The organism is Bradyrhizobium sp. 33ap4, from assembly GCF_032654765.1.
GTDB lineage: Bacteria > Pseudomonadota > Alphaproteobacteria > Rhizobiales > Xanthobacteraceae > Bradyrhizobium > Bradyrhizobium australafricanum.
In genome coordinates this window covers 54361-165586 of record NZ_JAUMTJ010000006.1, presented here as the reverse complement: position 1 = coordinate 165586, position 111226 = coordinate 54361, and the positions used below count along the sequence as shown (strand labels likewise).

Below are 111226 nucleotides of genomic sequence, written 5' to 3'. Positions count from 1 at the left end.
CGCTCGGCTTTGCTGAGCTGGTCGGCGGGGCGGCCTGCACGCTGCGGGTTGCAGATTCGATCGACGCGACGGCCTGCGGCGCCGGGGTAGCAGGTGCATGGACGGCCGAGGCCGGCAGCACGCCGAGGATGCCGTTGCCGGTGCCGAAATTGGCCGGCTGCGGCGGCATTTCCGGCCTCGAGGTCTCGGCGGCCCGCGCCATCATCGCATTGGAGGTCTCGGGGACCTCGCCGCGCGAGGGGATCGTGTTGGTGATCGGAGGCGCGGACTGCGCCGGGCCAGCCGCGGCGAGCTTGATCTGGCCGGCCTTGACCTGCACCGTCTTCACCTTGACCGGCTTCATCGGTTCAGCCGAGCCGGGGATCGCGGCGATCGGCTGGGTCTGGATCACGCCTGAGGTCAGCGGCGCCGGCTCGGGCTTGGCCTGCGGCTCCGGCTTGGCCGGGAGCGGCGGCAGCGCAGCGGCGGCCGCCGCCATCAGCGAGGGCTTGCTGGCCGGGCGCGGCGCCTGGATCGCGGCAGCTGCAGCGGCGGGCTCCGATGCCGCGACGGGCGAGGTGTCCGGCGCGCGCGCATTATCCGCGTCGGCGACCTCGACATTGGCGTCGGCCGGATTGCGTTCGGTGATCGCGGCGGCAGTGCGGGTGGTCGCGGCCTTCCCGACGTTCTCGGCGAGCAGGTTGCGCATGATGGCGTCACGCGAGCCGCCGCTGCGGCCGCCTAGGACCACGCCGACCAGGAAGCGATTGCCGCGGCGCATCGAGGTCACGAGGTTGAAGCCGGAGGCGCGGGTGTAGCCGGTCTTGATACCGTCGACGCCCTCGACGTTGCCGAGCAGATGGTTGTGGTTGCGGATCGATTGGCCGCGGAAGTTAAACACCGAGGTCGAGAAGTAGCGGTAGTAGCGCGGGAAGCGGTCCTGGATCGCGCGGCCGAGGGTCGATTGATCGCGCGCCGTCGTCACCTGCTCATCGTTGGGCAGGCCGGAGGCGTTGCGATAAACGGTCCGGCTCATGCCGAGCGCGCGGGCCTTGCGGGTCATCATCCGGGCGAAATCGTCTTCGCTGCCGCCGATCGCCTCGGCGATCACGACCGCGGCGTCATTGGCCGAGCGGGTGACCAGGCCCTTGATGGCGTCTTCGACCTTGATGGTCGAGCCGGGCCGCAGGCCGAGCTTGGTCGGGTCCTGTTCGGAGGCGTGCTCGGACACCGGCATTTCGGTGTCGAGCTTCATCTTTCCGGAATCGAGGCGCTCGAACAGCAGATAGAGCGTCATGATCTTGGTCAGCGAGGCTGGGTGGCGCAGGCCGTCGGGACTGGTGGCGGTCAGCACCGAACCGGTGTTGCCGTCGACGATGATCGACGCGAATTGCGGGCTGTAGCTCTCGCGCGCTTCCTGGCTGTGGTGGTGACGGGCGTAGTGGCGCCGGTGACGGCGCGCCTCGGCGCTATCACTCGTGATCAGGATCGCCGTCGTGACGGTCACGAGCCCAAGAACGCCAACTCGCAGCGCCCGCGAGGAGGCCAAGGTTGTTCGAAGCATCTACTTCCCCGTCCCAATTTCTATCTAGATCACTGGCTCGTGAGGCGAAATTGTGCCCGGCGGCCATCGATCCTTGCCTGCGCAACAAACCACTTCGGGCAGAACCATCGGCCGAGGTGGCGGCTCAGGTCGCTCTTCTAGCTAAGGTGTTGTTCACAAACAGCTTTCGAGGCTGTCTGTCGGAAGGCGAACAAAGTCCGGGAATCAGGTTAGGCGGACCGAGTTTCCAAAAGATTAAGCAACCGTTGCGTAGTCCCCCGGGGTTTATCGCGAATGCCGGAGATTCGGGGTTGTGGGGTTGTGGGATTGTGCGACGCACAATATTCGTTGACTCTATTGTGCGATGCGATATGGCTATCGGCGTCAGGGGGCCGGGAGCTTCCCGGCAATGGGAATTTGCGCCTTCAAGTCTGGGAAAAGGAATTCCATCCATGGTCAAGATCGAAGACATTCAGAACTACGGCAAAGAGCATTTCGAGTCGGTCACCGCGTCGGCGAACAACCTGCAGAGCGGCGTTCAGGCCATCGCCACCGCCTATGGCGACTATGCCAAGAAGTCCTTTGAGGACACCAAGTCGTTCGTCGAGAAGCTGTCGGGCGTGAAGTCGCTGGACAAGGCGCTCGAGGCGCAGACCGAGTACCTGCGCTCGTCCTACGAGACCTTCGTTGCGGAATCGCAGAAGATCGCCGGCCTGTACAGCGACTGCGCCAAGCAGACCTTCAAGCCCTATGAGGGTCTGGTCTCCAAGTTCGCGCCCGCTGCTCAGTAAGCGCAGCGGACCAAGACAAGCGAAAAGCCCGGCTGTTTGGCCGGGCTTTTTTGCTGTGCCTGAAGCGGGGACTATTTGGCCAGCCGCAGCTTGCTGAGGGCGGTTCCGATCGTGTTGAACGTCGTCAGGATCTGGGTCGAGCTGGTCAGCATGAAGAATTTGTCGGGCGTGCTGGCGCAATTCTTCAGGACGGTCGAGGTCGGATCGGCGGGCGAGTGCGTGTTCACCTGGATCGTGTAGATCGTGTACAGCGGCTGGCCGCTGGAGTCCTTCGCGGCCTGCAGATTCTGGCACAGCAGGGCCTGCCTGGCGTCGATCGGGTTGCCGGAGGCCTGCGTGCGGCCGTCGCCGTATTCGGGCCAGCGGTCCTCGGTGTTCAGACCGTCGGACAAGAGAATGATGACCCGGTTGTAGGTGGTGTTGGAGTCCTCCGCCGGCGTGTTCAACGGGCCGCCCACCAGTAGCGACTGCCATGCCCACGCCAGGCCGACCGCCTGGTTGGTGCCGCCGGTCGGCTGCATCGCGTTGACCGCATTTTTGAGCGCGGTCCAGTTGTAGCTCAACGGAATGATCGGCTCGAGCTGCGGCGAGGAGTTGCTGCTGCAGTAGGAGTAGCCGTTCTCAAAGAGCTCGTTGGCCGGGAAAAGCGTGGTGACGTCGGATGACGCCGGCAGCACGCCGGTCGCATCATTCGGCTGGGTGCGGTCGGCGATGCAGCCCGTCCAGTTGCCGATCGGGTTGGTGGACGCTTGCCGCCAGTCGTTTTTCACGGTGGGGATCTGGTTGGTCGAGGTCCATTGATTGTTGGTCCATCCGACGACGGCGCTGACCCGGGGCTGGCCCTGATTGTCGGCCGTGTCGTTGGGGCCGGGCTGCGTCCAGTCGTGGGTATACAGCTTGCCGGTGCATTGATAGACGCCGCCGGAGGTGCCGCAACTGCAGCCGGAGACATCGTTACCCGACGAATTCTTCGGACAGCTGCACGACGTCGAGCCGCTGCAGAACACGCCGGTGCCGACCTGCGTGCTCACCCAGCAGCCATTGTAGCGCGTGTAGGAGTTCGCATCGACGCTGGGGCAGATGTAGCCTGAATAGGTCCCGCTCGAGGGGATGTAGTTCGCGCTGCCCGTATTTGTCGGGCTCTTCTGGCAGGTGAAGCCGCCGTTGTTGTTGGTCCACGGGCATCGCGCACCGGGTCCGACCGCGTGCCAGTTCATCGGCAGGCTTGCCTGCATGGTGCCGTTGGCGGGCTGCGTGGTCGGGGGATTGAGCCAGTCGGTCCAGTCGATCCAGCTCTGACCGACATTGCTGGTGCCGACATTGACGACCTTCTCGAACGGAATGACGGAGATATAGACGTCACCATTGTTCTTGCTCAGCGCGCTGAGCTGGTCGATCAGCCCGCCGGTTCCGGCCACCGCGTTGCGCAGCGCGGTGATCTTGTTGTCGTCCGACATCGATCCCGTGTTGTCGAGGGCGAGGGCGACGCGCATCTTGACGTTGCCCCAGGTGGTGGTCGTCGAGCTCTTGAAACCCAGCGTCGGAAAACCGGCCAGCTGCATGAAATCGGATTTGATGTGGCCGGATCCGCCCAGCAGGATGGTGGCCGCCGCGCTCGAGGTCGGGGTGGTGTAGTTCGCCGTGACGGAAATGCCCTGGCCGTCCTTATTGGTGTAAAGCGCGGTGAAATAGGTCTGCGCCTTGCTCGGGATATCCGCAGCCGTGATGTTGCCCATGGTCAGATCCTTGGACAGCATCAGCGCGGTCGAATCGAGGGCTGCCTGCATCGCGGAGCGGGCGTTGTTGGCGCGGGTATAGTCGATCGCGGCTCCCACGAAAGCGAGGAGCGGCAGCATTGCGAAGGTGAAGATCACCGCGACATTGCCGTTATTTGCCCTGGAAAACCGGCGAGCAACCGCGCAGACGCGATCGGAAATGGCTGAACCAAGCATGGCACTCTCGTCGAAATGGATTGCGGTGGCATCTCGACCGGCGCCGCTAAACAGATGGTGAATCGGGCGCGGGAAACCCGGCAGGGCGGCGCGGGGGAGGCTCAAAAGCCGGGCAAAAGCGCTCGCTATCCTCAATGACGTCTAAATTGGCCGCCCGACTCCTTTGTCAAATCGGGCAGAAATGATTAACCTTCCGAGGGTTGCCGCGCCCGGAATCGGACCGGTGGGCCGCGCCGGGTCTGCGCTTGCGGCTGGGCCTCGCGAGGCCCATATTCGGGAAGTCGATCCGGCCGCCGGATCGGACCGGGAGCGGCAATCTGGAAAGCATTGCTGGGGGTTCCGCGATCAGTCTTGCGGCAATCGCGACCACCATCCAATTGCCATCCGGTTTCCCGCCATCCGGTTTCCCTTGGGGAATTCGAACGCCTGAGCCATGTTGCGATCCACGTTGACAGTCCCGATTTCCGAGCCGGTTTCGTCGATGCCGGCGGTGGCCGCCGCGCCGGCGCCGAAAATGAACAATGATGACAACCGCAATGGGACGGGCAACGGCCCCTCGACCTCGGTCATCACCAAGGTCAAGCCGAAGACCAAGCGTCCGAACCTGTACCGAGTCCTGATCCTGAACGACGACTACACGCCGATGGAGTTCGTCGTTCACGTGCTGGAACGATTCTTCAACAAGGACGCCGAGGCGGCGACCAAGATCATGCTGCACGTTCATCACCACGGGATCGGCGAGTGCGGCGTTTTTACCTACGAGATCGCCGAGACCAAGGTGACGCAAGTCATGGACTTCGCGCGCAAGCACCAGCATCCACTGCAGTGCGTGATGGAAAAGAAATAGGTCGCTGGAACGACTGACCCGCCGCGAGGCGCGGAATGGGTCTTGCATCGCGGTTTTTGATGGTGGTGAACGGCGTTCCCGTACGATCACGGGCGTCGCCGCGCGACGCCCCGATGCCCCGAATTTAGAAGAAAACCATCATCGCGGGACCGGTCTTTCGCCACGATCCGTCGTAACTATATCAAAGACGATCACGAAGGTTGTTATTGCCTGACCCGGTAATGGCGATCATGATGGCAGGGGGCCATAGAGGACGCGAATGCCAACTTTTTCCCAAAGCCTTGAACAGTCGCTGCACCGTGCATTGGCGATCGCAAACGAGCGCCACCATCAATACGCGACGCTCGAACATCTGCTGCTGTCGCTGATCGATGACTCGGATGCGGCGGCTGTGATGCGGGCCTGCAGCGTCGATCTCGACAAGCTCAGGACCAGCCTCGTTAATTATCTCGAGACCGAATTCGAAAACCTGGTGACTGACGGCGCCGATGACGCGAAGCCGACCGCCGGGTTCCAGCGCGTGATCCAGCGCGCGGTGATTCACGTCCAGTCGTCCGGTCGCGAGGAAGTGACCGGCGCCAACGTCCTGATCGCGATCTTCGCCGAGCGCGAGAGCCACGCCGCGTACTTCCTGCAGGAGCAGGACATGACGCGCTACGACGCCGTCAACTACATCAGCCACGGCATCGCCAAGCGGCCCGGCGTGTCCGAGGCGCGGCCGGTGCGCGGCGTCGACGAGGAAACCGAGACCAAGGGCAACGAGGACGCCAAGAAGAAGGGCGAGGCGCTCGAGACCTATTGCGTCAACCTCAACAAGAAGGCGCGCGACGGCAAGATCGATCCGGTGATTGGCCGCAATGCCGAGATCAACCGTGCGATCCAGGTGCTGTGCCGCCGCCAGAAGAACAACCCGCTGTTCGTCGGCGAAGCCGGCGTCGGCAAGACTGCGATCGCCGAAGGCCTCGCCAAGCGCATCGTCGACAGCGATGTGCCGGAAGTGCTGGCGGCCGCGACCGTGTTCTCGCTCGACATGGGCACGCTGCTTGCGGGCACCCGCTATCGCGGTGATTTCGAGGAGCGGCTCAAACAGGTCCTGAAGGAACTGGAGGCGCATCCGAACGCCATCCTGTTCATCGACGAGATCCACACCGTGATCGGCGCCGGCGCCACCTCCGGCGGCGCGATGGATGCGTCCAATCTGCTGAAGCCCGCGCTGGCTTCGGGCACGATCCGCTGCATGGGCTCGACCACCTACAAGGAATACCGTCAGCACTTCGAGAAGGACCGCGCGCTGGTGCGGCGCTTCCAGAAGATCGACGTCAACGAGCCGACGGTGGAAGACGCAATCGCGATCCTCAAGGGCCTGAAGCCCTATTTCGAGGATTACCATCGGCTGAAATACACCAACGAGGCGATCGAGGCGGCGGTGCAGCTGTCGTCGCGCTACATCCACGACCGCAAGCTGCCCGACAAGGCGATCGACGTGATCGACGAGTCCGGCGCGGCGCAGATGCTGGTCGCCGAGAGCAAGCGCAAGAAGACGATCGGCATCAAGGAGATCGAGACCACGATCGCGACCATGGCGCGGATCCCGCCGAAGAGCGTGTCGAAGGACGATGCCGAGGTGCTGAAGCATCTCGAGCAGACCTTGAAGCGCACGGTGTTCGGCCAGGACAAGGCGATCGAGTCGCTGGCGGCGTCGATCAAGCTGGCGCGAGCCGGCCTGCGCGAGCCGGAGAAGCCGATCGGCAGCTATTTGTTCTCGGGTCCGACCGGCGTCGGCAAGACCGAGGTGGCGAAGCAACTGGCGGCGTCGCTCGGTGTCGAGCTGCTGCGCTTCGACATGTCCGAATATATGGAGCGGCACACCGTGTCGCGCCTGATCGGCGCGCCTCCCGGCTATGTCGGTTTCGACCAGGGCGGCCTGCTCACCGATGGCGTGGACCAGCATCCGCATTGCGTCGTGCTGCTCGACGAAATCGAGAAGGCGCACCCGGATCTCTACAACGTGCTGCTGCAGATCATGGATCATGGCCGGCTCACCGACCACAACGGCAAGCAGGTCAACTTCCGCAACGTGATCCTGATCATGACCACGAATGCCGGCGCGGCCGATCTTGCGCGGCAGGCCTTCGGCTTCACCCGCTCGAAGCGGGAAGGCGACGATCACGAGGCGATCAATCGCCAGTTCGCGCCGGAGTTCCGCAACCGGCTGGATGCGATCGTCTCCTTCGCGCACCTCAATGCCGAGGTGATCGGCATGGTGGTCGAGAAGTTCGTGCTGCAGCTTGAGGCGCAACTCGCCGACCGCGACGTCACGATCGAGCTGTCCGAGCCTGCAAAGGCCTGGCTGATCGAGCACGGCTATGACGAGCAGATGGGCGCACGTCCGATGGCGCGCATCATCCAGGAACACATCAAGAAGCCGCTCGCGGATGAGGTGCTGTTCGGTCAGCTCAAGGGCGGCGGACACGTCCGCGTCATCCTGGTCAAGGACGAGGCGACTGCCAAGGACAAGATCGGCTTCGAATATGTCGAGGGCCCGGTCACGCCGAAGCCCGAGAACCTGCCGCCGCGCAAGCGCAAGCCGCCGAAGGGCGGTCCCAACGGCGGCGGAGGCGGCACCAAGGGGCCGGCCTCAAAGGGACCGATGGTCAAGGTCTGAGGCGCGAGCGAACAACCAAACGAAAAGGCCGGCTGAACAGCCGGCCTTTTTGTTTCTGGCGGTGGGAGGGGCGTCTCCGTGCCTTCACTCGCCCTTCAGCCGCTGACCCTCCTGGACTCGCACCCGGTCGGCGCCGCGGCTGCCGGCGGAGGACAGCCGGAGCGTGCTGAGCGCAGCTCCCACGACGGCAAAGCCGACGCCGACCATCAGCGAGATCCGGGTGCCGTCAGCCGGATAGCGCGCCAGCAGCAGCGCCACCAGAGCGGCGCCGATGGTCTGTCCGAGCAGGCGCGCGGTCCCTAACATGCCGCTGGCGCCGCCCGAGCGCTCGCGCGGGGCGGCGGCGATCATGGTGCGGTTGTTTGGGGTCTGGAACAGGCCGAAGCCGGCACCGGCGAGCGCCATGCGCCAGATCACGTCGACCGGCGTCGCGTTGGCCGGCATCAGGGCCAGCGTGCCCAATCCCGTCGCGAACAGCAGCAGGCCGATGCCGCCGAGCAGGCCGGCCGGATAGCGTTCCACCAGCCAGCCCGCGAGCGGGGCAGCGAACGCGACCGCGATCGGCCAAGGCGTGATCAACAGGCCGATCTGAACCGCCGAATATCCGAAATGATTTTCCAGATAGAACGGCATCGCGACAAAGGCCAGCATCTGGCCGCAGAACGAGGCGATCGAGGTGCCGATCGAGAGTGCGAAGATCGGAATCCGCAGCAGGTCGACGGGCAGCAGCGGCGAGGGCAGATGCTGCTGCCGCCGGTACAGCAAATGCGAGGCGACCGCGGCGACAGCGAACTCCAATGCGCAGAGATACAGCGACCCGCCATGGCCGGCGCTGTCGATCGCGCTGATACCGAACCCGAACGCGATGGCGCTCAGCGCGGCGCTCTGCCAGTCGAAGGCGTGAACCGCCGGCCTGGTGTGCGGCAGGAAGCGCCAGCCCAGCGCCAGCGTGACGATACCGAGCGGGATATTGATGGCGAACAGATACGGCCAGGTCCCGACCGCCAGGATGAACGAGGCGATGGTCGGGCCGACCGCGGCCGAGATCGCGACCACCAACGCGTTGACGCCGATGCCGCGGCCGAGCAGCGAATGCGGATAGATGAAGCGGACCAGCGCGGTGTTGACGCTGAGGATGCCTGCAGCGCCAAACCCCTGCAGGATGCGGCCGACCGTCAGCAGCGGCAGCGTGTGCGACAGCGCGCAGAACAGCGAGGCCAGCGTGAACAGCAACAGCCCCGCCAGATAGACGCGGCGATAGCCGATGATTTCGCCGAGCGAGGCCAGCGGCAGCAGCGAGATCGTGATCGCCAATTGATAGCCGTTGACGATCCAGATCGAGAACGCCGGGCTGGCGTTCAGATCCCGGGCAATGGTCGGCAGCGCAACGTTGGCGATCGAGCCGTCGACGACGGCCATCACGAGGCCGAGCGCGATCGTGAGAATGGCCCAATTGCGCTGCGGCTGCGGCAGCCCGTCGGGATGCTCAATGATCGCGGACGACATGTCGTGGAGTGGCTCTCGGTTCCGGCGTTGCGGGGGTTACCGCATGCTGGATTAGCCCGGCCTTTGCAACCCCGAATGCCGGATGCCGGCCGCGACTGGAACGAGGGCTCCGAGCCGAGATGGCTCAGCCCTGGCCGAGCAATTCGTTGATGCGCCGCTGTAGCTGCCGCTTCTTGATCTCGCTGCGGCGGACCCGCTCGTCGAGATCGCTGACCGGCGTGTCGGAGGTCATGATCCGGAAGGCGAGGCCGACCTTGTTGGCCTGGCGCCAGATCAGGCGGGCCAGGAACGAGCGGCCCTTGCGTGCGACGCTGAGATTCATCTCTTCGGGCAAGTGCGCGGCATCGCTAAATTCAACGCAGGCACCGCCTTCGCTGATATTGCGGACGACGCAATCCATCGTCGAGCCGCGTCCATTGATCTCCGCAACCGCACCATAGAACACCTTCTCGCGTACGTTCTGGCGCCGGTCCTGCATGGGAAATCCTCCAAATGAACGGCACGACTGTACCGGTCCGCCCCAGCGAAAAGAAGGGCGCCGGGGAACCCGTTGCAGTTAGTGTAAATATTTGCATCCGTGAGGGCGTGGATTCCCGGCTATTTTGCGCCGCAAGAGACCTATGGCTTCCCTCAAAAGCTTTTAGTTCGGCAGCCGGCTTTGCCGCCAGTCGCGCGGCGACAGGCCGTAATGGTCACGGAACACGCGGCCGAAATGCGAGAGATCGTTAAAGCCCCAGGCGAATGCAATCTCGCCGATGTGGCGATGCGCGTGCGCTGGTGAGGCGAGGTCGCGCTTGCAGCGCTCCAGCCGCTGCGCCAGCACGAAGCGCTGGAACGAGGTGTCCTCGTCGGCCAAAAGGCTGTTGACGTAGCGCGGCGAGATGCCGAGCGCGGCGGCGGTCTCGGCGAGGTTGAGCTCGGGGTTCGGCAGATGCGCAAGCACATGCGCCTTCAGCCGGTAGAGCAGCGCGGAGCGGTGGGTCGAGGCGGGCAGCGCGGCGCCGCCGAGCCGCTCGCTCATCGCCATCGCCATCAGGTCGGCGGCCTGGTCGGCAAGGCGGATCGCGTTGTCAGGATCGAGCTTGTCGGCGATCTCGGAGAGCCCCGCGATGAACTGCCAGGCGAGCCGCTGCACGGGACGATCCGATGTGAACGTGGTCGCAGTTAAGCCCTGGGTGCCGGCAAAGCGCCGGTGCAGCATGGCGCGCGGCACCTGGAAGATGATCTGCGTGAAGTCGGCGTTGAAGCGCAATTCATAGGGCCGGGTGGTGTCGTAGAATGCGAACTCGCCCGGTTGGATCACGGTCTCGCGGCCGTCCTGCAGCACGGCGCCCGCGCCACTCCGGCCGAGGGCGAACAGAACAAAATCCTCGCTGGCGCGAGCGATCCGCGACGGGGTACGCAGCACCCGTTGCCGGCTCGACGAGACGACCGAGCATTTCACCGCGCCCAGCTGCGCGCTGGTGATGGCGCCGTGGAAGGCGGTGCCGAGGTCGGACTTGCAGTCGAGCTGCACGAACACGTCGCAGACGATGTCCTGCCAGAGCGCAAGGCGCCGATGGGTGGGCGCGTCTTCCGTGGTGAACAGGGCCGGCATGATTTCCTCCCTTCACGAGTGCAAACGCTGGCCACGCAAACAAAGCAAGCTTCATACCGGGGACGGCCGGGGAATCTCCTCCGCAGTCGAATTTTCCTTCCGTCCTGGTCGAACGGCGTGCCCGGTCCCGGGGCAGCATGATGTCAGAGGCCGCAAGTCGGATCGTAGCCATGTCGTTCTGTGAGCCAAGGAGTTGAGTGTTATAGTTGTCTTCCTAAGACCGCTTGGCCTCCGACTTGGCCGCACCTGCCTGGCTCGACCTCGACGCCTCCATCGCCAAGTCCATCGCGCTGATCGAGGAGGCCGCCGCTAAAGGGGCGAAGCTGATCGCGTTTCCCGAAGCCTTCATCCCCGGCTATCCCTGGTACATCTGGCTGGACTCGCCGGCCTGGGCGATCGGGCGCGGCTTCGTGCAGCGCTATTTCGACAACTCGCTGAGCTACGACAGCCCGCAGGCCGAGAAGCTGCGGCTCGCGGTCAAGAAGGCCGGCATGACCGCGGTGCTCGGCCTGTCCGAGCGCGACGGCGGCAGCCTCTACCTCGCGCAATGGCTGATCGGGCCCGACGGCGAGACCATCGCGAAGCGGCGCAAGCTGCGGCCGACCCATGCCGAGCGCACCGTCTATGGCGAGGGCGACGGCAGCGACCTTGCGGTGCATGACCGTCCCGGCATCGGCCGGCTCGGCGCGCTGTGCTGCTGGGAGCATCTGCAGCCGCTGTCGAAATACGCGATGTACGCCCAGAACGAGCAGGTCCATGTCGCGGCCTGGCCGAGCTTCTCGCTGTATGATCCGTTCGCGCCGGCGCTCGGCTGGGAGGTCAACAACGCGGCCTCGCGGGTCTATGCGGTCGAAGGCTCGTGCTTCGTGCTGGCGCCCTGCGCCACGGTCTCGCAGGCGATGGTCGACGAGATGTGCGACCGCGACGACAAGCACGCGCTGCTGCATGTCGGCGGCGGACATGCCGCGATCTACGGGCCGGACGGCAGCTCGATCGCCGAGAAGCTGCCGCCCGAGCAGGAGGGCCTGCTGCTCGCCGATATCGATCTCGGCGCGATCGGGATCGCCAAGAATGCCGCCGATCCGGCCGGGCACTATTCGCGCCCCGATGTCACGCGTCTGCTGCTGAACAAGAAGCCCTCGAAGCGCGTCGAGCATTTCGCGCTTCCGCTCGACAGCCTTGAGGAGATCGACGCGGCCGCGAGCTGAAAGCACGACATCCAACGGGAGGCGACTGCCATGGAATCCGCCATTCCATCTCATTTGCAGACAGTCCGATCGCGTCATCGGCGTGTGCCCGACGACTACGCGCCGCCTTATCCATCCTTCGTCGCGCGCCACAAGCCCGCGGTCACGCGCGTGATCATGGCCTATTTCGGCGTGCAATATCGCGGTGAGAGGAGCGCGGCGGCGACCGACGCGCTGGCGCAGATCGCCACGCGCTTTGCCAGAGAAAACAGTCCGACGCATTGGGACCGCGCGCAATATGTTGACCAGGCCGGCTTCACCAACGTCGTCTCGGTCGCCTATTGGGACGACGCCGGGCGTTTCGACGCCTGGTTCGACGGCGCGCGCGAGGCCTGGACCGGCAGCGGCGCCGGCGATGGCGTCGGTCGCTTCATCGAGGTGCTGCGGCCGCATGTTGCGCGCTACGAGACGCTGTTCTCGTCGCTCGGCCGTCCGGAGGGCGTCGCGGTGCTTGCCGACGGCATGAGCGGCGAGGTGCAGGAGCACGCCTATTGGGGCGGTATGCGCGACCGTATCCCGCTGTCGCAGACCGACGCGATGACGCCGGGCGGCGAGCCGCGCGTGATCCGCGACGGCGCACGCATCCGTGTGGTCGCGCATGACAATCTCTGCCTGATCCGTTCCGGACAGGACTGGAGCGATACCGAGGCAGCGGAACGCAAGATGTATCTCGACGATGTCGAACCGGTGCTGCGCGAGGGCATGGATTTCCTGCGCGACGACGGTGTGCCGATCGGCTGCTATGCCAACCGCTATATGCGCGTTGTCGATGCGGAGGGCAGGCCAACCGAAAAGTCCTACGGCCAGAGCTGGTGGAAGAGCCTTGCGGCACTCGAGCGCTGGGCGGAATCGCACCCGACCCATGTCAGGATTTTTGGCGCGGCGATGAAGTATCTCTCGACCTTGGGGCCGAACGCCAAGCTCAGGCTGTATCACGAGGTCACGGTGGCAGGCGCCGACGAGCAGTTCTTCGAATATCTCGGCTGCCATGAACGGACCGGCATGCTCACCGCCATACAGGTTGCGGCGGCGCCATCCGCCTGAGAGCTCGCCTCAACATTGCTCCGTCATGGCCGGGCTTGTCCGCGCCATGCCAGCACGCCGCGGCTTCTCCGTGACTGACTGGTGTCTCTGGAATACCGGATCGCCCGGTCGAGCCGAGCGACGACGCCTTGAGTTGGCTAAGTGCTCGTGTCTAGCGCCGAGCCTTACGCCACGCGCTCGCGCAGGCCCTTGGCGACTTCCTTCTGCGCGTCGAACTCGCGGCGCAGGCGGGCCAGCTCCTCGGCGCTGAGCGCATCGGCGTTGCTGTAGTCGCGCTTCCAGGCATGGTCCGCGCTCCAGCGCAGTGGTGACTGCACGGTGGTCTGCGGACCGGGCGCCTGCTCAAGCACGCGCAGCGCCAGCTCCAGCGTGAACGCCTGCGAGGCGACGTCCTGCGGCTTGCCGGCGGAATTGCCGAGCGGGAAATCGGAGAACAGGAAGCGCGGCACCGCGGCGTGCTCGACGATATCCTTGGCGCAGCCCATCACGACGGTGGAGATGCCGTTGGCCTCGAGGTGCCGCGCCACCAGGCTGACGGTCTGGTGGCAGACCGGGCAGTTCGGCACCAGCACCGCGGCGTCGACCTTGTCGTCACGGCAACGCTTGAGGATTTCGGGCGCGTCGGTCTCGATGGTGACGCGGTGGCTGCGGTTGGTCGGGGCGCCGAAGAAGCGCGGCGCGACGTCGCCGATCGTGCCGGCCGCGGCGAGGCGCTTGAGCTGTGCCAGCGGGAACCAGGTGCCGTTGTCGGTCGCCGTGGTGTGGGTGCGGTCATAGGCGATGTGCGAAATCCGCAGATCGTGCTGCTTTGACGTGTCGCCGTCATAGACCGCATAGAACTTGGCCCCGCCGTTGTATTTCGCGCCGGGACCCTGGTCGCCCCGTGCCGGATCGAACGGCGCCGCGGTCGTGATGATGGCGACCCGGGACTGGTTCAGCGGCTTCTTCAGGGGCTGGAACGGGGCGGAGGTGTAATGCGCCCAGCGGTAGGGGGCGGTGTAGCCGATAGCCGCGTAATAATCGCGGGTTCGCTTCATATAGCCGATCGGGGCGTCGTCATCGGGGGCAAAGCCGAGTTGATCGTCGGATGCTGCGGCCATTTTGCGCTCCCTTTTGCGCGCCATCATTTCAGTCCATAGCTAGACCACGAGCTTGCGGTGTCAAGCCGCGCCCGCACGGGAACAGAATTGCCATGCGAACCGGTCGTTGCGCCGCATTGGTCATGCTTGTGCTGCTGGTGCCGCCGGCCCGCGTCGGCGCGGAGGACGCTCCGGCCGCGGCCCCGGCGCCGCCGCCTGGCACCGAGCAGCCGGCAGCGCCGCCCCCGGACAAGCCCGCTGAGCAGCCCGCGGCCGCGCCGGCGGAGCCGCCTGCGCCACCGCCGGGAGAGCAGGCCGCACCATCGGCCGACAAACCTGCCGCGTCCCCGGCGGATACGCCCGCAGCGCCGGCCGAGAAGCCCGCGGCGGCGACCGACAAGCCCGCGGACGATGTGCGCGAGAGCGACACCCGCGAGGCGATGTGCCTGATGATCGAGTCGGCGGCGCGGGCCAACGATCTGCCGCTCGAATTCTTCGCGCGCGTGATCTGGCAGGAGAGCCGCTTCCAGGCCGATGCGGTTGGTCCGATGACCCGCAACGGCCAGCGCGCGCAGGGCATCGCGCAATTCATGCCGGGCACGGCAAACGAGCGCGGGTTGCTCGATCCGTTCAATCCGGTGCAGGCGCTGCCGAAGTCGGCCGAATTCCTCAGCGAGCTGCGCAACCAGTTCGGCAATCTCGGCCTCGCGGCCGCGGCCTACAATGCCGGCCCGCGCCGGATCCAGGATTGGCTCGCCGGCTCCGGCTACATGCCGCAGGAGACGCGCAATTACGTCTCCGCGATCACCGGCTCCAGCGTCGACGACTGGGCCGCTGCCGGGCGCAACGGCAAGATGCCGCAGCGCGCGCCGACCACGAGCTGCCGCGAGCTGATGGCGCTGCTCAAGCGCGCGCCGAATCCGTTCGTCGCTGGGCTCGAGCAGCACATCACGCTGTCGGCCGCCAAGGTCTGGGGCGTCCAGCTCGCCGCCGGCTTCAGCCGCGACAAGGCGCTCGCGATGTATGCCCGCGCCATCAAGCGGCTGTCGAACGTGATCGGCGATCAGGATCCGAGCCTCTTGAGCTCGCGGCTACGCACCCGCGGCAGCGCGACCTTTTACCAGGTGCGCATCGGCGCCGACACGCGCCCCGAGGCCGACGGCCTGTGCAACCGCATTCGCAAGGCGGGCGGGGCGTGTTTCGTGCTGAAGAACAGGGCGTGATTGTGTGGATCGGTAGCCCGGATGAAGCGAAGCGCAATCCGGGACAGCTCTCGCCGGTTGCAAGAGCGGCCCCGGATTTCGCTGGCGCTTCATCCGGGCTACCAAGGCGCATACCCGCCCTGTGCCGTCTCTTGCTTGACCCTGCGTTGTCAGCGCCCTAAGCCGCCGCGATTGCAAACCATCCGGTTCCCCGTGGCGCTTCCTCCGCTCGATTCTCCGCAATGGCACACCTCGTTCCGCGCCTTCCTGTGGGGCGCACGGTCGATCGGCGCGACCGTGTTGACCCTGGTGCTGTTTGCGACCTATCTCGGCATCGGCGCGCTGGCGCATGATTCCGGCTTCTCGCTGGGCTGGACCCTGGCGAGCACGGCGTTCGTCTGGGCCGGTCCCGCGCAGATCATCGTGATCACGACACTCGGCTCCGGCGCCACCGTGCTGCAATCGGCGATCGCGGTCACCGTCAGCGCGATCCGCCTGTTTCCGATGGTGGTGTCGGTGTTGCCGATGATGCGGACCGAACAGACCAAGCGCCGGCATCTGATCCTGGTGGCGCATCTCACCGCCGTGACGCTGTGGGTCGAATGCTTCCGCTTCCTGCCGCAGGTGCCGCGCAACCGGCGGATCGCCTTCATCCACGGGCTCGGCTGCGGCCTGGTCACGGTCTGCCTGATCGCCAACACGATCGGCTACATGCTCGCGGCCAACCTCACGCCGCTGTTCGCCGCCGGCATGCTGATGCTGACGCCGCTCGCCTTCCTGTTCTCCACGGCGCGCAACTGCCGCGAGCTCGCCGATGTCATCGCGCTGGTGCTCGGCCTATTGCTGTTCCCGCTGGCGGCGATGCTGAACAGCGGCGTCGACATCCTGGTCAGCGGCGTCGTCGCCGGCACCATCGCCTATGCCGTGCACCGCGCGAGGGCAGGCATCGTCGGGGCGCGCGCATGAGCGGTTTCATCGGCGAATGGCACGCGCTGGCGATCCTGTTTGTCGCGGGCGTCATCCCCAACCAGATCTGGCGCATGCTCGGCCTGTGGTTCGGCGGCGGCATCGACGAGAACTCCGAACTCTTGGTCTGGGTGAGGGCGGTCGCCACCGCGATCCTCGCCGGTATCATCGCGCAGATCGTGGTGCAACCGCCGGGCGCGCTCGCCAGCGTGCCGGACTGGCTGCGCTACGGCGCCGTCGCCGCCGGCTTTGTCGTGTTCATGCTGGCGAGGAAATCGATCTTCGCCGGCGTGATCGCAGGCGAAGTCGTCATGATCGCTGGCAAATACTGGCTCGCCTGATTGCGGCGTCCGCATTATCCGCTAGTCTCGCTCCCCAAGAACAAGACAACGGGGAAACGGCATGCAGCGGCGCGCATCATCGCTAATCATTGTTGCTCTGACGGCGTTGCTGGCGGCGACGCTGCCGGCGCGTGCCGCGGATTATCCGACGCGACCGATCAAGCTCGTGGTGCCGTATGCCGCGGGCGGGCCGACCGACGTGCTCGGCCGCATCGTCGGCGAATATCTCGGGCGCGATCTCAAACAGGTGGTCGTGGTCGAGAACAAGGCCGGTGCGCAGGGCGCGATCGGCGCCGAGGCCGTGGCGCGCTCCGATCCCGACGGCTACACGCTGTTCGTGACGGCCGCCTCGATCTTCGTGCTCAATCCGATGCTCTACAAGAAGCTGCCCTACGATCCGGCCAGGGATTTTCGCCTGCTGTCCGTCATCACGGACGCGCCGATGATCATGGAGGTGCACCCGTCGGTGCCGGCGAGGACGATCGCGGAGTTCGTCGCTTACGCGAAGAAGAATCCCGGAAAACTCAATTTCGGATCGGCGGGCACCGGCGGCACGGTTCATCTCGCCGGCGAGATGTTCAAGCAGATGGCCGGCGTCGAGATGACCCACGTGCCGTACAAGGGCGCAGGACCCGCGCTGACCGATCTGCTGTCCGGCAACATCCAGCTGATGTTCGACACGCTCGGCACCGCGCTGCCGCCGGTCAAATCGGGCATGCTGCGGCCGCTCGGCGTCAGCTCGACGGAGCGCATCCCCGATTTGCCCGATCTGCCGACGATCGCCGAGAGCGGCTATCCCGATTATGCGGTCAGCGTCTGGTATGGTATCGCAGCGCCGTCGAGGGTGCCTGACGACATCGCCGACAAGATCAAGGCGAGCCTCGACCGGGCCTTGAACGACGAAGCGTTCCGCGCTTCGCTGCTCAAGATCGGTTTCCCGCCGCTGCATGCGAAGAGCCAGGCCGAGATCGACAAGTTCGTGAATACCGATCGCGCGCGATGGGCGGGCGTGGTCAAGGCGCTGAACATATCGCTGGATTGACACATGGTACGTGAAATGGAACTGCGCCAGGGCGAGGTCGCCGTCGACATGCCGACGGCGCGCGATGCCGCGCTTGTCTTCATCGGCCGCATCCGCACGCCCTGGACCTCGCGGCTGGCGACGCCGCGACAGGGGCGCCATGACGGCCCGGTGTGCCGGCTCGAGATTTTCGAGCCCTGGGTCGCCGCGATCAAGGGCGTCGATTTCTATTCAAATCTCGAGGTGCTGTACTGGCTGCATCAGTCGCGCCGCGACATCGTGCTGCAAAGCCCGAAGAACAACGGCAACACCCGCGGCACCTTCTCGCTGCGCTCGCCGGTGCGCCCCAATCCGATCGGCACCGCGATCGTCAAGCTGGTCGGCGTCGAGGGCAACGTCATCTTGGTGCGCGGCCTCGACTGCCTCGACGAGACGCCGCTGATCGACGTCAAGCCCGATCGCTGCGAGTTCACCCCGCTGGCTCCGCCGCAGGCCGGGGACTTTGAGACGGAGTAGAATCTCTCAACCGGTCATTCCGGGGCGATGCGAAGCATCGAACCCGGAATCTCGAGATTCCGGGTTCGCGCTCCGCGCGCCCCGGAATGACAGCGGTGGGATTACTTCAACGCTGCGATCAGCTTCGCCGCGCTGGCCTCCAGCACCTTGCCGTCTTCCTTGTGGCTCGCGGGCGGCAGCAGTGCGACGCCGTCCTTGCGTGGCATGACGTGCATGTGCAGATGGAAGACGACCTGGCCACCGGCCGGCTCGTTGAATTGCTGGACCGTGATGCCGTCGGCTTCGAACGCCTTCATCGCGGCGGCGGCGATCTTGTGCGAGGCGCGCGCGACATGGGCGTAGTCGTCGGGCTTGATGTCGAGGATGTTGCGGGCAGGGGCCTTCGGGATCACGAGCGTGTGCCCCGGCGAGCGCGGCATGATGTCGAGGAACGCGAACACGTGCTCGTCCTCATAGACCTTGTAGCAGGGCAGCTCGCCGCGCAGGATCTTCGCGAAGATGTTGTTGTTGTCGTAGGCGGCGGGCATGGCGGCGGCTCCTCGATGATGCTGATTTATTGCCTAGGTGGCGGCGGAGACGTCAAGCGTCGTCGTCGACCGTCTTGCGGAACGGGCCGGCCTCGGTGAGCTCGCGGCCGACCTCGGCGACATAGTCGCGCTCGCGCTTGAGGTAATCGGCGATCGCACGGCGCAGCCCGGGATCGGCGATGAAATGCGCCGAATAGGTGGTCTGCGGCAGGTAGCCGCGCGCCAGCTTGTGCTCGCCCTGCGCGCCGGCCTCGACCACCTTGAGGCCGCGCTGAACCGCGAAATCGATCGCCTGGTAGTAGCAGACCTCGAAATGCAGGAACGGGTGGTGCTCGATCGCGCCCCAGTTGCGGCCGAACAGCGTGTCGGAGCCGATGAAGTTGATCGCACCGGCGATCCAGCGGCCGTTGCGCTTGGCCATCACCAGCAGCACGTCCCGGCTCATCGTCTCGCCGATCAGCGAGAAGAATTCTCGGGTCAGATACGGCCGGCCCCATTTGCGCGAGCCGGTCTCCATGTAGAACTCGAAGAACGCATCCCAGGCGTCCTCGGTGATGTCCGAGCCGGCCAGCCAGTGGATGGTGATCCCGGCGGCGACCGCCTCGCGGCGCTCGCGCTTGATGCCCTTGCGATGGCGGGAGTTCAGCGAACCGAGAAAGTCGTCGAAGGTCTTGTAGCCCTGATTGTGCCAGTGGAACTGCTGGTCGGTCCGCTGCAGGAAACCGTGGGCGCCGAGGAACCTGGCCTCGTCCTCGCGGGCGAACGTCACATGCACGGAGGACGCCTCGGTGGCGTTGCAGAGCGCCCGCAGGCCCCGCGCCAGCGCCGAGCCGATCACCTCGCGGTCGACGCCGTCGCGGATCAACAGCCGCGGCCCGGTCGCGGGCGTGAAGGGGACCGACACCTGAAGCTTCGGGTAATAGCTGCCGCCGGCGCGGTGGTAGGCCTCGGCCCAGCCGCGGTCGAACACGTATTCGCCCTGCGAGTGCGATTTCAGATAGCAGGGCACGACGCCGACGATCCGGCCATCGAGCTTCGCGATCAGATGCCGCGGGCCCCAGCCGGTCCGCGGACAGGCCGACTTGGAGGCTTCGGCGGCGGCAAAAAAGGCGTGGGAAACGAATGGGTTATAGCTCGAACTTGCGGTGGTCTGGCAATCCTTTGCGGAACCGGGCGAGGCCAGCGTGTCGAGGTGATGGATGCTGTCCGCATCCGCCTTGGGATTGGCGCAGGCGTCCCATTCGGCGGCCGGAATGCCGCCGATGTCGGCTACAGCCTCTAGGGTGATTTCAGAAGACGCCATCGAGAATGAAGACCGGTGCCTCGTTTGAGCATGATCTTTCCGGAACAGCTGGCTCCACTTCCGGATCATGCCCCGCATTGCGCCATCGCCGATGACGACCAACCCTCGCCAACATCGTGCGTCGCAGCGACGAGTTCAAGACTGCAAGGGCATGTCTCGGACATGTCAGGTTCCCGGCACGAACCCCTCGAAAATCATCTGGTCGGCGTAGCGCGCCGCGCGCTCGCGCTGTTCCACCGTCCGCACGGTCCAGGCCAGCAGCGCACAGCCGAACACGTTGCGGGCGATCCACGGCTCCGGTGCCGGCAGCTGGTTGACCCAATAGGCGACGAAATGCGGCTCGGTCGTAAAGCCGTGCCGCAGGTATAGCATGCTGTCGCGCTGTGCCGGCGTCAGCTTGTCCCAATGGCCGTCGTCATAGGTGCGCTGGGCGGTGATGCCGCGCGGCAGGTTCGGCATGATCTCGCGCAGCGCCAGCACCTGGTCGGGATCGAAGGACATGCCGACCACCGGGCCGGAATAGGACGCCAGCACCTCGGCCATCCGCCGCACCAGCTTGCGGTCGCCGTCGAAATGGCTCTTCACCTCGACCACCAGCGGCACGCGGCCGGCGACCAGCGCGCAGAGATCGCCGAGCGTCATCATCTGCTCGGCGGTGTCCTTGAACTTGACGGCCTTCAGCTCGGCCGCCGTCCTGGTTGCCAGCAGCCCCGCCCCCTCGGTGAGGCGGCCGAGCGCATCGTCGTGATGCACCATGGCCTCGCCGTCGGCGGTGAGCTGGATATCGCACTCGATGGCGAAGTTGCCGGCTACCGCGGCGGTGGCCGCGGCCGGCATGTTCTCGATGATGCCGCGTGCGGCATCGTGCAGGCCGCGATGGGCAACCGGCCGTTTCGTCAGCCAATCAGGAGCGCGCATCGATCAGGCGACTTCGAACACGCCTTCGACTTCGACCGCGGCGTCCGCGGGCAGCGAGGCGACGCCCACGGTGGTACGGGCATGGCGGCCCTTGTCGCCGAACGCCTCGACCATCAGGTCGGAGGCGCCGTTCAGCACCTTCGGCCCGTCAAAGAAGTCGGGCGCCGAATTGATGAATCCGCCGAGCCGCACCACGCGCACGACCTTGTCGAGGTCGCCGAGCGCGGCCTTGATCTGGGCCAGCAGATTGATTGCGCAGCCGCGCGCGGCAGCGGCGCCCTGTTCGAGCGTGACGCCGGCGCCGAGCTTGCCCTTGGCGATCAGCTTGCCCTCGGCGTTGAAGCAGACCTGGCCGGACACGAACAGCAGGTTTCCGCTGCGGACGAAGGGGACATAGTTTGCGACCGGGGAGGTCGGCTCGGGAAGTGTGATGCCCTGTGACGCCAGTTTTTGTTCGACGGTACCCGCCATTTTTGGTCCCCCAATTGGATTGCACGAAGCCTGAAACGCGGTCAGGGCCAAGTTTGTTTCGATTGTTTCGCGCATCGTGCCGCCGGTTGCAAGCGACGGTAAGGTGAGGACAACGCGGCCATGACGTGCCGAATCGCACGGAAAGCTGCCGAAAATGACGGCAATTTCGCTGCATACATTGCCATTTTGTCAGACTTGCCCCAGTTGCGGCGCAATACCACCGTCACTATTGTGGCGAATCCCTGCCTCCTTGAGGAAACCACATGACCCTGCCGTTCCGGACTCCGTCGCGTGCCCTGGTGTTTGCGATCGCCGTTGCCGCAGGATCCGGCCTGGTTCAGGGGCCCGCGGTCGCTGCGGCAAGCGGGCCGTTTCTCGCGCATCAGGCGCTCTACGACCTCAGCCTGGTGAAATCGCGCGGCTCCAACTCGGTCAGCGATGCGCGCGGGCGCATCCTCTACAATTTCTCCGGCAACTCCTGCGAAGGCTACACCTCCGAATTCCGCCAGGTGTCCGAGCTCGACAGCGGCGAGGGCAAGGTGACGCTGTCCGATCTTCGCTCCACGTCCTGGGAGGACGCGTCGGGCAAAAGCTACCGCTTCAAGATCGACACGCGGATGAACGACAGCGAATCGTCGCCGGTCGACGGCATCGCCGAGCGGGTCGGCGATCATATCACCGTGAAGCTGACCCAGCCGGTCAAGAAGACGTTCAATATCGACGGCAAGATCGTGTTCCCGACCGAGCAGATCCAGCACATCATCGCTGCCGCCCGCGACGGCAAGTCGGTGCTCGAGCAGACCGTCTATGACGGCTCCGACAACGGCGAGAAGATCTACAACACGCTGACCGTGATCGGCCGGCCGATCACAGGCGACCGCGCGCCGTCATCGCCCGATCCGTCGACGGCGAGCAATGCGATGAAGGCCATGACGCGCTGGCCGGTGACGGTGAGCTATTACGACAGCGACGCGCGCGCGAAGGACGGCGAGCAGACGCCGGTCTACGCGATGTCGTTCGAGCTGTACGAGAACGGCGTCTCCCGTGCACTGGTGCTGGACTACAACGATTTCGTGATCTCGGGCGCGCTGGACAAGTTCGACGTCAGGGATTCCAAGCCCTGCAAGTGAGGGCTGGCTATCGCCACCCACTCAGCGTCGTCCCGGGCAAGCGAAGCGGGACCCATCACCACAGGGGTGAGTTGTTGAAGGGGGCTGTGGCCCCAGCGTCGCACAACAATCACCTTCGGTGGATGGGTCCCGGCTTTCGTCGGGACGACGGCGGAGCAAGCCCGAGCACTCCACGACACCGCACTGGCCGGAACCGTCCGGCACGAGTAGGCTTCCCACAAACACGCGTGTCAGGGAGGCACCTCATGAGCGAGCTCAACCACCTTCGCCCCAGCGGCCTGCATCACAATCCGGCTTACTCCCACGTCGTCGTCGCCTCCGGCGCGCGCACGATCTACATTTCGGGACAGGTCTCCGTCGACGAGGAGGGCCGCGTGGTCGGCGCCGGCGATCTCGCCGCGCAGACGACGCAGGTGATGCAGAACCTCGGCATGGCGCTGAAGGCCGCCGGAGCCAGCTATTCCAATATCGTGAAGATCACGACCTTGGTCGTCGGCTACAAGCCGGAGCTCCGTCCCATCATCGGCAAGGCACGTTCGGCGTTCTTTGAGGGCATGGAGCCGCCGGCCTCTACGCTGGTCGGTGTCACCGCGCTCGCGGCGCCGGAATGGCTGATTGAGATCGAGGCGGTTGCGGTCGCGGATTGAAGGGCTGCGCAGTCGTCGTGCGCGGGCTCGACCCGCGCATCCATCGCTTTTCAAAGAGTCCTCGTTGATGGATGGCCGGGTCAAGCCCGGCCATGACGACCGATTACTCTTCCGCGCTCTTCTGCGGCCCCTCATAGGCAATGCCCCTGATCACGGCGGCATTGCCGAACTTCTTGCGCAGATTGTCCATCGCGCGTTCGGCGTGCGCCGAGCGGCGGTCGAGCATGTCGGAATCGTTGGCCTGCGCGCCCGGGCGCAGCGCGCTGACGCCGGTGCCCATCAGGCGGAAGGCGGTGCCGTCGATTTCCTTCGCGAGCATCTCGCGCGACACCGCAAAGATCTTGGCGGCAAGCTGGGTCGGGGTCTGGATCGATTGCGAACGGGTACGCTGGCGGAAGTCCGCGGTCTTCAGCTTCAGCGTGATGGTGGACCCCGAGAGCTCGCTGGTCTTCAGCCGCGCCGAGACTTTCTCCGACAGTTTCCAGAGCAGTCTTTCCAGCGTTGCGAAGTCGCGGATGTCGGTCTCAAAGGTGGTCTCGCTCGAGATCGTCTTGGCGCCGCGATCGGCCACCACGCTCCGGTCGTCGATGCCGCGCGCGAGCCGCCACAGCCGGCGGCCTTCGCTCGCGAACTGCTTCATCAATTCGTTCTCGTCGGCGCGCTGCAGGTCGGCAATGAGGCGGAAGCCGCGCTGCACCAACTTCTCCTGGGTCGCGGGGCCGACGCCGTAGATGAACCCGACCGGTTTGCTGGCCAGCATCTCGCGCGCCTCGTCCTGGTCCAGCGCGGCAAAGCCCCTCGGCTTGTCGAGGTCGGAGGCGATTTTGGCGAGGAACTTGTTGCAGGACAGGCCGACCGACACCGTGATGCCGATGTCGCGCTCGACATCGCGGGCGAATTTGGCGAGCACCTTGGCCGGGATCATGCCGTGGACGCGCTGCGTGCCGGCGAGATCGAGGAAGGCTTCGTCGATCGACAGCGGCTCGACCAGCGGCGTCAGCGCCTGCATCGCCTGCCGCACCTCGCGCCCGACCCGGACATACTTCGCCATGTCCGGCGGAATCACGGTCGCATCCGGGCAGAGTTCCTGCGCCTTGAACATCGGCATCGCCGAGCGGACGCCATAGGTGCGAGCAATGTAACAGGCGGCCGACACGACGCCGCGCTTGCCGCCGCCGATGATGACCGGGCGGTCGGCGATCTCGGGATTGTCGCGCTTCTCGACGGTGGCATAGAACGCGTCGCAGTCGATGTGCGCCAGCGCCAGTGCGGGCAGGGCGCGATGACGCACCAGCCGCGGCGAGCCGCAATGGCTGCATCGCTTCACCTTGATATCGAGGTCGCCGAGGCAGTCTCGGCAGAAACTGAGGGGGCCGTCGGAAGCTGCCGCTGCCGTCGTCACGGCACGTCGCGCTCCCATTTCGGGTCGCCCAGCGCCTGATGGGCGGCGGCGATATTGGTCGGGTGCAGTTCCGAGGCCCTGGCAAACGCCTTCACGGTGGCGTCGTCGCGCATCACGAAATCGAGCACGCTCGCAAGAAATTGAGGGTTGGACGCGGCGTTCCGCAGCGTCTCTGGACCGATTCCGGTTTCAGCCAGGAACAGGCCCAGCCGCTCGGGATCGCCGGCAATGAAGCCGAGCGCCTGAATCGCAACGATTTCAGCAACTTCCCGGGGGTTGTGAACAGGCTTTTTCAACGCGCCGGTTTGCCTTTCCGTTAACTTATGGTCTCTATTGAGAGGCCCATCATGCCCGAGTCTTCCTCATGTGTTCAAGCAACGGAAACCACGCTGCGGAAGTTGGACTTCGGGTTAACGGGTTAGAGCGATTCTGGCGCTAGTTTGAATTCACATTTTCGACGCGCCCCGAGCGCGGTGCGTGAGGTACCGCAGCCGGGCCCGTCTCCTGGGTTTGGGAGGGACGGGATGGCCAAAACCGTCCTGATCGTGGAGGACAACGAGCTCAACATGAAGCTCTTTCGCGATCTGTTGGAAGCGCACGGCTATCAGACTTCGGGCACCAGCAATGGCTTCGAAGCGCTCGACCTCGTCCGCAAGCTGCGCCCCGACCTCATCCTGATGGACATCCAGCTACCCCAGGTTTCCGGCCTGGAGGTCACGCGCTGGATCAAGGACGATCCCGATCTGCGCGCGATTCCGGTGGTCGCGGTCACCGCCTTCGCCATGAAGGGCGACGAAGAACGTATCCGCGAGGGCGGCTGCGAAGCCTATTTGTCCAAGCCGATCTCGGTCGGCAAATTTATTGAGACTGTCCGACGCTTTATCGGATAGGGGAGTTGTGGTGCAATGTCCGCGCGTATCCTCGTGGTCGATGACGTTCCGGCGAACGTCAAGTTGTTGGAAGCCCGTCTGTCAGCCGAATATTTCGATGTGTTGACTGCCTCCAACGGGACCGAGGCACTGGAAATTTGCGCACGCGCCGAATGCGACATCATCCTGCTCGATGTCATGATGCCTGACATGGACGGCTTCGAGGTCTGCCGCCGGCTGAAGTCGAATCCGGCGACCCATTTCATTCCGGTCGTCATCGTCACTGCGCTCGACAGCCCGGCCGATCGCGTGCGCGGCCTTGAAGCCGGCGCCGATGACTTCCTGACCAAGCCGGTGTCCGACGTCGTGCTGATCGCGCGCGTGCGCTCGCTGACGCGGCTGAAGATGATGACCGACGAACTGCGCATGCGCGCCATCACCTCGCTCGAGATCGGCATGCAGGCGCCCGAGCGCAGCGCGATCGCCGACAAGGGCACCGGCGGCCGCATTCTCCTCGTCGACGACCGGCCGTCGTCCTACGAGAAACTGGCGCCGATCCTCTCCGCCGAACACAACGTCGACGTCGAGATCAATCCGTCGGAAGCCTTGTTCCACGCCGCCGAGGGCAATTACGACTTGCTGATCGTGTCGCTCAGCCTCGACAATTACGACGGTCTGCGGCTGTGCAGCCAGGCCCGCTCGCTGGAGCGCACGCGCCAGGTCCCGATCCTCGCCATCTCAGATGCCGACAACAACACACGGCTGATGCGCGGGCTCGAGATCGGCGTCAACGACTACCTGCTGCGTCCGGTCGACAAGAACGAACTGTTGGCGCGGGCACGCACCCAGATCCGCCGCCGCCGCTACACCGATCATCTGCGCGACAATGTGCAGAACTCGATCGAGATGGCGATCACGGATGCGCTGACCGGTCTCAACAACCGGCGCTACATGGAAAGCCACCTCGCGACGCTGGCGGAGCAGGCCTCGATCCGCGGCAAGCCGCTGGCGCTGATGATCCTCGACATCGACTACTTCAAGGCGATCAACGACACCTACGGCCACGATGCCGGCGATGATGTGCTGCGCGAATTCGCCGTCCGTATCCGCAAGTCGATCCGCGGCATCGATCTTGCCTGCCGCTATGGCGGCGAGGAGTTCGTGATCGTGATGCCCGAGACCGACTTGCATGTCGCCGGGATGGTCGCCGAGCGGCTGCGCCGCTCGATCGCGGGCGAGCCCTTCACCGTCGACAAGGGCGGCAAGCGGATCACCGTCACGATCTCGATCGGTCTCACCACGCTGGAGCGCAAGGGCGAGCAGGTCACCGATGTGCTCAAGCGTGCCGACACTGCGCTCTATCGCGCCAAGCATGACGGCCGCAACCGCGTGGTGTCTGCGGCAGCGTAGCGCGATCTCGTAGCCCGGATGCAGCGAAGCGCAATCCGGGGTATCGCGCCGCTTGCACCAGCTTCCCGGATTTTCGCTGCGCTCCATCCGGGCTACGAAGTGCCCTTAGCGGCCGCGTCTCACCGCGTCATAGGCCATCCGCTTGAACTCGAACGAGAACGGATGGACGAACGCCATCTGGCGCTGCGCCATCATGACGCCGGCGATGCCCGTTTTGGGCGAAATCCACCACTGCGTGCCTGCGACGCCGCCCCAATAGAGCTCGCCGGCGGCGTCGGGATGATCGATCGGGGAGGGGTTGAGGATCAGTCCGCCGGCGAGACCGTAGGTCTTGCCGGGCTGCTCGCCCATCATCGCAAAGCGGATCCATTGGCCCGGCGTGAGCTGGTTGGTCATCGCCTCTGCGATCGTCTCCGGCTTCAGCAGCGTCGGTCCGCCGGGCAGCAGGCTGCGGATCAGTGCGACCATGTCATGCAGCGTCGAGACGAGGCCGCCGCCGCCATTGAAGCGCGGCACCGGGCGCAGATAGGCGCCAGGATAGGGCGCGTTGTCGGTGCGCGTCAGCCCGGGCTTCATCGGGTCCATCAGATCGTCGCCGGCGTAATAGGCGACGAGCCGGTTGTGATCCTTCTCCGGAACATGGAAGCCGGTGTCGACCATGCCGAGCGGATCGAGGATGCGCGCCTTTATGAACTTGTCGAACGGCTGGCCGCTCACCACCTCGACCAGCCGTGCGACCACGTCGATGGCAACGGAATATTCCCACGACGAGCCGGGATGGAACACCAGCGGCAGATCGGACAGACCGTCGACCATGTCGGCGAGCGTCGTCATCGGATTGAGGATCTTGCGCTCGTTGTAGGCCTTGAAGATCGGTGTGCCCGGATCGAACAGGCCGTAGCTGAGGCCGGCCGAGTGGCTCAGCAGATGGCGAATGGTGATCGACCGCTGCGCCGGTTCGGTGTCGTCGATCGACGTCGCGCCCGGCCGCAGCACCTTGCGGTTTCTGAGTTGCGGGATGAAGGTCTCGATCGGATCGTCGAGCCGGAAGCGGCCTTCCTCGACCAGCAGCAGCGCCGCGCAGGAGGTGATCAGCTTGGTGTTGGAGAAGACGCGGAAGATGTGATCGGTGCGCAACGGAATCTGCGCTTCCTTGTCGGCCCATCCGACGCAGCCCGTGTCAGCGATGTCGCGCCCGACCAGAACCGTCCAGGAGATGCCGGACAGGAGATCGTTGTCGATGTAGCGCTGCATGGCCGCGCGCGCCGGCGCGAAATCATAGCCGGTGGCCGTCACCTTCAGATCTTCCATGGTCGTTTCCCCTGTTGTGCCGCAAGTCTTCTAAGTAGCAGGTCTTCGCGCGGTCGCTGCCAATCTCGCCGGACGGAATATCCAGCCGGGAATGCCGTGGCCTGCGGTCGGTGTTAACAACCAAACCTGACTTCCGCACGCAACCGGATTTATCCGGCGCGTTTCTTGCCGGCGGGGGCGGGGCTGCCGACCTTGACGCCTGCATTTGCCAGCAACACGCGCGCGGCTTCCTTGGCCGCGTGCGCCATCGCCGGATCGTCGCGCACCAGATCCTGCGCGATCGAGCCATCGACCAGCAGCGTGAGCTGGGTCGCAAGTCCCTCGGCATCGGCAACGCCGAGCCGCCGCAGCAGATCGCGAAACCAGAGCCGGCGGCTTTCCTTGAAGGCGATTGCGATGTTCCTGAAGGTGCGATCCTCGTCCTCCGGCCCGAGCTCGGCCACCGCGTTCACGAACGGGCAGCCGCGAAAATCCTTCGCCGAGAAGCGCCGCTCCAGCGAATCGAAGGTTGCGAGAATCTGCTCGGCCGGCGGCTTGTCGGAGGGACGCGGCTGCACGAAGCGGCGTTGCAGATAGGCTTCGATCAGCGCGTCCTTCGACGGGAAGTGGTTGTAGAGCGTGCGCTTGCTGATGCCGATCTCGGCCGCGATGGTGTCGACGCCGATGGCGCGAATGCCTTGCAGGTAGAACAGTCTGTCAGCGGTCTCGAGGATCCGCTCCTTCATGGTCTGTTTGGGAGGCGGGGAAGCCATGCGCCAGCCGTGATCCTCTTCGCTTGACAGTCGGCCCCCTGTATAGCCTAAGTGCACAGGTCTGTGTAACCAAAACATGCATGAATCGCAGGCCATGGCACGCGTGCCGTGCCGTTATGGGAGAATAAGAACAATGCCCCTGTTGCAGGTCCTGCGTCCCACCCTTCCCATCCTGATCGGCGCCTCCATCATGCTCACGCTGAGCATGGGGCTGCGGCAGAGCCTCGGCATCTTCATGCAGCCGCTGACGCACGACATCGGCATCTCGATATCCCACTTCACGCTGGCGCTCGCGGTGCAGAACCTCGCCTGGGGTTTTCTGCAGCCGGTCGCCGGCGCGATGACGGTGCGTTACGGCTTTCGCCCGATCATGGTGGTCGGCGCGCTGGCCTACATCGCGGGCCTCGTGCTGATGACGACGGCGCATGGGCTCGTTGCCATCATGATCGGCGCCGGTGTCCTGATCGGCCTTTCGCTCGCCTGCACCGCGAATGCGATCGCAATGTCGGTCTCGGCGCGCGCGGTGCCGGAGACGGTACGCTCGACAGTGCTCGGCATGGTCTCCGCCGCGGGCTCGCTCGGCGCGCTGCTGTCGGCGCCGATCGGCCAGATGCTCAATGAGGGTTTCGGTTGGCGCGTCGGACTTGCCGGCTTTGTCATTCTCTCGATCTTCATGATCCCGGCGGCGTTGTACGCCGGGCGCGTCGACAAGATTCCGCTGCCGAAGCCCGCTGGCGACGACATCGGCAACGCCACCGCGGCGACGGCGGCGAAGACCGCGTTCGGCAACGCAGCCTTCGTGGTGATGACCTGCGCCTACATGGTCTGCGGCATGCAGCTCGTCTTCCTCACCACGCATCTGCCGTCGTATCTCGCGATCTGCGGGCTCGATCCGATGCTGAGCGCGCAGACGCTCGGCATGATCGGCGGCTTCAACGTGCTGGGCTCGCTGTTCTTCGGCTGGGCCGGCCAGCGCTGGAACAAGCTGGCGCTGCTCGGCGCGATCTACATCCTGCGCTCGCTGGCGCTCGCCTGGTACTTCATGCTGCCGGCAACGCCCGGCTCGACGCTGCTGTTCGGCGCGATCATGGGCTTCCTCTGGATGGGTGTCGGTCCGCTGGTCGCGGGCGCGGTGGCCGAGATGTTCGGCTTGCGCTGGCAGGCGATGATCCAGGGCCTCGCCTTCATGAGCCACCAGGTCGGCAGCTTCCTCGGCGCTTACGGAGGAGGGCTGATCTACGACTCGCTCGGCTCCTACACCATGGCCTGGCGCATCGGCGTCGCGCTGGGCCTTGCCGGCGGCATCATCCAGCTCGCCTTCGCGCTGATCCGGCCGGCGCAGCCGCCGCTGCTGAAGGCCGCTTAGCAGAATCCCTGCGAAGCTGGCGGCTGCTCCTTGCGAGGGCAGTCGCCAGATGCTGCCTAGTTTTTGACCGGCCACTTGCCGCAAGAGCGTGCAATGGAGCGCGATGCTGTTCCGGCCGCGGATCGAAGCGATAGCGTTTTCAAAGTGTTACGCGGCGCGCAGTGGTGGCACGAATCTTGTTTCAATTTGGCTAGAAATCGTGCCGGAAACCCTCGCTGAGGGTTCCGGCCTGGGGACTTTGGGAAGGGCTGGCCGCGATGGGGCTAGTCGCCGTCATTCTCCAGCCATCCGCGCACCACGGCCTTTGCCGCGCCGCCGAGCAGGAGGCCCTTGTGCCCTGCGTCGGGCCTGATGCCGCTGCGACTTCGCTGCATCCCGCCACCCGCACCGCGGCACTTCGAGACATCCCGATAGCCGGACGCGCGCTGTCCTTCAGCGCTCACGCTGCGAACGCGCCGCGCCCATTCCGAACGCCAGCATTTCTCTTGTGATGGGAGGTCGATGATGGAGTCTGCGACACACACGCGCCAGAAGCTCGTGAGAATCGTGGTTGCCTTGTTGGGCGTGGCGTTCCTTTGCCTGCTGTTTAACGATCTCGCGCTGGCCGAGGATGCGGCGGCGCCGCCTGCCTGTGGCGGCAAGATTCTCGAGAAGTGCACGCCGAATTCCGGCGACACCGCCTGGATGCTCACGTCAGTCGCGCTCGTCCTGATGATGACGATCCCGGGGCTCGGCCTGTTCTATGGCGGCATGGTGCGCAAGAAGAATGTCGGCGATACCGTGATGACCAGCTTCGCGGTCACCTGCCTGGTCACGATCCTGTTTGCCGTCCTTACCTACAGTCTTGCGTTTCGTGCCGGCACGCCGTTCATCGGCGGCCTCGATCGCCTGTTCCTCAAGGACATCCTGAGCGACATCGGCAAGGGAGGCATCGGCAATCCCAATCCGCTCGCTGCGACGATCCCCGAGTCCGTTTACATCTGCTTCCAGATGACGTTCGCCATCATCACGCCGGCGCTGATTGCCGGCGCGTTTGCCGAGCGGATGAAGTTCTCCGCGATGCTCTGGTTCATCGGGCTGTGGGCGATCTTCGTCTATGCGCCGATCGCGCACTGGGTCTGGGGCCCTGACGGCATATTCTCGGCCGGCAACGACGCTGCGTATGTCAAGGTTCTCGATTTCGCCGGCGGCACCGTTGTGCACATCAACGCCGGCGTCGCGGGCCTGATGTGCGCCATCATGCTCGGCAAGCGCGTCGAGACGGGGCCGGCGCACAATATGGTGCTGACCTTCATTGGCGCCTCGCTGTTGTGGGTCGGCTGGTTCGGGTTCAACGCCGGCTCCGCTGTCACGGCCGGAATGCAGGCGGGCATGGCCATGCTGGTGACTCAGATCGCCACGGCGGTGGCGGGCTTCACCTGGATGCTGGTGGAATGGGCGTTGAAGGGCAAGCCGACCGTCGTCGGAATCTGCTCGGGTGCCGTGGCGGGCCTCGTCGCGATCACGCCGGCCTCCGGTTTCGTCGGGCCGGTCGGCGCTTTCGCGATCGGCATCGCCGCCGGCGTCTGCTGCTACTGGGGATGCACCGGCTTGAAGCGCATGTTCAGCTACGATGATGCGCTGGACTGCTTCGGTGTCCATGCCCTTGGCGGCATCGTCGGAGCGCTGCTGACCGGGGTGTTCGCGGTCGAGCAGTATGGTGGAACGGCAGGTGTTCTGGAAGGAAATCCCGGGCAGTTCCTCAATCAATGCATCGGCGTCGCGACGGTTTTCGTGTATGATGCCGTGGTGAGCCTGATCATCCTGTTCGTGATCAATCTCTTCGTCGGGCTTCGAGTGACGCGGGACATCGAGCGCGAAGGGTTGGATCTGGCACTGCACGGCGAGGTCGTGCAGTAGACTTTGGCGGCATTCCGCGCAGCTGGCGATCTTCGCCCGCTGGCGCGGATTTAAGCTGTTCGAGGTGATCCGATGAACTGGTTCTATTGGAACACAGCGTGGTCGCTGTTCTTCAGCCTCATTTGGTTCATGACGATCACACACAATCCGGATGCAGAGATCGCAGACGCGCATCTGCGTGACGAGGCGTTCAAGGGTTAGCTCCGGTAATAACGCCACATCCTGAGGAACGTCCGGTGGATCTCGTCGGGCGTCCGGTCGAATGGCTCCAGATTGACGCGGACCACGCCACGATGGTCCATGCGCCACGGCAGGCGCATCAACAGCCGGTAGGCCGGCCGCTTGCGCCAATCGGCCACCAGCGCGCTGCCGAGCGGTCCGTTAAGCGCGATCTGCAACTCGTGAACGGTCATCGCGCGCTCAGCGATCTCGACGAGGTCGATGCGCGTGATGGCGCGCCAGCGGATCAGCCCGAAGGCCTGGATGAAGATGCCGTACTGGTTGGCCCCGATCGTCGGACGACCAGCCTCCAGCAGGGGGATGTTGTAATAGGTGAAGCCGCCCGCTGCCGCTGCCGGCGCCAGCCAATAGATCGCGCCCGTGATCCAGGTCGCGGTCAGGAAGATCGCGGCGAGGGCTGCCGTGACATAGACCGGAAAGTAGATGTCCTCGCGGCCGTAAGCGACCGAGTAGCCGCCGACGTTTCCCTCGTCCAAGGTTGCGATCATCTGAGCCCTACGCCCGGGACTGCTCCGGGAATCATGAGGGATGACGCAAGCCTAGAAAGCAAAAACGGGGCCGCGAGGGCCCCGTTTGAAACGTCGGAAGCAGCCGATCTTACTTGATCTTGGCTTCCTTGAACTCGACGTGCTTGCGCGCGACCGGGTCGTACTTCTTCTTGACCAGCTTGTCGGTCATGGTGCGCGAATTCTTCTTGGCAACGTAATAGAAGCCGGTGTCGGCCGTCGACACGAGCTTGACCTTAATGGTGACCGCCTTGGCCATGTGCAAAACCTCGAAAATCGGGGGAATTCGGGAGCCGGCCAAATCGGCCCGCGTTTGGCCCGGAAACTAGCCACAAACCGCTCAAAGTCAAGGATTTCCGAACCAAAACCACCTCGATTCCGGGCCTATTACCCCTCGAAGAACTGATTTTTCGGCCGCGGCAGGCCCAAATTCTCGCGCAAGGTCCGCCCCTCATACTCCGTGCGGAAAATCCCGCGCCTTTGCAGTTCCGGGACCACCTTGTCGACGAACTCGAACAGGCCCTGCGGCAGATAGGGGAACATGATGTTGAAGCCGTCGCTGCCGCGGCCGGTCAGCCATTCCTCCATCTGGTCGGCGATAGTCTGCGGCGTGCCGACGAAGGCGAGCCCGCCATAGCCGCCGACGCGCTGCGCGAGCTGGCGCACGGTGAGCTTGTCGCGCGCTGCGACATCGACGAGGCGCTGCCGGCCGCTCTTGCTGGCATTGGTTTCGGGGATCGGCGGCAACTGTCCGTCGGGATCGAAGCCGGACGCATCGGTGCCGAGGATCACCGACAGCGAGGCGATCGCGCTGTCGTAGTGCACGCGGCTGTCGAGCAGCGCGCGCTTCTCTTTGGCTTCCTCGACGCTGTCGCCGACCACGACGAAGGCACCGGGCAGGATCTTCAGATGCTCGGGATCGCGGCCGATCTTCTCCATGCGGCCCTTGATGTCGGCGTAGAGCTTCTGTCCGTCGGCCAGACTGCCGCCGCCGGTGAACACGGCTTCCGCCGTCTCGGCCGCAAGCTGCCTGCCGTCATCGGAAGCGCCGGCCTGCACGATGACAGGCCAGCCCTGCACGGGGCGGGCGATGTTCAGCGGACCGCGGACCGAGAGATATTTGCCCTTATGATTGAGCACATGCATCTTGTCGGGATCGACGAACAGTCCGGACTCGACGTCGCGCACGAACGCGTCATCGGCGAAGGAATCCCACAGGCCGGTGACGACATCGTAGAACTCGCGGGCGCGCTTGTAGCGCTCGGCGTGCTCCATATGGTCGTCGAGCCCGAAATTCAGCGCCGCGTCCGGATTGGACGTGGTGACGATATTCCAGCCGGCGCGGCCGCCGGAGATGTGGTCGAGCGAGGCGAAGCGCCGCGCGACGTGATAGGGCTCGTCGAAGGTGGTCGAACCGGTCGCGATCAGGCCGATATTCTCCGTCACGGCGGCGAGCGCCGATAGCAGCGTGAACGGCTCGAACGAGGTCACGGTGTGGCTGCGCTTCAGCGCGCTGATCGGCATGTTCAGCACGGCAAGATGGTCGGCCATGAAGAAGGCGTCGAATTTGCCGGCCTCGAGCTTGCGGATCAGCGTCTTGATGTGGTCGAAGTTGAAATTGGCGTCGGGCCAGGCCCCGGGATAGCGCCAGGCACCGGTGTGAATGCTGATCGGCCGCATGAACGCGCCGAGCTTGAGTTGACGCTTCGCCATTGCCCCGTTCCGTCCTTGATGTCGTTAGCGGAACAGATAGGGAGGCGTTTCGCGGCGCGCCATCGGGAAGATTATTTTGTTTTTGGCCGCTCTCTCGACAGTGTCATTCCGGGGCATCGCGCAGCGATGAACCCGGAATCTCGCGCCGCAATCTCGGGATTCCGGGTTCGATGCTGCGCATCGCCTCGGAATGACGAGGATCATACTACGCCCCCAGCACGTCCTTCTGCATCTTGCCGCCGTAGAAATGGAAGAACGGCACCGGCGCGTCGTGGCGGAGCGGCCCGGTGGCGAGACGGCGGTCGAGCTCGGCGAGCACGTTCTTGGTCATGGCATGCGCGTCGGCGAGCGGCTCGGAGCCGATCTCGACCCAGACCAGCTCGACCAGCTCGGCATCGGCATGCACCACGCCCTCGACACGATGCGCGATGGTCGACGCGTCGGCAGTGAAGAAGCGCGTGTCGAAGCGGCGGACGCGGCCAGGCGGGGTGATCGCGCGCGCGATCAGGAACAGGCCGGACGGATCGGGCAAGAGACCAGCGTCGGCGAACGGTGCCCAGGGCCCGTCGAGCTTGTGCGGCTTCTCGACCTTGCGGCCGAGGCAGAGCCCGGTCTCCTCGCAGGCCTCGCGGATCGCGGCGTTGGCAAGCGCACGCGCGCGGCCGGGCGTGATCTTCGGGCTGCCCTTCAACAGATTGGCTTCGAGCTCCGGCGTGATCGGCGCTGCGACCGGCACACGGTTGTCGGCCTTGTCGACGCGGCCGCCGGGGAAAACGAATTTGCCGGGCATGAACACGACCTTGTCGTGACGCTTGCCGACCAGCACCTTCGGCTTGGCGCCGGAGCGATCGATCAGGATCAGCGTCGCCGCATCCTTCGGCCGGAAATACGCATGATGGTCGGCTTCTTTTTCGCCCTGGTGGACGACAGCGGCGGGCGCGGCAGCTTCAGTCATTTCATCCCTTTCATTTCTTCTTGCGGCCCGGTTTAGCTAGACCGGCGGGATGTCGCTAGGGGGATTCTCGTCAAAGCCATGCATGCGCAGGGCCCATTGCAAGCCGATCACGGCTCCCTTCACCGGCTGCAACAGCGCCAGCGATGCGAACAGCGTGAACGGCAGATAGATCGCAAGTTGCAGCCACACCGGCGGCGAATAATTGGTCTCGATCCACAGCGCCATCGGTACCACGATATGGCCGACGATAACGATGACGAGATAGGCAGGCAGATCGTCCGCGCGATGCGGCGTGAAGTCGAGGTCGCAGACCGGGCAATGGCCGTCGCATTTGAGAAACTTGCGGAACAGTCTGCCTTTTCCGCAGCGCGGACAGCGGCAGCGGAACCCGCGCTTCATCGCGCTCCACACGTCGCGCTTCTCGGGCTCGGCCGCCTCGCGAGTCCAGACCACTGTCGGTGGTGTCACTTCCATGACTTGCCTCGCTTCGATTTGCCGGACTTCTGCTGCGCCGGCTTGCGATCCTTCTTGCGCGATTTCCGCTCCTTGTGCGCCTTCTTGCCTGATCGTTTTGGTCCCTTGTCAAATCCGGCGGCACGGCGCTCGGCCCTTACGCTGTCGCGTTTTCTGCCGCGCGGAATTGCCTGACCATCGGATAATAACTCAAATCGCAGCGCGCCGGCTATCGGCGCGGCTTCCACCAGACGCACATCGACGACGTCGCCGAGCCGATACATGGTGCCGCTGCGCGTGCCGATGAGCGCGTGGCGAGTTTCGTCGTAGTTGAAATATTCGCTGCCGATGGTGCGGATCGGGATCAGACCGTCGGCGCCGGTGTCGTCGAGCTTCACGAACAGGCCGGATCGCGTCACGCCGGAAATGCGGCCCTGGAACGAGGCGCCGACCTTATCGGCAAGGAAATGCGCGATCAGGCGGTCGGTGGTCTCACGCTCCGCCTTCATCGCGCGGCGCTCGGTGACGGAAATCTGCGCGGCGATCTCGGCGAGCGTCTCCACGGTTTCATCGGTCGGCAACGCGCCTTCGCCAAGCCCGAGCGCGCGGATCAGCGCGCGATGCACGATCAGATCGGCATAGCGGCGGATCGGCGAGGTGAAGTGCGCGTAGCGGCGCAGGTTCAAGCCGAAATGGCCGTAGTTCTCGGCGGAGTATTCCGCCTGCGCCTGCGAACGCAGCACCACCTCGTTGACCAGCGGCTCGTAGTCCTCGCCGGCAACCTGCGCCAGCACGCGGTTGAATTGCGTGGGACGCAGCGCGCCATGCTTGGTGAAGGGCAAGTCGAGCGTCTTCAGGAATTCCTGCAGGTTGTGCACCTTCTCCTGGCTCGGCTCGTCGTGCACGCGGTAGATCAGCGGCAGCGCCTTCTTCTCCAGCATTTCGGCCGCGGCGACGTTGGCGAGGATCATGAACTCCTCGATCAGCCGGTGCGCGTCGAGCCGCTGCGGCACGATCACGCGATCGACGGTGCCGTCGGCTTTCAGCAGGATCTTGCGCTCGGGCAGATCGAGATCGAGCGGGTCGCGCTCGTTGCGTGCAAGCTTGACCAGCTCGTAGGCCGACCACAGCGGCTTCAGGATCGGATCGAGGATAGGGCCCGTCGTGTCATCGGGCCTGCCGTCGATCGCGGCCTGCGCCTGCGCATAATGTAGCTTCGCAGCCGAGCGCATCAGCACGCGGTGGAAGGTATGCGAGCGCTTGCGGCCGTCGGCGCCGATCACCATGCGCACCGCGAGCGCGCCGCGCGGCTCGCCCGGCACCAGCGAGCAGAGATCGTTGGAGATCCGCTCGGGCAGCATCGGCACGACGCGATCAGGGAAATACACCGAGTTGCCGCGCTGCAGCGCGTCGCGGTCGAGCGCCGAGCCGGGCCGCACATAGAAGGCGACGTCGGCGATCGCAACATGGACGATGAAGCCGCCCTTGTTGTTCGGATCGGGATCGACTTCCGCATGCACCGCGTCGTCGTGATCCTTGGCATCCGGCGGATCGATGGTGACGAGCGGCACGTCACGCCAGTCCTCGCGGCCCTGCAAGGTTGCGGGCTTGGCGTCTTCAGCTTCGCGCAGCGCAGAAGTGGAGAACACCTGCGGGATATCGTGGGTGTTGATCGCGATCAGGCTGATCGCCTTCTCACTGGCGATCGAACCGAGCCGCTCCTTGACGCGGGCGGAGGCGAGGCCGTAGCCGCGGGTGCGGATCAGGTCGACGCTGATGAGATCGCCGTCTTCGGCGCCGCCGCTGTCGGCCTTGGCGATGTTGAGCTCGCGGCCGGCCTGCTTCTTGTCGACCGGGATCAGGCGCCCGCCGCCATCGGGATTGCGACGGAAGATGCCGAGGATCCGGGTGCGCCCGTGATCGATCACCTTGATGACGCGGCCGCGATAGGGTGTGCCGTCTTGCTCGTCCGTGACTTCGACGCGCAGCAGCGCGCGGTCGCCGACGCCGGCGGTGGTCCCGGGCTTCGGCCGCCGCGGCGTCTCGATACGGATTTTCGGGGCGGTGCCGTTCTCGTCCGAGTCCCACTCGGCGGGCGTGGCGATCAGCTCGCCGTCGCTGTCGCGGCCGGTGATGTCGGCGAGCAGGGTCGGTGGCAGCGCCGCCGGCTCGTGGATCTTGCGGCCGCGCTTGGCAATCGTGCCGTCGTCGGCGAGCTCACGGAGGATCCGCTTCAGCTCGACGCGGTCGGCGTTCTTCAGGCCGAACTCGCGCGCGATCTCGCGGGTGCCGACCTTGCCTGGATTGGCGCGGATGAAGGCGACGATGGCGTCCCGGCCCGGAAAGCCATGGTCGGGTTTTCGTTTCACTTATCCTCGTGCCTTGCCGGCGCTTTTCTTCGCGGGCGCTTTCGCTGGTGCCGATGATTTTGCAGGCGACGTCTTGGCACCGGAGGCGACCGGCGCGCGCGCCTTGCTGGTCGCATCCGTTTTCGGCTTCGCCGCGGCTTTCTTCGACGCAGCCTTCTTGGCGGGCTCGGCCTCGCCGTCGCCGTCAGTCTCGGTCGCCTCGGACTTGGCTTTCTTCGCCTTGGCGGGCTTTTCCGCCTTGGCCTTCTTGGCCTTTTTGCCGCCGCCCTTGGCCGCGCGCTCGTCGATCAGCGCGATCGCTTCGGCGAGCGTGATCTGGTCGGGGGTGCGGTCGCTCGGGATCGTCGCGTTGACGCCGCCCGCCGCGACATAGGCGCCGTAGCGGCCGTTCTTCAGCGCGACCGCGCCGAGCGTCGGATGATCGCCGAGCGGCTTGCCGGGATCGGCACCGAAGCGGCGGCCGCTCGGGCCCTTCGCGATCTTCTCCGCGATCAGCGTGACGGCACGGTTCAACCCGATGTCGAAGACCTCGTCGCCGGCCTCGAGGCTGGCATAGGTCTTCTCGTGCTTGACGAACGGCCCGAACCGGCCGAGGCCGGCGGTGATCGGCTGTCCGGTTTCCGGATGCTTCCCGATCTCGCGCGGCAGCGACAGCAGTTTCAGTGCCAGTTCGAGATCGACATCGGCCGGTGAGGTGCCCTTTGGAATGCCCGCGCGCTTCGGCTTCTCGCCTTCGGCGTAATCCTTCTGCTCGCCGAGCTGGATGTAGGGGCCGAAGCGGCCGGCCTTCACCGTGACATCGAAGCCGGTGTCGGGATCGGTGCCGAGCACGCGGTCGGCGCTCTCGGCGCTGTCGGCCGCGAGCGGACGGGTGTAGCGGCATTCCGGATAATTCGAGCAGCCGACGAAGGCGCCGAACTTGCCGGCCTTGAGGTTGAGCCGGCCGGTGCCGCAGGTCGGGCATTGCCTGACGTCGCCGCCATCCGCGCGCGGCGGATAGATATGCGGGCCGAGCATCTCGTCGAGCGCGTCGAGCACCTCGGCGACGCGCAGGTCCTTGATGTCGTTGACCGCGCCGATGAAGCCGCGCCAGAAGTCCTGCAACACCTGCTGCCAGGCGATCTCATTGTTGGAGATGCGGTCGAGCTGCTCCTCGAGATCGGCGGTGAAGTCGTATTCGACGTAGCGCGAGAAGAAGTTCTCCAGGAACGCGACCACGACGCGGCCCTTGTCCTCGCCGTGCAGCCGCTTCTTCTCGAGCTTGACATAGCCGCGGTCCTTCAGGACCTGCAGGATCGAGGCGTAGGTCGAGGGGCGGCCGATGCCGAGCTCTTCCATCCGCTTCACCAGCGAGGCTTCCGAAAAGCGCGGCGGCGGCTCGGTGAAATGCTGGGTGACGGCGAGGCTCTGGCGCTTCACGGCCTCGCCCTCGCTCATCGCGGGCAGGCGGCGCGAATCCTCGTCCTCCTCGTCGTCGCGGCTTTCCTGATAGAGCGCGAGGAAACCATCGAACTTGATGACCTGGCCGGAGGCGCGCAATTCCAGCACGCGGGAGCCGGCCTTGGCCTCGATGTCGACGGTGGTGCGCTCGAGCTCGGCCGACTCCATCTGGCTCGCAATGGTGCGCTTCCAGATCAATTCATAAAGCCGCGCCTGATCGGCATCGAGCCGTCGGCCGATGGTGGCCGGGCGACGCGACAGATCGGTCGGGCGGATCGCTTCGTGCGCTTCCTGCGCGTTCTTGGCCTTGGCCTGGTACTGGCGCGGGGCGTCCGGCACGTAGGCGTTGCCATAGTCCTCGCCGATTACCTTGCGCGCCTGCGTGATCGCTTCGGGTGCGATCTGCACGCCGTCGGTTCGCATATAGGTGATGAGGCCGGTGGTCTCGCCGCCGATGTCGATGCCCTCATAGAGCCGCTGCGCGATGCGCATGGTGTGCGCCGGCGCGAAGCCGAGCTTGCGGCTCGCTTCCTGCTGCAGGGTCGAGGTGGTGAAGGGCGCCTGCGGATTGCGCCGCGCCGGCTTGGCCTCGACGGTCGCGACCTTGAACAGCGCGGCTTCGATCGCCTTCTTGAAATCCTCGGCTTCCGCGCCGGAGCCGATGTCGAGCCGTGCGATCTTCTTGCCGTCGGCGCCGACCAGCCGCGCCTCGAAGGCATCGCCGCGCGGCGTCAGCAACGTCGCGACCAGCGACCAGTACTCCTTCGGAACGAACTTCTCGATCTCGAGCTCGCGGTCGCAGACCAGCCGCAGCGCGACCGACTGCACGCGGCCGGCGGAGCGGGCGCCGGGCAGCTTGCGCCACAGCACGGGGGAGAGGGTGAAGCCGACCAGATAGTCCAGCGCACGGCGCGCCATATAGGCGTCGACCAGCGCGCCATCGATCTGGCGCGGCGCCTTCATCGCCTCGGAGACGGCCTGCTTGGTGATGGCGTTGAACACCACGCGCTCGACCTTCTGGTCCTTTAGCGCGCGCTTCTCCTTCATCACCTCCAGCACGTGCCAGGAGATCGCCTCGCCCTCGCGATCGGGGTCGGTTGCGAGGATCAGACGGTCGGCACCTTTGAGCGCCTTGGCGATGTCGTTGAGCCGGCTCGCGGCCTTGGCATCGACCTCCCAGATCATCTGGAAATTGGCGTCGGGATCGACGGAACCATTCTTGGCCGGGAGGTCGCGAACATGGCCGAACGACGCCAGGACCTCGTAGGAGGACCCCAGATATTTGTTGATCGTCTTGGCCTTGGCCGGCGACTCCACAATGACGATATTCATGTCATTCCAATAGCTTACGGGAAAACTTGAAGGTGGGTTCCGCTAGACTCGCGGCCCGCCGTGTCGGGGCGAACATGGGTGCTGGGGCGGTCCCTGTCAAATCGCCAGATATTGAAGGGAGGCGCCAAGCTGTGGAGTTTCTATCCCAAGGGTTGCGAAATGCGTCCTAGAGTTGCGGCCGGAAAGGGCTTATCTCTTTATATACAGCGTAGGAATCGGATTAGGCCTTTTGAGCAGCACAGGGGGCGGCCGGAAGCGCAAGGCGTCCGGCGGGCGGCGACCGGCGGGCGACGAGACGGCTGGGGAAGGCGGCCCCGACGATGCCCTGGTCCTGATCGCAGGCGCCGCGACCTAACTCGCCAAACTCGCCCGGCGCCACAAACCGAAGTCCTCGACCGCCTGTTCGCGATGGCCCGTCTGGAGGCCGACGAGCAGCTGCGCTCGCGCAGCCGGAGGAAGCTGTCGTGAGGGGCGTTACGGGAAGCAGGGTCGGCCGTCGTCCTGGCGAAAGCCGGACCCATAACCACCGCATTTGATCATGAACGGGATCGCGGCCCCAGCGTCGCGCAATAACTCTCATTTTGGGTAATGGGTCGTTTCGCCAGGACGACGGTGGGGATGGACCGCAATTCAAGATGTCAAACAGCGCGGTGCGGCGAAACAGAAGTCGTGATTTGCGACCCTTCCTGGAGAAAGGAAGAACGCTAGCTCGCGCCACATCCACCGCCGTCGTCCCGGCGAAGGCCGGGACCCATACGCCGCGGCGGGTGTTGAGAACGGGACTCGTCGTCCCAGCATCGTTCAACAATCCGCATTTGTGGTTATGGTCCCTGCTTTCGAACGCAGGGACGACACCCAATATGGGTCGTCGTATGTGAGTCATACATCCGCATCCTCGCGACGCGAGGCGTATTCGGATAAAGCGAAATATTTTCGCGGGCGAGGATTGACAAGTTTTTGGTGAGTTGCCCGTCGTGTCGTACCAGCAACACCCGTCCTACGCACTCACGAGGCGCCGCGCGCGCTTCGCTGCAGGCCGCGGCTTCAGCGTCGTATCCGCGGCACCCAGCACGCGTCCATCCTGCGAATAGAGCGCGAGCTTCTTCACCGGCTTGCCCTTGTCGCGGTCGACCAGGATGGTCGCGATCTCGTCCGGATGCTCGTCGAATTCCTCGGTCCATTGCCGCAACGCGACCAGGATCGGAAAGATGCCGTGGCCCTTCGGCGTCAGGACATATTCCTGATAGGCGCTGCCGTCGGAGGCGGGGACCGTCTTCAGGATGCCGCGTTCGACCAGCGTGCGCAGCCGTGTGGCAAGGATGTTTTTGGCAAGCCCGAGGCTCGCCTGGAATTCGCCGAAGCGGCGCCGGCCGAGGCTGGCGTCGCGGATGATCAGGAGCGACCACCAGTCGCCGAACACGTCGAGCGCGCGTGCGACAGGACAGCTGTCGCCTGCAAGGCTGGTTCGTTTCACCGGCTGTCTCCAGGAGTTTGGGCCATCACGACCTTGTGTGGTTGCAATATTAAACCGTATGCCTTAGCTAGGCAAAGAAGTTTAATAATGCAACCAACTGGAGGCGGAAATGAGACTGGCGAACAAGACGGCGTTGATCACCGGCGGCAACAGCGGCATCGGGCTCGCGACAGCGAAGCTGTTCGTGGCGGAGGGCGCCAAGGTCGTCATCACCGGGCGCAACAAGGAGACGCTTGCGGCGGCATCCAGGGAGCTCGGGCCGAACGCGCTCGCAGTGGTGGCTGATGCCACCGACGTCGCGGCGCTGGAAGCCGCGGTGAAGCAGGGCGCCGAGAAGTTCGGCAAGTATGACGTTCTGTTCGCCAATGCCGGCATTCCCGGCCAGACGCCGGTGGGCGGCACCACGCTGGCCGCATTCGAGAATGTGATCCGGACCAATCTCACCGGCGTGTTCTTCACGGTGCAGGCGGTCGCGCCGTACCTCAACGACGGCGCATCGATCATTCTCAACGGCTCGGTGATCTCCGTGCTCGGCAATCCCGGCTACTCGGCCTATGCCGCGAGCAAGGCCGGCGTGCGCGCGATGGCGCGGGTGATGGCGTCAGAATTCTCGCCGCGCAACATCCGCGTCAACGTGGTGGCGCCGGGCGCGGTGCGCACGCCGATCTGGGGCGCGGCGATCGCGACGCCCGAGGCCGAGAAGATCTTCGAGCAGCGGATCGGCAAGACCACGCCGCTCGGGCGGATCGGCGAGCCCGATCACATTTCAAAGACCGTGCTGTTCCTGGCGTCCGACGACGCCGCGCATGTGCAGGGGCAGGAGCTGTTCATCGATGGCGGTGCAACGGCATCACCGGCGGGCGCGCCGATCTATCGCGGATAGAGCCTTTCCGTTCCGATTAAATCGGAACGCGGCTCTGGTTTTATTCTGACGCGTTTTCTTCACGCGAACCGGTATCCACTTCGCTCGAAAACGCTCTGGTTTGTTTCTCATTGTATCGAACGGCCGGTGTGAAGCGTTTCATACCGGCCGGTTTGGCTTGCGACTATCATCGCGCGCATTGAACCTTTGACGTACTGCCCGGACTCCTGAATGGGCGGGGAATTTTTCACCACGGAATCATTTGGAGTGCCGCCATGCCGAAAGCAGCCCGCATTTCGACGTCGATCCCGGTTTCGCCCGCATCCGAAAGTTCAGATACGACGCAGTTGGTGACGGTCGCGCTGTTCTCCGGCATCGGCCTGTTGATTTCGCTGGTCGCCGTCATCCTCGGCATACAGGGCGTCTGGTTCTGAGTTCGTCCACCTGAACGGCCTGCCGCCGCCAGGCGACGGCAGGCACTTTGAATCACATCAGGCTGCGTTCAGGCTGCCGGCGGCCTGCAGCGCGCCCGCAACCGCCTTTTCGCGATGCTCGGGGCCGACCTGGATGCCGTCGGCGGGGATGAACTCAACATTCCTGACGCCGATGAAGCCGAACACGCCGCGCAGGTAGGTCTCGAGGTGCTCGAGCGCGGCCATCGGCGTGTCGGCGCCGTAATAGCCGCCGCGCGAGATCGCGATGATGACGCGCTTGTTGCCGGCCAGTCCCTCGACGCCGCCGGCGCCATACTTGAACGTCTTGCCCGCGACCAGGATGCGGTCGATCCAGGCCTTGAGCTGGCTCGGAATCGTGAAATTGTACATGGGCGCGCCGATCACGACGATGTCGGCGGCGAGGAACTCGTCCAGCACCGCCTGGCCGGTCGCGATGTCGTCGCGTACCGACGGGTCCGGCGCCGCGCCCTGGCTGGCGGCGAGGTGCAGGCCGGAGAGGTGGGCGAGCGGCGTCTGGCTGAGGTCGCGGTAGCTGACGACGAGGCCCGGATTGGCCTGGCGCAGCCGCTCGACGGCAGCGGCCGAGACCTGGCGGCTGACGGAGTGGGGGCCGAGGACCGAGGAATCGATGTGCAGAAGTTTCATGGCTGGGGTCACCTTTGGTATAGGTTTGTAACTGGCGCTATATGAGTGACCGCCCTAAATCTCCGCAAGAACGCACATTTTTGAAACCCGAGCACACCAATGGAACCCGAGCACATCGATGTAACCGCCGAAACCGGCCTGCCGCGTGGTCCCGGGACGCATCAGGACTGCCGCGGCGTGGCCTCGGTGCTGTCGCGGGTCGGCGACAAATGGAGCGTGCTGGTCATCATGCTGCTGCGCGATGGACCGCGCCGCTTCAACGAGCTGAAGAGGACGATCAACGGCATCTCGCAGCGCATGCTGACCTTGACGCTGCGCGGCCTGGAGCGCGATGGCCTGGTGACGCGCACGGTGTTTCCGACCATTCCGCCGCGGGTCGACTACGAGCTGACCGATCTCGGGCGCGGACTGGCGGTGCCTGTGATGGCGCTCGGCGAATGGGCGTTCGCGCATCTGCCAGAAATCGAGGGCGCGCGGAACGATTTCGACGCGCGGAATGGCGAAGGCTGAGTTCGGAGCCTTCGCGTTCGGACAAGCAGACCCGTCATCCTGAGAGCCTGCGTAGCAGGCGTCTCGAAGGATGCACGGCCACCAGTCGAGCCGTCGATCCTTCGAGACGCGCTGCGCGCTCCTCAGGATGACGGACAGGCGTTTGCGCGAGCGAGATATTCAGCTCGTCAAATCATCGACACCAGCCCGCCGCCGTGGCGTTCGAGCCTGCCGGCGAGCTCGAGCTCGAGCAGCACGGCGCGGACAACGGCCGGCGACACGTCAGCCATCCGGATCAGATCGTCGATGCTGATCGGGCTCGGCCCGAGCAGGTCGATGATGCGCGCGCGATCGCCGCTATCAGTGGCAAAGTCCAGCGGCTCGTCGTCCTCGCGCGCGCCAAGCATCACCGGCCGCTCCATGATCGGCGTCACCGCGCTGATGACGTCGGCGGCTTCGGTGACCAAGGTGGCGCCTTGCTTGATCAGATCGTTGGCGCCGGCGGCGCGCGGATCGATCGGCGAGCCCGGCACCGCGAACACCTCGCGGCCCTGTTCGGCCGCCATCCGCGCAGTGATCAGCGAGCCCGAGCGATGCGCGGCCTCGACGATCACGACGCCGAGCGAGGCGCCCGAGATCAAACGATTGCGACGGGGAAAGTCGCGCGCCCGCGGCACGTGGCCGAGCGGCATCTCCGAGATCGCCGCGCCATGCTCGAGCAGGGCGGCCAGCAGATCCTCGTGCTCTGGCGGGTAGATCCTGTCGTGGCCGCCGGCGAGCACGGCGACCGTGCCGCTGGCAACGGTGGCGCGGTGCGCTGCCTGATCGATGCCGCGGGCGAGGCCCGAGATCACGACAAAGCCGGCATCGCCAAGATTGCGCGCCAGGGTGCCTGCAAATTTCAACCCGGCGCCGGAGGCATTGCGGGAGCCGACGATCGCGATCATCGGCCGCGTCAGGACCTCGCGCGCGCCGCGCACGGCAAGCAGCGGCGGCGCGTCGTCGATGGTGGCAAGCCGCGCCGGATAGTGCGCTTCCTCCGGCGCGACGAGATCGATGCCGAATTTGCGGCAGGCCGCGAGCTCGGCGGCGGCGTCGGCCTCGCTGCAGATCCGCCCGGGGCCGGAGGCGCCGCCGCGGCGCGCGAGGTCAGGCAGGCGCTCCAGCGCGTGCGCCGCATCGCCAAAATGGCGGAGCAGCGATGCAAAGGTGCGCGGGCCCGGTATTATGGCGCAAACGCCACAAGGGCACGCGCCGAATGCCGTCCATTTGAAAGGAATGGACGATGCGTGGGTTTTGGAAGTTGGCGGCTGCTACGCTGATCGCTTTAATCTGCGTAGCTTGGCATCCAGTGGTGATTCAGAAAGAGAGTGTCTTTCGGGACGTTGTAACCGATGGTGACGGGGACGAGGTAGTCGATTCCCGGCTCATCAGGCATCTTCTTGAGATCGTAGAATCTGATTGTTCGAGCACTTCTTGGACCGGAGCGATATCTTACCATTACGACGACATAGATCGTAACCTCTTTGCCGACTGCCACGTCGTTGGCTTCTTGGCGGGTAAGCTTGAGCTTTCTATTTGGCGCAAATTCCGCATTGGGAAAAAGGAGTTGCCCCATTGCCTTGGATGGCGGTTCATCGATTGCGTCCGAGATAGTATAGTCCCGCACGCCCCTTTTGATCGCGACGATTTTGGCATCTACGACCACATCTTGGGCTGGAACGGTCCCGATGTTTTTGACGTTCGTTTTGATAATCAATTCGCAACCGGTCTGATTCCAAACCAAGTCACTGTCCGCAATGGTTTCCTCATTGAGCCAAGCCCTCTGCGAGGCATGAAGCGCGTCAGCCCCTATCCGATTAGCCTCGCGTGCGGCACCGATAGATGCCCGCATATCGCGGGACTGGGCATCAGCGGTTTCCCGCGAGAGCTCGATTTGACGCTCTCCGGCCTCCCACAGTCTGTCCGTCGAGGCGCGCAGGTCTCCGGTGGTGCTTACCAATCGATAAGTTACGAACGTCAGGAGAGCCGTGAAGAGAGCTACGAACCAATCTGGAGTGTGATTCAGAAAGGTATCGTACCAACTGCCTTTTTGGTGTCCTTCGGCGTGCTGTTCTTGCTGCCCGGCCGGGCGGCCGGATACGGCGTGCTGCTGTTCGGACTTGGCTGGCTGGGCCTCATAGTTTGGTACGGCCTTTTGCGGCTGGAATAGGAAAATACCGGCCCAAAGAGCCGTAGCGACCAAAAAGCCCAAAACAATCTCAGGAACGCGATGCATAAATCGATTTGACCACCGAAACGCATCGATACTACCTGTTGGGGTTTTGAAAGCGCAATACACCCAAGAGCTAATGCTGCGCCGCAATCTAACGAATTCGTGACCTAACGAAAACGATAGATTTCTTGACCTTGGGTCTAACCTATCATATTCGTTACCTATCGTATTCGTTAGGTAACGACCGTGTCCCAACACTTCCTTCTCAGCAAAGCGGCAAAGACCCTGAGCCTAGCTCAGGTCTTCCGCATGACTGACGCGGAAGCCGAGACGGCCTTCAAGGCGATCCGTTGGGCTGATACCGCTGGCGCTCCTGTATGCCCGTCCTGCGGCTCCGTAGAGGCTTACGAAGCCCGCCGTCCGAACGGCTCCCTGCGCTTCCGCTGTAAGGGCTGCAAAAAGGACTTCACGATTACCAGCGGCACGCTGTTCGCCAGCCACAAGCTGCCCCTGCGCGGCTATCTGGCGGCCATCGCCGTGTTCTGCAACGAGGTGAAAGGCAAGTCCGCGCTGGCGCTCAGCCGCGACCTGGGGCTGTCCTACAAGTCCGCATTCGTCCTCCTACACAAGCTGCGCGAGGCAATGGCGGAGGAGTTGAAGGGGCGCGTCATCGGTGGCGAAGGCAAAACGGCTGAAGTAGATGGCGGCTATTTTGGAGGTTATGTAAAACCAGCAAACCAGAAAGAATATCGCCGCGATCGCCGATATGCCCGCAATCAAAATGGGAAACGGAAGGTCGTCGTCGTCGTCCGTGAGCGCGGCGGCAATTCTGTGCCAGCAGTGTTTGGCTCTGAAAGCCAAGCCGCCGCTTTCATCCGTGCCCGCATTGCGAAGGGGACTGTCGTTCATGCCGACGAAGCCGCTTCTTGGGATGGTTTACACGAACGTTTTGAAATGAAACGAATCAACCACCAAGAAGCATACTCCTTGGACGGTGCCTGCACTAATCAAGCTGAGGAGTATTTCAGCCGCCTGCGTCGCGCCGAGATCGGTATCCACCATCATATTGCTGGCGCGTACCTGCTTCGCTACGCGCAGGAGTCCTCATGGCGTGAGGACAATCGCCGGGTCTCGAATGGCGATCAGGTGAACCGGATTGCCGGGCTGGCGCTGAAGCGCGGCAAGTCGGTGGATTTCACTGGATATTGGCAGCGGCACATCACCGATTGATCATGTTCTTGCGTGCTTGAGATGCACGCTCGCGTCTCTCTCTTCGGGTGAGTCTGCCCGACCGAGGCGGCGGCGGCGGAGCCTCTTCGGTTTTGCTACGCTGCAGGAAGGCTCCGGCAACCGTCACAATGCCCGTTCCGCTCAGGACCCCAATGGCCAAGTTCTCATGGCCGCTCATGGCTAGATAGACTCCAGCTCCAAGCATGGCGGCAACTAGGGTGACCGCCGCTCCAATCCCAATCGCCGGAAGCCAGAACTCAGTCCCAGCGCTGTACTTCTCCATGTGATGGCGGTGCTTCTGTTGGCGCACCGCCATATCTAAAATCTCGCGAGCCGAACCCGGGCAAATTTCCTCGTAACCGGCAAAATCCTCCACGGCCGGGAGAGGACCAACATGGGATTTTACGATTTCGGTTGTGACTTGCTGGAGAACGATCTGCGCTTTCGCAGGATCGACACGGACACCTTGCCGTTCGAGGATTTGCGTTAGCCGTTCAGCGGCCTCAGTCTCAGGCGCGTCGCTTTTCACGAGTGCCCGACCGGACTCCTCCGTGACTGTCGGCACTTCCTCGGATGAACTTTCCGACATCTTTCCACGCATCCCCCAACCCCGTGGTCCGTGTCTGGCCCGCCTCAGACAGCAATCCGGACATGAGGAGACACGGTGCCGATAGGCCCATTACTAGCCCGTCAGCAAACGTCCGAGCCCGACGCCGCTTGGGCTGGGTCTTGACAGGTTCACTCACGGAAGGCTCCTCCACAGGTGGTAGTAGTGATGTCGTACACGTTAGATCAGTGTCAACCCGTCACAACGTCGTAATATGACGAAAGTTCATGCCTTATATAGGGGGTGCGGGGCGAACTTTCCTTACGATCTTTCGTATGCTTTGGTCTGAAAGTTCTAATTCCGGGTTCATATTAGCCAATTTTACTGCTTTTGCGAAGGATTTTGGCTCGACTCAGTTTGCGGCCAAACGCCACCGCGCCGGGCTAGCCTCGCCAACCCGCTCAACGGCTTTCCCGTCGTGGTTCTTGAGGCTGTGCTGTATCCCCAGCGCGATGCCCTGCACATCGTCGCTGGTGGCGTCCTGCACGCCATGGGCAGCAAGAACCGCCTTCGCCAGCTCCGTGGTGGTCATCGGCTCTGTGGCCGTTCTGAGCACGTCCAGCGCCCGCCTGTAGAGGGTGCCGCGCTTGAACCACGGGTTGGGCTTCCGCCGCTTCACCGCGATCCGGCCCAGGTTGTAGCTGGGGTCCAGCATCTTGATGACGGCCTCGACGTGCCGCATCTGCTCAGCCAAGGAGTCGTGCTGTTGCCGGTTCGCGAGTATCTGACCGCCTAGCTCCATATGGAGCCGTTCAAGGGTGTTGATGGCCGGACGGGTGTGAGGGTCTTTCGTCGGTCTGCCGCGCATTGCCGCATCCTATCGAATATGATAGCTAACGAATATGAACCGTTTGACCGGAAGTCAAGGCCGGTCTATCGTATTTGTTAGCTCACGTAATCGATAGGAGATGCCATGGTCCTACCCAAGGCGGAAGAGGAATGGGGCCAACGCGCCAGTGCCTTCCTCAAGGCGGAAATGAAGAAAGCCGATGTGACCTATGCTGAGTTGGTCAAGCGGCTGAAGAAGCACGGCCTCAAAGATGAGACCGAGGCCGGCATCACTATGAAGCTGAAGCGAGGATCGTTTACGGCGATCTTCTTTCTTGCGTGCGTTGCAGCGCTAGAGCTTGAGCAAGTGGTGCTGGAGGAGATTTAGCGACCCAGACATAACCACATGCCGCCGCACTTCTCCCGGCGTCATGTTGAGCATCACGACGTGCTCTGCGGCGAGTTGCCGTTGAATGAGGCTGACGGCCCATCCTTCTGGGATCGCGTCCAGAACTAGGTCGATGGCTTGATCTCGCGACGTTGCGGCAAGCCAAATTTGAACCTCCCCATCATCATCCGTCACGCGGACGAGATGGACCTCGGAAGCAGGCTGCATAAAGCAATAAGCAGCGCCAAGGTAATTGGTTGCTAGCTAACCTAAGCTAATTTTCGACGTTGTGGCGTTTGCGCCATAATACCGCGCGGGCCGACATTGTCGGAGCGGATCAGCCGCAGGCGGTTGAGCCGTTCGGTGTCGGTGAGTTTTGGAGGGCTGGGCGAGCGGTCATGCATGCGGGGCGCAGCTTCGCCCAACCTGAGATTGTGATCAACTGCGACATTGGCGCAGCCGCGCGCGACGCGCTAAAAGCGCTGGGCAAGAAGCCGCCAAAAACCGTCAAGAAACAGGAATCCGCCGATGATTTCGCTTGCCGATCTCCAACGCCGCATCGCCTCCGGCGAATTGTCCACCGATGTCGCCATTGCGCAGACGCGGGACGCCATCGCGGCGCAGGACAAGACCATCGGCGCCTTCGTCCGCCTCGACGAGAAGGCGCGTGGGCAACAGGCCGGGCCGCTGCGTGGAATTGCAGTCGGCATCAAGGACATCATCGATACCGCTGACCTCCCGACCGAGATGGGCGCCGCGATCTATCGCGGGCATCGGCCGCGCGCCGACGCTCCGGTCGTGATGGCGCTGAAGCAGGCCGGCGCCACCATCATCGGCAAGACCACGACAACGGCATTCGCGGCGAACGATCCGACCGCAACGCTCAATCCGCACAATCACGCGCACACGCCGGGCGGATCGTCGTCGGGCTCGGCCGCCGCGGTCGCCGCCGGGATGATCCCGCTCGCGCTCGGCACGCAGACCGGCGGCTCGGTGATCCGGCCGGCCTCGTTCTGCGGCGTCGCCGCGATCAAGCCGAGCTACCGGCTGCTGCCGACCGTCGGCGTGAAATGCTTCTCCTGGACGCTTGACACGGTGGGGCTGTTCGGCGCCGGCGTGCGCGACGTCGCGCTGGGGCTCGCTGCGATGACGAAGCGGCCCGAGCTGGTGGTGCCGTCGAAGGTTTCCGCGCCGCGCATCGGCGTCGTCACGCAGGCCTTCGCCGGCGCGCCTGAACCTTCCGGCGCGGAGGCGTTGCAGAAGGCCGCGCGTGCGGCGGAGCAGGCCGGTGCGACCGTGCGCGAACTCGCGATGCCCGAGGTCGTCGCGGAGGCGTGGCGGATCCATCCGGTGGTGCAGGAGTTCGAGGCGCATCAGTCGTTCGCCTGGGAATACGGCCAGAACTACGATGCGATGCCGCCGCTGCTGCGCGGCCGGCTCGACGAGAGCAGGGGTGGCACGCCGGCCGAATACGACGCGGCGATAGACGTCACGCTGCGCGCACGGCTGGCGCTGGCCACGATCCTCACCGAGGTCGACGTGCTGCTGACGCTGTCGGCACCGGGCGCGGCACCCGAGGGTTTGGCGTCGACCGGCGATCCCCGTTACAACCGGCTCTGGACCTTGATGGGCGTGCCCTGCGTCAACGTGCCGACACTGACCGCCGAGGGCGGATTGCCGGTCGGCGTCACCGTGATCGCGGGGTTTGGCGATGATGCCAAAGCGCTGGCGGCCGCGAGCTTTGTCGAGGACGCGCTGAAGCGGTAGGCCTAGTCATTCCGGGGCGATGCGCCGCATCGAATCCGGAATCTCGCGCCACAACCTCTGGATTCCCCGGTGCGCAATTGCGCACCTGAGGTTCATCGCTGCACGATGCCCCGGAATGACATACGTCACTTCCGCTCGCCGATCTTGCCCTCGGTACCGGCCTGCAGGCGCTGGATGTTCTCGCGGTGCATGTAGAACAGCAGCAGCGTCAGCACGGCGAACAGCGATGCGAGCGCGTTATGGCCGAACCACCACAGGAACAGCGGCGTCACGAACGCGGCGATCAGCGCCGACAGCGACGAGTAGCGCGTGGTGTAGGCGGTGCCGAGCCAGATCACGGCGAAGATCAGCGCCGCCGGCCAGAACAGGCCGATCAGCACGCCGAGATAGGTCGCGACACCCTTGCCGCCGCGAAACTTGAGCCAGACCGGGAAGAGGTGGCCGAGGAAAGCCCCCAGCGCCGCGAGCATCGCCGCGTTCGGGCCGTCGATGGTGCCGGCGATGATGACGGCGACGGTGCCCTTCAACATGTCGCCGAGCAGCGTCGCCGCGGCGAGGCCCTTGCGGCCGGTGCGCAGCACATTGGTGGCGCCGATATTGCCCGAGCCGACCGTGCGCAGATCCTGCGTGCCGGCCATCCTGGTCAGCACCATGCCGAACGGGATCGAGCCCAGCAGGTAGCCGATCAGGAAGGCGAGCGGCAGCAGCCCATCAGCAGACATCGCAGTGGTTCCCTGGAGCGGTCCGGCCCGAACGGGGCAGTGCCGTCAATGAAATATTAACCATAAATCCGCACCATGGCCTTGGTAATGAGGGAGCTTATCATGGCTTCTGTTCGCAGGCGGCTGGAGCAGTTTTTCTTTGTCGTTTACGTCGCGGCCATCGTCGTTGGCACAACGATGGAAGCGATGTCGCAACTCGCGTCGCGCTAAGTTCCACCCCAGTTTCAGACGTGCTCGTAAACGGTCCGTCCGCCGACGATCGTCCGCGTCACGCGGCCCGAGAAGCGGGCGTCGTCGAACGGCGTGTTCTTGCACAGTGATTTGAGATCGTCGCGGTCGAGGACCCAGGGCGTGTCGGCGTCGATCACGATGACGTCGGCCGGCGCGCCCGCGCGCAGCGTGCCGCCGGGCAGGCCAAGCAGCTCCGCCGGCCGTGTCGACATCGCCCGGATCAGCGTCTTGAAGTCCATCTCGCCATTGTGGATCAGCCGCAGCGCCGCCGGCAGCATGGTCTGCAGGCCGACTGCGCCGCTCGCCGCTTCCGCGAACGGCAGCCGCTTGACCTCGACGTCCTGCGGATTGTGGTCGCTCATCACGACGTCGATCAGCCCGGAGGCCAGCGCCGCGACCAGCGCCTTGCGGTCCTCCTCGGTGCGCAGCGGCGGGGCCAGCTTGAGGAAGGTGCGGTAGGGGCCGATGTCGTTCTCGTTCAGCGTCACGTGATTGATCGAGACCGAGGCCGAGACATTGTGGCCGGCGTCGCGGGCGCGCTTGAGGATCTCCAGCGACTCGATCGAGGTCAGCGAGGCTGCGTGATAGCGCCCGCCGGTCAAGCCTGCGAGCCGCATGTCGCGTTCGAGCATGATCGACTCGGCCGCGGTGGGAATGCCGGCGAGGCCGAGCCTTGTGGCGAATTCGCCCTCGTTCATCACGCCTTCGCCCACCAGATTCGGATCCTCGGTGTGATGCACGATCAGCGCGTCGAAATCGCGGGCATAGGTCAGCGCACGCCGCATCACCTGGGCGTTGGTGACGCTGCGGTCGCCGTCGGTGAAGGCGACGGCGCCGGCGGCCTTGAGCAGGCCGATCTCGGTCATCTCCTGGCCCTGCATGCTCTTGGTCAGCGCCGCCATCGGATGGATGTTGACGATCGCGGTGTCGCGGGCCCGGCGCAGCACGAAGTCGACGGTCGCCGAATTGTCGATCACCGGCGAGGTGTCGGGCTGGCAGATGATGGTGGTGATGCCGCCGGCCGCGGCGGCCTGGCTGGCGGAGGCGAAAGTCTCGCGGTGGCTGGCGCCGGGCTCGCCGACAAAGGCGCGCATGTCGATCAGGCCGGGGGCCACGATCTTGCCGGCGCAATTGACGATGTCGGTGCCTTCGGGGACGCCGGCGGCGCCGATGCCGCGCTTGGCGTCACGGATCACGCCGTCGGCAATCAGGACATCGCCCGGACCGTCGAAATCGCGCGACGGATCGATGACGCGGGCGTTGGCGAGCAGGATGGGGCGGCGGTCGGTCAGCATCGGTCTCACGCGTTCGGCAGGTTGCGGGCGAGCGCTTCCAGCACCGCCATGCGCACTGCCACACCCATTTCAACTTGTTCACGGATCAGCGACTGCGCGCCGTCGGCGACGAAGGTGTCGATCTCGACACCGCGGTTCATCGGGCCGGGATGCATCACCAGCGCATCCGGCTTGGCATAGCCGAGCTTCTTCTGGTCGAGGCCGAAATAGTGGAAATACTCGCCCGACGACGGCACGAAGGAGCCGTTCATGCGCTCGCGCTGCAGCCGCAGCATCATCACGATGTCGGCGCCGTTCAGCCCCTCGCGCATGTCGCGCGCGACCTCGACGCCCATCCGCTCGATGCCGGGCGGCAGCAGGGTGGAGGGGGCCACCACGCGGACGCGTGCGCCCATCGTGTTGAGCAGGAAGATGTTGGAGCGCGCCACCCGCGAATGCAGCACGTCGCCGCAGATCGCGATCGTCAGCCCCTCGAGCCGGCCCTTGTTGCGGCGGATCGTCAGCGCGTCGAGCAGCGCCTGGGTCGGGTGCTCGTGGCTGCCGTCGCCGGCATTGATCACGGAACCGTCAACCTTGCGCGCCAGGAGCTCGACCGCGCCGGAGGCGTGGTGGCGCACCACCAGGATGTCCGGGTGCATCGCGTTCAGCGTCACCGCGGTGTCCATCAGGGTCTCGCCCTTGCGGGTCGACATCGACGACACCGACATGTTCATGACGTCGGCGCCCAGGCGTTTTCCGGCGATCTCGAACGAGGATTGGGTCCGGGTCGAGGCCTCGAAGAACAGATTGACCTGGGTACGGCCGCGCAGGCTGGCGCGCTTCTTGTCGACCTGGCGGTTGAGCTCGACATACTCCTCGGAGAGGTCGAGCAGGCCCGTGATGTCGTCAGCGGAAAGGCCCTCGATGCCCAGCAGATGCCGGTGACCGAGGACAAAAGTCGATTTCAATGATGGGGTCATTAAAGCGAGAGCTATAGGCGCGGATGGCCGGTGGGGCAAGCGCGAAGAGGGCTCGCGGGAGTTTTCCCCGAGTAAGATATCGCCGCCTTCCCGGCGGTCCTGCCGGGGCTCGCCGCGGGACATCCGCGCCTTGCTTTTGCGGGGGTTTCCGGAACAAGACGTGGATGGCGGGGCACAGGCGGAGCGGCAGCGCCGCCGTCCTCCTGACGGGCTATACCCGGCCGTGACGCCGGAGCGAGACCTCGTGAAAATTGTCGTGATCGCATGGATGGCCATCGCATTGATCCCGGGGGCGATCTCGCCTGCCTTCGCTCAGAACTTGCCCGGCGACTTCGCGTTCCTTCGCGACATCGATCCGACCATCATCCAGGACATCCGCTACGCCGGCGCGAACAATTTCATGGGCCGGCCGCTCGCGGGCTATGGCGCGGCGGAATGCGTGGTGAAGCGGGAGGTCGGGCTTCGGCTCAAGGCCGTGCAGCAGGAACTGGCCCGGCAAAGACTGTCGCTGAAGATGTTCGATTGCTACCGGCCGGCTCGCGCCGTCGCCGACATGGTGGCATGGTCGAAGAACGGCACCGAGACCGCCGCCGAGCGGCGCTACAACCCGGCCTTTTCGAAGACGGACCTGTTCCGCCTCGGCTACATCGCCACCCATTCGGGCCATTCGACCGGGGCCGCGGTCGATCTCACGCTGGTCGATCTTGGCGCCGACAATTCGCGCAAGTTCGATCCGGCCAGGGACTATGCCGACTGCACCGCGCCGGCCGCCGCGCGCGCCCCCGAGGGCAGCGTCGACATGGGCACCGGCTACGACTGTTCCGACGTCAAGGCCCACACCGCGACGAGCTCGATCACGCCGGCGCAGAGACGCTGGCGCGCCATGCTGGTCGCGGCGATGGCCCGGCAGGGGTTCGCGAACTATGCCAAGGAATGGTGGCACTTTTCGCTGCCGGGGGCAGGCCGGCCGGCCTACGACTTCCCGATCGTCCGGGCGCGGTAGAGCGTTTTCGAGCGAAGTGGACTCCGGTTCGCGTTGAAGAAAACGCGTCGGAACAAAGACTGGAGCTTCGATTCCGATCAATCAGAACCGAAGCTCCAGCGCAGGATTTTCCTCAAATCCGAAGCATTTTCGCAAGACGACGCTTGCCATCGCAAAAGTAGCTGAGCGACCTTTCAACACTCCTTAATTGTGGCCGTATGAAGTGCCGGCAACACGGGAGCATGCAGCATGCGTTTCGCAGCCATTGCAATTGTTGTCGTCGGCGTCGCCGGCGTCTTGATCTATGATCGACACGACAAGAGCGCGAATTATCAGCGCGTCGATGCCCGCATCAGCGGCGTCAGCGAGCAATGCTATCTGGAAAAGGTCGAGCGCGGGGTCATCACCAAGACGACATCGACCTCCGATCTGACCCGCTGCGAGATTGCCGAGCTGCTGCGCAAGGAGCATCCCAAGTGGCAGGGCTATGACGTGAAGCACAAGATCGAGGTGAAGGTCGTCTATGTCTCGCCGGTCGACGGAGCCACCCACCAGTCGAGCCTGCAGATGTCCTATTTCCCCAATGGCAAGCCGCTGCGCGCCGGGGACGTGTTTCCTGTCCTCGCCTCCAAGACCAAGGCGGACAAGACGCGTTCGATCTGACCGACGCGGTTCGACAGGACGGAAGCACAACCATGCGCCTTGGCCTCTACGCTATGATCGCTGTCGCCGTCGCGAGCTTCTATGTCTATAGCGAGCTCGACAAGCGGCTGAACTTCCGGCCGATCGACGCGCGCGTCAGCAGCGTCAAGGAACAATGCTACATGGAGAAGACCGAGGGGTCGCGGAGCTCGACCTCCGATCTGTTGCCGTGCGAGCTTACCGAGCTGCTGGCACGCCATCATCCGAAATGGCAGGGCGCCGACATCAAGCACAAGATCGAGATCCGGTTTGCCTACATCTCGCCGGTGGACGGCGCCGCGCATGAGTCCAACCTGCAGTTGGCGGCCTATCCAGATAACCGGCAATTGAGCAGCGGCGACATTTTTCCTGTCCAGGCTTCCAGGAAGGAGGCGAACCGGACCCGCGTCAATGACTGGGTCGACCGCTGGCTCGGCCGCCATGCGCCCAAGCATGGCAGCATCTGAACGCGATGAGCTTGGGCGCAGGCTGGTCCTACGCGCCGATAAACCCGCGGCGCAGCAATCCGCCCAGCACACCGCGAAGACTGGCGACGGCGGCGATGTTGCCGTGCGACGCGCTGAACAGCCACACCACCAGACGCTGATACTGTTCGGCGCTCGGCTCAAGCCGCGCCAGCACGGTTTGGCGGGATCGCGAGACCATGGAAATGTCGGTCCACCCCAGCTCCTCCAGGTGAATTCTGTAGCGCCAGCCGGCAAGCTCAAGCCCCTCGCCCGACCGACCCGAGAGCCGCACCGAGTCCGGTGATATCGCGAGCAGGCGGCACGACAGGATTTTTCCTTCGCCGAAGAGCCAGACCAGTTCGTCCGTCTCGAACATGTGACCGGAGCGAGGCAGCTCGAAGCAGACCAGGAACGCGATGAAGGCGATCAGCATCGCGATCGCCGCCCACAGCATGTTGAAGAAATCGAGCGAGGAAATCTCGCTGGCGCCGTACGGGGAGACGTACGCCCACACGATGCTTGCGGCGGAGCTTGCCGCGATCAATCCGAAAATGGCGGCGAGTTTCCAGTGGATGCGCGGCGCCGATCGATCACCTCCCTTGTCGGTGATCTTGAAGGGACGTCCGAACGGCTTGACGATGGCGCTGAGCAGCGTTGCGGTCACCGCAAAGCAGGTGACGGCGTGGGTGGCCTCCATGAACAAGGGCAGCGTCCGCGCGCGCGATATCCAGCTCATGTAGATAATCTGTCCGAGCAGCGCCGGCATGCCATAGCGCAGGAAGGAATGATAATCGGCTTCGAACGCGGGCAGCCCGCCGAACCAATAGATCGTCGGTGCGATCAATAGCAGCACCATGAAGGGTTTGGAGAGCCAGTTCAGCACGCCGTGCACATAGTGCCAGCGCTCGGTGAAGCTGAAGCCGCGGCCGAACAGCGGTCCGTTGCGCAGCAGGGCAACCTGTATGGTGCCAAGGCACCAGCGAGCGCGCTGAGTGACATATTCCGGGATGCCTTCGGCCGAAAGTCCGAAACTGAGCGGCTCGTTCAGCCAGACCGTGCGATAGCCGCGCGCCAGCATGGTGTAAGTGAGGTTGATATCCTCCGAGATCGCCTGTTCGGGAAAGCCGCCGATCTCGTCGAGCCGGTCGCGGCGAACGACGAAGGAGGTGCCGACGCAGAACGCGCAGCCCCACGCATCCTTGGCGGGTTGAAAGACGTCGAAGAAGAAGCGTTGATCGTCGACCCAGCTCTTCTCAGCCAGGAGATTATGCTGGATCGGATCGGCGTTGTAGTAAAACTGCGGGGTCTGCACGATCGCAACCTCCGGATCGGACAGCAGCAGGCCGACCGTGCGTTTCAAGAAGTCACGCCGCGGCACGAAATCCGCATCGAGCACCAGAATGACCGGCGCGGCGGTCGCACGGCCAGCCGCGGCCAACCCGTTGTTGAGGTTGCCGGCCTTGGCACCCCTGTTGTCAGGCCGCGTCAGATGGCGTGCGCCGACCCGCTCGCAATAGTTCCGCAGCCAGTCGCGTCGCGTGTCATCGAGAACCCACACCGTCACATTGGCATAGTCGAGCGCCAGCGCGCCCAGGATCGAGCGCTGGAGGATTTCGAGCGGCTCGTCATAGGTGCAGATGAAGACGTCGACGGCGGGATCGCGATTGTCCGCGGCCAAAAGCTGCTGGGCGGCGTCGGCCTGCGCGGTGCGGTCGGTGCTGCGGAACAGGATGACGATCGAGATCAGCGTGTAGAGGATCGCGAGCAACTCGAACGCAATGAAGAGCCGCGGCCAAAGACTTTGCGCCGATAACTCGAACGGCGGCAGCGTATCGCTCCATCGCCACAGCGCATACATGACGAGAAGGGCCGCCGTGGTCGTCCCGAACAGCGTACGGTGGCTGGCATGCGACGGCTCCAACAGCCGAGCCATGACCAGAAGCCCGAGCAAAATGCCGACGTCGATGGTCAGGACTGACACGATATCCGCGGCGGATGGGAACATTAGCGTATCCTTTTGCCGGTGAACGGATTCCAGCCGGTTTCGGCCAGCGCGGCCCACGCCGTCGCGCCGAGATGCGGGCGGCGGTAGTAGAAAAAGTCGGGATCGCCGCCGCTGGTCGGATCGATCGATAATCCCGTCGTCAGCCGCGCCGGCCGTGACGCATTGAGCAGGCCGGACGACGTCTGGTCCGCCTTCAGGTCTGCCAGCAGTCGATCGCTCTCGTGTAGGTCGCCGCTGATCCGGTAGGCCAAGGCCGCCTGCGCGGTGCCCTCCACCCAGAGGCCGTCGCGATCGCCGTTGAAATCGAAACCGCCGTCGACCCCGAGCCGCGCTTTTGCGAAGCCGAGCGCGCTCTTCCATGCTGCGGGCGATTCAGGCATCGCCATCCACGGCCAAAGCTGCGCGTCGAGCGCGAGCAGGCCCTCGTCCGCGAGGCTGCCGTCAGGCTTCGTCCCAAGCAGGAAGTGATCGCCGCGAAAGGCGCGATCGAGCAGCCGCCGCGCCTGTCCTGCCGCGCTGTCGTATTTCCGTTCGCCAGTCAGGCGGAACAGCCAGCGAGCGGCGGCGTGAACGTCGGCGTTGTGCTCGGTCGACATCCAGGTGAGCCTGACCTGCTTCGGATCGTAGCCGTGAAAGCCGCCGTAAAAGCCATTTTCGGAAGCGGTTGCGCCGATCATCCAATCGACCAGGCGCTCCGCGTCGGCGAGATATCGAGGATCGTGGGTTGCCTGATGCAGCGTCAGCAGTGCCAAGGCAGCCCAGGCGACGTTTCCGGTCGAGGTGCCGTCCTGCGCCGGATCCTCCGCCCAGACCCTGGCATGTCCGTCCCACCAGCCCGGTAGATCGGGAATAGGCTGGTTCACCGCGCCGGCACGATAGGCATTGCGCACACGGCCGTCATCGAAGCTCCGGTCGTTGCCTGCGGCGCGGCTGAGCGCGTTGCTGATTGGCCTTGCATCCGACACGTTGCCGCAGGCAACAAGCGCAATGACGGCGAGCGCATTGTCGTAGACGAACGCCGTCGTGGCGAGACCCGCGGGAAGGGCCGCTTCATCCTCGCCGGGCTCATAGCTGCGGACGAAGACCGCGTCGGCCGCGCTGCTGTGCGGCGCGACCGCCTTTTTCAGCCCGGCGCAGAACGTGCTTGCGGTTTGCGCCGTGTGGCCTGCCGCCGGCGCGCCCACGATCGCCGCGCACAGCATCATCGCGATGGCCGATTTCATTGCGATACGAGGGCACGAGTTCCGGGTGGTGGTTCGTTGTCGTCGGCCTTCGGCTGCGGCGGCTCCGAGGCATGGAAAGCGTCATGCAGACGAGCGATACCGGCGCGCCGGGCATCCGCATCCGGCGGCGTCTTCTGCGCGGTATCGGCGGTGCCTGCGTCGCCGCCGATCCACGACGCAACGTAGTGGCCGAGCCGGTGCCAAGTGACCGACATCGAGGGGACCACACCATTCTCGCGCGTCACCGTCACCCATTGGCCGACCGGACAGGCGGACGCGTCGGCGGTCCCCGCTTGCTGCACCGGTCCGCCGTCGCCTGCCTGGTCCGGCGTGATGATGGCGTAGAGTTCGCGCCGCTCGGTTTGCGGGAACGGAACGGCAAAGCGCTCATCGGCTTTGTCGCTGGTCTTCGGTACGACCGCAGTGACGACGCCGGACCGCAACGAACTCCCGTCGATGCGAACGCGGGTGCCGGGCATCATGCTCTGGCCCTGCCGGTAGGAAAAGATGGCGACGACAAAGCGCTTGTCGCAGTCGATGACGGAGCTGATAGTATCACCGGCGCTGACATGCCGCCCCATCGCGGCGCCGACGCTCGAGACCTTGCCCTGGCCGCGCGCGACGACATCGGCATCCGCCAGCGTCGCCAGCCTGCGCGTTTCGGCGTCGATCAGGTGCTCGAGATCGGCAAGCACTGCGGCTTGCTGCTTTTGCTCGATTTTCATCCGCGTGGCGTCGAGATCGATGTCCCTGCGCTTCTGGGCCAGATTGTTGAGAGCAACCAGTTCCTCGCCGACATAGATACCCCTGCTCAGGGCGTTGAGCTGTGCCATCTTCTGATTCAGCTTGGCGGCCTCTGCGTCCGCACCATGTATGGTCGCGGCATATTGCTGAGTTGTCGGCCGGAGCATGTCGTTACTCGCGGCATTGCGTGTCACCATATTGGTCTGGCGGTCGACCAGGGCCTTCTTTTCACCGCTCGCGGCGTTGGATTGAGCAACACGGGCGCGAAGCTCCTCGATCCGCGACTGTAACTGACCCTTGAGCTGGCTGGTCTGATCAGCAATCTCGCCATCGAGGGACGAAACATAGTTGAAGTCCGATTCGTGCTTTGCGCGCGTCGCATCGAGCTTCTGCCGTGCGTCGGACGCCTTTTCCTGCAACGCGATCAGCGTCCCGCGATCGATCCTTGGATTGCTGATCCGCGCCAGCGTTTCGCCATCGCGGACGTCCCGGCCCGGAAGCACCGTCAACAGGCCGACTTCGCCGCTGATCGGCGCGGTCAAAAGCGTAACGGGGGCGTTGACCACGGCACGATCGGATTGATCCGCAACGATCGGCGGCGTCACCGCGGTGAGCATCAGGACAGAGAGCAATCCGGCGACGCCGATGGCGGATATTCTCAGTATTCCGGGATGTTTCCGCACAGTACCGCGCGTTTCAGATCTATCAATCATCAGTTCTCTCTCGGTTGGGAGGGCCTAAAAGAGCGCGTCTTGGTGATTGGTTGCCTGTTTTTCCCTGCGCATGGCTAGGACTGCAACAACGCAGAGCGCATTTGGTTGCTGCAGAAACCGAGCGGAAAACCTGCAGCAGGAGCGGCGGACGCACGGAGGAACGGGTGAACGGCAGCCCGGATCGCCGGTTCCGGCCGTACGGCGGCGGCTGATGATAGCGGACAGCCCAAGGGGCGTCCGTTGATGGGCCCTGCTGCGATATCGCCCCGCGATCGGAGCGGACATCGGCTGCGCGGACCCCGATAACCCCCGATTCACCAGCACGCGGCCGAATGCGCATTTTTCGCTGCCCCGCGTCGGCTCGCAGGCTTATGATCCTCCGATTCCATCGCGCCGCGGCTGGCCCGTGATCCCGGCCGGAAGAGGCCGGTTGTCCCGGCCGCATGCGTGCAGACCAGTTGCCGAGGAGACCATGACGCAGGCTCCGTTTGCCACCCACGACGTCTTCAACCAGTCGCCGCCGTTCGAAAATGTCGACCTGTTCACGGTGGATGCGCCGCTCGCCGCGGCGGTTGCCGCCAATGGCGGGGCGGCGGCAACGGCTGAGCTGTCGGATTTCGGCAAGCATTGGGGCTCGGACGCGATGGCGGAGCGCGGCCGCATCGCTAACGAGAACACACCGAAGCTGCGCTTGTTCGATGCCAGGGGCAATCGCCGCGACGAGGTCGAGTTTCATCCGGCCTATCACGAGCTGATGGCGCACTCCGCGCATGCAGGCGTGCACAACTCGACCTGGAGCGCCGACGGCAAGCCGGCCGGCGGAGCGGCCGAGGTGGTGCGTGCGGCAAAGTTCTACATCGCTTCCCAGGTCGAGACCGGCCATCTCTGCCCGATCACGATGACGCGCGCCTCGGTCGCGGCGCTGGCCTCGCAGCCGGACATTCTGGCGAAGACGATGCCGGTGATCGGAACGCGCGCCTACGATCCCACCTTTGCGCCGTGGTGGACCAAGCGCGGCATGACCCTCGGCATGGGCATGACGGAAAAGCAGGGCGGCACGGATGTGCGCGCTAACATGACGCGCGCCGAGCGCGCCGGCGAGGCCTGGCGCATCACCGGGCACAAATGGTTCATGTCGGCGCCGATGTGCGACGCCTTCCTGGTGCTGGCGCAGACCATGAATGGGCTGAGCTGCTTCTTCATGCCGCGCTTTGCGTCCGACGGCACGGTCAACGCGATCCACTTCCAGCGCCTGAAGGACAAGCTCGGCAACCGCTCCAATGCCTCGTCGGAGGTCGAATTCCACGGCGCTTATGCCGAGCTGATCGGCGAGGAGGGCAAGGGCATCCGCACCATCATCCAGATGGTGCAGCTGACGCGGCAGGATTGCGCGATCGCATCCGCCGGGCTGATGCGCTCGGGGCTGGCGCATGCGCTCCATCACGCGCGGCACCGCAGCGTGTTCCAGAAGCATCTCGCCGACCAGCCGCTGATGCAGGCGGTGCTGTCGGACATGGCGCTGCATGTCGAGGCGTCGATCGCGCTGGTGATGCGGCTCTGCCGTGCCTTCGATCGCGCGCCGGCCGATGCGGGCGAGGCCGCCTATATGCGGCTGCTGACGCCGGCGATCAAATACTGGACCTGCAAGAGCGCGCCCGGCTTCCTCTATGAGGCGATGGAGTGCCTCGGCGGCAATGGCTATGTCGAGGAAGGCATTTTGGCGCGCCATTACCGGGAGTCGCCGGTCAACGCGATCTGGGAGGGGTCCGGCAACGTGATGTGCCTCGACGTGCTGCGCGCGCTCGGCCGCGAGGCTGACGCCGCACTCGCGGTGCTGCGCGCGCTCGCCGAGGAGACCAGGGGCCTGCCCGGCGCCGCCGAGGCTGTTGCCTCGATCGGGCAGTCGTTCCGGCGGCCGGACAGCGAGCGCGTCGCGCGGCTTGCGGTCGAGCAGCTGGCGCTCCTGGCAGCAACCGCGGCGCTCAACCAGGTCTCGCCGAAAAACGCCGAACTGTTCGCGGTGACACGGCTTGCCGAACGCCACGCCGGCATGTACGGCGCGGTGGACTTATCCGATGCCAATCAGCGCGCGCTGCTGGCGCGGGCGCTGCCATGACCACATTGACCACCGTCATGCCCGGCCTTGTGCCGGGCATCCACGTCTTTGCTTCGACAGGGCAAGGAAAGACGTGGATGGCCGGGACAAGCCCGGCCATGACGAATTGATAGAGCCGAGGTTCGCTGATGGATTCTCTCACGCCGCAAGACGCGACTGCCGCGATCGAACCGCCGCCGCTCCCCCGGCGGGTCTGGAAATTCTGGGGCACCGCGCTGTGGGGCCTGTTGATCTTCGCCGCGATGTTCGTCGGCCAGGTCACGGTCATCGTCTGGCGCATCGTCGCGCAGGGTGGCGAGGTGTCGACGGCCGGCATCACTCATGTGGTCGCCGACGGCCTGACGATCTCGCTCTCGGTCCTCGCCGGCCTGCCGATGGTGCTGCTGGTGCTGTGGTTCGCGATCCGCCGGACCCGGATCCCGTTCGCCGATTACCTCGGGCTGCGCGGGACGTCGTGGAAGAACGTGATCATCGGCATCGTCGCGCTCGTCGTGCTGGTCGGAGCCTGGGACATGGTGTCCCGCGCCGCCGGCCGCGAGGTGTCGCCGGGCTTCATGGGCGACGTGCTGAAATCGGCGCAGGAGCACAGCGCGCTGTGGCTCCTGGTGATCGCCTTCGCCGTGGCCGCGCCGCTCTGGGAGGAACTGTTCGCGCGCGGCTGGCTCTACCGCGGCTGGTTGGAATCCGCGCTCGGACCCTATGGCGCGATCCTGCTGTCGTCGATCGTCTGGACGGTAATGCACCTGCAGTACGACTGGTTCTTCCTCTGCCAGGTGCTGACGATCGGCCTCCTGTTCGGCTATTTGCGCTTCCGCACCGGATCGACCTGGCTGACCATCCTGCTGCACGGGCTGAACAATTTCGCGGCGACGATCCAGACCTGGTGGCTGGCGGGCTGAGAGTTCCCTATGCTAGGTTGAAGCTAGGCCCCCCTTCGCTGCAACGTTGTTGCAGAAGAATCCCATATGTCGAACTTCGAGAATGCCAACGCGCCGGTCCCGGCTTCGGCGAAATCGCCGCGGGTATGGGATTTCCTGGAGACGACGCTTGTTGGCCTTCTCGCCTACGGCGCGTTTCTTCTGACGGGAGGGCTTGGTGTTCTTGTCCTTATGCACGCGCAGTATGGGACAATCCCGATTGCTCAGGTCGGGCTCGAGGGACGCTGGCAGGGTGCAGGTCTGGTGCTCGGAAGTCCAGCCGCTGTTGCGGTGCTTTGGGTCGCCGTCCGCAAGCTCGATCGGGGCTTTTCCGAGTACCTTGCGCTCAATTGGCCCAGTTCAAGAGAGCTTTTTCTCGCATTGGCCATCGCGGCAGTTCTGCTGATTGTGGAGAGCTGTTTTCTAGCTTTCGTAGGAGCAGACACGAGTTGGGCCGCTCCCAATCTGAACGTGCAGGGGCGGGTTGGCTTGCTCACCTTCCTGATCGGCTGCTGCTTGGCCGCGCCGATCATGGAGGAGTTTGTCTTCCGCGGCTTTTTGTTTCGAGGATGGTCGCAGTCCTTCCTCGGACCAGTCGGTGCCATCGTCTTGACATCACTGGTTTGGGCTCTCAACCACACGCAGTACGATTGGTCCTATCGTTTTTGTCTATTCATTTTCGGCCTCGCTCTGGGCTACTTTCGTTGGCGCAGTAATTCGACCTGGCTGACTGTGATCGTTCACTCGGCCTTGAACATAGTCAGCTGCTTCATGATAGGCCCTTACGCTTAACGCCCCATCGCGACGACACGATCGGCAACGTGATGGCCGCCGGAGCCGTCTGCAGCGCGATGATCCGGAACAAGCAGTGGCGCATCGCCGCCCATTGGAAGGTTGACGAAGGGGATGCCAGCATCCCGTCCGAGTGCTATGATCTGGATCAATGAATGAGCGTGGGCCGGACTGAAACCAGGCAGCGGCGGCTGCCGTCGTGCGAGCTCTTCTCATGGCTATCTTGATCCGAGCAATCCTGGCCGGCGTCGTCGCGCTGGCCTCTCTCGGCGCCATCACGCAGCACGTGCGCGACCAGGGCGTTACCGACACCGAAATCCGGATCGGCAATGTCATGCCGTATAGCGGCGCGCTGGAGATTTTCGGCCAGATCGGCAAGGCGGAAGCCGCCTATTTCGAGATGATCAACGAACGCGGCGGCATCAATGGCCGCAAGATCCGCTTCATGTCCTATGACGATCTGTCGGATCCCTCCAACGCCATGGATCTCACGCGAATTCTGGTCGAGACCGACAATGTGCTCTTTATGTTCGGTTCGTTCGGCACGCCGGGGAATCTCGCGGTGCGGAAGTATCTCAACGAACGCAAGATCCCCCAGCTTTTCGTTGCTTCCGGCGATCACGAGCTCAGCGAGCCGTCGCTCTATCCGTGGACCATGGGCTGGCAACCCTCGTACCGCGAGGAGGGACGCATCTACGCGAACTACATCCAGGCTTTCTATCCCGGCAAGAAAATCGTGGCGCTTTGGGAGAATGACCAGTTCGGGCGCGAATTGTTCAAGGGACTGGTGCAAGGGCTGGGCGACGTCGCCCACAACATCAGGGTCGACATCGCCTACGATGTCGACGATCAGCACCTGGACGGCCACGTCTCGATCCTGAAGCAATCTGGCGCCGAGGTCTTCGTGTTTGCCGGAGTACCGGAAAATGCCGCCAAGGTGATCCGCGCGGCGGCCGACCACGGCTGGCGGCCGGTGTTCGTCGTGAACCAGATGGCGTCATCGATCGAGACGGTGCTCAAGCGGGCCGGCACGGAGAATGCGACCGGCGTCATCACCGCCGCGTTCCTGAAGGATGCGAGCGATCCGGCCTGGAGAGCGGAGCAGGGCGCCTGGTACAGCTTCCTGGACAAGTACACCAAAGCCGGCGGCAAGGATGACGCGGCCGCAGTCTACGGCTATGCCGCCGCCGAAACGATGGGCGAGGTGCTCAGGCAATGCGGCAACGACCTGTCGCGCGAGAACGTCATGAAGCAGGCCGCGGCGCTCAGGGATTATCAGGCGTCCGCCTTGCTCCCCGGCATCAAGATCAACACCGCTCAGTTCCGACCGGTCGAGCAATTGCGGTTGCTTCAGTTCGATGGCCGTAGCTGGCAGCCGATCGGGGATGTGCTCGATACGGCGTTCGCCGGTTCGGCCGGGAAATAGCGGCGATCAACATAAGCCTACGAGCCGCGCGCAATTGTTGCGGGCCTTCGCTCTTGCTGAAGCGCAAGGGCGAGTTGTGGTGCTACGTCGCTGGGACCGGCGGGCCGGTCTATTGCGGGAGGGCGCGCGCCGCTCGGCGCCGACGGGGCCTCGAAAGAGACGCAACTTCGAAAGTAATGACTTGTTGCGCGGATGGCACAGGAGGCCGCGGCCAAATCAGGTACATTGATACTGTATTGAAAGACTTTTCATCACCCGGAGCATTGCGTTGGCGTCAGACGCGGTCAGTCTGTCTGATACAACAAGCGTAGCGGACGCGGCGGCTGCTACAGCGCCGTTTCGCGTAAAGATCGTGACGCGCGACGAAATCGCCGGTTGTCCCGCTTGGGAGGCCAGTTTCGCCGACCTGCGCAAGGATCACCGCTACTACGAAATCCTGGAGGATACGCTCCGTGAGCGTGTCGAGTACCGGTACTTCGCGATCATCGACCGGGCAGGCTGTCTCCATGCCGTCCAGCCGTTTTTTCTTCTCGACCAGGACGTTCTCGAAGGACTTGGAGCGCAATGGCAGCCGCTGCTGGCGCGCATCCGAGGCTTCGTTCCCGGGTTTCTCAAAATGCGAACCCTGATGGTCGGATGCTTCGCCGGTGAAGGGCATCTTGCCGGATCAAGCACGGTGCCGTCCGGCAAGATCGCCGAGATTCTTTGCGGCGAAATCGTCACGCTCGCCCGATCGTGCGGGGCGCAACTCATCGTCCTGAAGGAATTTCCTGCGCGCTACCGGCCGGTGCTGTATTGCTTTGTCCGGCGCGGCTTCGCCCGTGCGCCGAGCATGCCGATGACGGCGCTCAATATCGAGCACGACGACTTCGATGCCTACATGCAAAATGCGCTGCCGCGATCGGCACGCTGGCAGCTCCGCAAGAAATTCAAGGCAACCGACGGTGAAACCATAGCTCTTACCGTCACCGACGACGCAAGGGATGCCGTCGACGAGATCTATCCGCTCTACCTGCAGGTCTTCGATCGCTCGAAATTCCGTTTCGAGAAACTGACAGCCGACTATCTCCGCCGGCTCGGCAGTGACATGAAGGACAAGGTCCGCTTCTTCATCTGGCGCCGTGGCGGGAAGGTGATCGCCTTCAGCCTTTGCATGGTCGAAGGCGACAGTCTGTTCTGGGAGTATGTCGGACTCGACTATGCTGTCGCACTCGACCTTCATCTTTATTACTACACCATTCGCGACATGATGAATTGGGCGATCGCCAACGGTTACAGGTGGCTCCGAAGCACGGGTCTCAGCTACGAACCGAAATTCCGGATGCGGCATGATCTCGATCCGCTCGACCTCTATGTGCGGCTTCGCTCTCCGCTTCCGAACGCGATCTTCAGGCTCCTGTTGCCCTGGATCGTACCGGCCCGCTATGACAAGATCTTGCGCAAATTCGCGAACTATCGCGAAGTCTGGTAGCGACCGATTGCGCGGCGATATTCAAGGCCGATCGGGTACGCCTTCTAAAGCCCCACCGCGGCAATCACGATCGGCATCGTGATCGCGGCCAGAATTGTCTGCAGCGTGATGATCTGGGCGAGTAGCGGCGCGTCGCCGCCCATCTGGCGCGCCAGCACATAGGCTGACGGCGAGGTCGGCACCGCGGCGCAGGCCGCGACGATGGCGAGATTGGAGCCGGTGACGCCGAACCACATCGCGAGCGCGACCGTCAGCACCGGCATCAGCACGAGTTTGAGCACCAATGCCGCGCTGGCAGCGAGGCTGGGCCGGAAGATGCCTTCCAGATGCAGCCCGGCCCCGGTGACGAGCAGGCCGATCGCCAGCGACGAGCCGCCGAGCGCGTCGGCGACGTCATACCAGATCTGTGGCAGCGGGATGTGCGCGACATTGATGACGAGCCCGATGACGCAGGCCCAGATCAGCGGGTTCTGCACGACAGTCATCACGATGGCGCCGGTCGAACGCTTCTCGGACGAGGCATATTTCGCCAGCACGGCGACGCTGAACACATTGACCAGCGGGATGATCGCGACCATCGCGACCGAAGCCAGGGCAAGGCCTGTGCTGCCATAGAGATTGCGCGACACCGAAAGCGCGACATAGGTCTGCCAACGGGTCGCGCCCTGGAAGATCGAGGTGAAGGCGGGGCCGTCGACGCCAGCGCGCGCCAGCGGGCCGCGCAGCGCGAGGCAGAATAGCGACATCACCAGCGCCGCGAGCAGCAGCGCGCCGCCGACGCCCGCGACCGGCACCGTGGTCAGGTCGGCCTTCACCAGGGTCTGCACCAGGAGCACCGGGAACAGCACGTAATAGGTCAGCCGCTCCAGCCCGTGCCATTGCGTATCGAGCGGCATCAGCGTGCGCTTGAGGACGAAGCCGAGCACGATCAAGAGGAACACCGGCAGCAGCGCCGCGATCACCACGGCCATGATCAGCGCTCCCCGCGCAGCTTCGCCAGCCGGTCCAGCGCACCCTGCAGGATGAAGATCGCGGCGTGCTCGTCGATCACCTCGGCGCGGCGGGCGCGGCTGACGTCCATCCCGATCAGCTCGCGCTCGACCGCCGCAGTCGACAGCCGCTCGTCCCACAGCCCGATCGCAAGGGGGGTGAGGCCGGCGAAGTTGCGGGCGAATGCCCGGGTCGACTGCGCGCGCGGCCCCTCGCTGCCGTCCATGTTGATCGGCAGCCCGAGCACGAAGCCTGCGGCGTTGCGCTCGGCCGCGATCGCGAGCAGCCGTGCCGCGTCGAGCTTGAACTGCTTGCGCTGGATGGTCTCGACGCCGGTCGCCAGCCGCCGGTCCGGATCGGAGACGGCAACGCCGATGGTCTTGGTCCCGAGGTCGAGGCCGACAAGCGCGCCGCGGTCGGGCCAATGCGGTGCGGCTTCGATCAGGGGAAGGATAAGGGCGGGCATGGCCTTGCGCTTAGCACGCAGTCGCGCGCCGAGGCAAAGCCCGGCGGAGGGCGGGCGTCCATGCGAAAATGCCGATCAGGCGGCGATCACCCGATCGTCGCCGGGAAGGCACGCGGCCAGTCCCTGTAGCGCGCTGTACTGATGCGCGGTGCGGCGCTGGATGAATAGCGTCTCGACACGCGCGTGCTGTGGCTCGAGCTTGTGGATATGGATGTCGCGCTGGACGTGGTCGCGCGCGACGACGGCGCGCGGCAACAGCGTCACGCCCATATCGGCGGCGACGCAGCCGACCATGCCGTCGAGCGTGCCCAACTCGAAGCGCGCGGCCGACGGCCAGCCGAATTCCGTGAACACCTGTTCCAGGCGTTGCCGGTAGGTGCAGCCGGTGCGGAACACCAGCGCGGTCGGGCCCGACTCCGGCGTGCCGGCGCGCAGGGCGGCAAGCGATTTCCAGCGCTGCGCGGTGACGAGCACCAGTTCCTCGGTGAAGGCTGACGTCGCGATGAGTTCGGCATGCTCGATCGGGCCGGCGACGAATGCGCCGTCGAGCGAGCCGTCGAGCACGGCGGCGACGAGATCGGCGGTCGGCGCGGTGCGCAAGGTCAGGCGCACCGCCGGATAACGGCGATGAAACTCGGCGAGTAGCGTCGGCAGCCGCACCGCGGCGGTGGTTTCCATCGAGCCGATCGACAGCGGACCCTTCGGCTCGCCATCGTCGCGCGCGGCGAGCACGGCTTCGCGCGACAGCGCCGCCATCCGCTGCGCGTAGGGCAGCAGCCGGCGGCCGGCGCCGGTCAGCGACATGCCGCGGCTGTGACGTTCAAAGAGCGCGGTGCCGATCTCGGCCTCCAGCGCCTTGATGCGCTGGGTGACGTTGGACTGCACGGTGTTGAGCTCGTCAGCGGCCTTGGTGATGCCGCCGAGGCGGGCGACCGTGGAAAAGGTGAGCAGGTCGGTCAATTCCATCTGGGACCACCGTTTCAAATCAGAGATGGGAGCGTTCTCTAGTATTCATTTTCACAGAATGTTAGCCCGACCTAGTCTGGTTGTCCACAAACCCCGGAGGAACGCCATGTCGATCGACACGCCGCTGACTGCGCTTTTGGGAATCCGACAACCGATCTTGCTCGCACCGATGGATGTGGTCGCGGGCGCGAGGCTCGTGACTGCGGTCAGCGCCGCCGGCGGCCTTGGCATTCTCGGCGGGGGCTATGGCGACCGGCCTTGGCTCGAGCAGGAGACGGCGAAGCTCCGGAAATCGACGACCCCGTTCGGCATCGGCTTCATCACCTGGAGCATGGCGAAGCAGCCGGAGGTGTTGGACGTCGCGCTTGCAGCACAACCGCGCGCGATCATGCTGTCGTTCGGTGATCCGAAGCCGTTCGGACCGCGGATCAAGCAAGCCGGTGCGCGCCTCATTTGCCAGGTGCAGGACGAAGAGATGGCGCAGGACGCACTGGATGCCGGCGCCGACGTCCTCGTCGCGCAGGGGACCGAGGCCGGCGGTCATGGCGCGTCGCGAACCACTCTTGATGTCGTGCCGGCGATCGTTGATCTCGCCGCGGGGCGTGTCCCGGTGGTTGCCGCCGGCGGCATCGCGGACGGCCGCGGTCTTGCCGCCATGCTGATGCTCGGCGCCTCCGGTGTGCTGCTCGGCACACGATTCTACGCGAGCCAGGAAGCCGAGATCGCTGACGAAGCGAAGCGGCGGGTCTGTGCCGCCAAGAGCGGTGAGACGGTGCGTGGCATCGTCTTCGATCTGTCACGCAACAATGTCTGGCCGGCTCCGTTCAACGGGCGCTGTCTCGTCAACGATCATGTCCAGCGCTGGACGGGACGTGAGGTCGAATTGCTCCAGAATGTGAAGAAGGTTGCCGCCGACTATGCGGAGGCCAAGGCGCGCGGCGATTTCGACGTCGCCGCCGTCATCGCGGGCGAAGCGGTTGGGCTGATCCACGACGTTCCGCCGGCGGCCGAGATTGTCGACAGGATCACGTTGGAGGCCGAACAGATTCTGCGTGGACGTCGCAACTCCGTGCTCAACCCTGCGCAGGCGCCGGCTCCTGCCTGAAAAGGCGTGAATCGGAACGCGCATCGCATAAGAGACTTGAATCCGTAGCGATCGGTGATAGTTCCGCTCGCTGGCTTTCGTATCGAACCGACCCTCTCCCTTTTTGCGGAGAGGGTTCAAAACCAACAACAACCAGTTCAAGAGCAAGAAGAATGTGGCCTGATCGACGTCTAACTGATCTCTTCAAAACCGAATTCCCGATCGTACTGGCGCCGATGGCGGGCGTGATGGATGCGGAGCTTGTCATCGCAGCCGCAGAGGGTGGCGCACTCGGCTCATTGCCATGCGCGATGCTATCGGCCGAGAAGACACGCGAGCAGGTCAATATCATCCGTCAGCGCATTTCGGCGCCCGTCAACATGAACTTCTTCTGCCACACGCCGGTCGAGACCGATCGCGCGCATGAAGCGACATGGCGGCAGCTGCTCGCGCCTTACTATCACGAGCTCGGCCTCGATCCGGATGCGCCGATCAACGCGGCGAACCGCGCGCCGTTCGACGCGGCGTTTTGCGCCGTGGTCGAGGAGCTGAAGCCCGAGGTGGTCAGCTTCCATTTCGGCCTGCCGGAGCCGAAGCTGTTGCAGCGGGTGAAGGCGGCCGGCGCGATCGTGATGTCGTCGGCGACCACAGTGAAGGAGGCGATCTGGCTGGAAGAGAACGGCGCCGATGTCGTCATCGCGCAGGGCGCCGACGCCGGCGGCCATCGCGCCATGTTCCTGACCGAGAATATTTCCGAGCAGCCCGGGACGTTCTCGCTGTTGCCGCAGGTGGTCGATGCGGTGAAGGTGCCGGTGGTCGCGGCCGGCGGTATCGCTGACGGGCGCGGGATCGCGGCGGCATTCGCGCTCGGCGCCGCGGCCGTTCAGATCGGCTCGGCCTATCTGCGCTGCCCGGAATCCAAGGTAACCCCGCAGGGCCGTGTCGCGCTGGCGCAAGCGAGCGACGAATCGACCGTCATCACCAATGTGATGACCGGACGCCCGGCGCGCGGCGTCGCCAACCGCGTGATGCGCGAGGTCGGGCCGATCTCGCCGGATGCGCCGGCGTTTCCACACGCCGCGACCGCGCTCGGACCACTGAAGGCGGCTGCCGAGAAACAGGGCAAGGTCGATTTCACCAATCTATGGGCCGGGCAGGCAGTGCGGATGGGCAAGGAGATGCCGGCCGCCGAATTGACCCGCGCGCTCGCCGGCGCCGCGCTGGCGCGGATGGCGGCTCTGTCTCAGGCCTGACGCGCGGCCTCGTTCAGACCAGGCAGGCCACGTAGAGGATCGCGACCCCCAGCGCCGTGCCGATCGACCAGAGGGCGGGGTCCCAGCCCTCCGGGCGGGGGCTGCCGTTGAGCATTGACATGACGCGCTCCGAACTTTTCTGTTTGGTGGAGTAGGCGCCGTGAATGTTTCGGGACGACGTCGCGGTGGCCGCGAACTGGTTTCGTCGTGCGTTTCGCAGCCGGAATGCGTGGCAGGGTGTCTTGCCCGGTCGCCGGATGGGCGCAAAGCCCCGTTGGGCGGGCAAATTCGCGCGGTTGCGGCGCAAAACCGGCCTCTGCTATACGGCAGGCTGACCTTTCAGCCCCGAGGCCCTATATAATGTCCGTAGACGCCACGACCGTCCGCCGCATCGCGCACCTGGCGCGGATCGCGGTCAGCGACGCCGAAGTTCCCCATCTCCAGGGCGAGCTGAACGCGATGCTGGCCTTTGTGGAGCAGCTGTCGGAAGTGAATATCGACGGCGTCGAGCCGATGACCTCGGTGACGCCGATGGAGATGAAGAAGCGCGCCGACGTGGTCAATGACGGCGAGATCGCCGACGTCATTGTCCGCAACGCGCCCGACACCGTGAACGACTTCTTCCTGGTGCCGAAGGTGGTCGAGTAACGCAAGCATCGCGTTTTCGAGCGAAGTGGATACCGGTTCGCGTGAAGAAAACGCGTCAAACAAAAGCGACAAAGTTCAATGTGTCTGCTGTGCGACGATGAGAAGGCCTACAAGGCCTATATGGACTTCCTCGATGCCATGGAGCGCAAGGGGAAGGTCGCCGATCCCAACGCGGCGATGGACGCCGTGCTCGACCATCTCGAGGCGCTTGACGCCGCCCGCGCCAAGGAAAATGCCAAAGCCCGGCATGACGACCCCGCCAACGACAAGACCCTGTCTCCGTTCTTCTGCAGCCCGATCAATAAATGACTGATTTGACATCGCTGACGATCGCCGAGGCCCGCGAGGGCCTGGCGAGCAAGTCTTTCACCGCCGTTGAGCTGACCGACGCACATCTCGCCGCGATCGAAGCCGCGCGCGTGCTCAATGCCTATGTGCTCGAGACGCCCGACCGCGCCCGCGAGATGGCCAAGGCCGCCGACGCGAAAATTGCAAAAGGCGAGGGCGGACCGCTCGCCGGCATCCCGCTCGGCATCAAGGACCTGTTCGCGACCCGCGACATCAGGACCACTGCGTGCTCGAATATCCTCGGCAATTTCATTCCGCCCTACGAGTCGACGGTGACCTCGCAGTTGTGGCGCGACGGTGCAGTGCTGCTCGGCAAACTCAACAATGACGAATTCGCGATGGGCTCGTCGAACGAGACCTCGTGCTTCGGCCCGGTCACCAACCCGTGGCGGCGCGAGGGCTCCAACACCACGCTGGTGCCGGGCGGCTCGTCCGGCGGCTCGGCTTCGGCGGTGGCGGCTGCTCTCTGCATGGGCGCGACCGCGACCGACACCGGCGGCTCGATCCGCCAGCCCGCCGCGTTCACCGCAACCGTCGGCATCAAGCCGACCTATGGCCGCTGCTCGCGCTGGGGCATCGTCGCGTTTGCATCCTCGCTCGACCAGGCCGGCCCGATCGCGCGCTCGACGCGCGATGCCGCGATCCTGATGCGCTCGATGGCGGGGCACGATCCCAAGGACACCACGTCGGTCGACATCGCCGTGCCGGATTACGAGGCCGCGATCGGCAAGTCCGTGAAGGGCATGAAGATCGGCATCCCCAGGGAATATCGGCTCGACGGCATGCCGGCCGAGATCGAAAAGCTCTGGAGCGAGGGCGCGCAGTGGCTGAAGGCCGCCGGCGCCGAACTCGTCGAGGTGTCGCTGCCGCACACCAAATATGCGCTGCCGGCCTATTACATCGTGGCGCCGGCGGAGGCCTCGTCGAACCTCGCGCGCTACGACGGCGTGCGCTACGGGCTGCGCGAACCGGGCAGGAACATCATCGAGATGTACGAGAACACCCGCGCCGATGGTTTTGGCGACGAGGTGCGCCGCCGCGTGCTGATCGGCACCTATGTGCTGTCGGCCGGCTACTACGACGCCTATTATCTGCGCGCGCAGAAGGTAAGGACGCTGATCAAGAAGGACTTCGAGGACTGCTTCGCCAAGGGTGTCAACGCGATCCTGACGCCGGCGACGCCGTCGGCGGCGTTCGGCATCGGCGAGAAGGGCGGCGCCGATCCGGTCGAGATGTATCTCAACGACATCTTCACGGTGACCGTGAACATGGCGGGCCTGCCGGGCATCGCCGTGCCCGCCGGCAAGGACTCGCAAGGCCTGCCGCTCGGCCTGCAACTGATCGGCCGTCCGTTCGATGAGGAGACGCTGTTCTCGCTCGGCGAGGTGATCGAGCAGGCGGCCGGCCGGTTCACGGCGCCTAGATGGTGGTGAGCGATGGCGGATTTCCGCGCCAGTCTCGCTGACACCGCGCCCGATGCGGCGCTGTCGCCGCCGCTCGCCGCGTTGTGGTGGGCGAAGAAGGGCGATTGGGACCAGGCGCACCGCATCGTGCAGGATGAGGGCGACGCCAATTCGGCCTGGGTGCATGCCCATCTGCATCGCGTCGAAGGCGATCTCGGCAATGCCGGCTACTGGTATCGCCAGGCCGGCCAGCCGGCCGCAAAGGACACGCTCGAGGCCGAGTGGGAGCGGATCGTTGCCGCGCTGCTGGCGCAGCGCGGCTAAAGGACGCCGGTGCGGAGGCACCGCGAGCATTAACCCTGTTTCGGCCGCCATGCCGCCGCCCAGATTGGCCGTGATAGGCTAGTGGAACCGGGCGGGGGCCAGCGGCAAAAGAGAGTATTCGTGCGTGGGTCGGGCATAGGGGGATGGCTGTCAGCAATGCTGGTGGCCGTGGTGGCGGCGGGCCTTGCCGGCTGCGCCTCCGTCTACAATCTGCCCGGCAATGTGCCGCTCGGCGCCGCGCTCGCCGACAACAGCAGCGCTCGCGACATTCCGGCCTACGAAGATGATCTGCTGCTCGCGCTGTCGTTCTCCGGCGGCGGCACCCGCGCGGCGGCGTTTTCCTTCGGCGTGCTGGAGGAGCTTGACCACACGCGTTCGAGCGCGGCGGGCACCAAGACGCTGCTCGACCGCGTCGACTTCGTCTCCGGCGTCTCCGGCGGATCGGTCACCGCCGCCTATTTCGGATTGAAGCGCCGCGCGGCGCTCGACGATTTTCGCCAGCGCTTCCTGCTGCGCAACGCCGAGGAGGGACTGAAGACCCGGATCTCGCTCGGCAATATCGGGCGCGCGCTCGGCGGCGGCGTCAACGACAGCCAGTTCACCGACTGGCTCGATCAGAATTTGTTCGACGGCGCGCGGTTCGACGCATTGGCCGACGATCGCCGGCCGCGGGTCTGGATCAACGCGTCTGACATCTACAACCGCACGCCGTTCGTGTTCGGCAAGACGTCGTTCGATGCCTTGTGCAGCGACATCAGATCGTATCGTGTCGCCGAAGCGGTGGCGGCATCGGCCGCGGTGCCGCTGGCATTCGCCCCGATCGTGCTGCAAACCTATCCCGGCGGTTGCGCCGCGCCGCTGCCGGCCTGGCTCGAGCGGGTGCGCAACGATCCGAACGCACAGCCGTTGCTGCGCGCCTACGCCGAGGCCCAGGCGCATTACCGCGACGGCTCGATGCGCTACGTCAAGCTGCTCGATGGCGGCCTCGTCGACAATTACGGCCTGTCGGGGCTGAGCATCGGCTTGCTCGCCGCGCAGCGTCCGTACGAGCCGCTGAACGAACGGCAGGCGGCCAAGCTGAAGCGCATCCTGTTCCTGGTGGTCGACGCCGGCCGCGGCATCTCCGGCGACTTCGTGCAGACGCTCGAAGGGCCGAACGGCGTCGAATTGGTGTCCGCAGCCGCCGACACCGCGATCGATGCCAGCGTGCGCTCCAGCTACGCCGCCTTCACGGCGCTCGCCGAGGACTGGTCCGGCAAGCTAAAGCGCTGGCGCTGCGGGCTGTCGGCGGCGGAGCGCAGCCGGCTCGGCGTCGGCGCCGGCTGGAAATGCGGCGACGTCGCGATCTATGTCGAGCGGCTCGGCTTCGACCGGCTCGGACCGGACCGCGCCGGCATCCTGAACGCCATCCCGACGCGGTTGTCGCTGCCGCCGGAGCAGGTCGACCAACTGATCGCGGGCGGCGCCGACGCGCTGCGCTCGAGCAAGGCCTACCAGCAGTTCCGGCGCGGGCTCTGATCCGCCGCAGGCGACGGCAGCGGGCTGCAAGGGGACTGTAAGGCGGCTTGACTGGCGCGATTGGTTGCGCGAAGCCCAATCCATCCCAGATATCCTTTATCCGGAAACCGAGATCCATGACCGCATCTGCCGCCCCGCACAAACTGATCAAGAGCGCCACCGGCGATTGGGAGGTCGTGATCGGCATGGAGATCCATGCCCAGGTCACCTCGAACGCGAAGCTGTTCTCCGGCGCATCGACCGCGTTCGGCGGCGAGCCCAATTCACATGTCTCGCTCGTCGATGCCGCGATGCCGGGCATGTTGCCCGTGATCAATGAGGAATGCGTCCGCCAGGCGGTGCGCACCGGTCTCGGGCTGAATGCGCAGATCAACCTGCGCTCGGTGTTCGACCGCAAGAACTATTTCTATCCGGACTCGCCGCAGGGCTACCAGATCAGCCAGTACAAGTCGCCGATCGTGGGCGAGGGCGAGGTGTCGCTCGAGCTCGACGGCGGCCGCAGCGTCACGATCGGGATCGAGCGGCTGCACCTGGAGCAGGACGCCGGCAAGTTGCTGCACGATCAGTCGCCGACGATGTCCTATGTCGACCTCAACCGTTGCGGCGTTGCGCTGATGGAGATCGTCTCCAAGCCCGACATCCGCGACGCCGAGCAGGCCAAGGCCTACGTCACCAAGCTGCGCTCGATCCTGCGCTACCTCGGCACCTGCGACGGCGACATGGAGAAGGGCAATCTGCGCGCCGACGTCAACGTCTCGGTGCGCCGTTACGGCGAGACCGCGTTCGGCACCCGCTGCGAAATCAAGAACATGAACTCGGTCAACTTCATCGGCCAGGCGATCGAGTACGAGGCGCGGCGTCAGATCGAGATCATCGAGGACGGCGGCTCGATCGACCAGGAAACCCGGCTGTTCGACCCGAACAAGGGCGAGACCCGCTCGATGCGCTCCAAGGAAGAGGCGCACGACTACCGGTACTTCCCCGATCCCGATCTGTTGCCGCTCGAGTTCAGCCAGGCCTTCGTCGACGATCTCAAGGCGCAGCTGCCGGAACTGCCGGACGAGAAGAAGTCCCGTTTTATTACGGGCTTCGGCCTGTCGCCCTATGATGCGAGCGTGCTGGTCGCCGAGCGCGAGAGCGCGGAGTTCTACGAGACGGTGCTGTCGGGCCTTGCCGACAAGGCACGTGACGGCAAGCTCGCCGCCAACTGGGTGATCAACGAATTGTTCGGTCGTCTCAACAAGGAAGGCGTCGAGATCGCAGCCTCGCCGGTGTCGGCGGAGCAGCTCGCCGCGATCGTCGACCTGATCGGCGAGGGAACGATTTCCGGCAAGATCGCCAAGGACTTGTTCGAGATCGTCTGGCAGGAAGGCGGCGATCCGCGCGCGCTTGTCGAGGCGCGCGGCATGAAGCAGGTCACCGACCTCGGCGCGATCGAGAAGGTGGTCGACGACATCATCGCGGCCAATCCCGACAAGGTCGAGCAAGCGAAGGCGAAGCCGCAATTGGTCGGCTGGTTCGTCGGTCAGGTGATGAAGTCGTCGGGCGGCAAGGCGAACCCGCAGGCGGTCAACGACCTCTTGAAGTCGAAGCTCGGCATCTGAACAACAGGACAATGATGTTGTCCTTGGCGCATGATCCAGCCGGATCATGCTCCCTTGCATGCTCCTTTGCCGTCACCTTCGGTGTCGTCGCGCGCGCGTGAACGTGGCGTGATCCTGCCTCACACCCTCCGTTCGTGGCGCGCCGGCGCCACCGGCGCCGAATCGCAGAAGCCGCGATTCGTTCGCAAATCCGGTTCGGATGACCTCAAACGAGGCAAAAGCCGTCTTTCCCACGAAAATTTTTTCGTTGCCAAAAATTACGACTCGGCGTCGGCGACGTGTCGCTTTTCGTCTTCGCTCGCGACTCAGCGCAACGACGATCTCGCGTCGATCGCTTCAATGCGAATTCAAGAAAAGCCTACAACAGAAGGCATTTCCTGCAACGTTGACAAATGCCGATGTCGGCGGCTGTTGCACTTCTTGCATCGTCGCGTGAATGAAGTGTCGATTTGAACGGCGGCGCGCGCGGTGCGCGTTGCCACCGCTGCGTCAACACTTCCTTAAGCGGGACACTGTTTTTTTCGGTCTGTTGGTGTATTCGGGAAGTAGTGCATATCGATTCCCGAGTGCACGCAGCGAAGTAGAGCCATCTCACATACTGGAGGGCAACATGGCTAAGAAGGCAAAGAAGGCGAAGAAGGCGAAGAAGGCGAAGAGCGCAGTGAAGAAGACTGCGAAGAAGACCCGCAAGGTCGCCAAGAAGAAGTAAGCCTCTCGCCTCGAGAGGATTGCCGGCGGCTTGACGCCGGCACGTCGCGAGAGCCAGCGGACGGACTGCTGAGAGGCACATCCCACCCCCAAGGCTCTGGCTGACGAAAGAGGGTGTCGGCGAGACATCAGGTCAAACGGCTGGATCGAATTTCGGAGAGGGCAACCTTCCCAAAACCGGTCCGGCAGAAGAAACAGAGATTTCTTCGTTCGGTGCGGAGCCCGCTTGGTTCCGCAATTTCACCGGCGAGAATGCCGAGCTGAAATCTGGTCCTGACGTGTTCGCCGACCCCCTCGTTCCGGCGGCCCGCGCAGTCCGCGCCCGGCAGCCACTTTCCCCATCCATCCCCGTTCCGGATCGACGCTGGGCCTGACGGCCTCGCGTTGCTTTTGTCTGTGCACCCGACCGCACGCCGCTCCGCGGCTCGTCCATGGTCGCGCCGCCCCTCCGTCAATTTCGAAACTGATTGCCTGGTGGGACCCGCCGGCGCCGCGGCCAATGTCCGCCATGGTTATCGTTGTCCCAAACACCAGGGTAAACCGGCGTTCACGAATGCAAGGAAGTGCCTGCGGCACAGGCACTTCTGCGATTCCTCGATGCGCCCTCGGCGACGCCGATTTACATCCCGTTCATCGCGATACTTAAACCGCTCTTCAAATTTGATGGGCCATGATCATCCCAACAAGCCGGCAAACGGCACGCGGTGATCCCGAGGATCAAGAGATCAGCCCGGGCATGATCAAAGATCAGCCAGGGAATGACAGGGTAGTTTCAACAGTGGACGGGGGCCGCGCTCGGGGGAGGGCGGCCAGCAACAAAAAGGGGAATGAGAATGTTTCAGGGGGTCATCGATCAGGAAAGCGCTGTCCCGGTTGCCGCAACGGCGATCCAGGACGTGCTGTTCGAACGTGGTATGTATTGGGCGAGCGGCCGCTCCGGTGTGGTCAACCTCGTCGCGGCGCACAAATGGTTCAACCTGGCGGCGCTCAAGGGACGTACTGACGCGATCGCGCACCGCCGCGAAGTCGCCGAGCAGATGTCCGATGTCGAGATCGCGGTCGCCCAGCGTGAAGCCCGCGCCTGGATGACGACGCACTAAGCCAACCGATATCGATGGAGCCTCGGCTCCCTCGCTCCACCTAGAACCAGTATCGCGCCGCGTAGACCACCGTCATCAGCGCTCCGGCCACGATGACGAACTGCCGGACGATGTGGCCGGGAAGGATCCGGATCAGGAAACCGCCGGCATAGCCGCCGACCATGGCGCCGAGCAGCATCGCCAGGGTCTCCGGCCATCGCACTGCTCCCTGCAAGACAAAGATCAATGTGGCAGCGAGCGACACGCAGGTCGCGAGCAGGTTCTTCAACGCCTTGATCGCCCTGATGTCGCCGGGCTCGGTGATCGACAGCACCGCGGTCAGGATGACGCCGAGACCGGCGCCGAAGAAGCCTCCATAGATGCACGACAATCCCAGGACAGCACCGCTCGCGCTGGTCGAGGGCAAGGCCGCGGCCTTGTGGCGCTCGACGGTCCATCCCTGGATCTGCGGCGCGAAGCCGAACAACAGCGTTGCAAATGCGATCAAGGCCGGCACCGGCAGCAGAAACAGCCGCTCGGGAAGCAGCGACAGCACGCCGGCGCCGACCGCGCCGCCCACCGTGGCGATCACGACGAAGCTGATCGTGCGCCGCGTCGGCGGCGGCAGCTTGCCGCGATCGGCGAGCGCCGCGATCAAATGCCCCGGCGAGATCGCCACCGCATTCGACGCGTTGGCGATGACGGCCGGCAGGCCCGCAGCGAGCATCGCCGGAAAGGTGATGAGTGTGGCGCCGCCCGCCAGTGCATTGATGATCCCTCCGGCGACCCCGGCCGCCAGCAGCAGAAGACTTGTCTGGGTATCCATCCTTCACCCTCTTGAGGGTGAGCAGGCTAGCGGGCGGCGCGCCAATCGGTCTGGAACGTCTGTGACGTCACTTCAGCCGCGCCAGTAGACGCCCGGCGTCGTGCCAAAGGTGCGGCGGAACAGCCGGGTGAGGTGGCTCTGGTCAGAAAAGCCCGCATCGGCCGCGATTGCTGCGATTGGGGCGCCGGCGCGCAGCAATTGCCGGGCAAGATTGAGCCGGGCCAGCAGACGGAAGGTATGCGGCGGGATGCCGAGCTCGCGGCTGACCATGCGGCTGAAGCCTTCGCGGCTTCGCCCGAAGCCGGCGGCAATCGCTCCGATCGGCGCGACGCTCTCGGTCAGCGTGATGCCGAGCTTCGTCTTGTCGGTGCACCCGGCGGGGTGGGACGGCGCGCACGACAGGATGTCGTCGGCGATCTCGCTGACGTGCCCAGGCGAGATCTCGTCGACGTTCCGCCAACGCTGCCCGAAACGGATGATCCGCACCGATGAGCAGACGCGGCCGGCAGGAACGTAGGCGTTCAGGCAGACCGTTTCCTCGTCCGACATCGTCATCGGCGCATGCAGCATTCCGGCCGGAATCAGCGCGGCATGGCCGGCGCGCACGGTGACGGTCGCGCCGCCGATGCGAAAGGCGCGCGACCCTGACAGCACCAGCACGATCTGGTTCTCGTCATGGAAGTGCGGCTTGAGGCCAAGCGAGCCGGCGCCGCGCCACGATGCCAGCTCAACGATGTCTTCCCTGTCGGCTCGCCGATAAGTCCAGGCATTGGTCATGGCGAGGCGAGCGATCACGGAGGTCTCGAAACGATGGGGCGGTGATCTCCGAGCGTAGCACGGGGGTCACCGACCGTCATGAGGGCCTCACGCCTGCTCAACCGAGGCGATCGGCGAGGCCGTTCGCATGGTCGCCATTGCAATGAGGGCGGCGACGAGGTTGGCGGCCGCGCTGATCGCCACCGGAATGAAGTAGCTGTGGCTGATGTCGTAGGCGAAGCCGGCGGCGCTCGGGCCCAGCAGCGTGCCAACCGCGACGCTGGTGTAGAGGATGCCGATGATGCCGCCGACATTGCGGCCGCCGAAATGGTCGGTGACGACAGCGGGCAGGATCGCGACCCAGCCGCCATAGAACAGGCCGAACAGCAGCGCGAAGACCGTGAGCGACCAGAAGGTGCCGGCGATCGCCCAAATCGCCAGCGAGACGGCCATGCCGAGATACATCGCGACCAGGAATGCATCGCGGCCGACGCGGTCGGCGATGCCGCCGAGGAAGAACCGGCCGGCCGTGCTGCCAACCCCGATCATCCCGAGCAACAGCACGGCCAGCGTCGGCGCCACCTGATGATCGACCGCAAACGGCACGAGGTGCACGAAGGGCACGAATACGCCGAACGCGCTGATCAGGCAGGCGGCATAGAGCCCGGCGAAGCGCGCGCTCCGTACCGCAGCGCGGATCGAGACGCCCTGGCGGAGCGGCGCGCCCGATACCGTCTCGAGCGGATCGCCGTCCGGTCCGGTGCCGTAGCGGCGCGGATCGTCCGCGATCAGCAGCGATGCACCGATCCCGGCGACGGCGGCGACAACGCCCAGCACGACATAGGCATCGCGCCAGCCGAGGCTCGTGATCAGCCAGGTCGCGAGCGGCGGCATCACCAGTGTGCCGACCCCGATCCCGCTGACGGCGAGGCCCGACGCAAAACCGCGCCGCCTGACGAACCAGCGCTGCACGGCGCCCAAGGTCGGCACGTAGGCGCAACCGACACCGGCGCCGATCCCGATGCTGTAGGCGGCATAGACCTGGAGGATGGTCTGGGCCTGTCCCGCCAGCACCATGCCGAGACCGACCAGCGCCATTCCGAGGCCAGCGAGCCTGCGTGCGCCCCAGCGATCGGCAAGGGGACCGGAGATCATCCCCAGGCCGAAATACAGGAAGCCAGCGAAGGAGAACACCAGCGACACCGAGCCGCGCGAGGCGCCGAACTCCCGCTGCAGGGACTCGACGAAGGACGAGAATGTGTAGGCGCTGCCGAAGCCGATCAGCGTCACGACGAAGGCTGCTGCGACGACGTACCAGCCGTAGAACGGCTTGGCGCGTTGATAACCGGCGTGCATGACGGCATTCCTCATGATCGTTCTCCCTGTGCCGCATGACCACCGGCCTTGCTCGGCGGGTAGAGCAGCATCTGTGTGCAGCGAAACAGCGCGATGGTCTTGCCCGTCGCCTCGGTGCGGATCTCGGCGTCCCACACCTGGGTGGTGCGCCCGGCGTGAACGAGGCGCGCCTCGCAGCTCATGCCGCCTTCGCGCGCGGCGCCGATGAAGTTGGTCTTCAACTCTCCGGTGGCGAAGCCGATGGCGCCGTCCGGCAACGACGCGAGGCAGCCGAACCCGCATGCGGTATCGGCCAATGCGACGATGCTTGCGCCGTGCAGCAGCCCGTGCGGCGAGAAGTGTTTTGCGGCAATCTCGAAGCGGCCGCGGATGTGGCCGCGTCCGGCTTCGAGCCACTGAAAGTCCAGCAGGCCGGGCAGGCTGCCGGCTTGCGACGCGTTGATGCGCTCGACGAGCGGGCCGGTCTGGCCGCCGGCAGCGATCTCGCGGAGGCCGAGCTTGCTTGCGACCTCAGTCATGGCTTGGCTCCATCAAGAAAACGGAGCCGTCGGGAGCGGCAAAGAAGGTTAGAAAATCTAAGTTCCATGATTTCGACTTTCTCTGCGTTGACGCGGCTTTCAGCATCGGATTAAGCTGATAAGGCGCCCGGGACGCCGAGTTGGCAAACCAGATTTGCTGGGCAATTCAGATTAGAAAATCTAAATCATGGAAAGCCGGCTTCCACCCCTGAACGCGCTCAAGGCGTTTGAATCCGCTGCTCGCCATCTCTCGGTGAAGCTCGCGGCCGAGGAGCTATGCGTGACGCCGGGCGCGGTCAGTCAGATGCTCAAGACGCTCGAAGCCGATCTCGGCGTGAAGCTGTTCGAGCGGGTTCCGCGCGGCATCTATCTCACCGACGCCGGCCGCGACTATCTGCCGTCGATCCGCAACGCGTTTCGCCAGATCGCGGATGCCTCGCGCCGCGTCGCGGCATCGGTCGATGTCGGCACGCTCACGGTGAGCGTCACGCCGTTCTTTGCGTCGGCCTGGCTGGTGCCCCGCATGGCCTCGTTCCAGGATGCGCATCCCGAGATCGATCTGCAGATCGTCACCAGCAACACAGTGGTCGATTTCTCGCGCAGCGGCGTTGACGTCGCGGTGCGCCACGGCCTTGGCCGCTATCCGGGGCTGCGCAGCGACCGCGTCGTCACCGTGGAGATGGTGGCGGTGGCATCGCCGTCGCTGGTTGAGCGACTTGGCCGGCCGGCATCTCCGGGCGAACTCGCGGGCTGGCCGCAGGTGCATGACGCCGATCGCAAGGGGTGGAGCCTGTGGTTTCAGGCCAACGGCATCGCGGAGGTTCGCACGCCGCGCGGACCCTCGTTCGATGACAGCGGCCTTCTGCTGAAGGCCGTGCTGACGGGGCAAGGCGCGGGCCTGCTGCCGGCCGCGATGGTGGCAAATGAGATCGCGAGCGGTGAACTGGTCCAGCTGCTCGAGACTGCGCATCTGGAGGAGTTCGCCTACTATCTCGTCTGTCCCGACAACCGGCAGTCGCTTCCGAAGATCGCGGCGTTAAGGGAATGGATCCTGGGACCGGAGGCCCAGTCGGCGGCGGAGCACTAAACGCGACGAGATTATGCCAGGTCGAGCAACGGACTCTGCTTCACCTCGCCCCGTGTGCGGGGAGAGGCCGGATCGCATGGAGCGAAGCGCAATGTGATCCGGGTGAGGGGGAATCTCCACAAGTCTAACTCGAAGTTGTTTTGCGGATGCAGCCCTCACCCCAACCCTCTTCCCGTAAGAACGGGGAGACGGAGCACAGCGGCAGTGGACGGCTTACCGATAGAACGCGTTGGGCGGCAGGCCAAAATGCTTGCGGAACATCGCGGTGAAGGCGCTCTGGCTGGCATAGCCGGCATCGAGCGCGACATCGATCACGCGGGCGCCGCGCGCGAGGCGTTCGAGCGCGAACAGCAGGCGGGCCTGCTGACGCCATTCGCCGAACGTCATGCCGGTTTCCCTGGCGAACAGACGATGGATGGTCTTCGACGTCAGCTTCAGCCGGCGCGCCCATTGCTCCGCCGTGGAGCCATCGTCCGGGTGGGCCACCAGCGCGGCGCAGATCCGCGCGAGCCTTTCGTCGCGCGGCATCGGCAGGTGCAGCGGCAGCACATCGACTTCGCGCAGCTGGTCGAGCAGCACGCGCATCAGGCGCTCGTCGGAGGTCGCGGGCGCATAGTCCAGCGGGACGCGCATCGCGGCGACGAACAATTCGCGCAGCAGCGGCGAGACCGCGAACACGCAGCTGGCCCGCGGCAGATTGGGAGCCGCGTCGGCGTCCACGAACACGGTGCGGATCTTGACCGCGCCGCACATCCGGACCTCGTGCGCGAGATCGGCCACGAGCCACACCGCCCGGTTGGGCGGCACCACCCAGGTGCCTTCAGCGCAGCGCACGACCATCACGCCCTCGATCGCATAGAGCAGCTGGCCGCGCGGATGCGCGTGCAGGCCGGTCGACGCGCCGCTCGGATACTCGATCTCCATCGCCGCCATCGGCCGCGCCGTGGCGTGATAGTCGAGGTGCCGTGTGGTCAGCTCGTCCAACACGTCTTCATCTCGCATGTCCCAATCTCACTAGGTGAGGTCATTCTAGCGTGAGACGGACGTTAGCGCGACAGGTAGTTGCTGGAGCGTCCTTCACCAACGCGCTGCCGGGTCATGTTCAAGCAGAAAGTCGCACTTCTCTATCCCTTCGTTGCCATCGTGCTGTGGGCAGGCAACGTCATCGTTTCTCGCCTCTCGGCGCACACGATCGGTCCGCAGGCGATCACCTTCTATCGCCTGCTGGTCGCGGTGCTCTTGATGTCTCCGTTTGTGGCGCGCGGCGCCTGGCGCAATCGCCGTGCGATCTGGCCGCATCTTGGTCCGCTCGCGATCCTCGGCTTTCTTGCGATGTGCCTGTTCCAGAGCCTGTCGTATCTGGCGGCCGAGACCACCACCGCGACCAACATGGCGGTGTTCACCGCGCTGACGCCGCTCTTGACGGTCGCCCTCAGTGCCGCGCTGCTCGGCGAACCGCCGACGCTTGGCATGATCTGGGGCGCGCCGCTGTCGTTTGCGGGCCTCGTCTATCTCGTCAGCGGCGGCCACTTGTCGTCGTTATTGCAGAACGGCGTGCATGCGGGCGACGCGCTGATGCTGCTGGCCGCGATCGTCTATGCGCTGTACGGCGTGCTGCTGAAACGCTGGAATCTCCCGATCACTGGATGGCAATCCACCTACATGCAGGCGCTGTGCGCGCTGGCCGTGATGTTTCCCGCGTTCCTCGCGACGCCGGCGCCGCTGCGTCAGGTCAACGCCGAGACTTTGCCGCTGATCGTCTATGCCGGCGCGCTCGCCTCGGTCGTGCTGCCGTTCCTCTGGATCCGCGGCGTCGCGCAGCTCGGCCCGAACCGCTGCGCGATCTTCATGAATCTCTTGCCGGTGCTGACGGCCGCGGCCGCGATCGTGATGCTCGGCGAGCCGGTCAGGCCGTTCCACGTCATCGGCGGCGGCCTCGCGCTGCTCGGTGTCGCCTGCGCGCAAGCCTTGCCGCGGCCGCTAAAGATCACGATCGGTGCGCGATAACGAAGTGACGGATCGCCGATCTCGCTGTTTTGATCGCATGTGAGAAGCCAGGGCAGAATACAGCGCTACGCTCGGCGATCACCTGTTCGGTGAAACGGAGTGATCGTGATGCGTGTTGCCTTGCGTGTTTGCTTGCCTGTTGCCTTAGCCCTGACGTTGCCCCTTGTGGTCCTGTGGAGTGCGGATGCTGACGCCGCAAAGGCGCATCATCGTCGCGGGCGACAGCACCTCATCATCCGTCCAAGTGAACAGGTCGTGTCTCCGGACCGGTACGTATATCCGGGCTTTGGCCCGATCCCGCCCGGCGAGAACCGAAACCTCGATCCATCCACCCGCGGCAGCGGCTGACGTCGTCGCCGCCGCACTGATGCTTCATCGCATCGATCGCTCTGCCCGCGTGCAAGGAGCTGGTCAAAAGACCGAGCTATGCTGCGTCGGTCACCAGCTTGTGCTGAGATCTCTCGGCGACGCGCTTTTCGAGCGTGGCAATCGTTCCCTTGAGATTGGCGTGCCGCTCATTGAGCGACCTTGCCAAAATCGGATACCTCGCGTCCGATCGGTCATAAATTCCCACGCGCGCTTCTTCGGTCGCGATGTCGGCTTCGATCTGCCGGCAGGCCAGGACGAGATCGGACAGCATCTTGCTGACCGTCGACTCGCGTCCGCTACGTCCGCCAGCTGTCTCAAAACGATGATGCATGTTCATTTGCGTGCTCCGAATGTCTGAGTTCGGCACACCGAGAACAGCTGGCGCCGAACTATTCACGGATACATCGCAAGTTCCCTGCCAGTTGGGGGTCCGTAAGAACACTGTCGGGGCGGTGCGGCGCGGCGTGTGCCGCCAGGGGGGGCGACAGTTTGATGGCTCGGACTAGTCTCGCCGCCACGCCGGAACGCAAGCACCCAGCGTGATGCGCTTGTAGTCTCGCGCGGCGTCCTGATCTCCCGCCTGTTCGGCAAACCTGACCGCTGCTTCCATGTCTTGAGCGGCGGACGCGCTGTCGCAGAATTGGCTGCGAATTTCAGCCCGGTATCGATATGCCCTGTAGTTCATCGGGTTGTACTGAAGCGCAAGGTTGTAGCTGCTTTGCTCCTCAGTGGCGCCTCGGCGCGCTTCATCCGACTGACTGCCGAAATTGGTTTGGCGATTGAGCGCCTGGAGTGTCCCGAGCTCCGTGTAACGCAGAGACATCGCACCGAGACTGGCAGGAAGTGCGTCACCCGACGAAGAAGGTTGCCTCGCCGAGGTACGTTCAATTTCGATCTTCTTGTACTTGATTGCGTTGCCGTAGTCCCGCAAGCCTTGGAAGGTGCTCGATATTTCGCCGGTGATCGACGCAAGATAAGCGGTCGAGAGGCGTCGATCGCTCAGCAGGTTGAGGCACGCCCGTATCTTTGCCTGCGCAGGCAAGACGTCGCGGCATTCCTTGTCAACCACACGCCACTCGTCCCGCGAATGCAGCGTCGGCGGCGTCTGCGCAGCAGGCAGAACGAGAACCAGCGCGAAACAGATCGCTGACCTGAGACCGCGACTTGGGCCATCCATCTATTTCTTCGCCTTCAGCTCGAGCTCGACCGGCCGGCGGATTCTTCGCGCGGGCGCCTTGATCATTTGATGCCAAATAATCAAGCCGAGGGAAAGCTGACGCGGTTCATGGATGGGCCTAAAAGTGGGGCCGTTCGTGACTGGGAAAGACCGAACGGCCCCAGCCGGCCCGTAGTGCCAAAATGGAAGAAATAGGCCGGCGCTCCAGTTACGGAGCCGCCGGACAAATGGTTTCACCAGAGCCAATTGACGTCGCTACCGTACGTCCCAATGCGGCTGCTTGCTATGAACGGGCGGGGTCGGCTTGACGGCAGGTCGTCAGGACAAACGCTGCCTTGCTACATTGCCACTCGCTGCCAAGCGCAGCGCTCGAGACCGGCCGCGGGGCAGCAGCGATCGCCAGCACAACAACCATGCAAGCCAGCGAAGTTGCGACCACGAGCCTGCCTGCCTTGGATGAGAAGCGCTGCCGTAACCAGGGACCCAAGTCGGCGGATCGGCGAAGCTGGGCGTTACGCAGAACCAAGTCGGAGGCCAAGCGGTCTTAGGAAGACAACTATAACACTCAACTCCTTGGCTCACAGAACGACATGGCTACGATCCGACTTTGGGCGCGGTTTGTTGCGTGCTCGCTTCGCGGAGCCGGGAATGATGTTTCATTCACGCGGAGGTGACAACCGGTCCAGGCCAGGGGCCGATGCCGGCATTCCTCCAGGACGACCCTCTTAGGACCGCCGCTCAAGAGTGAGTAAAGGGCTGCTTTTTCTGCGGCTTATGGACAATACCGGGCGAACAAGAGAACTGGAAAATACTTTCGAAGTCACAGTCAGCGGTCGCACGCCAACACCGTTTTGGATATGGGCGATTGCCTCGGCGGTCCCCCATTTCGGATGGAGCAACGGCGAAGGCGCCATCAAAGGTGCGGCGCTCGCCGTGTTGTTCGCTGGCCTGCTCGATAGGCCGCTTCCGCGTCGTCTGCCCGGCTGGGCAACCGACTGGATCTGATCGAATCCCCAAAAAGTACGCCGCCGGTCTCAAAAATACACGCCCGGCGGCGTTTCCTTCCTGAACTGGGACACTGAAATCCCCAGCACGGTCCAGAGTGCAGGCACTATGCCATCGCGGTTCGCGCCGGGGCAGCTAAGTACCCATGTCGCGTCGCTGGATTGCTTGACCTAGATCAAACCCCACGACCGAAAAACAGCCTCGCATGCGCTCCTCCTGTAATTTCAATGGAGGGTAGCATGGCAGTAGTCGTGCAGTACGTGGTCAAGCCGAATCCAGGCGGTGACCTCGCAGGAATACTCGAATTGGCAAAGGAGAGTGCCGGGCTTTGGCGCAAGCATGGTGGCAAACCAAGGTTCTGGTCTGTCGCCGTCGGTGAAGCCGGCAATTTCGTTTTCTCAGTAAATTTTGAGACGTTTTCGGCTTATGGCGCGGCGGTTGACAAGCTGAACGCCGATCCAGCTTTCCAGACCTGGCAAGCGAAGAGATTGAAAGCGGGCTTGACCACCCTTGTGCGCGCGAACATGGCAATCGAGATTGAACTTTAAGGGAGCGCCGTTCAGCACGCCAAAAGTACGTCGCCGGGCTCGAAATGGCATTGTCCCGGCGGCGCTTCTTTATCCAGCCTTGGTCATATTTGCAGTAACGGTCGAACTGATCGCCGTCTCAAGTTTCGGAAAATGGGCGCGATTCTGAGAGATGAATTTGACCATGCTCTCGCACGAGGTTGTCACCATGTCTTAGGCACGACCTGTTACCCATGTCTCCGGGCTGGACAAATAGTTGGCTGGCGGAGACGGAGGGATTCGAACCCTCGATAGGCCTTTACAAGCCTATAACGGTTTAGCAAACCGCCGCCTTCAGCCACTCGGCCACGTCTCCAATGGCGCCGATATGCCCGAGAGGGCGCTGAGCCGCAAGCGGCAGATTCAGATTGCGCCAAGGTGATTTGAGGGCAGCTCGGCCGCCGGCCGTCCCCAAGCCTTTATAAACCGCGCCGATCGGCTCGTATCGGAGCGCGCGGTTGCTTAAAATGCAAGATATAACAATAGATTAGCTGGATCTTTGGTCGAGGCTGGAAGCTGCGGTCGCCCAGCCTGTTGAAAACCGGTTGCGCCGGCTCATTCCACGCTGGCGCCGCGTCGCAAATCGGCCTCGATCTGCAATTTGGTGCCGCCGCCGAACCGGGCGCGATAGACCTGCAGGTTTTCCATGATCCGCTGGACGTAGTTCCGCGTCTCCGAGAACGGAATCAGCTCGACCCAGTCGACCGCGTCGACCTTGGGATCGCGCGGATCGCCATAGCGCTCGATCCACTTCCGCACGCTGCCGCGGCCGGCATTGTAGGCGGCGAAGGTCAGGATGTAGGAGCCGCGATAGTCCTCGAGCAGGCCGCCGAGCTCGGCGGCGCCGAGCATCGCGTTGTAGACCGGATCGGTCTTCATCCGGTTGAGGTCGAAGCCGATGCCGGCGCGCTTGCAGACGTAACGTCCGGCGTCCGGCGTCACCTGCATCAGGCCGTAGGCCTGGGCCGGCGACACCACCGCAGGATTGAACGCGCTCTCCTGGCGCGCGATCGCGTAGACGACGCTTTGCTCGACCTCCGGCCCGACCTGGCGGAACGAGGGGATGCCGTTGACCGGATAGGCGTAATGATCGAACGGCAGTCCGCGGTTGAGCGCGGCCTTGCCCATCAGCAGCATGCCGCGGGCATCGCCGTGGCGCGCGGTGAGCTCGCCGAGGCCGGCAAGGGCTTCCGGATCGCCATTGTCGCCCATGTCGCCGAAGATCGGGATCGCGAGCTCGCGCGCGTCGATTTCGTAGAGCAGCGCCACCGCGCGCACGATCTCCAGCCGCTCGGCGCCGCGGCCGCGCGGCGCGCTGTTCAGCTCGATCTGCGGCAGGCCGAGCTTGGCACGCGCGAGCTGGCCGTAATAGCTGGTGGACTGCTCGGCCGCGCGTCCGTAGGCGGCGCGCGCCTCCTGGCCGCGGCCGGCGGCCTCGGCGGCGCGGCCCTGCCAATAGCCGGCACGCGCCAGCGCGGTCGGATTGGCGCTGCCGACGCCGATCCGCGCGAAATGCTGGGCGGCGAGGGCGGGATCGTTGAGGAAGCGCAGCGCGATCCAGCCCGAGGTGAATTCCTGCTCGGTCTTGTAGATGTCGCGGGCCGGCAGCGCCGCGTCGCGCGCGATCAGATAGGCGGTACGAAACTCGTTGGTGTCGATCATCTTGCGCGCCAGCAGCCGGCGCTCGATCCACCATTCGTCGACATTGTAGAGGCGGGAAGCTTCCTTCGGTGCGCTCAGCATCAGCCGCGCGGCTTCGGAGAATTTCTCCTCGCGGCGGAGCAACTGGATCCTGGCGAACAAGTAGCCGGTGTCGCCGGAGAGTTCGCTCGGCACGGCTTCCAGCAGCGCGCGCAGGTTCGAACCCTTGCGGGTGGCGGCGATGCGTGCTTTCGCGAGCGCCACGTAGCCGGAGCCAAGGCGCTTGGCTTCGCGCATGCCGGCGGCCTCGTTGTCGGTGCCGTACAGCATGGTGTCCATGCGTGCCTTGTGGTCGCCGGCAGTCAGGAAGGAGCCGAACAGCTCAAGCGCGGTGTTTTCGGTATCCTCGCTCATCCCGTCGTTGCGCCAGGCCTCGCGGACCAGCCGCTCGGCATTGCCGCGGTCGCCGCGTCCGATCATCACCTTGGCGAGCGCGAGCCGGCCCTTGGCCGAGACCGGCGATTCATTCTGGAACCAGGCCCAGACCGCGGAGTCGTCGCGGTGGTCGTCCCACAGCGACGCCTCGATGCGGCGACGCAGGAAGGTCTGCGACGGCCAGCTCGGATTGGCATCGAGGAAGGCGCGGTAGCGCTCGACCGAGGCGCCGTTGTCCTCGCTGCGCAGGATCAGCCATTCGGCAAGCTTGCGCGCGACCGGATCTGAGATCGAGGCCTCGGCCTCGGTGACGTCCGCCGGCTTGCGCTTGCGCAGCAGCTCGACGACGCTTGCAAGCGCTTCCTTGTCCGACTGCGACGTCGAGGATGTCGCGGCCACGGCCGCAGGCAGCACCGGCTTGCGCGCGATCGGCGCGGCATGCTGGCGGGTTGCCGGAACCAGTGCGGGCGCGGGCACCGACCTGTTCGATACAGTTCCCGTTGCAGCCGGAGCGGCGGGCTTGGCCGCGGTGGTCTTGGATGTGTTGGTCTTGGACGTGGTGCCCTTGGATTCCGTGGGCTTCGGAGCCGTTGCCTTGTGAGCTTCGGTCTTGGCGGGAGCGGCCTTGGCTCCGTCTGTCTTGACCGCGCCGGACTTGGACGACGTTGTCTTGTGAGCCTCGGTCTTGTGAGTGTCAGTCTTTTCAGCGTTGGTCTTGGCAGCGTCAGTCTTGGCGGCGCCGGGTTTGATTGCCGCTGGCTTTGAAGCCGCCGCCTTCGGAGCCGTGGACTTCGGCGTGGTCTTGGAGGCGGCGCCCTTGGAAGCCGCGTCTTGGGCAGCCGGCTTCGCGGTTGGAGCATCCTCGGCGGCCCAGGCATCGGCCGTGATGGCGGCAAGGCCGACAACGAGCGCCAGGCTCGTCGCCAGCGCCGTCGACCGCAATGTGCCTGCACGAACGGAACGGATCACAGAAGTCCTCTGCGGCCCCGAATCATCTGGTCGTTTGGGCCATGGGTTCTTATTTGATTGAAAACGTACACAAAATACTAAGAAGCCTGCCGGTGCGGCTGTTTGCGCCAGCACAACGGCAAAATCGCGGCTGGAAACGATTTCGCGCGCCGCAGATTACCGCTGGGAATAGGTACGGTACGGCCCTTTCGCCTGTCCGCCAGACCCGATATGAATTGCCTTTCATGGCGTTTCGCAACAACCGGGTGCCGGTCGCACGGACGTGAAGCGCGCCAACAACAAAGGTCCGTCGACCTAGCCTTTAGCCTGAAGCGTTTGGAGGAAGTCCATGGCAGCCAAGACAAAATTCCGGGGATCATTCACTGCCTTGGTGACGCCCTTCAAAAACGGCTCGGTGGACGAAGCCGCCTTCCGCGGCCTTGTGAACTGGCAGATCGCCGAGGGCACCCACGGCCTGGTGCCGGTCGGCACCACCGGCGAGAGCCCGACGCTGAGCCACGACGAGCATAAGCGGGTGGTCGAGTGGTGCATCGAGGAGGCCAAGGGCCGGGTGCCCGTGATCGCCGGCGCCGGTTCGAATTCGACCAAGGAGGCGATCGAGCTCGCCGAGCACGCCGAGAAGGCCGGCGCCACCGCGGTGCTGGTCGTGACGCCGTACTACAACAAGCCGACGCAGGAAGGCATGTATCAGCACTTCAAGGCGATCAACGATGCGATCGGCATTCCGATCATCATCTACAACATCCCGCCGCGCTCGGTGATCGACATGTCGGTCGACACCATGAAGCGGCTGTTCGAGCTGAAGAACATCGCCGGCGTCAAGGACGCCACCGCGAGCATGGTGCGGGTCTCGCAGCAGCGCGCCGCGATGGGCGAGGATTTCAACCAGCTCTCCGGCGAGGACGCCACCATCATCGGCTACATGGCCCATGGCGGCCACGGCTGCATCTCGGTGACCTCGAACGTCGCGCCGCGGCTGTGCTCGGAGTTCCAGACCGCCTGGCAGAAGGGCGACGTCACCACGGCACTGAAGATCCATGACAAGCTGATGCCGCTGCACACCAACCTGTTCATCGAGAGCAATCCGGCGCCGGTGAAATACGCGATGTCGCTGCTCGGCAAGCTCGACGAGAAGCTGCGCCTGCCGATGGTGCCGGTCACCGAAGCGACCCGCCAGGCGGTCCGCAGCGCCATGGTCCATGCCGGCCTGATCAACTGAGCCGGACCGCGACCGCCGTGAACAGTGCCGTGCGCAATGTCGAGCAGAAGGGGATGGGCATGCTGAAGGAATTCCGCGAATTCGCCATGAAGGGCAATGTCGTCGACCTCGCCGTCGCCGTCATCATCGGTGCAGCCTTCGGCGCGATCGTCACCTCGCTGGTCGGCGACATCATCATGCCGATCATCGGCGCGATCACGGGCGGACTCGACTTCTCCAACTATTTCACCGGGCTTTCCAAGGCCGTGAACGCGACCAACCTCGCCGACGCCAAGAAGCAGGGCGCGGTGCTGGCCTGGGGCAGCTTCCTGACGCTGACGCTCAATTTCCTGATCGTCGCTTTCGTGCTGTTCATGGTCGTCCGCTTCATGAATCAGTTCAAACGCAAGGATGAGGCCAAGCCCGCCGAACCGCCGAAGCCGTCCGACGAAGTCGTGCTACTGACGGAAATCCGCGACCTCCTCAAGAAGAGCTAAAGTGGCCGAGAAGAACGAACGCCCGATCAAGGTTGTTGCCGAAAACCGAAAGGCCCGCTTCAACTACGCAATCGAGGACACGATCGAGGCCGGCATTTCGCTGACCGGCACCGAGGTGAAATCAATCCGCAACGGCAAGAGCACGATCGCGGAATCCTATGCGGATTCCAAGAACGGCGAGATCTGGCTGATCAACGCCAATATTCCTGAATATCTGCAGGCCAACCGCTTCAACCACGAGCCGAAGCGGCCGCGGAAGCTGCTGCTGCATCGCAAGCAGATCAACAAGCTGCTCGGAGCGGTCGACCGCGAGGGCATGACGCTCATTCCGCTGAAGCTGTATTTCAACGAGCGCGGCCGTGCCAAACTGCTGCTTGCGGTCGCCAAGGGCAAGAAGCTGCACGACAAGCGCGAGACCGAGAAGAAGCGCGACTGGAGCCGCGAGAAGGGCCGCCTGATGCGGGCGCGGGGATAGCGTTCAAGTCGTCATTGCGAGGAGCGAAGCGACGAAGCAATCCATCTGTCCAGTGCGCGTCTCTATGGATTGCTTCGCTTCGCTCGCAATGACGACCGAGGGAGATTTGGGTCATGAGCCAATCGAGCCTTACTGACGTCGACTGGAGCAAGATTCCGGCGCCGACGGATGACGGCGGCGCGGGGCATCTGACCGGCATGACGATCCCGCCGGTCAGGCTGCGTGCCACCGACGACACCGCGGTGGCGCTGTCGGCGCTCAAGGGCCGCACCGTGGTGTTCGCCTATCCGCGAACCGGCGAGCTCGGCAAGATCGGGCTGGTCGACGATTGGGATATGATCCCCGGCGCCCGCGGCTGCACCCCGCAGACCTGCGCATTCCGTGATCTGTTCGCCGAGCTGAAGGCGGCCGGTGCCGCCCAGGTGTTCGGGCTGTCGACGCAAAGCAACGCTTACCAGACCGAGATGGCCTCGCGCCTGCATCTGCCGTTCCCGGTGCTGTCCGACGAAGCGCTGGAACTGACGCACACGTTGAAGTTGCCGACGATGTCGGTGGCGGGCCTGACGCTGATCAAGCGGCTCGCGCTGGTGATCGACGACGCGCGCATCACGCATGTGTTCTATCCGGTGTTCCCGCCCGACCGGAACGCCGGAGATGTGCTGGAATGGCTGAAGGCCAATCCGCGGTCGGACTAGCTAGACTAGAGCAATACGAAGTTATGGGGCCGTCGCAGGTCGCGCTGCCAGAATATCGAAAACAACCCCATGCAAAGTAGCCGGCGGCGGCCGGCGTTCACCCAGGCAACTTGACACGTCGGGCAATTCAGGGGTATTTTCTATTATTCCGAAGTCGCGCGAGCGTCCAGCATTTGCATGCTTTGGATAGCGGTTCGCAAAGCGGATACCGGAAGGGGCGCTAGCCGAGCTCCTTGCGCACGGTCGCGAAGACCTTGCGGAACATATCGGTCGTCAACACGCCCGTGTTCGTGTTGTAGCGCGAGCAGTGGTAGCTGTCGTAGAGCTTGAATTTGCCCGCACTATGCACGGCACCGTGCACAAAGGGCGCGGCAGCCAAACGAACATCCAGTGCCTTGAGAGTCGATTCGTGGGCGATTCGCCCGAGCAGCACGATCGCGCGCAGCTTCGGCATCGCGGCGATGGTGGCGCGGAGGAATTGCCGGCAGGTGTTGATCTCGGCCGGCAGCGGCTTGTTCTGCGGCGGCACGCAGCGCACCGCATTGCTGATCCGGGCGTCGACCAGCTTCAGGCCGTCGTCCGGCCGCGCCTGATAGACGCCGCTGGCAAAACCATATTCGAGCAAGGTCGCGTAGAGCAGATCACCGGCGTAGTCGCCGGTGAAGGGACGGCCGGTGCGGTTGGCGCCCTGCAGGCCCGGCGCGAGCCCCACGATCAACAACCGCGCATTCGGATCGCCGAACGATTCCACCGGCGAGTTGAACCAGTCCGGATGCAGTGCGCGCGCCTGCGCGCGGAAGTCGGCCAGCCTGACACAAAGCTGACAGTTGCTGTCGGGGCGCGTAGCAGCAGCGACGAGATTACTCGTCGAAATCGTCATCGGCTCCCCGTGGGGCCATGGTGGTCGCGCGCTGCAGGAATTGCGGGGAGTGGTGGCGCGGTTCGCGCGGGGCCGGGCGTTCGGACGGATCACGGCCAAGCTTGGATTGCAACTCGACGAGGTCGGTGAAGACGTCGGCCTGGCGGCGCAGCTCGTCAGCGATCATCGGCGGCTGGCTGGCGATGGTGGAGATGACCGTGACGCGAACGCCGCGGCGCTGCACTGCTTCCACCAGCGAACGGAAGTCGCCATCGCCGGAAAACAGAATCATCTGGTCGATGTGCTCGGCGAGTTCCATGGCATCGACGGCGAGCTCGATGTCCATGTTGCCCTTCACCTTGCGGCGGCCGCTGGCGTCGATGAATTCCTTGGTCGCCTTGGTGACGACGGTGTAGCCGTTGTAATCGAGCCAGTCGATCAACGGGCGGATCGACGAATACTCCTGATCCTCGATGATCGCCGTGTAGTAGAACGCACGGAGCAGGGTGCCGCGACTCTGGAACTCCTTGAGGAGGCGCTTGTAGTCGATGTCGAAGCCCAGCGTCTTTGCGGTGGCGTAAAGATTCGCTCCGTCGATGAAGAGCGCGATCTTGTTGGAAACAGGTGACGACATCAAAGTGTTCTCGCGTGGTTGTTAGTGTTCTTAGCGCGGCGGTGATCAACCGCGCGCAATTTCCGGCGTTGCTGCCTAAAGTTCTGTGAATCTTTCCCCACGACAGTCACCACCGCAATTATGGTGAGGCGAGGGCAAAAAGCCTAGACCCTTGACATTGCAATGAAGAGATTTACTCGCCTGGGACAGCAACCTGGCCATGTCGTCAGACGCTCCGGCCCTTCTGGCCCCCGTCAGACCGGGTTATCAGAGCCTGTTCGGAAGGCAAATCACAAATTTTACCTTGCGAAACCGGGGCTAGGCCTATAACTAACCCTCATAACCTACATGTTCGGTCCCTTTTACCACGGAGCGCCTCGAGATGGCTCGCGTCACCGTCGAAGATTGCATTGACAAGGTCGACAATCGTTTCGACCTCGTCCTGTTGGCCGCGCATCGCGCCCGGATGATCTCCTCGGGGTCGCAACTCACGGTTGATCGCGACAACGACAAGAATCCGGTCGTCTCGCTGCGCGAGATTGCCGATTCGACGATCTCGCCGGAAGACCTGAAAGAGGAACTCGTTCACTCCCTGCAGAAGTTCGTCGAGGTCGACGAGCCCGAGCCCGACACCGTGCCGCTGATCGGTTCCGCCGGTGCCAGCGTCGACGCCGACGACACCGAGGTGGCGGTCGAGCGGATGACCGAGGAAGAGCTGCTGAAGGGCCTCGAGGGTCTGGCGCCCCCGGAGGAGCAGCCCGAGGAAGACGAGTAAGCTCGCCGTCGTTTCGAACAGATTTGCCGAAGGCCCGGACATTGCTCCGGGCCTTTGCTTTTGTTGACAATTTTGCTGTTACGGTGCGTCCTACGCGGACGCGGGAAATTGAATGGTTCCAGGGCCCGCGCGGGGTGCTGCTTCATTGGAAAGCGCACTAGATTGAGGAAAGGTGGGACGTTCCGGTCCCGCGCGAGAGGCAGCGAGTTCATGGCGTATCGACGCCGCAGTTCCATCCAGATGCAAGCTGCAACCGAAATGGTCGCGGTGGCGCCGACGTCGTCCACGGCGGAGAGGCCGGCCAAGCCGCGGACGCGAATGATGCGACAATATGACCTTGTCGAGCGCGTCCGCTCCTACAACCCCGACACCAACGAAGACCTGCTCAACCGCGCCTATGTCTACGCCATGAAGGCGCACGGCACGCAGACCCGTGCTTCCGGCGATCCCTATTTCTCGCATCCGCTCGAGGTCGCCGCGATCCTCACCAACCTCAAGCTCGACGACGCCACGATCGTGGCAGCGCTGCTGCACGACACGATCGAGGACACCGAGGCGACGCGGGCCGAGATCGACAATGTGTTCGGCCACGAGATTGGCGCACTGGTCGAAGGCCTGACCAAGCTGAAGCGGCTGGAACTGGTATCGCGCGAGGCCAAGCAGGCCGAGAATTTGCGCAAGCTGCTGCTTGCGATCGCCGACGACGTCCGCGTGCTGCTGATCAAGCTCGCCGACCGGCTGCACAACATGCGCACGCTGGAATTCGTGCCGCCGGCCTCGCGCCGCCGCATCGCCGAGGAGACGCTGGATATCTATGCGCCGCTGGCCGGTCGCATGGGTATGCACGAGATGCGCGAGGAACTCGAGGACCTTTCGTTCTTCGTGCTCGATCCAGAGGCCTATGCGGTGGTCAAGCAGCGGCTCGACTCGCTGGCCGAGCGCAACCGCAATTTGATCGGCGAGATCGAAACCCAGCTCTCCAAGAACCTGCAGAAGAACGGCATCACCGCGCGGGTATTCGGCCGCCGCAAGCAGCCGTTTTCGATCTGGACCAAGATGGAGCGCAAGTCGGTCGGCTTCGAGCAGCTGTCCGATATCTACGGCTTCCGCATCATCCTCGACGATGTCGGCGCCTGCTACCGCGCGCTCGGCATCGTCCACACCACCTGGCCGGTGGTGCCGGGCCGCTTCAAGGACTACATCTCGACCCCGAAGCAGAACGACTACCGCTCGATCCACACCACGGTGATCGGGCCGGGCAAGCAGCGCGTCGAGCTGCAGATCCGCACCGAGGACATGAACCAGATCGCCGAGTTCGGTATCGCCGCGCATGCCTTCTACAAGGAGGGCGCGGGCTCGCCGCACGAGCGGCTGAAGCACGAGTCCAACGCCTTCGCCTGGCTGCGCCACACCATCGGCATCCTCTCGGAAAGCGCCAATCCGGAAGAATTCCTCGAGCACACCAAGCTCGAGCTGTTCCACGACCAGGTGTTCTGCTTCACGCCGAAGGGCAAGCTGATCGCGCTGCCGCGCAACGCCAACGTGATCGATTTCGCCTATGCCGTTCACACCGGTGTCGGCAACAGCGCGGTCGGCTGCAAGATCAACGGCAAGTTCGCGCCGCTGTCCTCCGAGCTGCAGAACGGCGACGAGGTCGAGGTGCTGACCTCGAAGGCACAGTCGGCGCCGCCGTCGGCCTGGGAGGCGCTCGCCCGCACCGGCAAGGCGCGGGCTGCGATCCGCCGTGCCACCCGCGACGCGGTGCGCGACCAGTATGCCGGCCTCGGCCGCCGCATCGTCGACCGCCTGTTTGCCCGTGCCAAGATCGAATACGCCGACGACAAGCTGAAGGGTGCGTTGCCGCGGCTCGCGCGCGGCTCGATCGAGGACGTGATGGCTTCGGTCGGGCGCGGCGAGATCAAGGCCTCCGACGTCGCACGCGCGATGTATCCCGATTACAAGGAAGAGCGGCTGGTGCGCTACGGTGCCAAGAAGGGTCTCGCCGCCAAGCTGAAGACGCAGAACCCGCCGCACCCGGCGCGCGCAACCTCGGTGATCCCGGTGCGCGGCATCAATTCCGACCTGCCGGTGAAGTTCGCGCCGAACGGCGGTGCGGTGCCGGGCGACCGGATCGTCGGCATCGTCACGCCGGGCGAGGGGATCACGATCTATCCGATCCAGTCGCCGGCGCTGAAAGATTTCGAGGAGGAGCCGGAGCGCTGGCTCGACGTGCGCTGGGATATCGACGAGACCATGCCGCAGCGCTTCCCGGCCCGTATCCTGGTCCACAATGTCAACGAGCCCGGCAGCCTCGCCCAGATCGCGACCGTGATCGCCGAGCACGACGGCAATATCGACAACATCCACATGTCGCGCCAATCGCCCGATTTCACGGAGCTGACCATCGATCTTGAGGTCTATGACCTCAAGCATCTCAGCGCTATCATCGCCCAGTTGCGCGCCAAGGCCGTCGTCGCTCGGGTCGAGCGCGTCAATGGGTAACGTCTCGTCGTTGCCGGGCTTGACCCGGCAACCCATCTTTCCAAAAGGATGGATGCGCGGGTCAAGCCCGCACATGACGGGCTAGATTGCAGGTCAAAGAGATGTCCAAAACTCCGCCGCTGCGTCTCGGTATCAATGTTGATCACGTCGCCACCCTTCGCAACGCCCGGGGCGGAGCGCGGCCCGATCCGGTGCGGCTGGCGCTTGCCGCGATCGCGGCCGGCGCCGACGGCATCACCGCGCATTTGCGCGAGGATCGCCGCCACATCCGCGATGAGGACATGGCGCGGCTCAAGGCCGAGATCTCCAAGCCGCTGAATTTCGAGATGGCGGCGACCGACGACATGCTGCGGATCTCGCTCGCCACCAAGCCGCACGCGGTTTGCCTGGTGCCGGAACGGCGCCAGGAGCTCACCACCGAAGGCGGCCTCGACGTGGTCGGCCAGCACAACGCACTGGCGCCGTTCATCGCGCGGCTGGGTGACGCCGGCATCCGCGTCTCGCTGTTCATTGCCGCCGATCCCAGGCAGATCGAGATGGCCGCGAAGCTGAAGGCGCCCGTGATCGAGATCCACACCGGCGGCTGGTGCGACGCTGTGGTCGACGGCCACCAGGACAAGGCGGAGGCCGAATGGAAGCGCATCGTCGCCGGTGCCAGGCTGGCGCAGGCGGCCGGGCTCGAGGTCCATGCCGGCCACGGGCTCGACTATGACACCGCGGAGACGATTTCCGCGCTGCCCGAAATCCGGGAGTTGAACATCGGTTATTTCATGATGGGCGAGGCACTGTTCGTCGGCATCGCCGGGACGGTGCGTGAGATGCGTGCGGCGATGGACCGCGGCCGCGCCAGGGCGCAGGGTGGCGTCAGCGCATGATCATCGGCATCGGCTCCGACCTGATCGACATCACCCGGGTGGCCAAGGTGATCGAGCGCCATGGCGAGCGATTCCTCGATCGCATCTTCACCGACGCCGAGCGCGCCAAGGCGATGCGCCGTGCCAACAACGAGAAGATGGTGGTCGCAACCTACGCCAAGCGCTTTGCCGCCAAGGAAGCTTGCTCCAAGGCGCTCGGCACCGGTATCCGGCGCGGGGTGTGGTGGAAGGACATGGGCGTCGTGAACCTGCCGGGCGGGCGGCCGTCGATGCGGCTGACCGGCGGGGCGCTGGCCCGGCTGCAGGAACTGACGCCCGAGGGCATGCAGGCGCAGATCGACCTTTCGATCACCGACGATTGGCCGTTGGCCCAGGCCTTCGTCATAATTTCGGCGGTTGCCCCCGCCAGATGATCCCGCGGTGCCGGATTCTGCCGGAAAACTTCAGCAAACTAAAAAATCATTGATATTTCAATGAATTGCGAAGTTTTGAGGCGGCGATTGATTGCACCCCTGCGAACAACCGTCTAAAACGCCGCAGGGTTATATCGAGCGAGACGCTGATTCCGGGTTTAGGCCGGAATTTGCCCTCAAGATCAGAATCAAGGCCATTTTCCTCACGCGAAGGCCGAACGCTTCGCGCGAAGAGAACGTTCTGCCACCGCGTGGACATCATGTCCACGGGAATTGAGAAAGCAATGAGCGTGACCACCGGGACCAAATCTGAAAGCGGCTTGGGCGAGACCATCCGCGTCGTCATCCATGCTCTTCTGATCGCGCTCGTCATCCGCACCTTCCTGTTCCAGCCGTTCAACATCCCCTCCGGGTCGATGAAGGCGACGCTCCTGGTCGGCGACTACCTGTTCGTCTCGAAATATTCCTATGGCTACAGCCACTATTCGATCCCGTTCTCGCCGAACATTTTCTCGGGCCGCATCTTCGGCTCGGAGCCGAACCGCGGCGACATCGTGGTGTTTCGCCTGCCGCGGGATGACTCCACCGACTACATCAAGCGCGTCATCGGGCTGCCCGGCGACCGCATCGAGGTGAAGAGCGGGCTGCTCTACATCAACGATGAGCCGATCAAGCGGGAGCGGCTGAGCGATTTCGTCGGCGAGGATCCCTGCGGCTCGGCGGATGCGACCGCCCGCGTCAAGCGCTGGAAGGAGACGCTGCCGAACGGCGTCAGCTATGAGACGCTGGACTGCACCGACAACAGCTACATGGACAACACCATCGTCTACACCGTTCCGCCCGGGCATTTCTTCATGATGGGCGACAACCGCGACAACTCCACCGACAGCCGCTTCCTGTCGCAGGTCGGCTACGTGCCGTTCGAGAACATCATCGGGCGAGCCCAGATGATCTTCTTCTCGATCGCCGAGGGCGAGCAGGCCTGGATGATCTGGCGCTGGCCGCTTGCCGTGCGGTGGAATCGCCTATTCTCTATCGTGCGATGAACGACGATACCGCATCCATCAACGATCCAGCGCCGACCGGCGAGCCGAGCCAGACGCCTGCCGCCGACGGCACAGCCGCGCCGAAGAAGCGGCGCAGCAAGGCGGCCAAGGCCGCTGAGGAGAAGGCCGCGATCGCCGGCACCGAGGCGCGGATCGGGTACACGTTCCAGGATCCCGCGCTGCTGACCACCGCGTTCACCCACGTCTCCGCGCTGAAGCCCGCCACCCGCAACCGCGCCGACAGCTACCAGCGGCTGGAGTTCCTCGGCGACCACGTGCTCGGGCTGATCGTGTCGGACATGCTGTTCCGGTCGTTCCCCAAGGCCGACGAGGGCGAATTGTCGAAGCGGCTCGCCGACCTCGTGCGCAAGGAGAGCTGCGCCGACGTCGCCAAGGCGCTCGGGCTGCTCGAGGACATCAAGCTCGGCATGGTGAAGGCGGTCGAGGGCGCCCGGCTGCGCAAGTCCGTGCTCGGCGATATCTGCGAAGCGGTGATCGGGGCGATCTTCCTCGACGGCGGCTACGAGGCTGCGCGCCAGTTCGTCGAGCGCAACTGGACCGAACGGATGCACAAGCTGCGCCGGCCGCTGCGCGATCCCAAGACCGTGTTGCAGGAATGGGCCCAGGGCAAGGGGCTGCCGACGCCGGTCTATCGCGAGGTCGAACGCACCGGTCCGCATCACGATCCACAATTCCGCGTTGCGGTCGACCTGCCGGGCCTGGCCTCCGCCGAGGGCCTCGGTGGCAACAAGCGCGCGGCCGAGAAGGCGGCGGCATCCGCGATGATCGAGCGCGAAGGCGTCGGCACCAATGACTGACGAGGCCAAAGGGCAAGGGGACGCGACGCGCTGTGGCTTCGTCGCGCTGATCGGTGCGCCCAATGTCGGCAAGTCGACGCTGGTCAACGCGCTGGTGGGCTCCAAGGTCACGATCGTCTCGCGCAAGGTGCAGACCACGCGCGCGCTGATCCGCGGCATCGTGATCGAAGGCAACGCGCAGATCATCCTGGTCGACACGCCCGGCATCTTCGCGCCGCGGCGCCGGCTTGACCGCGCCATGGTATCGACCGCCTGGAGCGGCGCGCACGACGCCGATCTCGTCTGCGTGCTGCTCGATGCGAAGTCGGGCCTCGACGAAGAGGCCAACGCGATCCTGGCCAAGCTCGAAACCGTCGCGCATCCGAAGATCCTGGTGCTGAACAAGGTCGATCTCGTGCAGCGCGAAAAGCTGCTGGCGCTGGCGCAGGCCGCCAACGAGCGGATGCGCTTCGAGCACACCTTCATGATTTCGGCGCTATCCGGCGACGGCGTTGCCGATTTGCGCCAGACGCTCGCCAAGCTGGTGCCGGCGGGGCCGTTCCTCTATCCCGAGGACCAGATGTCGGATGCGCCGATGCGGCATCTGGCGGCCGAGATCACGCGCGAGAAGATCTACAGCCATCTGCATCAGGAACTGCCGTACCAGTCGACGGTCGAGACCGACAGCTGGACCGACCGCAAGGACAAGTCGATCCGCATCGAGCAGACGATTTTTGTCGAGCGCGAGAGCCAGCGCAAGATCGTGCTCGGCAAGGGCGGCGCCACCATCAAGTCGATCGGCGCGCAGGCGCGTGCCGAGATCGCCGAGATCATGGGCGTCCCCGTGCATCTGTTCCTGTTCGTCAAGGTGCGCGAGAACTGGGGTGACGATCCCGACCGCTACAAGGAAATGGGACTGGAATTCCCCAAGGAATAAGAGTCGACGCTTGCATGAACGTGCCCAGAAATGTGCTGTGGTTTGAGGTTCTGCTCTATATGTCGCTGACGCTGGATGCGCTGTCGGTGGCGTTCCAGGACCGCACGCCGACCGTCCTGAAGACCGAGCAGGTGATCATGGGCGAGACCCTGACGGCCGGCTGCATGATCCTGCTCCTGATGTATTTCGTCCGGCTTGCCGCGCAGCACCGCAAGAACTGGCCGCGCTGGGCGCTGCTCGCGGTGCTTGTCTTGTCGGTGATGTCCCTGGTGCAGGTCATCGGCGCAAGGGGCATGGAGATCGACAGCGCCATCGAGGTGGTGTCATGCATCCTGACCACGGCCGGGCTGTATTATTCCTTCACCGGCGACGCGCGGGGCTGGTTCAACGCGTAGCGAATGACGCGTGCGGAAAGCTGCGTTCATCCGCGGAATCCTGCTAGACTCCGCACATGGAATGGACCGACGAAGGCATCGTGCTGGGCGTGCGGCGGCATGGCGAATCCTCCGCCATCGTCGAGCTGTTGACGCGCGAGCACGGCCGCCATCTCGGCCTGGTGCGCGGCGGCGCCAGCTCGCGGATGCGGCCGCTGCTGCAGCCCGGCAACAGCGTCACCGCGGTGTGGCGGGCGCGGCTCGACGAGCATCTCGGCATGTATGCGCTGGAAGGCACGCGGCTGCGCGCTGCGACGCTGCTCGGCTCGTCGCATGCGGTCTATGGTGTCACGCATCTGGCGGCGCTGGCCCGGCTACTGCCCGAGCGCGATCCGCATGAGGACATCTACGAGATGCTGGAGGGGACGCTCGACGATTTCGAGGACGCAGGCGTTGCCGCCGTGCATCTGATCCGGTTCGAGCTCGCGATGCTGACCGAGCTCGGCTTCGGGCTCGACCTGGAAAACTGCGCAGCCACCGGGGAGACCACCGACCTGATCTATGTGTCGCCGAAATCCGGCGGCGCGGTGTCGCGCGCCGCCGGCGAGCCATGGCGCGACCGGCTGTTGCCGCTGCCGGCGTTCCTGCGCGAAGGCGAGGGCGGCGCCAACAGCTGGTCGGACCAGGACCTGCTCGACGGCTTCCAGATCACCGGCCTGTTCCTGCTCCGCCACGTGCTGGAGCCCCGCGGCCAGGGCCATTCCGACGCCCGCGACGGATTTATCAACGCCGTGACGCGGCGGCGGGGCCGGAGCGCGGTTCCGTAAGGCCGATTCGGGCCTTAAATTCCCGCTGATTCGCGGCTTGCCCGATTCAGCGCTAAGGTTTAACGCCTCCCCATGGGAAAACGACAGATACCGCCGGAAGAGCCGGCCGAAATTCACGAGGTGCCGCTGCGTGATGCGCTCGAGGAGCGCTATCTCGCCTATGCGCTCTCGACCATCATGCATCGCGCGCTGCCGGACGCCCGCGACGGGTTGAAGCCGGTGCATCGGCGCATCCTCTACGGCATGGACCTGCTCGGGCTCGACCCGCGCGCCGCGTTCAAGAAGTCGGCCAAGATCGTCGGCGACGTGATGGGCTCGTTCCATCCTCACGGCGACCAGGCGATCTACGACGCCATGGTGCGCCTGGCGCAGGATTTCTCCTCGCGCTACCCGCTGGTCGACGGCCAGGGCAATTTCGGCAATATCGACGGCGACAACCCGGCCGCCTACCGCTACACCGAAGCGCGCATGACCGAGGTCGCGCGCCTCTTGCTCGAAGGCATCGACGAGGACGGCGTCGAGTTTCGTCTCAACTATGACGGCCAGTCGAAAGAGCCGGTGGTGCTGCCGGGCGGCTTCCCGAACCTGCTCGCCAACGGCGCGCAGGGCATCGCGGTCGGCATGGCGACCTCGATTCCGCCGCACAACGCCGCCGAGCTCTGCGACGCCGCGCTGCATCTGATCGAGAAGCCCGACGCCAAGTCGAAGGCGCTGCTGAAATGGGTCAAGGGCCCGGACTTCCCGACCGGCGGCATCGTGGTCGATTCCAAGGAAGCGATCGTCGAGGCCTACACCACGGGGCAAGTCGGATCGTAGCCATGTCGTTCTGTGAGCCAAGGAGTTGAGTGTTATAGTTGTCTTCCTAAGACCGCTTGGCCTCCGACTTGCGGATCGTCGAGAAGATCGCCGAGCTCATCAACGAGAAGAAGCTGCCACTGGTCGCCGACGTCCGCGACGAGTCGGCCGAGGACGTCCGGCTCGTGATCGAGCCGAAATCGCGCACCGTCGATCCGGCGCTGATGATGGAGTCGCTGTTCCGGCTGACCGAGCTGGAAAGCAAGATCTCGCTGAACCTCAACGTGCTGATCAAGGGCCGCATCCCCAAGGTGGTCGGCCTTGCCGAGTGCCTGCGTGAATGGCTCGACCACCTGCGCGACGTGCTGGTCCGGCGGACCAAATTCCGCAAGACCCAGATCGAGCACCGCCTGGAAGTGCTGGGCGGCCACCTCGTCGCCTATCTGAACCTCGACAAGGTGATCAAGATCATCCGGACCGAGGACGAGCCGAAGCCGGTCTTGATGAAGACCTTCAAGCTCACGGAGATCCAGGCCGATGCCATCCTCAACATGCGCCTGCGCAATCTGCGCCGCCTGGAGGAGATGGAGATCCGCACCGAGGACAAAGATCTTCGCAAGGAGCTGAAGGGCATCGAGGGCCTGCTCGGTTCCGAGACGGAGCAATGGGCCAAGGTCAGCGATCAGGTGCGCAAGGTCCGCGATATCTTCGGGCCGAAGACGCCGCTCGGCAAGCGCCGCACCACCTTCGCCGATGCGCCCGAGCATGACCTCGCCGCGATCGAGGAAGCGCTGGTCGAGCGCGAGCCGTGCACCGTCGTGATCTCAGAGAAGGGCTGGGTACGGACGCTGAAGGGCCATGTCGAGGACCTCTCGGGGCTTGCCTTCAAGACCGACGACAAGCTCGAGCACTCGTTCTTTGCCGAGACCACCTCGAAGCTGTTGCTGTTCGCGACCAACGGCAAGTTCTACTCGCTCGACGTGGCAAAGCTGCCGGGCGGCCGCGGCCATGGCGAGCCGATCCGCATGTTCATCGACCTCGAGCAGGACGCCGCGATCATCTCGCTGTTCGTCAACAAGGGCGAGCGCAAGTTCCTGATCGCGAGCAGCGAGGGGCAGGGTTTTGTCGTCAAGGAAGAGGACTGCGTCGGCAACACCCGCAAGGGCAAGCAGGTGCTCAATGTCGAGATGCCGAACGAGGCCCGCGCGATCACGACCGTGAACGGCGACACCGTTGCGGTGATCGGCACCAACCACAAGATGGTGCTGTTCGGCCTCGACCAGGTGCCGGAGATGGCGCGCGGCCGCGGCGTGCGCCTGCAGAAATACACCAGCGCGTCGCTGTCTGACGTTGCGGTGTTCGACGCCAAGGCCGGCTTGAGCTGGAAGGATTCCGCCGGCCGCGAGCACAGCATGACCATGAAGGAACTGGCCGACTGGCGCGGCAACCGCGCCGACGCCGGCCGGCTCGCCCACGGCCTGCCGAAGTCGAATAAGTTCAATCGCGGCGTGGAGTAACGGTGTTGTAGCCCGGATGAAGCGAAGCGAAATCCGGGAGCTCGCGCCGGATCACCAGTGATCCCGGATTGCGCTGCGCTCCATCCGGGCTACGGGGGCTCAGTGCGCGGTGTGATAGTATCCACATTTCACCGCGCTATAACCGTCGCCGACGACATTGGGCGACGGTTGCCATGGCGCACAATCACGACCACGACCACAGCGGTCATTCTCACGGACATGCCGGGCATTCCCATGCCGGGCACAGCCACGCGCCCGACAGTTTCGGCACGGCCTTTGCGGTCGGCGCGTCGCTGAACACCGCTTTCGTCGTCGCGGAGCTGATCTTCGGCTATTCCGCCAACTCGTTGGCGCTGGTCTCCGACGCGGTTCACAATCTCTCCGACGTCATCGCGCTGCTGTTGGCCTGGGGCGGGGCATGGCTCGCCGGCAGGCGGCCGACCGATACTCACACCTATGGCTACCGTCGCGCCTCGATCCTGGCGGCGCTGTTCAATGCCGGGTTGCTCCTGATCGCGGTCGGCGGCATCGCGGTCGAGGCGATCAATCGCTTGCGCGAGCCGGCGGAGGTCGCAAGCTGGACCGTGGTCTGGGTCGCGGCGCTCGGCATCCTGATCAATGGCGGCACCGCGCTGCTGTTCATGCGCGGCCGCGACAGCGACCTCAATGTCCGCGGCGCCTATCTGCACATGGCGGCGGATGCCGGTGTCTCGCTCGGCGTCGTGATCGCCGCGCTCCTGATCATGGCGACCGGCTGGCAGTGGCTCGATCCGGCGATCAGCCTGGTGATCGCCGTGATGGTGCTGCTGAGTGGCTGGGAGCTCGCCCACGACAGCGTCAACCTCGCGCTCGACGCGGTGCCGAGGGGGATCGATCTCAAGCAGGTGCGGGATTATCTCATCGCGCTCGAAGGCGTCACCGAGGTGCACGACCTGCACATCTGGGCGATGAGCACCAGCGAGACCGCGCTGACCGCGCATCTGGTGCGGCCCGGCGGACACGACGATGTCTTCCTGCATCACGTCTGCGCCGAGCTCTCGGAGCGGTTCAGCATCCACCACGCGACACTGCAGGTCGAGATCAGCAGCGAGACCTGCCGGCTGGCGCCGGCGGAAATGGTCTAGCCGACGCGGCCGCCACGCACTCGCATTCAATTGATCGATCGACCCATGTCCACGGCTTCCACGGGCGGCGACGACACGGCACATTGCGACCGCGCGAATGGCTGGCGTAATCAACGGAGGGCGACGTGAAGAAGGCAATCGGTCTTGCAATGTTGTTCTTCGCCGTGGGCGCGCTGCCGCATGCGCATGCCGAGCCGGCGAAAGCAGGCGTCGAGAAGCTCTACATCCTCAACTGCGGTGAAGGCGTTGCAGGTGACATTTCACGCTGGTCGCCCGGCGTCAACGAAGGCAAGTCGATGGACTTCGTCGACAATTGCTACCTGATCAAGCATGCCCAGGGCTGGTTCCTGTGGGACACCGGGATTCCCGACGCGGTGGCGGCGATGCCGGACGGCCTTGCGCCGGCTGATCCGAAGGCGATCACCTGGCGGCGGCCGAAGACGCTCGCCGCGCAGCTCGACCAGCTCGGCGTCAAGCCGACGGACATCAAGGCGATCGCCGTGTCGCACACCCATCCCGATCACATCGGCAATGTCGAGCTGTTCCCGGCGGCGATGCTGTATGTGCAGAAGGCGGAATATGAATGGCCCGGCACCAACAACGCGCCGCGCTTCAAGCCCGAGCATCCCGTGACGAAGCTGGAAGGCGACCGCGACGTATTCGGCGACGGCAGCGTCACCATCCTGTCGACGCCGGGCCATACGCCCGGCCACCAGTCGCTGCTGGTGAAGCTGCCGAACACAGGTGCGATCGTGCTGACCGGCGATGCCGTTCACTTCAGGGATAATTGGGACAATCGGCGCGCGCCGAGCATGAACGCCAGCAAGGAGCAGACGCTGGCCTCGATGCAG

The 111226-nt window shown here is 64.5% G+C and carries 107 protein-coding genes, 1 tRNA gene and 2 pseudogenes (2 of these 110 running past the window's edge); 61 read left to right on the top strand and 49 right to left on the bottom strand.

Annotated elements, in window-relative coordinates:
* Positions 1–1543, bottom strand: the 5' portion of a protein-coding gene (locus tag Q2M23_RS06950; RefSeq protein WP_316395056.1) for a serine hydrolase. It extends 251 nt beyond the left edge of the window; only the first 1543 of its 1794 coding nucleotides appear in the window; its start codon is at positions 1541–1543; the stop codon falls past the left edge of the window.
* A gap of 431 nt (positions 1544–1974) precedes the next feature.
* Here Q2M23_RS06950 and Q2M23_RS06945 point away from each other — a divergent pair, with 431 nt between their 5' ends.
* Positions 1975–2313 carry a phasin family protein gene (locus Q2M23_RS06945; protein ID WP_016844841.1) on the top strand — a complete coding sequence of 113 codons (339 nt, stop codon included), beginning with the start codon at positions 1975–1977 and terminating at the stop codon, positions 2311–2313.
* A gap of 71 nt (positions 2314–2384) precedes the next feature.
* Here the strand turns inward: Q2M23_RS06945 and Q2M23_RS06940 are convergent, their stop codons facing one another.
* On the bottom strand, positions 2385–4265 hold the full coding sequence (locus tag Q2M23_RS06940; RefSeq protein WP_057020815.1) for a TadE/TadG family type IV pilus assembly protein: 1881 nt from the start codon (positions 4263–4265) through the stop codon (positions 2385–2387).
* 345 nt (positions 4266–4610) lie between these two features.
* Positions 4611–4787 (bottom strand): hypothetical protein, encoded by a 177-nt coding sequence (locus Q2M23_RS06935; RefSeq protein ID WP_156436563.1) that lies wholly within the window; start codon positions 4785–4787, stop codon positions 4611–4613.
* On the opposite strand from Q2M23_RS06935, the gene clpS reads away from it, so the two are divergent.
* Together clpS and clpA are read left to right on the top strand one after the other, a co-directional pair.
* Complete coding sequence (gene clpS / locus Q2M23_RS06930) at positions 4780–5112, top strand: ATP-dependent Clp protease adapter ClpS (RefSeq protein WP_038385792.1); 333 nt, start codon at positions 4780–4782, stop codon at positions 5110–5112. The two genes, Q2M23_RS06935 and clpS, sit on opposite strands and share 8 nt — an antisense overlap.
* Positions 5113–5371: 259 nt before the next feature.
* Positions 5372–7777: an ATP-dependent Clp protease ATP-binding subunit ClpA gene (clpA, locus tag Q2M23_RS06925; protein ID WP_028336408.1), complete on the top strand. Its 2406-nt coding sequence runs from the start codon at positions 5372–5374 to the stop codon at positions 7775–7777.
* Positions 7778–7861: 84 nt separating this feature from the next.
* Here the strand turns inward: clpA and Q2M23_RS06920 are convergent, their stop codons facing one another.
* The 3 genes from Q2M23_RS06920 to Q2M23_RS06910 all read right to left on the bottom strand — a co-directional run bounded on the left by Q2M23_RS06920 (position 7862) and on the right by Q2M23_RS06910 (position 10880).
* Positions 7862–9283: an MFS transporter gene (locus Q2M23_RS06920; RefSeq protein ID WP_316395050.1), complete on the bottom strand. Its 1422-nt coding sequence runs from the start codon at positions 9281–9283 to the stop codon at positions 7862–7864.
* A gap of 124 nt (positions 9284–9407) precedes the next feature.
* Positions 9408–9761 (bottom strand): PilZ domain-containing protein, encoded by a 354-nt coding sequence (locus Q2M23_RS06915; RefSeq protein ID WP_229160680.1) that lies wholly within the window; start codon positions 9759–9761, stop codon positions 9408–9410.
* Positions 9762–9923: 162 nt separating this feature from the next.
* Positions 9924–10880 (bottom strand): helix-turn-helix domain-containing protein, encoded by a 957-nt coding sequence (locus Q2M23_RS06910; protein ID WP_316395048.1) that lies wholly within the window; start codon positions 10878–10880, stop codon positions 9924–9926.
* Between the two features lie 236 nt (positions 10881–11116).
* Between Q2M23_RS06910 and Q2M23_RS06905 the strand changes: the two genes are divergently transcribed.
* Both Q2M23_RS06905 and Q2M23_RS06900 read left to right on the top strand, forming a co-directional pair.
* A complete protein-coding gene (locus Q2M23_RS06905) occupies positions 11117–12088 on the top strand; it encodes a carbon-nitrogen hydrolase family protein (RefSeq protein ID WP_316395047.1) in 972 nt (323 codons plus the stop codon).
* Positions 12089–12118: 30 nt separating this feature from the next.
* The gene (locus tag Q2M23_RS06900) at positions 12119–13171 is read left to right on the top strand and encodes a phenylacetaldoxime dehydratase family protein (protein ID WP_316395045.1); all 1053 of its coding nucleotides are present in this window, start codon (positions 12119–12121) and stop codon (positions 13169–13171) included.
* Positions 13172–13335: 164 nt separating this feature from the next.
* On the opposite strand, the gene Q2M23_RS06895 is transcribed toward Q2M23_RS06900, so the two are convergent.
* Complete coding sequence (locus Q2M23_RS06895) at positions 13336–14271, bottom strand: glycine/sarcosine/betaine reductase selenoprotein B family protein (RefSeq protein ID WP_316395043.1); 936 nt, start codon at positions 14269–14271, stop codon at positions 13336–13338.
* Positions 14272–14363: 92 nt separating this feature from the next.
* Between Q2M23_RS06895 and Q2M23_RS06890 the strand changes: the two genes are divergently transcribed.
* The 5 genes from Q2M23_RS06890 to tsaA all read left to right on the top strand — a co-directional run bounded on the left by Q2M23_RS06890 (position 14364) and on the right by tsaA (position 18296).
* Complete coding sequence (locus Q2M23_RS06890) at positions 14364–15473, top strand: lytic transglycosylase domain-containing protein (RefSeq protein WP_253623770.1); 1110 nt, start codon at positions 14364–14366, stop codon at positions 15471–15473.
* A 192-nt stretch (positions 15474–15665) separates the two neighbouring features.
* On the top strand, positions 15666–16418 hold the full coding sequence (locus tag Q2M23_RS06885) for an AzlC family ABC transporter permease (RefSeq protein ID WP_028336401.1): 753 nt from the start codon (positions 15666–15668) through the stop codon (positions 16416–16418).
* On the top strand, positions 16415–16759 hold the full coding sequence (locus tag Q2M23_RS06880) for an AzlD domain-containing protein (protein WP_076834502.1): 345 nt from the start codon (positions 16415–16417) through the stop codon (positions 16757–16759). Before Q2M23_RS06885 ends, Q2M23_RS06880 begins: the two co-directional genes overlap by 4 nt.
* 61 nt (positions 16760–16820) lie before the next feature.
* On the top strand, positions 16821–17801 hold the full coding sequence (locus Q2M23_RS06875; protein WP_316395040.1) for a tripartite tricarboxylate transporter substrate binding protein: 981 nt from the start codon (positions 16821–16823) through the stop codon (positions 17799–17801).
* A 3-nt stretch (positions 17802–17804) separates the two neighbouring features.
* A complete protein-coding gene (tsaA, locus tag Q2M23_RS06870; RefSeq protein ID WP_310885854.1) occupies positions 17805–18296 on the top strand; it encodes a tRNA (N6-threonylcarbamoyladenosine(37)-N6)-methyltransferase TrmO in 492 nt (163 codons plus the stop codon).
* Between the two features lie 101 nt (positions 18297–18397).
* Here the strand turns inward: tsaA and Q2M23_RS06865 are convergent, their stop codons facing one another.
* From Q2M23_RS06865 to Q2M23_RS06850, 4 genes are all read right to left on the bottom strand, one after another.
* Positions 18398–18823 (bottom strand): HIT family protein, encoded by a 426-nt coding sequence (locus Q2M23_RS06865; RefSeq protein WP_057020806.1) that lies wholly within the window; start codon positions 18821–18823, stop codon positions 18398–18400.
* Positions 18824–18875: 52 nt separating this feature from the next.
* The gene (locus tag Q2M23_RS06860; RefSeq protein ID WP_310885856.1) at positions 18876–20126 is read right to left on the bottom strand and encodes a GNAT family N-acetyltransferase; all 1251 of its coding nucleotides are present in this window, start codon (positions 20124–20126) and stop codon (positions 18876–18878) included.
* A gap of 165 nt (positions 20127–20291) precedes the next feature.
* A complete protein-coding gene (locus Q2M23_RS06855) occupies positions 20292–21044 on the bottom strand; it encodes a glycerophosphodiester phosphodiesterase (protein ID WP_076834494.1) in 753 nt (250 codons plus the stop codon).
* A gap of 3 nt (positions 21045–21047) precedes the next feature.
* Complete coding sequence (locus Q2M23_RS06850; protein WP_016845428.1) at positions 21048–21515, bottom strand: RidA family protein; 468 nt, start codon at positions 21513–21515, stop codon at positions 21048–21050.
* Between the two features lie 263 nt (positions 21516–21778).
* Here Q2M23_RS06850 and Q2M23_RS06845 point away from each other — a divergent pair, with 263 nt between their 5' ends.
* Together Q2M23_RS06845 and Q2M23_RS06840 are read left to right on the top strand one after the other, a co-directional pair.
* A complete protein-coding gene (locus Q2M23_RS06845) occupies positions 21779–22645 on the top strand; it encodes a cell envelope integrity EipB family protein (RefSeq protein WP_057020803.1) in 867 nt (288 codons plus the stop codon).
* 245 nt (positions 22646–22890) lie between these two features.
* Positions 22891–23292 (top strand): RidA family protein, encoded by a 402-nt coding sequence (locus Q2M23_RS06840; protein ID WP_310885857.1) that lies wholly within the window; start codon positions 22891–22893, stop codon positions 23290–23292.
* 103 nt (positions 23293–23395) lie between these two features.
* Here Q2M23_RS06840 and Q2M23_RS06835 read toward each other — a convergent pair whose 3' ends face one another.
* Both Q2M23_RS06835 and Q2M23_RS06830 read right to left on the bottom strand, forming a co-directional pair.
* Entirely contained in the window at positions 23396–24712 is a 1317-nt protein-coding gene (locus tag Q2M23_RS06835; RefSeq protein ID WP_316395035.1) for a DNA polymerase IV, read from the bottom strand.
* Positions 24691–24990: a DUF3572 domain-containing protein gene (locus Q2M23_RS06830; RefSeq protein WP_076834488.1), complete on the bottom strand. Its 300-nt coding sequence runs from the start codon at positions 24988–24990 to the stop codon at positions 24691–24693. Before Q2M23_RS06830 ends, Q2M23_RS06835 begins: the two co-directional genes overlap by 22 nt.
* A gap of 228 nt (positions 24991–25218) precedes the next feature.
* On the opposite strand from Q2M23_RS06830, the gene Q2M23_RS06825 reads away from it, so the two are divergent.
* Positions 25219–25584, top strand: a complete 366-nt coding sequence (locus tag Q2M23_RS06825) for a response regulator (RefSeq protein WP_028336390.1) — start codon at positions 25219–25221, stop codon at positions 25582–25584.
* Positions 25585–25599: 15 nt separating this feature from the next.
* A complete protein-coding gene (locus Q2M23_RS06820) occupies positions 25600–26973 on the top strand; it encodes a PleD family two-component system response regulator (protein ID WP_168857442.1) in 1374 nt (457 codons plus the stop codon).
* A 105-nt stretch (positions 26974–27078) separates the two neighbouring features.
* On the opposite strand, the gene Q2M23_RS06815 is transcribed toward Q2M23_RS06820, so the two are convergent.
* Both Q2M23_RS06815 and Q2M23_RS06810 read right to left on the bottom strand, forming a co-directional pair.
* Entirely contained in the window at positions 27079–28284 is a 1206-nt protein-coding gene (locus tag Q2M23_RS06815; protein WP_316395031.1) for a serine hydrolase domain-containing protein, read from the bottom strand.
* 149 nt (positions 28285–28433) lie between these two features.
* Complete coding sequence (locus tag Q2M23_RS06810; RefSeq protein ID WP_253623776.1) at positions 28434–29036, bottom strand: TetR/AcrR family transcriptional regulator; 603 nt, start codon at positions 29034–29036, stop codon at positions 28434–28436.
* A gap of 133 nt (positions 29037–29169) precedes the next feature.
* Here Q2M23_RS06810 and Q2M23_RS06805 point away from each other — a divergent pair, with 133 nt between their 5' ends.
* From Q2M23_RS06805 to Q2M23_RS06795, 3 genes are all read left to right on the top strand, one after another.
* Positions 29170–30402: an MFS transporter gene (locus Q2M23_RS06805; protein ID WP_057020799.1), complete on the top strand. Its 1233-nt coding sequence runs from the start codon at positions 29170–29172 to the stop codon at positions 30400–30402.
* 501 nt (positions 30403–30903) lie between these two features.
* Positions 30904–32301 carry an ammonium transporter gene (locus Q2M23_RS06800; RefSeq protein WP_274612836.1) on the top strand — a complete coding sequence of 466 codons (1398 nt, stop codon included), beginning with the start codon at positions 30904–30906 and terminating at the stop codon, positions 32299–32301.
* Between the two features lie 72 nt (positions 32302–32373).
* Positions 32374–32502, top strand: coding sequence for a hypothetical protein (locus Q2M23_RS06795; RefSeq protein WP_256527872.1), 129 nt, complete (start codon positions 32374–32376; stop codon positions 32500–32502).
* On the opposite strand, the gene Q2M23_RS06790 is transcribed toward Q2M23_RS06795, so the two are convergent.
* The 8 genes from Q2M23_RS06790 to Q2M23_RS06755 form a co-directional block, all read right to left on the bottom strand.
* Positions 32499–33017, bottom strand: a complete 519-nt coding sequence (locus tag Q2M23_RS06790; RefSeq protein ID WP_316395028.1) for a hypothetical protein — start codon at positions 33015–33017, stop codon at positions 32499–32501. The genes Q2M23_RS06795 and Q2M23_RS06790 overlap by 4 nt on opposite strands.
* Before the next feature lie 121 nt (positions 33018–33138).
* A complete protein-coding gene (gene rpmG / locus Q2M23_RS06785; RefSeq protein WP_018271988.1) occupies positions 33139–33306 on the bottom strand; it encodes a 50S ribosomal protein L33 in 168 nt (55 codons plus the stop codon).
* 128 nt (positions 33307–33434) lie between these two features.
* Positions 33435–34760, bottom strand: a complete 1326-nt coding sequence (locus Q2M23_RS06780; protein WP_316395026.1) for an LLM class flavin-dependent oxidoreductase — start codon at positions 34758–34760, stop codon at positions 33435–33437.
* Between the two features lie 205 nt (positions 34761–34965).
* Entirely contained in the window at positions 34966–35715 is a 750-nt protein-coding gene (locus Q2M23_RS06775; RefSeq protein ID WP_141342741.1) for an NUDIX hydrolase, read from the bottom strand.
* Positions 35716–35751: 36 nt separating this feature from the next.
* Positions 35752–36189, bottom strand: coding sequence for a DUF983 domain-containing protein (locus Q2M23_RS06770; protein ID WP_018271985.1), 438 nt, complete (start codon positions 36187–36189; stop codon positions 35752–35754).
* Complete coding sequence (rnr, locus tag Q2M23_RS06765) at positions 36180–38537, bottom strand: ribonuclease R (protein WP_310885861.1); 2358 nt, start codon at positions 38535–38537, stop codon at positions 36180–36182. Before rnr ends, Q2M23_RS06770 begins: the two co-directional genes overlap by 10 nt.
* The gene (gene topA / locus Q2M23_RS06760) at positions 38538–41309 is read right to left on the bottom strand and encodes a type I DNA topoisomerase (RefSeq protein WP_057020795.1); all 2772 of its coding nucleotides are present in this window, start codon (positions 41307–41309) and stop codon (positions 38538–38540) included.
* A 997-nt stretch (positions 41310–42306) separates the two neighbouring features.
* Positions 42307–42783 (bottom strand): winged helix-turn-helix transcriptional regulator, encoded by a 477-nt coding sequence (locus tag Q2M23_RS06755; protein ID WP_057020794.1) that lies wholly within the window; start codon positions 42781–42783, stop codon positions 42307–42309.
* A 109-nt stretch (positions 42784–42892) separates the two neighbouring features.
* On the opposite strand from Q2M23_RS06755, the gene Q2M23_RS06750 reads away from it, so the two are divergent.
* Complete coding sequence (locus Q2M23_RS06750) at positions 42893–43666, top strand: SDR family NAD(P)-dependent oxidoreductase (protein ID WP_229163205.1); 774 nt, start codon at positions 42893–42895, stop codon at positions 43664–43666.
* 254 nt (positions 43667–43920) lie between these two features.
* Positions 43921–44079 (top strand): hypothetical protein, encoded by a 159-nt coding sequence (locus tag Q2M23_RS06745; protein ID WP_168858167.1) that lies wholly within the window; start codon positions 43921–43923, stop codon positions 44077–44079.
* 57 nt (positions 44080–44136) lie between these two features.
* Here Q2M23_RS06745 and Q2M23_RS06740 read toward each other — a convergent pair whose 3' ends face one another.
* Positions 44137–44745 (bottom strand): FMN-dependent NADH-azoreductase, encoded by a 609-nt coding sequence (locus Q2M23_RS06740; RefSeq protein ID WP_018271979.1) that lies wholly within the window; start codon positions 44743–44745, stop codon positions 44137–44139.
* A 99-nt stretch (positions 44746–44844) separates the two neighbouring features.
* On the opposite strand from Q2M23_RS06740, the gene Q2M23_RS06735 reads away from it, so the two are divergent.
* Positions 44845–45255, top strand: coding sequence for a helix-turn-helix domain-containing protein (locus Q2M23_RS06735; RefSeq protein ID WP_316395021.1), 411 nt, complete (start codon positions 44845–44847; stop codon positions 45253–45255).
* A 167-nt stretch (positions 45256–45422) separates the two neighbouring features.
* Here the strand turns inward: Q2M23_RS06735 and dprA are convergent.
* Both dprA and Q2M23_RS06725 read right to left on the bottom strand, forming a co-directional pair.
* Positions 45423–46454, bottom strand: a pseudogene (dprA, locus tag Q2M23_RS06730) (DNA-processing protein DprA); the annotation flags it as partial.
* Positions 46455–46561: 107 nt separating this feature from the next.
* Complete coding sequence (locus Q2M23_RS06725) at positions 46562–47512, bottom strand: hypothetical protein (RefSeq protein WP_316395019.1); 951 nt, start codon at positions 47510–47512, stop codon at positions 46562–46564.
* 183 nt (positions 47513–47695) lie between these two features.
* On the opposite strand from Q2M23_RS06725, the gene Q2M23_RS06720 reads away from it, so the two are divergent.
* A complete protein-coding gene (locus tag Q2M23_RS06720) occupies positions 47696–48679 on the top strand; it encodes an IS1595 family transposase (RefSeq protein ID WP_316395017.1) in 984 nt (327 codons plus the stop codon).
* On the opposite strand, the gene Q2M23_RS06715 is transcribed toward Q2M23_RS06720, so the two are convergent.
* Together Q2M23_RS06715 and Q2M23_RS06710 are read right to left on the bottom strand one after the other, a co-directional pair.
* Positions 48669–49268, bottom strand: a complete 600-nt coding sequence (locus tag Q2M23_RS06715; RefSeq protein WP_316395015.1) for a DUF2335 domain-containing protein — start codon at positions 49266–49268, stop codon at positions 48669–48671. The genes Q2M23_RS06720 and Q2M23_RS06715 overlap by 11 nt on opposite strands.
* 370 nt (positions 49269–49638) lie before the next feature.
* Positions 49639–50094: a hypothetical protein gene (locus Q2M23_RS06710; protein ID WP_316395014.1), complete on the bottom strand. Its 456-nt coding sequence runs from the start codon at positions 50092–50094 to the stop codon at positions 49639–49641.
* Between the two features lie 105 nt (positions 50095–50199).
* Here Q2M23_RS06710 and Q2M23_RS06705 point away from each other — a divergent pair, with 105 nt between their 5' ends.
* Positions 50200–50442: a DUF6471 domain-containing protein gene (locus Q2M23_RS06705; protein ID WP_224497342.1), complete on the top strand. Its 243-nt coding sequence runs from the start codon at positions 50200–50202 to the stop codon at positions 50440–50442.
* A gap of 269 nt (positions 50443–50711) precedes the next feature.
* On the opposite strand, the gene Q2M23_RS43965 is transcribed toward Q2M23_RS06705, so the two are convergent.
* Positions 50712–50846, bottom strand: a complete 135-nt coding sequence (locus tag Q2M23_RS43965; RefSeq protein WP_410469697.1) for a hypothetical protein — start codon at positions 50844–50846, stop codon at positions 50712–50714.
* 124 nt (positions 50847–50970) lie between these two features.
* Between Q2M23_RS43965 and Q2M23_RS06700 the strand changes: the two genes are divergently transcribed.
* On the top strand, positions 50971–52209 hold the full coding sequence (locus tag Q2M23_RS06700) for an amidase (RefSeq protein WP_316395010.1): 1239 nt from the start codon (positions 50971–50973) through the stop codon (positions 52207–52209).
* 125 nt (positions 52210–52334) lie between these two features.
* On the opposite strand, the gene plsY is transcribed toward Q2M23_RS06700, so the two are convergent.
* The 3 genes from plsY to Q2M23_RS06685 all read right to left on the bottom strand — a co-directional run bounded on the left by plsY (position 52335) and on the right by Q2M23_RS06685 (position 55416).
* On the bottom strand, positions 52335–52931 hold the full coding sequence (gene plsY / locus Q2M23_RS06695; RefSeq protein WP_316395009.1) for a glycerol-3-phosphate 1-O-acyltransferase PlsY: 597 nt from the start codon (positions 52929–52931) through the stop codon (positions 52335–52337).
* Between the two features lie 224 nt (positions 52932–53155).
* Positions 53156–54457 (bottom strand): dihydroorotase, encoded by a 1302-nt coding sequence (locus Q2M23_RS06690; protein WP_316395008.1) that lies wholly within the window; start codon positions 54455–54457, stop codon positions 53156–53158.
* A 5-nt stretch (positions 54458–54462) separates the two neighbouring features.
* Entirely contained in the window at positions 54463–55416 is a 954-nt protein-coding gene (locus Q2M23_RS06685; RefSeq protein WP_026192854.1) for an aspartate carbamoyltransferase catalytic subunit, read from the bottom strand.
* 268 nt (positions 55417–55684) lie between these two features.
* On the opposite strand from Q2M23_RS06685, the gene Q2M23_RS06680 reads away from it, so the two are divergent.
* The 3 genes from Q2M23_RS06680 to Q2M23_RS06670 all read left to right on the top strand — a co-directional run bounded on the left by Q2M23_RS06680 (position 55685) and on the right by Q2M23_RS06670 (position 57546).
* Entirely contained in the window at positions 55685–56419 is a 735-nt protein-coding gene (locus Q2M23_RS06680) for a M15 family metallopeptidase (protein WP_141341939.1), read from the top strand.
* Positions 56420–56647: 228 nt separating this feature from the next.
* Positions 56648–57061 carry a hypothetical protein gene (locus Q2M23_RS06675; RefSeq protein ID WP_092078151.1) on the top strand — a complete coding sequence of 138 codons (414 nt, stop codon included), beginning with the start codon at positions 56648–56650 and terminating at the stop codon, positions 57059–57061.
* A 32-nt stretch (positions 57062–57093) separates the two neighbouring features.
* Positions 57094–57546 carry a hypothetical protein gene (locus tag Q2M23_RS06670; RefSeq protein ID WP_168858162.1) on the top strand — a complete coding sequence of 151 codons (453 nt, stop codon included), beginning with the start codon at positions 57094–57096 and terminating at the stop codon, positions 57544–57546.
* A gap of 28 nt (positions 57547–57574) precedes the next feature.
* Here the strand turns inward: Q2M23_RS06670 and Q2M23_RS06665 are convergent, their stop codons facing one another.
* Genes Q2M23_RS06665 through Q2M23_RS06655 form a run of 3 tightly spaced genes read right to left on the bottom strand, consistent with a single transcriptional unit; the run spans position 57575 to position 61937 of the window.
* Positions 57575–59551, bottom strand: a complete 1977-nt coding sequence (locus Q2M23_RS06665; RefSeq protein WP_316395005.1) for a cellulose synthase catalytic subunit — start codon at positions 59549–59551, stop codon at positions 57575–57577.
* The gene (locus Q2M23_RS06660; protein WP_233475702.1) at positions 59551–60774 is read right to left on the bottom strand and encodes a hypothetical protein; all 1224 of its coding nucleotides are present in this window, start codon (positions 60772–60774) and stop codon (positions 59551–59553) included. Before Q2M23_RS06660 ends, Q2M23_RS06665 begins: the two co-directional genes overlap by 1 nt.
* Complete coding sequence (locus Q2M23_RS06655) at positions 60771–61937, bottom strand: HlyD family efflux transporter periplasmic adaptor subunit (protein ID WP_316395003.1); 1167 nt, start codon at positions 61935–61937, stop codon at positions 60771–60773. Before Q2M23_RS06655 ends, Q2M23_RS06660 begins: the two co-directional genes overlap by 4 nt.
* A gap of 766 nt (positions 61938–62703) precedes the next feature.
* On the opposite strand from Q2M23_RS06655, the gene Q2M23_RS06650 reads away from it, so the two are divergent.
* The 5 genes from Q2M23_RS06650 (at position 62704) to Q2M23_RS06630 (ending at position 68953) form a co-directional block, all read left to right on the top strand.
* Positions 62704–64347: an acyl-CoA dehydrogenase family protein gene (locus Q2M23_RS06650; RefSeq protein ID WP_316395001.1), complete on the top strand. Its 1644-nt coding sequence runs from the start codon at positions 62704–62706 to the stop codon at positions 64345–64347.
* 128 nt (positions 64348–64475) lie between these two features.
* The gene (locus tag Q2M23_RS06645; RefSeq protein ID WP_316394999.1) at positions 64476–65246 is read left to right on the top strand and encodes a CPBP family intramembrane glutamic endopeptidase; all 771 of its coding nucleotides are present in this window, start codon (positions 64476–64478) and stop codon (positions 65244–65246) included.
* A gap of 66 nt (positions 65247–65312) precedes the next feature.
* The gene (locus Q2M23_RS06640) at positions 65313–66056 is read left to right on the top strand and encodes a CPBP family intramembrane glutamic endopeptidase (RefSeq protein ID WP_057020779.1); all 744 of its coding nucleotides are present in this window, start codon (positions 65313–65315) and stop codon (positions 66054–66056) included.
* 214 nt (positions 66057–66270) lie between these two features.
* Entirely contained in the window at positions 66271–67482 is a 1212-nt protein-coding gene (locus Q2M23_RS06635; RefSeq protein ID WP_316394998.1) for an ABC transporter substrate-binding protein, read from the top strand.
* A 352-nt stretch (positions 67483–67834) separates the two neighbouring features.
* Positions 67835–68953 carry a GNAT family N-acetyltransferase gene (locus Q2M23_RS06630; protein ID WP_316394997.1) on the top strand — a complete coding sequence of 373 codons (1119 nt, stop codon included), beginning with the start codon at positions 67835–67837 and terminating at the stop codon, positions 68951–68953.
* A 44-nt stretch (positions 68954–68997) separates the two neighbouring features.
* Here the strand turns inward: Q2M23_RS06630 and Q2M23_RS06625 are convergent, their stop codons facing one another.
* The 3 genes from Q2M23_RS06625 to Q2M23_RS06615 all read right to left on the bottom strand — a co-directional run bounded on the left by Q2M23_RS06625 (position 68998) and on the right by Q2M23_RS06615 (position 71375).
* Positions 68998–69924 carry an AEC family transporter gene (locus tag Q2M23_RS06625; RefSeq protein ID WP_057020777.1) on the bottom strand — a complete coding sequence of 309 codons (927 nt, stop codon included), beginning with the start codon at positions 69922–69924 and terminating at the stop codon, positions 68998–69000.
* A 2-nt stretch (positions 69925–69926) separates the two neighbouring features.
* Entirely contained in the window at positions 69927–70409 is a 483-nt protein-coding gene (gene ruvX / locus Q2M23_RS06620) for a Holliday junction resolvase RuvX (protein ID WP_310885879.1), read from the bottom strand.
* 75 nt (positions 70410–70484) lie between these two features.
* Positions 70485–71375, bottom strand: a complete 891-nt coding sequence (locus Q2M23_RS06615) for a LysR family transcriptional regulator (protein ID WP_057020776.1) — start codon at positions 71373–71375, stop codon at positions 70485–70487.
* A gap of 58 nt (positions 71376–71433) precedes the next feature.
* Here Q2M23_RS06615 and Q2M23_RS06610 point away from each other — a divergent pair, with 58 nt between their 5' ends.
* The 10 genes from Q2M23_RS06610 (at position 71434) to Q2M23_RS06565 (ending at position 81365) form a co-directional block, all read left to right on the top strand.
* Complete coding sequence (locus tag Q2M23_RS06610; protein ID WP_082654057.1) at positions 71434–72480, top strand: NAD(P)H-dependent flavin oxidoreductase; 1047 nt, start codon at positions 71434–71436, stop codon at positions 72478–72480.
* A 152-nt stretch (positions 72481–72632) separates the two neighbouring features.
* Positions 72633–73712: an NAD(P)H-dependent flavin oxidoreductase gene (locus Q2M23_RS06605; protein WP_076834440.1), complete on the top strand. Its 1080-nt coding sequence runs from the start codon at positions 72633–72635 to the stop codon at positions 73710–73712.
* Positions 73713–74072: 360 nt separating this feature from the next.
* Positions 74073–74360, top strand: coding sequence for an Asp-tRNA(Asn)/Glu-tRNA(Gln) amidotransferase subunit GatC (gene gatC, locus Q2M23_RS06600; protein WP_057020773.1), 288 nt, complete (start codon positions 74073–74075; stop codon positions 74358–74360).
* A 78-nt stretch (positions 74361–74438) separates the two neighbouring features.
* On the top strand, positions 74439–74669 hold the full coding sequence (locus Q2M23_RS06595) for a hypothetical protein (RefSeq protein WP_057020772.1): 231 nt from the start codon (positions 74439–74441) through the stop codon (positions 74667–74669).
* Positions 74666–76141: an Asp-tRNA(Asn)/Glu-tRNA(Gln) amidotransferase subunit GatA gene (gene gatA / locus Q2M23_RS06590; protein WP_076834438.1), complete on the top strand. Its 1476-nt coding sequence runs from the start codon at positions 74666–74668 to the stop codon at positions 76139–76141. Before Q2M23_RS06595 ends, gatA begins: the two co-directional genes overlap by 4 nt.
* Before the next feature lie 3 nt (positions 76142–76144).
* On the top strand, positions 76145–76435 hold the full coding sequence (locus Q2M23_RS06585; protein ID WP_253590054.1) for a hypothetical protein: 291 nt from the start codon (positions 76145–76147) through the stop codon (positions 76433–76435).
* Positions 76436–76591: 156 nt separating this feature from the next.
* Positions 76592–77953 (top strand): patatin-like phospholipase family protein, encoded by a 1362-nt coding sequence (locus tag Q2M23_RS06580; protein WP_057020770.1) that lies wholly within the window; start codon positions 76592–76594, stop codon positions 77951–77953.
* A gap of 116 nt (positions 77954–78069) precedes the next feature.
* A complete protein-coding gene (gene gatB / locus Q2M23_RS06575; protein WP_057020769.1) occupies positions 78070–79557 on the top strand; it encodes an Asp-tRNA(Asn)/Glu-tRNA(Gln) amidotransferase subunit GatB in 1488 nt (495 codons plus the stop codon).
* Between the two features lie 30 nt (positions 79558–79587).
* Entirely contained in the window at positions 79588–80010 is a 423-nt protein-coding gene (locus tag Q2M23_RS06570) for a hypothetical protein (protein WP_141341872.1), read from the top strand.
* Between the two features lie 1088 nt (positions 80011–81098).
* The gene (locus Q2M23_RS06565) at positions 81099–81365 is read left to right on the top strand and encodes a hypothetical protein (RefSeq protein ID WP_057020768.1); all 267 of its coding nucleotides are present in this window, start codon (positions 81099–81101) and stop codon (positions 81363–81365) included.
* A gap of 40 nt (positions 81366–81405) precedes the next feature.
* Here the strand turns inward: Q2M23_RS06565 and Q2M23_RS06560 are convergent, their stop codons facing one another.
* The 4 genes from Q2M23_RS06560 to Q2M23_RS06545 form a co-directional block, all read right to left on the bottom strand.
* Positions 81406–82170, bottom strand: a complete 765-nt coding sequence (locus tag Q2M23_RS06560) for a sulfite exporter TauE/SafE family protein (RefSeq protein WP_253623791.1) — start codon at positions 82168–82170, stop codon at positions 81406–81408.
* Between the two features lie 72 nt (positions 82171–82242).
* Positions 82243–82965, bottom strand: a complete 723-nt coding sequence (locus Q2M23_RS06555) for an AraC family transcriptional regulator (RefSeq protein WP_316394990.1) — start codon at positions 82963–82965, stop codon at positions 82243–82245.
* Between the two features lie 69 nt (positions 82966–83034).
* Entirely contained in the window at positions 83035–84297 is a 1263-nt protein-coding gene (locus Q2M23_RS06550) for an MFS transporter (RefSeq protein ID WP_316394989.1), read from the bottom strand.
* Positions 84294–84800, bottom strand: a complete 507-nt coding sequence (locus Q2M23_RS06545) for a PaaI family thioesterase (protein WP_082654056.1) — start codon at positions 84798–84800, stop codon at positions 84294–84296. Before Q2M23_RS06545 ends, Q2M23_RS06550 begins: the two co-directional genes overlap by 4 nt.
* 187 nt (positions 84801–84987) lie before the next feature.
* Between Q2M23_RS06545 and gcvA the strand changes: the two genes are divergently transcribed.
* Entirely contained in the window at positions 84988–85887 is a 900-nt protein-coding gene (gcvA, locus tag Q2M23_RS06540) for a transcriptional regulator GcvA (protein ID WP_316394986.1), read from the top strand.
* A 213-nt stretch (positions 85888–86100) separates the two neighbouring features.
* Here the strand turns inward: gcvA and Q2M23_RS06535 are convergent, their stop codons facing one another.
* Positions 86101–86889, bottom strand: coding sequence for a helix-turn-helix transcriptional regulator (locus tag Q2M23_RS06535; RefSeq protein ID WP_316394985.1), 789 nt, complete (start codon positions 86887–86889; stop codon positions 86101–86103).
* Between the two features lie 96 nt (positions 86890–86985).
* Between Q2M23_RS06535 and Q2M23_RS06530 the strand changes: the two genes are divergently transcribed.
* Positions 86986–87894 (top strand): DMT family transporter, encoded by a 909-nt coding sequence (locus Q2M23_RS06530; protein WP_316394984.1) that lies wholly within the window; start codon positions 86986–86988, stop codon positions 87892–87894.
* Positions 87895–88318: 424 nt separating this feature from the next.
* Here Q2M23_RS06530 and Q2M23_RS06525 read toward each other — a convergent pair whose 3' ends face one another.
* Positions 88319–88600, bottom strand: a complete 282-nt coding sequence (locus tag Q2M23_RS06525; protein WP_141341851.1) for a hypothetical protein — start codon at positions 88598–88600, stop codon at positions 88319–88321.
* 165 nt (positions 88601–88765) lie between these two features.
* On the bottom strand, positions 88766–89440 hold the full coding sequence (locus Q2M23_RS06520) for a hypothetical protein (protein ID WP_316394983.1): 675 nt from the start codon (positions 89438–89440) through the stop codon (positions 88766–88768).
* A gap of 744 nt (positions 89441–90184) precedes the next feature.
* Here Q2M23_RS06520 and Q2M23_RS06515 point away from each other — a divergent pair.
* Positions 90185–90445, top strand: a complete 261-nt coding sequence (locus Q2M23_RS06515; RefSeq protein ID WP_253639738.1) for a hypothetical protein — start codon at positions 90185–90187, stop codon at positions 90443–90445.
* A gap of 239 nt (positions 90446–90684) precedes the next feature.
* On the top strand, positions 90685–90993 hold the full coding sequence (locus Q2M23_RS06510) for a hypothetical protein (protein ID WP_157340985.1): 309 nt from the start codon (positions 90685–90687) through the stop codon (positions 90991–90993).
* 240 nt (positions 90994–91233) lie between these two features.
* Here the strand turns inward: Q2M23_RS06510 and Q2M23_RS06505 are convergent.
* Positions 91234–91327: transfer RNA gene (locus Q2M23_RS06505), tRNA-Ser, on the bottom strand.
* Positions 91328–91566: 239 nt separating this feature from the next.
* Complete coding sequence (locus tag Q2M23_RS06500) at positions 91567–94053, bottom strand: transglycosylase SLT domain-containing protein (RefSeq protein WP_410469698.1); 2487 nt, start codon at positions 94051–94053, stop codon at positions 91567–91569.
* Between the two features lie 331 nt (positions 94054–94384).
* On the opposite strand from Q2M23_RS06500, the gene dapA reads away from it, so the two are divergent.
* From dapA to Q2M23_RS06480, 4 genes are all read left to right on the top strand, one after another.
* Positions 94385–95275: a 4-hydroxy-tetrahydrodipicolinate synthase gene (gene dapA / locus Q2M23_RS06495; RefSeq protein WP_076834417.1), complete on the top strand. Its 891-nt coding sequence runs from the start codon at positions 94385–94387 to the stop codon at positions 95273–95275.
* A gap of 59 nt (positions 95276–95334) precedes the next feature.
* Positions 95335–95751, top strand: coding sequence for a large conductance mechanosensitive channel protein MscL (mscL, locus tag Q2M23_RS06490; RefSeq protein ID WP_057020874.1), 417 nt, complete (start codon positions 95335–95337; stop codon positions 95749–95751).
* 1 nt (position 95752) lies between these two features.
* Positions 95753–96226: an SsrA-binding protein SmpB gene (gene smpB / locus Q2M23_RS06485; RefSeq protein WP_076834415.1), complete on the top strand. Its 474-nt coding sequence runs from the start codon at positions 95753–95755 to the stop codon at positions 96224–96226.
* 113 nt (positions 96227–96339) lie between these two features.
* A complete protein-coding gene (locus Q2M23_RS06480; protein WP_316394982.1) occupies positions 96340–96921 on the top strand; it encodes a peroxiredoxin in 582 nt (193 codons plus the stop codon).
* A 220-nt stretch (positions 96922–97141) separates the two neighbouring features.
* Here Q2M23_RS06480 and Q2M23_RS06475 read toward each other — a convergent pair whose 3' ends face one another.
* On the bottom strand, positions 97142–97801 hold the full coding sequence (locus Q2M23_RS06475; RefSeq protein ID WP_076834401.1) for a uracil-DNA glycosylase: 660 nt from the start codon (positions 97799–97801) through the stop codon (positions 97142–97144).
* The gene (locus Q2M23_RS06470; protein WP_016844002.1) at positions 97782–98414 is read right to left on the bottom strand and encodes an NYN domain-containing protein; all 633 of its coding nucleotides are present in this window, start codon (positions 98412–98414) and stop codon (positions 97782–97784) included. The genes Q2M23_RS06475 and Q2M23_RS06470 overlap by 20 nt, the downstream gene beginning before the upstream one ends.
* Before the next feature lie 361 nt (positions 98415–98775).
* Here Q2M23_RS06470 and rpoZ point away from each other — a divergent pair, with 361 nt between their 5' ends.
* From rpoZ to Q2M23_RS06410, 12 genes and pseudogenes are all read left to right on the top strand, one after another.
* Entirely contained in the window at positions 98776–99168 is a 393-nt protein-coding gene (rpoZ, locus tag Q2M23_RS06465) for a DNA-directed RNA polymerase subunit omega (protein ID WP_016844003.1), read from the top strand.
* A gap of 210 nt (positions 99169–99378) precedes the next feature.
* Positions 99379–101670 carry a bifunctional (p)ppGpp synthetase/guanosine-3',5'-bis(diphosphate) 3'-pyrophosphohydrolase gene (locus Q2M23_RS06460; protein ID WP_316394981.1) on the top strand — a complete coding sequence of 764 codons (2292 nt, stop codon included), beginning with the start codon at positions 99379–99381 and terminating at the stop codon, positions 101668–101670.
* Positions 101671–101771: 101 nt separating this feature from the next.
* Positions 101772–102545 carry a pyridoxine 5'-phosphate synthase gene (locus tag Q2M23_RS06455; protein WP_057020753.1) on the top strand — a complete coding sequence of 258 codons (774 nt, stop codon included), beginning with the start codon at positions 101772–101774 and terminating at the stop codon, positions 102543–102545.
* On the top strand, positions 102542–102958 hold the full coding sequence (acpS, locus tag Q2M23_RS06450) for a holo-ACP synthase (RefSeq protein ID WP_021078359.1): 417 nt from the start codon (positions 102542–102544) through the stop codon (positions 102956–102958). Before Q2M23_RS06455 ends, acpS begins: the two co-directional genes overlap by 4 nt.
* Positions 102959–103242: 284 nt before the next feature.
* A complete protein-coding gene (gene lepB / locus Q2M23_RS06445; protein ID WP_028333840.1) occupies positions 103243–104004 on the top strand; it encodes a signal peptidase I in 762 nt (253 codons plus the stop codon).
* The gene (gene rnc / locus Q2M23_RS06440; protein ID WP_057020752.1) at positions 104001–104822 is read left to right on the top strand and encodes a ribonuclease III; all 822 of its coding nucleotides are present in this window, start codon (positions 104001–104003) and stop codon (positions 104820–104822) included. The genes lepB and rnc overlap by 4 nt, the downstream gene beginning before the upstream one ends.
* Positions 104815–105738, top strand: a complete 924-nt coding sequence (era, locus tag Q2M23_RS06435; RefSeq protein ID WP_016844010.1) for a GTPase Era — start codon at positions 104815–104817, stop codon at positions 105736–105738. Before rnc ends, era begins: the two co-directional genes overlap by 8 nt.
* Positions 105739–105752: 14 nt before the next feature.
* On the top strand, positions 105753–106133 hold the full coding sequence (locus tag Q2M23_RS06430; RefSeq protein ID WP_168858143.1) for a hypothetical protein: 381 nt from the start codon (positions 105753–105755) through the stop codon (positions 106131–106133).
* A 56-nt stretch (positions 106134–106189) separates the two neighbouring features.
* Positions 106190–106939 (top strand): DNA repair protein RecO, encoded by a 750-nt coding sequence (gene recO / locus Q2M23_RS06425; RefSeq protein WP_057020749.1) that lies wholly within the window; start codon positions 106190–106192, stop codon positions 106937–106939.
* A 72-nt stretch (positions 106940–107011) separates the two neighbouring features.
* Positions 107012–109251, top strand: a pseudogene (gene parC / locus Q2M23_RS06420) (DNA topoisomerase IV subunit A).
* 173 nt (positions 109252–109424) lie between these two features.
* A complete protein-coding gene (locus Q2M23_RS06415; RefSeq protein ID WP_076834397.1) occupies positions 109425–110375 on the top strand; it encodes a cation diffusion facilitator family transporter in 951 nt (316 codons plus the stop codon).
* 149 nt (positions 110376–110524) lie between these two features.
* Positions 110525–111226 carry the 5' portion of an N-acyl homoserine lactonase family protein gene (locus Q2M23_RS06410; RefSeq protein ID WP_076834411.1) on the top strand. The gene runs 102 nt beyond the window's last position, so the window shows 702 of its 804 coding nt (coding positions 1–702); its start codon is at positions 110525–110527; its stop codon lies beyond the right edge, outside the window.

What these genes read in the sequence shown, in the direction of transcription:
- Q2M23_RS06945 (WP_016844841.1), top strand. Translation starts at nt 1,975, where the DNA reads ATGGTCAAGATCGAAGACATTCAGAACTACGGCAAAGAGCATTTCGAG.
- Q2M23_RS06940 (WP_057020815.1), bottom strand. Translation starts at nt 4,265, where the DNA reads ATGCTTGGTTCAGCCATTTCCGATCGCGTCTGCGCGGTTGCTCGCCGG.
- clpS (WP_038385792.1), top strand. Translation starts at nt 4,780, where the DNA reads ATGAACAATGATGACAACCGCAATGGGACGGGCAACGGCCCCTCGACC.
- clpA (WP_028336408.1), top strand. Translation starts at nt 5,372, where the DNA reads ATGCCAACTTTTTCCCAAAGCCTTGAACAGTCGCTGCACCGTGCATTG.
- Q2M23_RS06920 (WP_316395050.1), bottom strand. Translation starts at nt 9,283, where the DNA reads ATGTCGTCCGCGATCATTGAGCATCCCGACGGGCTGCCGCAGCCGCAG.
- Q2M23_RS06915 (WP_229160680.1), bottom strand. Translation starts at nt 9,761, where the DNA reads ATGCAGGACCGGCGCCAGAACGTACGCGAGAAGGTGTTCTATGGTGCG.
- Q2M23_RS06910 (WP_316395048.1), bottom strand. Translation starts at nt 10,880, where the DNA reads ATGCCGGCCCTGTTCACCACGGAAGACGCGCCCACCCATCGGCGCCTT.
- Q2M23_RS06900 (WP_316395045.1), top strand. Translation starts at nt 12,119, where the DNA reads ATGGAATCCGCCATTCCATCTCATTTGCAGACAGTCCGATCGCGTCAT.
- Q2M23_RS06895 (WP_316395043.1), bottom strand. Translation starts at nt 14,271, where the DNA reads ATGGCCGCAGCATCCGACGATCAACTCGGCTTTGCCCCCGATGACGAC.
- Q2M23_RS06890 (WP_253623770.1), top strand. Translation starts at nt 14,364, where the DNA reads ATGCGAACCGGTCGTTGCGCCGCATTGGTCATGCTTGTGCTGCTGGTG.
- Q2M23_RS06880 (WP_076834502.1), top strand. Translation starts at nt 16,415, where the DNA reads ATGAGCGGTTTCATCGGCGAATGGCACGCGCTGGCGATCCTGTTTGTC.
- Q2M23_RS06875 (WP_316395040.1), top strand. Translation starts at nt 16,821, where the DNA reads ATGCAGCGGCGCGCATCATCGCTAATCATTGTTGCTCTGACGGCGTTG.
- tsaA (WP_310885854.1), top strand. Translation starts at nt 17,805, where the DNA reads ATGGTACGTGAAATGGAACTGCGCCAGGGCGAGGTCGCCGTCGACATG.
- Q2M23_RS06865 (WP_057020806.1), bottom strand. Translation starts at nt 18,823, where the DNA reads ATGCCCGCCGCCTACGACAACAACAACATCTTCGCGAAGATCCTGCGC.
- Q2M23_RS06860 (WP_310885856.1), bottom strand. Translation starts at nt 20,126, where the DNA reads ATGGCGTCTTCTGAAATCACCCTAGAGGCTGTAGCCGACATCGGCGGC.
- Q2M23_RS06855 (WP_076834494.1), bottom strand. Translation starts at nt 21,044, where the DNA reads ATGCGCGCTCCTGATTGGCTGACGAAACGGCCGGTTGCCCATCGCGGC.
- Q2M23_RS06850 (WP_016845428.1), bottom strand. Translation starts at nt 21,515, where the DNA reads ATGGCGGGTACCGTCGAACAAAAACTGGCGTCACAGGGCATCACACTT.
- Q2M23_RS06845 (WP_057020803.1), top strand. Translation starts at nt 21,779, where the DNA reads ATGACCCTGCCGTTCCGGACTCCGTCGCGTGCCCTGGTGTTTGCGATC.
- Q2M23_RS06840 (WP_310885857.1), top strand. Translation starts at nt 22,891, where the DNA reads ATGAGCGAGCTCAACCACCTTCGCCCCAGCGGCCTGCATCACAATCCG.
- Q2M23_RS06835 (WP_316395035.1), bottom strand. Translation starts at nt 24,712, where the DNA reads ATGGGAGCGCGACGTGCCGTGACGACGGCAGCGGCAGCTTCCGACGGC.
- Q2M23_RS06825 (WP_028336390.1), top strand. Translation starts at nt 25,219, where the DNA reads ATGGCCAAAACCGTCCTGATCGTGGAGGACAACGAGCTCAACATGAAG.
- Q2M23_RS06820 (WP_168857442.1), top strand. Translation starts at nt 25,600, where the DNA reads ATGTCCGCGCGTATCCTCGTGGTCGATGACGTTCCGGCGAACGTCAAG.
- Q2M23_RS06815 (WP_316395031.1), bottom strand. Translation starts at nt 28,284, where the DNA reads ATGGAAGATCTGAAGGTGACGGCCACCGGCTATGATTTCGCGCCGGCG.
- Q2M23_RS06810 (WP_253623776.1), bottom strand. Translation starts at nt 29,036, where the DNA reads ATGGCTTCCCCGCCTCCCAAACAGACCATGAAGGAGCGGATCCTCGAG.
- Q2M23_RS06805 (WP_057020799.1), top strand. Translation starts at nt 29,170, where the DNA reads ATGCCCCTGTTGCAGGTCCTGCGTCCCACCCTTCCCATCCTGATCGGC.
- Q2M23_RS06800 (WP_274612836.1), top strand. Translation starts at nt 30,904, where the DNA reads ATGATGGAGTCTGCGACACACACGCGCCAGAAGCTCGTGAGAATCGTG.
- Q2M23_RS06795 (WP_256527872.1), top strand. Translation starts at nt 32,374, where the DNA reads ATGAACTGGTTCTATTGGAACACAGCGTGGTCGCTGTTCTTCAGCCTC.
- rpmG (WP_018271988.1), bottom strand. Translation starts at nt 33,306, where the DNA reads ATGGCCAAGGCGGTCACCATTAAGGTCAAGCTCGTGTCGACGGCCGAC.
- Q2M23_RS06780 (WP_316395026.1), bottom strand. Translation starts at nt 34,760, where the DNA reads ATGGCGAAGCGTCAACTCAAGCTCGGCGCGTTCATGCGGCCGATCAGC.
- Q2M23_RS06775 (WP_141342741.1), bottom strand. Translation starts at nt 35,715, where the DNA reads ATGACTGAAGCTGCCGCGCCCGCCGCTGTCGTCCACCAGGGCGAAAAA.
- Q2M23_RS06770 (WP_018271985.1), bottom strand. Translation starts at nt 36,189, where the DNA reads ATGGAAGTGACACCACCGACAGTGGTCTGGACTCGCGAGGCGGCCGAG.
- topA (WP_057020795.1), bottom strand. Translation starts at nt 41,309, where the DNA reads ATGAATATCGTCATTGTGGAGTCGCCGGCCAAGGCCAAGACGATCAAC.
- Q2M23_RS06750 (WP_229163205.1), top strand. Translation starts at nt 42,893, where the DNA reads ATGAGACTGGCGAACAAGACGGCGTTGATCACCGGCGGCAACAGCGGC.
- Q2M23_RS06745 (WP_168858167.1), top strand. Translation starts at nt 43,921, where the DNA reads ATGCCGAAAGCAGCCCGCATTTCGACGTCGATCCCGGTTTCGCCCGCA.
- Q2M23_RS06740 (WP_018271979.1), bottom strand. Translation starts at nt 44,745, where the DNA reads ATGAAACTTCTGCACATCGATTCCTCGGTCCTCGGCCCCCACTCCGTC.
- Q2M23_RS06735 (WP_316395021.1), top strand. Translation starts at nt 44,845, where the DNA reads ATGGAACCCGAGCACATCGATGTAACCGCCGAAACCGGCCTGCCGCGT.
- Q2M23_RS06725 (WP_316395019.1), bottom strand. Translation starts at nt 47,512, where the DNA reads ATGCATCGCGTTCCTGAGATTGTTTTGGGCTTTTTGGTCGCTACGGCT.
- Q2M23_RS06715 (WP_316395015.1), bottom strand. Translation starts at nt 49,268, where the DNA reads ATGTCGGAAAGTTCATCCGAGGAAGTGCCGACAGTCACGGAGGAGTCC.
- Q2M23_RS06710 (WP_316395014.1), bottom strand. Translation starts at nt 50,094, where the DNA reads ATGCGCGGCAGACCGACGAAAGACCCTCACACCCGTCCGGCCATCAAC.
- Q2M23_RS06705 (WP_224497342.1), top strand. Translation starts at nt 50,200, where the DNA reads ATGGTCCTACCCAAGGCGGAAGAGGAATGGGGCCAACGCGCCAGTGCC.
- Q2M23_RS43965 (WP_410469697.1), bottom strand. Translation starts at nt 50,846, where the DNA reads ATGCATGACCGCTCGCCCAGCCCTCCAAAACTCACCGACACCGAACGG.
- Q2M23_RS06700 (WP_316395010.1), top strand. Translation starts at nt 50,971, where the DNA reads ATGATTTCGCTTGCCGATCTCCAACGCCGCATCGCCTCCGGCGAATTG.
- plsY (WP_316395009.1), bottom strand. Translation starts at nt 52,931, where the DNA reads ATGTCTGCTGATGGGCTGCTGCCGCTCGCCTTCCTGATCGGCTACCTG.
- Q2M23_RS06690 (WP_316395008.1), bottom strand. Translation starts at nt 54,457, where the DNA reads ATGCTGACCGACCGCCGCCCCATCCTGCTCGCCAACGCCCGCGTCATC.
- Q2M23_RS06685 (WP_026192854.1), bottom strand. Translation starts at nt 55,416, where the DNA reads ATGACCCCATCATTGAAATCGACTTTTGTCCTCGGTCACCGGCATCTG.
- Q2M23_RS06680 (WP_141341939.1), top strand. Translation starts at nt 55,685, where the DNA reads ATGGCCATCGCATTGATCCCGGGGGCGATCTCGCCTGCCTTCGCTCAG.
- Q2M23_RS06675 (WP_092078151.1), top strand. Translation starts at nt 56,648, where the DNA reads ATGCGTTTCGCAGCCATTGCAATTGTTGTCGTCGGCGTCGCCGGCGTC.
- Q2M23_RS06670 (WP_168858162.1), top strand. Translation starts at nt 57,094, where the DNA reads ATGCGCCTTGGCCTCTACGCTATGATCGCTGTCGCCGTCGCGAGCTTC.
- Q2M23_RS06665 (WP_316395005.1), bottom strand. Translation starts at nt 59,551, where the DNA reads ATGTTCCCATCCGCCGCGGATATCGTGTCAGTCCTGACCATCGACGTC.
- Q2M23_RS06660 (WP_233475702.1), bottom strand. Translation starts at nt 60,774, where the DNA reads ATGAAATCGGCCATCGCGATGATGCTGTGCGCGGCGATCGTGGGCGCG.
- Q2M23_RS06650 (WP_316395001.1), top strand. Translation starts at nt 62,704, where the DNA reads ATGACGCAGGCTCCGTTTGCCACCCACGACGTCTTCAACCAGTCGCCG.
- Q2M23_RS06645 (WP_316394999.1), top strand. Translation starts at nt 64,476, where the DNA reads ATGGATTCTCTCACGCCGCAAGACGCGACTGCCGCGATCGAACCGCCG.
- Q2M23_RS06640 (WP_057020779.1), top strand. Translation starts at nt 65,313, where the DNA reads ATGTCGAACTTCGAGAATGCCAACGCGCCGGTCCCGGCTTCGGCGAAA.
- Q2M23_RS06635 (WP_316394998.1), top strand. Translation starts at nt 66,271, where the DNA reads ATGGCTATCTTGATCCGAGCAATCCTGGCCGGCGTCGTCGCGCTGGCC.
- Q2M23_RS06625 (WP_057020777.1), bottom strand. Translation starts at nt 69,924, where the DNA reads ATGGCCGTGGTGATCGCGGCGCTGCTGCCGGTGTTCCTCTTGATCGTG.
- ruvX (WP_310885879.1), bottom strand. Translation starts at nt 70,409, where the DNA reads ATGCCCGCCCTTATCCTTCCCCTGATCGAAGCCGCACCGCATTGGCCC.
- Q2M23_RS06615 (WP_057020776.1), bottom strand. Translation starts at nt 71,375, where the DNA reads ATGGAATTGACCGACCTGCTCACCTTTTCCACGGTCGCCCGCCTCGGC.
- Q2M23_RS06610 (WP_082654057.1), top strand. Translation starts at nt 71,434, where the DNA reads ATGTTAGCCCGACCTAGTCTGGTTGTCCACAAACCCCGGAGGAACGCC.
- Q2M23_RS06605 (WP_076834440.1), top strand. Translation starts at nt 72,633, where the DNA reads ATGTGGCCTGATCGACGTCTAACTGATCTCTTCAAAACCGAATTCCCG.
- gatC (WP_057020773.1), top strand. Translation starts at nt 74,073, where the DNA reads ATGTCCGTAGACGCCACGACCGTCCGCCGCATCGCGCACCTGGCGCGG.
- Q2M23_RS06595 (WP_057020772.1), top strand. Translation starts at nt 74,439, where the DNA reads ATGTGTCTGCTGTGCGACGATGAGAAGGCCTACAAGGCCTATATGGAC.
- gatA (WP_076834438.1), top strand. Translation starts at nt 74,666, where the DNA reads ATGACTGATTTGACATCGCTGACGATCGCCGAGGCCCGCGAGGGCCTG.
- Q2M23_RS06585 (WP_253590054.1), top strand. Translation starts at nt 76,145, where the DNA reads ATGGCGGATTTCCGCGCCAGTCTCGCTGACACCGCGCCCGATGCGGCG.
- Q2M23_RS06580 (WP_057020770.1), top strand. Translation starts at nt 76,592, where the DNA reads ATGCTGGTGGCCGTGGTGGCGGCGGGCCTTGCCGGCTGCGCCTCCGTC.
- gatB (WP_057020769.1), top strand. Translation starts at nt 78,070, where the DNA reads ATGACCGCATCTGCCGCCCCGCACAAACTGATCAAGAGCGCCACCGGC.
- Q2M23_RS06570 (WP_141341872.1), top strand. Translation starts at nt 79,588, where the DNA reads ATGATCCAGCCGGATCATGCTCCCTTGCATGCTCCTTTGCCGTCACCT.
- Q2M23_RS06565 (WP_057020768.1), top strand. Translation starts at nt 81,099, where the DNA reads ATGTTTCAGGGGGTCATCGATCAGGAAAGCGCTGTCCCGGTTGCCGCA.
- Q2M23_RS06560 (WP_253623791.1), bottom strand. Translation starts at nt 82,170, where the DNA reads ATGGATACCCAGACAAGTCTTCTGCTGCTGGCGGCCGGGGTCGCCGGA.
- Q2M23_RS06550 (WP_316394989.1), bottom strand. Translation starts at nt 84,297, where the DNA reads ATGAGGAATGCCGTCATGCACGCCGGTTATCAACGCGCCAAGCCGTTC.
- Q2M23_RS06545 (WP_082654056.1), bottom strand. Translation starts at nt 84,800, where the DNA reads ATGACTGAGGTCGCAAGCAAGCTCGGCCTCCGCGAGATCGCTGCCGGC.
- gcvA (WP_316394986.1), top strand. Translation starts at nt 84,988, where the DNA reads ATGGAAAGCCGGCTTCCACCCCTGAACGCGCTCAAGGCGTTTGAATCC.
- Q2M23_RS06535 (WP_316394985.1), bottom strand. Translation starts at nt 86,889, where the DNA reads ATGCGAGATGAAGACGTGTTGGACGAGCTGACCACACGGCACCTCGAC.
- Q2M23_RS06530 (WP_316394984.1), top strand. Translation starts at nt 86,986, where the DNA reads ATGTTCAAGCAGAAAGTCGCACTTCTCTATCCCTTCGTTGCCATCGTG.
- Q2M23_RS06525 (WP_141341851.1), bottom strand. Translation starts at nt 88,600, where the DNA reads ATGAACATGCATCATCGTTTTGAGACAGCTGGCGGACGTAGCGGACGC.
- Q2M23_RS06520 (WP_316394983.1), bottom strand. Translation starts at nt 89,440, where the DNA reads ATGGATGGCCCAAGTCGCGGTCTCAGGTCAGCGATCTGTTTCGCGCTG.
- Q2M23_RS06510 (WP_157340985.1), top strand. Translation starts at nt 90,685, where the DNA reads ATGGCAGTAGTCGTGCAGTACGTGGTCAAGCCGAATCCAGGCGGTGAC.
- dapA (WP_076834417.1), top strand. Translation starts at nt 94,385, where the DNA reads ATGGCAGCCAAGACAAAATTCCGGGGATCATTCACTGCCTTGGTGACG.
- mscL (WP_057020874.1), top strand. Translation starts at nt 95,335, where the DNA reads ATGCTGAAGGAATTCCGCGAATTCGCCATGAAGGGCAATGTCGTCGAC.
- Q2M23_RS06480 (WP_316394982.1), top strand. Translation starts at nt 96,340, where the DNA reads ATGAGCCAATCGAGCCTTACTGACGTCGACTGGAGCAAGATTCCGGCG.
- Q2M23_RS06475 (WP_076834401.1), bottom strand. Translation starts at nt 97,801, where the DNA reads ATGACGATTTCGACGAGTAATCTCGTCGCTGCTGCTACGCGCCCCGAC.
- Q2M23_RS06470 (WP_016844002.1), bottom strand. Translation starts at nt 98,414, where the DNA reads ATGTCGTCACCTGTTTCCAACAAGATCGCGCTCTTCATCGACGGAGCG.
- rpoZ (WP_016844003.1), top strand. Translation starts at nt 98,776, where the DNA reads ATGGCTCGCGTCACCGTCGAAGATTGCATTGACAAGGTCGACAATCGT.
- Q2M23_RS06460 (WP_316394981.1), top strand. Translation starts at nt 99,379, where the DNA reads ATGGCGTATCGACGCCGCAGTTCCATCCAGATGCAAGCTGCAACCGAA.
- Q2M23_RS06455 (WP_057020753.1), top strand. Translation starts at nt 101,772, where the DNA reads ATGTCCAAAACTCCGCCGCTGCGTCTCGGTATCAATGTTGATCACGTC.
- acpS (WP_021078359.1), top strand. Translation starts at nt 102,542, where the DNA reads ATGATCATCGGCATCGGCTCCGACCTGATCGACATCACCCGGGTGGCC.
- lepB (WP_028333840.1), top strand. Translation starts at nt 103,243, where the DNA reads ATGAGCGTGACCACCGGGACCAAATCTGAAAGCGGCTTGGGCGAGACC.
- rnc (WP_057020752.1), top strand. Translation starts at nt 104,001, where the DNA reads ATGAACGACGATACCGCATCCATCAACGATCCAGCGCCGACCGGCGAG.
- era (WP_016844010.1), top strand. Translation starts at nt 104,815, where the DNA reads ATGACTGACGAGGCCAAAGGGCAAGGGGACGCGACGCGCTGTGGCTTC.
- Q2M23_RS06430 (WP_168858143.1), top strand. Translation starts at nt 105,753, where the DNA reads ATGAACGTGCCCAGAAATGTGCTGTGGTTTGAGGTTCTGCTCTATATG.
- recO (WP_057020749.1), top strand. Translation starts at nt 106,190, where the DNA reads ATGGAATGGACCGACGAAGGCATCGTGCTGGGCGTGCGGCGGCATGGC.
- Q2M23_RS06415 (WP_076834397.1), top strand. Translation starts at nt 109,425, where the DNA reads ATGGCGCACAATCACGACCACGACCACAGCGGTCATTCTCACGGACAT.